General features: G+C 36.3%; 96 protein-coding genes, 2 pseudogenes, 2 riboswitches and 1 other annotated feature (1 of these 101 running past the window's edge). Of the genes and pseudogenes, 23 read left to right on the top strand and 75 right to left on the bottom strand.

Features of this window, described 5'->3' with window-relative positions; translation table 11 throughout:
• Positions 1–147 precede the first annotated feature (147 nt).
• The 7 genes from I7822_RS06825 to I7822_RS06855 all read right to left on the bottom strand — a co-directional run bounded on the left by I7822_RS06825 (position 148) and on the right by I7822_RS06855 (position 9362).
• Entirely contained in the window at positions 148–516 is a 369-nt protein-coding gene (locus I7822_RS06825; protein WP_307847696.1) for a hypothetical protein, read from the bottom strand.
• 429 nt (positions 517–945) lie between these two features.
• A complete protein-coding gene (locus I7822_RS06830; protein ID WP_207976354.1) occupies positions 946–2415 on the bottom strand; it encodes a sulfatase family protein in 1470 nt (489 codons plus the stop codon).
• Positions 2416–2447: 32 nt separating this feature from the next.
• On the bottom strand, positions 2448–3272 hold the full coding sequence (locus tag I7822_RS06835) for a carbohydrate ABC transporter permease (protein WP_307847697.1): 825 nt from the start codon (positions 3270–3272) through the stop codon (positions 2448–2450).
• Positions 3273–4235 carry a carbohydrate ABC transporter permease gene (locus I7822_RS06840; RefSeq protein WP_207976356.1) on the bottom strand — a complete coding sequence of 321 codons (963 nt, stop codon included), beginning with the start codon at positions 4233–4235 and terminating at the stop codon, positions 3273–3275.
• A gap of 67 nt (positions 4236–4302) precedes the next feature.
• Positions 4303–5772, bottom strand: coding sequence for an ABC transporter substrate-binding protein (locus I7822_RS06845; protein ID WP_207976358.1), 1470 nt, complete (start codon positions 5770–5772; stop codon positions 4303–4305).
• Positions 5773–6354: 582 nt separating this feature from the next.
• The gene (locus tag I7822_RS06850; RefSeq protein ID WP_207976360.1) at positions 6355–7896 is read right to left on the bottom strand and encodes a sulfatase family protein; all 1542 of its coding nucleotides are present in this window, start codon (positions 7894–7896) and stop codon (positions 6355–6357) included.
• Positions 7897–7997: 101 nt separating this feature from the next.
• Positions 7998–9362, bottom strand: a complete 1365-nt coding sequence (locus I7822_RS06855) for a glycoside-pentoside-hexuronide (GPH):cation symporter (protein ID WP_207976362.1) — start codon at positions 9360–9362, stop codon at positions 7998–8000.
• A 426-nt stretch (positions 9363–9788) separates the two neighbouring features.
• Between I7822_RS06855 and I7822_RS30425 the strand changes: the two genes are divergently transcribed.
• Complete coding sequence (locus I7822_RS30425; RefSeq protein WP_307847702.1) at positions 9789–10556, top strand: helix-turn-helix domain-containing protein; 768 nt, start codon at positions 9789–9791, stop codon at positions 10554–10556.
• 456 nt (positions 10557–11012) lie between these two features.
• Here the strand turns inward: I7822_RS30425 and I7822_RS06865 are convergent, their stop codons facing one another.
• Entirely contained in the window at positions 11013–11885 is an 873-nt protein-coding gene (locus I7822_RS06865) for an AraC family transcriptional regulator (protein ID WP_207976364.1), read from the bottom strand.
• Positions 11886–12127: 242 nt separating this feature from the next.
• Here I7822_RS06865 and I7822_RS06870 point away from each other — a divergent pair, with 242 nt between their 5' ends.
• Together I7822_RS06870 and I7822_RS06875 are read left to right on the top strand one after the other, a co-directional pair.
• Positions 12128–13876 (top strand): solute:sodium symporter family transporter, encoded by a 1749-nt coding sequence (locus I7822_RS06870; RefSeq protein ID WP_207976366.1) that lies wholly within the window; start codon positions 12128–12130, stop codon positions 13874–13876.
• Between the two features lie 21 nt (positions 13877–13897).
• The gene (locus I7822_RS06875) at positions 13898–15445 is read left to right on the top strand and encodes a sulfatase family protein (protein ID WP_207976368.1); all 1548 of its coding nucleotides are present in this window, start codon (positions 13898–13900) and stop codon (positions 15443–15445) included.
• Between the two features lie 349 nt (positions 15446–15794).
• Here the strand turns inward: I7822_RS06875 and I7822_RS06880 are convergent, their stop codons facing one another.
• On the bottom strand, positions 15795–16007 hold the full coding sequence (locus I7822_RS06880) for a hypothetical protein (protein ID WP_207976371.1): 213 nt from the start codon (positions 16005–16007) through the stop codon (positions 15795–15797).
• 238 nt (positions 16008–16245) lie between these two features.
• Between I7822_RS06880 and I7822_RS06885 the strand changes: the two genes are divergently transcribed.
• From I7822_RS06885 to I7822_RS06905, 5 genes are read left to right on the top strand one after another with little or no spacing between them, the layout of a single operon-like run.
• Complete coding sequence (locus I7822_RS06885) at positions 16246–16539, top strand: hypothetical protein (protein ID WP_207976373.1); 294 nt, start codon at positions 16246–16248, stop codon at positions 16537–16539.
• Between the two features lie 30 nt (positions 16540–16569).
• A complete protein-coding gene (locus I7822_RS06890) occupies positions 16570–17355 on the top strand; it encodes an ABC transporter ATP-binding protein (protein WP_207976374.1) in 786 nt (261 codons plus the stop codon).
• Positions 17356–17366: 11 nt separating this feature from the next.
• Positions 17367–18359: a FecCD family ABC transporter permease gene (locus I7822_RS06895; RefSeq protein ID WP_207976376.1), complete on the top strand. Its 993-nt coding sequence runs from the start codon at positions 17367–17369 to the stop codon at positions 18357–18359.
• Positions 18360–19379, top strand: coding sequence for a FecCD family ABC transporter permease (locus I7822_RS06900; protein ID WP_207976378.1), 1020 nt, complete (start codon positions 18360–18362; stop codon positions 19377–19379). It begins immediately after the preceding gene.
• Position 19380: 1 nt separating this feature from the next.
• Positions 19381–20304 (top strand): ABC transporter substrate-binding protein, encoded by a 924-nt coding sequence (locus I7822_RS06905; protein WP_207976380.1) that lies wholly within the window; start codon positions 19381–19383, stop codon positions 20302–20304.
• Between the two features lie 575 nt (positions 20305–20879).
• On the opposite strand, the gene I7822_RS06910 is transcribed toward I7822_RS06905, so the two are convergent.
• From I7822_RS06910 to I7822_RS07010, 20 genes are all read right to left on the bottom strand, one after another.
• Complete coding sequence (locus I7822_RS06910; protein WP_207976382.1) at positions 20880–21719, bottom strand: energy-coupling factor ABC transporter ATP-binding protein; 840 nt, start codon at positions 21717–21719, stop codon at positions 20880–20882.
• A gap of 33 nt (positions 21720–21752) precedes the next feature.
• Complete coding sequence (gene cbiQ / locus I7822_RS06915) at positions 21753–22529, bottom strand: cobalt ECF transporter T component CbiQ (protein ID WP_207976384.1); 777 nt, start codon at positions 22527–22529, stop codon at positions 21753–21755.
• Between the two features lie 13 nt (positions 22530–22542).
• Positions 22543–22821, bottom strand: coding sequence for an energy-coupling factor ABC transporter substrate-binding protein (locus I7822_RS06920; protein WP_207976386.1), 279 nt, complete (start codon positions 22819–22821; stop codon positions 22543–22545).
• Positions 22818–23576 (bottom strand): energy-coupling factor ABC transporter permease, encoded by a 759-nt coding sequence (locus I7822_RS06925; RefSeq protein WP_207976388.1) that lies wholly within the window; start codon positions 23574–23576, stop codon positions 22818–22820. Before I7822_RS06925 ends, I7822_RS06920 begins: the two co-directional genes overlap by 4 nt.
• Before the next feature lie 123 nt (positions 23577–23699).
• Positions 23700–24344 (bottom strand): 5,6-dimethylbenzimidazole synthase, encoded by a 645-nt coding sequence (bluB, locus tag I7822_RS06930; protein ID WP_207976390.1) that lies wholly within the window; start codon positions 24342–24344, stop codon positions 23700–23702.
• Between the two features lie 10 nt (positions 24345–24354).
• A complete protein-coding gene (locus tag I7822_RS06935; protein WP_207976392.1) occupies positions 24355–25239 on the bottom strand; it encodes a GHMP family kinase ATP-binding protein in 885 nt (294 codons plus the stop codon).
• 210 nt (positions 25240–25449) lie between these two features.
• Positions 25450–26019, bottom strand: a complete 570-nt coding sequence (locus tag I7822_RS06940; RefSeq protein WP_207976394.1) for a nitroreductase family protein — start codon at positions 26017–26019, stop codon at positions 25450–25452.
• Positions 26007–26798, bottom strand: a complete 792-nt coding sequence (gene cobA, locus I7822_RS06945; protein ID WP_207976396.1) for a uroporphyrinogen-III C-methyltransferase — start codon at positions 26796–26798, stop codon at positions 26007–26009. The genes I7822_RS06940 and cobA overlap by 13 nt, the downstream gene beginning before the upstream one ends.
• Before the next feature lie 241 nt (positions 26799–27039).
• Entirely contained in the window at positions 27040–28557 is a 1518-nt protein-coding gene (locus I7822_RS06955) for a cobyric acid synthase (protein WP_207976398.1), read from the bottom strand.
• Entirely contained in the window at positions 28550–29926 is a 1377-nt protein-coding gene (locus I7822_RS06960) for a cobyrinic acid a,c-diamide synthase CobB (protein ID WP_207976400.1), read from the bottom strand. Before I7822_RS06960 ends, I7822_RS06955 begins: the two co-directional genes overlap by 8 nt.
• A gap of 19 nt (positions 29927–29945) precedes the next feature.
• Positions 29946–31070, bottom strand: a complete 1125-nt coding sequence (locus I7822_RS06965; protein ID WP_207976402.1) for a cobalt-precorrin 5A hydrolase — start codon at positions 31068–31070, stop codon at positions 29946–29948.
• The gene (gene cobM, locus I7822_RS06970) at positions 31067–31840 is read right to left on the bottom strand and encodes a precorrin-4 C(11)-methyltransferase (protein WP_207976404.1); all 774 of its coding nucleotides are present in this window, start codon (positions 31838–31840) and stop codon (positions 31067–31069) included. Before cobM ends, I7822_RS06965 begins: the two co-directional genes overlap by 4 nt.
• A complete protein-coding gene (cobI, locus tag I7822_RS06975) occupies positions 31840–32541 on the bottom strand; it encodes a precorrin-2 C(20)-methyltransferase (protein ID WP_207976923.1) in 702 nt (233 codons plus the stop codon). The genes cobM and cobI overlap by 1 nt, the downstream gene beginning before the upstream one ends.
• Positions 32541–33752, bottom strand: coding sequence for a precorrin-6y C5,15-methyltransferase (decarboxylating) subunit CbiE (gene cbiE, locus I7822_RS06980; RefSeq protein WP_207976406.1), 1212 nt, complete (start codon positions 33750–33752; stop codon positions 32541–32543). The genes cobI and cbiE overlap by 1 nt, the downstream gene beginning before the upstream one ends.
• The gene (locus I7822_RS06985; protein WP_207976408.1) at positions 33736–34854 is read right to left on the bottom strand and encodes a cobalt-precorrin-5B (C(1))-methyltransferase; all 1119 of its coding nucleotides are present in this window, start codon (positions 34852–34854) and stop codon (positions 33736–33738) included. Before I7822_RS06985 ends, cbiE begins: the two co-directional genes overlap by 17 nt.
• A 3-nt stretch (positions 34855–34857) precedes the next feature.
• Complete coding sequence (locus tag I7822_RS06990; protein WP_207976410.1) at positions 34858–35505, bottom strand: precorrin-8X methylmutase; 648 nt, start codon at positions 35503–35505, stop codon at positions 34858–34860.
• A gap of 20 nt (positions 35506–35525) precedes the next feature.
• Positions 35526–36302, bottom strand: coding sequence for a precorrin-6A reductase (gene cobK, locus I7822_RS06995; protein ID WP_207976412.1), 777 nt, complete (start codon positions 36300–36302; stop codon positions 35526–35528).
• The gene (locus tag I7822_RS07000) at positions 36299–37186 is read right to left on the bottom strand and encodes a sirohydrochlorin chelatase (protein WP_207976414.1); all 888 of its coding nucleotides are present in this window, start codon (positions 37184–37186) and stop codon (positions 36299–36301) included. Before I7822_RS07000 ends, cobK begins: the two co-directional genes overlap by 4 nt.
• Before the next feature lie 21 nt (positions 37187–37207).
• Positions 37208–38848: a precorrin-3B C(17)-methyltransferase gene (cobJ, locus tag I7822_RS07005; RefSeq protein ID WP_207976417.1), complete on the bottom strand. Its 1641-nt coding sequence runs from the start codon at positions 38846–38848 to the stop codon at positions 37208–37210.
• 47 nt (positions 38849–38895) lie between these two features.
• Positions 38896–39276: a (2Fe-2S) ferredoxin domain-containing protein gene (locus I7822_RS07010; RefSeq protein WP_207976419.1), complete on the bottom strand. Its 381-nt coding sequence runs from the start codon at positions 39274–39276 to the stop codon at positions 38896–38898.
• 296 nt (positions 39277–39572) lie between these two features.
• A riboswitch (cobalamin riboswitch) is annotated at positions 39573–39757 on the bottom strand.
• Between the two features lie 516 nt (positions 39758–40273).
• Positions 40274–40472, bottom strand: a riboswitch (cobalamin riboswitch).
• A 321-nt stretch (positions 40473–40793) separates the two neighbouring features.
• Between I7822_RS07010 and I7822_RS07015 the strand changes: the two are divergent.
• A pseudogene (locus I7822_RS07015) lies at positions 40794–40916 on the top strand (hypothetical protein); the annotation flags it as partial.
• Positions 40917–41389: 473 nt separating this feature from the next.
• On the opposite strand, the pseudogene I7822_RS07020 reads toward I7822_RS07015, so the two are convergent.
• The 22 genes and pseudogenes from I7822_RS07020 to I7822_RS07125 all read right to left on the bottom strand — a co-directional run.
• Positions 41390–41953, bottom strand: a pseudogene (locus tag I7822_RS07020) (iron-containing alcohol dehydrogenase); the annotation flags it as partial.
• 428 nt (positions 41954–42381) lie between these two features.
• Complete coding sequence (locus I7822_RS07025; RefSeq protein WP_207976421.1) at positions 42382–42837, bottom strand: hypothetical protein; 456 nt, start codon at positions 42835–42837, stop codon at positions 42382–42384.
• 96 nt (positions 42838–42933) lie between these two features.
• Entirely contained in the window at positions 42934–44181 is a 1248-nt protein-coding gene (tyrS, locus tag I7822_RS07030) for a tyrosine--tRNA ligase (protein WP_207976423.1), read from the bottom strand.
• Positions 44182–44223: 42 nt separating this feature from the next.
• Positions 44224–44445: a binding site (T-box leader), on the bottom strand.
• A 3-nt stretch (positions 44446–44448) separates the two neighbouring features.
• The gene (locus tag I7822_RS07035; RefSeq protein ID WP_207976929.1) at positions 44449–44961 is read right to left on the bottom strand and encodes a MarR family winged helix-turn-helix transcriptional regulator; all 513 of its coding nucleotides are present in this window, start codon (positions 44959–44961) and stop codon (positions 44449–44451) included.
• A gap of 96 nt (positions 44962–45057) precedes the next feature.
• Positions 45058–46239, bottom strand: coding sequence for an MFS transporter (locus I7822_RS07040; protein WP_207976425.1), 1182 nt, complete (start codon positions 46237–46239; stop codon positions 45058–45060).
• 416 nt (positions 46240–46655) lie between these two features.
• Entirely contained in the window at positions 46656–46844 is a 189-nt protein-coding gene (locus I7822_RS07045; RefSeq protein WP_207976427.1) for an aspartyl-phosphate phosphatase Spo0E family protein, read from the bottom strand.
• 946 nt (positions 46845–47790) lie between these two features.
• The gene (gene ppdK, locus I7822_RS07050) at positions 47791–50463 is read right to left on the bottom strand and encodes a pyruvate, phosphate dikinase (protein ID WP_207976429.1); all 2673 of its coding nucleotides are present in this window, start codon (positions 50461–50463) and stop codon (positions 47791–47793) included.
• Entirely contained in the window at positions 50456–51280 is an 825-nt protein-coding gene (locus I7822_RS07055) for a pyruvate, water dikinase regulatory protein (protein ID WP_207976431.1), read from the bottom strand. Before I7822_RS07055 ends, ppdK begins: the two co-directional genes overlap by 8 nt.
• A gap of 167 nt (positions 51281–51447) precedes the next feature.
• Positions 51448–52389 carry a sugar ABC transporter substrate-binding protein gene (locus tag I7822_RS07060; RefSeq protein WP_207976432.1) on the bottom strand — a complete coding sequence of 314 codons (942 nt, stop codon included), beginning with the start codon at positions 52387–52389 and terminating at the stop codon, positions 51448–51450.
• 546 nt (positions 52390–52935) lie between these two features.
• The gene (ald, locus tag I7822_RS07065) at positions 52936–54069 is read right to left on the bottom strand and encodes an alanine dehydrogenase (protein WP_207976434.1); all 1134 of its coding nucleotides are present in this window, start codon (positions 54067–54069) and stop codon (positions 52936–52938) included.
• 305 nt (positions 54070–54374) lie between these two features.
• Positions 54375–55862, bottom strand: a complete 1488-nt coding sequence (locus I7822_RS07070; protein WP_243459332.1) for an alanine/glycine:cation symporter family protein — start codon at positions 55860–55862, stop codon at positions 54375–54377.
• A 547-nt stretch (positions 55863–56409) separates the two neighbouring features.
• Positions 56410–56943, bottom strand: a complete 534-nt coding sequence (locus I7822_RS07075; RefSeq protein WP_207976436.1) for an NAD(P)H-dependent oxidoreductase — start codon at positions 56941–56943, stop codon at positions 56410–56412.
• A 123-nt stretch (positions 56944–57066) separates the two neighbouring features.
• Positions 57067–58293 carry an NAD(P)/FAD-dependent oxidoreductase gene (locus I7822_RS07080; RefSeq protein ID WP_207976933.1) on the bottom strand — a complete coding sequence of 409 codons (1227 nt, stop codon included), beginning with the start codon at positions 58291–58293 and terminating at the stop codon, positions 57067–57069.
• A gap of 3 nt (positions 58294–58296) precedes the next feature.
• The gene (locus I7822_RS07085) at positions 58297–58629 is read right to left on the bottom strand and encodes a (2Fe-2S)-binding protein (protein ID WP_207976438.1); all 333 of its coding nucleotides are present in this window, start codon (positions 58627–58629) and stop codon (positions 58297–58299) included.
• The gene (locus I7822_RS07090; RefSeq protein WP_207976440.1) at positions 58626–58895 is read right to left on the bottom strand and encodes a (2Fe-2S)-binding protein; all 270 of its coding nucleotides are present in this window, start codon (positions 58893–58895) and stop codon (positions 58626–58628) included. Before I7822_RS07090 ends, I7822_RS07085 begins: the two co-directional genes overlap by 4 nt.
• Positions 58896–59415: 520 nt before the next feature.
• Entirely contained in the window at positions 59416–60210 is a 795-nt protein-coding gene (locus tag I7822_RS07095) for an aspartate/glutamate racemase family protein (protein ID WP_207976442.1), read from the bottom strand.
• Positions 60211–60557: 347 nt separating this feature from the next.
• Positions 60558–61484 carry a 4-hydroxy-tetrahydrodipicolinate synthase gene (dapA, locus tag I7822_RS07100; protein ID WP_207976444.1) on the bottom strand — a complete coding sequence of 309 codons (927 nt, stop codon included), beginning with the start codon at positions 61482–61484 and terminating at the stop codon, positions 60558–60560.
• A 43-nt stretch (positions 61485–61527) separates the two neighbouring features.
• Positions 61528–62721, bottom strand: a complete 1194-nt coding sequence (locus I7822_RS07105) for an NAD(P)/FAD-dependent oxidoreductase (protein ID WP_207976446.1) — start codon at positions 62719–62721, stop codon at positions 61528–61530.
• A 33-nt stretch (positions 62722–62754) separates the two neighbouring features.
• Positions 62755–64215: an aldehyde dehydrogenase family protein gene (locus I7822_RS07110; RefSeq protein ID WP_207976935.1), complete on the bottom strand. Its 1461-nt coding sequence runs from the start codon at positions 64213–64215 to the stop codon at positions 62755–62757.
• Between the two features lie 630 nt (positions 64216–64845).
• On the bottom strand, positions 64846–66186 hold the full coding sequence (locus I7822_RS07115) for an aspartate aminotransferase family protein (RefSeq protein WP_207976448.1): 1341 nt from the start codon (positions 66184–66186) through the stop codon (positions 64846–64848).
• A gap of 38 nt (positions 66187–66224) precedes the next feature.
• Positions 66225–67682: a CoA-acylating methylmalonate-semialdehyde dehydrogenase gene (locus I7822_RS07120; RefSeq protein WP_207976449.1), complete on the bottom strand. Its 1458-nt coding sequence runs from the start codon at positions 67680–67682 to the stop codon at positions 66225–66227.
• A gap of 330 nt (positions 67683–68012) precedes the next feature.
• Positions 68013–69635: a PucR family transcriptional regulator gene (locus I7822_RS07125; RefSeq protein WP_207976451.1), complete on the bottom strand. Its 1623-nt coding sequence runs from the start codon at positions 69633–69635 to the stop codon at positions 68013–68015.
• 585 nt (positions 69636–70220) lie between these two features.
• Between I7822_RS07125 and I7822_RS07130 the strand changes: the two genes are divergently transcribed.
• Positions 70221–71105 carry a LysR family transcriptional regulator gene (locus I7822_RS07130; RefSeq protein ID WP_307847698.1) on the top strand — a complete coding sequence of 295 codons (885 nt, stop codon included), beginning with the start codon at positions 70221–70223 and terminating at the stop codon, positions 71103–71105.
• 136 nt (positions 71106–71241) lie between these two features.
• Here the strand turns inward: I7822_RS07130 and I7822_RS29835 are convergent, their stop codons facing one another.
• On the bottom strand, positions 71242–71436 hold the full coding sequence (locus tag I7822_RS29835) for a DnaD domain protein (RefSeq protein ID WP_307847699.1): 195 nt from the start codon (positions 71434–71436) through the stop codon (positions 71242–71244).
• 468 nt (positions 71437–71904) lie between these two features.
• Here I7822_RS29835 and I7822_RS07140 point away from each other — a divergent pair, with 468 nt between their 5' ends.
• Complete coding sequence (locus I7822_RS07140; RefSeq protein ID WP_207976453.1) at positions 71905–72729, top strand: STAS domain-containing protein; 825 nt, start codon at positions 71905–71907, stop codon at positions 72727–72729.
• A gap of 501 nt (positions 72730–73230) precedes the next feature.
• On the opposite strand, the gene I7822_RS07145 is transcribed toward I7822_RS07140, so the two are convergent.
• From I7822_RS07145 to I7822_RS07155, 3 genes are all read right to left on the bottom strand, one after another.
• Positions 73231–74001, bottom strand: a complete 771-nt coding sequence (locus I7822_RS07145) for an SDR family NAD(P)-dependent oxidoreductase (protein ID WP_207976455.1) — start codon at positions 73999–74001, stop codon at positions 73231–73233.
• A gap of 296 nt (positions 74002–74297) precedes the next feature.
• Entirely contained in the window at positions 74298–75083 is a 786-nt protein-coding gene (locus tag I7822_RS07150) for an SDR family oxidoreductase (RefSeq protein WP_207976457.1), read from the bottom strand.
• Between the two features lie 301 nt (positions 75084–75384).
• Entirely contained in the window at positions 75385–76122 is a 738-nt protein-coding gene (locus tag I7822_RS07155; protein ID WP_207976459.1) for an SDR family NAD(P)-dependent oxidoreductase, read from the bottom strand.
• Positions 76123–76315: 193 nt separating this feature from the next.
• Here I7822_RS07155 and I7822_RS07160 point away from each other — a divergent pair, with 193 nt between their 5' ends.
• Positions 76316–76924, top strand: a complete 609-nt coding sequence (locus I7822_RS07160; protein ID WP_207976461.1) for a TetR/AcrR family transcriptional regulator — start codon at positions 76316–76318, stop codon at positions 76922–76924.
• A 495-nt stretch (positions 76925–77419) separates the two neighbouring features.
• Here I7822_RS07160 and I7822_RS07165 read toward each other — a convergent pair whose 3' ends face one another.
• From I7822_RS07165 to I7822_RS07185, 5 genes are all read right to left on the bottom strand, one after another.
• Positions 77420–78298, bottom strand: a complete 879-nt coding sequence (locus I7822_RS07165) for a carbohydrate ABC transporter permease (protein WP_207976462.1) — start codon at positions 78296–78298, stop codon at positions 77420–77422.
• Between the two features lie 9 nt (positions 78299–78307).
• Entirely contained in the window at positions 78308–79291 is a 984-nt protein-coding gene (locus tag I7822_RS07170) for an ABC transporter permease (protein WP_207976464.1), read from the bottom strand.
• Between the two features lie 85 nt (positions 79292–79376).
• Positions 79377–81014 carry an extracellular solute-binding protein gene (locus I7822_RS07175; protein ID WP_243459334.1) on the bottom strand — a complete coding sequence of 546 codons (1638 nt, stop codon included), beginning with the start codon at positions 81012–81014 and terminating at the stop codon, positions 79377–79379.
• A 319-nt stretch (positions 81015–81333) separates the two neighbouring features.
• Positions 81334–83658 (bottom strand): AraC family transcriptional regulator, encoded by a 2325-nt coding sequence (locus I7822_RS07180; protein WP_207976465.1) that lies wholly within the window; start codon positions 83656–83658, stop codon positions 81334–81336.
• 209 nt (positions 83659–83867) lie between these two features.
• A complete protein-coding gene (locus I7822_RS07185; RefSeq protein ID WP_372442122.1) occupies positions 83868–85265 on the bottom strand; it encodes a family 4 glycosyl hydrolase in 1398 nt (465 codons plus the stop codon).
• A gap of 189 nt (positions 85266–85454) precedes the next feature.
• On the opposite strand from I7822_RS07185, the gene I7822_RS07190 reads away from it, so the two are divergent.
• Positions 85455–86291: an AraC family transcriptional regulator gene (locus tag I7822_RS07190; protein WP_243459335.1), complete on the top strand. Its 837-nt coding sequence runs from the start codon at positions 85455–85457 to the stop codon at positions 86289–86291.
• Between the two features lie 220 nt (positions 86292–86511).
• A complete protein-coding gene (locus I7822_RS07195; protein WP_207976469.1) occupies positions 86512–86772 on the top strand; it encodes a type 1 glutamine amidotransferase family protein in 261 nt (86 codons plus the stop codon).
• Positions 86773–87353: 581 nt separating this feature from the next.
• On the opposite strand, the gene ystJ is transcribed toward I7822_RS07195, so the two are convergent.
• From ystJ to I7822_RS07210, 3 genes are all read right to left on the bottom strand, one after another.
• Positions 87354–88601, bottom strand: coding sequence for an NADP-dependent malic enzyme (gene ystJ, locus I7822_RS07200; RefSeq protein ID WP_207976472.1), 1248 nt, complete (start codon positions 88599–88601; stop codon positions 87354–87356).
• A gap of 187 nt (positions 88602–88788) precedes the next feature.
• Positions 88789–90213, bottom strand: a complete 1425-nt coding sequence (aspA, locus tag I7822_RS07205; RefSeq protein ID WP_207976944.1) for an aspartate ammonia-lyase — start codon at positions 90211–90213, stop codon at positions 88789–88791.
• 44 nt (positions 90214–90257) lie between these two features.
• Positions 90258–91529 carry a cation:dicarboxylate symporter family transporter gene (locus tag I7822_RS07210; RefSeq protein ID WP_207976474.1) on the bottom strand — a complete coding sequence of 424 codons (1272 nt, stop codon included), beginning with the start codon at positions 91527–91529 and terminating at the stop codon, positions 90258–90260.
• A gap of 211 nt (positions 91530–91740) precedes the next feature.
• Between I7822_RS07210 and I7822_RS07215 the strand changes: the two genes are divergently transcribed.
• Positions 91741–93012: an ATP-binding protein gene (locus I7822_RS07215; protein ID WP_207976476.1), complete on the top strand. Its 1272-nt coding sequence runs from the start codon at positions 91741–91743 to the stop codon at positions 93010–93012.
• Positions 93009–93929: a response regulator gene (locus I7822_RS07220; protein ID WP_207976478.1), complete on the top strand. Its 921-nt coding sequence runs from the start codon at positions 93009–93011 to the stop codon at positions 93927–93929. The genes I7822_RS07215 and I7822_RS07220 overlap by 4 nt, the downstream gene beginning before the upstream one ends.
• Before the next feature lie 385 nt (positions 93930–94314).
• Here I7822_RS07220 and I7822_RS07225 read toward each other — a convergent pair whose 3' ends face one another.
• From I7822_RS07225 to I7822_RS07250, 6 genes are all read right to left on the bottom strand, one after another.
• A complete protein-coding gene (locus tag I7822_RS07225) occupies positions 94315–94995 on the bottom strand; it encodes an uS7 family ribosomal protein (RefSeq protein WP_207976480.1) in 681 nt (226 codons plus the stop codon).
• 1030 nt (positions 94996–96025) lie between these two features.
• Positions 96026–97483 carry an alpha-amylase gene (locus I7822_RS07230; RefSeq protein WP_207976482.1) on the bottom strand — a complete coding sequence of 486 codons (1458 nt, stop codon included), beginning with the start codon at positions 97481–97483 and terminating at the stop codon, positions 96026–96028.
• 306 nt (positions 97484–97789) lie between these two features.
• Positions 97790–98206 (bottom strand): VOC family protein, encoded by a 417-nt coding sequence (locus I7822_RS07235; protein ID WP_207976484.1) that lies wholly within the window; start codon positions 98204–98206, stop codon positions 97790–97792.
• Between the two features lie 806 nt (positions 98207–99012).
• Positions 99013–100191: a glycoside hydrolase family 88 protein gene (locus I7822_RS07240; protein ID WP_207976486.1), complete on the bottom strand. Its 1179-nt coding sequence runs from the start codon at positions 100189–100191 to the stop codon at positions 99013–99015.
• Positions 100192–100272: 81 nt separating this feature from the next.
• Positions 100273–101424, bottom strand: coding sequence for a DUF2264 domain-containing protein (locus I7822_RS07245; RefSeq protein ID WP_207976487.1), 1152 nt, complete (start codon positions 101422–101424; stop codon positions 100273–100275).
• A gap of 90 nt (positions 101425–101514) precedes the next feature.
• On the bottom strand, positions 101515–101673 hold the full coding sequence (locus I7822_RS07250; protein ID WP_243459336.1) for a hypothetical protein: 159 nt from the start codon (positions 101671–101673) through the stop codon (positions 101515–101517).
• A gap of 1119 nt (positions 101674–102792) precedes the next feature.
• On the opposite strand from I7822_RS07250, the gene I7822_RS07255 reads away from it, so the two are divergent.
• Complete coding sequence (locus tag I7822_RS07255) at positions 102793–103665, top strand: AraC family transcriptional regulator (RefSeq protein ID WP_207976489.1); 873 nt, start codon at positions 102793–102795, stop codon at positions 103663–103665.
• Between the two features lie 337 nt (positions 103666–104002).
• Here the strand turns inward: I7822_RS07255 and I7822_RS07260 are convergent, their stop codons facing one another.
• A complete protein-coding gene (locus I7822_RS07260; RefSeq protein WP_207976491.1) occupies positions 104003–104413 on the bottom strand; it encodes an Lrp/AsnC family transcriptional regulator in 411 nt (136 codons plus the stop codon).
• 129 nt (positions 104414–104542) lie between these two features.
• On the opposite strand from I7822_RS07260, the gene I7822_RS07265 reads away from it, so the two are divergent.
• Complete coding sequence (locus I7822_RS07265; protein ID WP_207976493.1) at positions 104543–105304, top strand: MBL fold metallo-hydrolase; 762 nt, start codon at positions 104543–104545, stop codon at positions 105302–105304.
• 231 nt (positions 105305–105535) lie between these two features.
• A complete protein-coding gene (locus I7822_RS07270; RefSeq protein WP_207976495.1) occupies positions 105536–106849 on the top strand; it encodes an MFS transporter in 1314 nt (437 codons plus the stop codon).
• 574 nt (positions 106850–107423) lie between these two features.
• Here I7822_RS07270 and I7822_RS07275 read toward each other — a convergent pair.
• Positions 107424–108293: a LysR family transcriptional regulator gene (locus tag I7822_RS07275; protein ID WP_207976497.1), complete on the bottom strand. Its 870-nt coding sequence runs from the start codon at positions 108291–108293 to the stop codon at positions 107424–107426.
• Between the two features lie 124 nt (positions 108294–108417).
• On the opposite strand from I7822_RS07275, the gene I7822_RS07280 reads away from it, so the two are divergent.
• The gene (locus I7822_RS07280; protein ID WP_207976499.1) at positions 108418–108957 is read left to right on the top strand and encodes a prolyl-tRNA synthetase associated domain-containing protein; all 540 of its coding nucleotides are present in this window, start codon (positions 108418–108420) and stop codon (positions 108955–108957) included.
• A gap of 129 nt (positions 108958–109086) precedes the next feature.
• On the top strand, positions 109087–110025 hold the full coding sequence (locus tag I7822_RS07285; protein WP_207976500.1) for a DMT family transporter: 939 nt from the start codon (positions 109087–109089) through the stop codon (positions 110023–110025).
• Positions 110026–110411: 386 nt separating this feature from the next.
• Here I7822_RS07285 and I7822_RS07290 read toward each other — a convergent pair whose 3' ends face one another.
• The 3 genes from I7822_RS07290 to I7822_RS07300 are packed head-to-tail and all read right to left on the bottom strand — an operon-like array spanning position 110412 to position 112950.
• Positions 110412–111365 carry a sugar ABC transporter substrate-binding protein gene (locus tag I7822_RS07290; protein ID WP_207976502.1) on the bottom strand — a complete coding sequence of 318 codons (954 nt, stop codon included), beginning with the start codon at positions 111363–111365 and terminating at the stop codon, positions 110412–110414.
• A gap of 47 nt (positions 111366–111412) precedes the next feature.
• Positions 111413–111946: a GH36 C-terminal domain-containing protein gene (locus tag I7822_RS07295; protein ID WP_207976504.1), complete on the bottom strand. Its 534-nt coding sequence runs from the start codon at positions 111944–111946 to the stop codon at positions 111413–111415.
• A 29-nt stretch (positions 111947–111975) separates the two neighbouring features.
• On the bottom strand, positions 111976–112950 hold the full coding sequence (locus I7822_RS07300; protein ID WP_243459337.1) for a DnaD domain protein: 975 nt from the start codon (positions 112948–112950) through the stop codon (positions 111976–111978).
• Positions 112951–113494: 544 nt separating this feature from the next.
• On the opposite strand from I7822_RS07300, the gene I7822_RS07305 reads away from it, so the two are divergent.
• Both I7822_RS07305 and yidC read left to right on the top strand, forming a co-directional pair.
• Positions 113495–113782 (top strand): hypothetical protein, encoded by a 288-nt coding sequence (locus I7822_RS07305; RefSeq protein ID WP_207976506.1) that lies wholly within the window; start codon positions 113495–113497, stop codon positions 113780–113782.
• A 34-nt stretch (positions 113783–113816) separates the two neighbouring features.
• On the top strand, positions 113817–114599 hold the full coding sequence (gene yidC, locus I7822_RS07310) for a membrane protein insertase YidC (RefSeq protein WP_207976508.1): 783 nt from the start codon (positions 113817–113819) through the stop codon (positions 114597–114599).
• 386 nt (positions 114600–114985) lie between these two features.
• On the opposite strand, the gene helD is transcribed toward yidC, so the two are convergent.
• Positions 114986–115343, bottom strand: the final stretch of a protein-coding gene (gene helD, locus I7822_RS07315; protein ID WP_243459338.1) for an RNA polymerase recycling motor HelD. Its footprint extends 1943 nt past the window's final position; the window shows 358 of its 2301 coding nt (coding positions 1944–2301); its start codon lies off the right edge, out of view — the gene reads right to left on this strand; the stop codon is at positions 114986–114988.

A 115343-nucleotide genomic window follows, 5' to 3' on the forward strand; every position in this document is an offset into this window, starting at 1 on the left:
AATATTTGTCGAGGGAGTTTACCAGCCTGATACTCATCCATAAATCTATTTTTAAAGGAATCTGTATAAGTAATGGATCGCTCGCTAACACGTTCTATATTCGGATTCTTTTGAAGTACTTTTATCTTTTTAGTTGAAAATGTTATTTTACTCATGTTGTCCCCTAATCCCCATTATCTTGAAATTAAAGTATATAAAAAAATACCTATAGATGAAACACTCTTTTATAAGTGTCCTATCTATAGGTACCATATTAAATCGATCATCTTTTTTACTTACATGAATTTTAAATGTGTCCTTTGAAACAGAATTCTCAGGTACTGGTACTCCTAAATCAACTATTACCTTTGTTACCGTTGCGCCCCAATCTTCAATCTCAATAACAGTTTGATATGAGGTTTGGTGCATTTTGTTGTCTTCTTTTGCATAGGCTCCCGAACTGAACAAAAAGGCAAAACTTGCTACTAACGTAAATGATAAGATGAATTTAGTGTGGTTACTTAGTAATTTTAACACCTTCTACTTCCTCCTTTTAATAGTTAATACGTTTACTTCCTTTCATTTTTAATGAAGTCGACAATGTTGTAAGCGCTTTTCTAGAGGTTATCTTATCCTATCTCTAATTCACTTTAAAGTTCTAAAAATATAACTGAAGTTCAAGAAATGTGATTTTGAAGGTTTTATATGTGAGGTTTTGATTTTAATACACTTTCCTTAAACCCTTACTATTGGAACTTTATTTACATAAAAAAAGAATCTTCTACCCAAAGAATAGGTTTAGAGATTCTTTTTAAACAATAGTTGTTTATGATAAACTTTTGTATTTGAAAATAAGTTTTGACAGAGTCTCAAAGGTAGATGCCTAATCTTTCTATTAAAACTCTTCAAGGTTTGAACTAATATATTTAGGTATTTAGTAATAAAATCTACTTAGAGCAAGAAAAGTTATGAACCCAATACAAACTCCCTCGGATGACGTCTCTTTAATTCAGGTACAGCATGACTTCTTCCCGTCTCAATAAGCCATTCTGTATAATCTTTAAGCGCACCTTTTGCATGATATGGCCCACCCTCTTTCATGACGGTTCTCATTGGGTCAATATCAGAAGGACTTGTTGCCATCATCTCATCATGCCATTCATTTAAATAATAAACCGCATCTCGGCATATGTCAGGTCTATCACTAGCAATATTATGTTGCTCATGAGGGTCTTCTATTAGATTAAATAACATCTCTTTGTCAAACAGATGATATCCGTCATGGTACGTTCGGACATATAGCCAATCGTCAAATCTTACACTACGTTGACACACATGTGCACATTGAGAGACGACCAAAAATTCTCTACCTGCCTTCTCCCCTCGTTGAATTGTTTTGGCAAAGCTCTGTCCATCCCAGTTTGGAGCAGGATCTTTTCCAACCATTTCCGCAATAGTAGGTAAAATATCAAGATGATAATGAAGCTCATTATCTACATGTCCTTTTTGACATCCAGGCCAGCGAATAATCATCGGAATATTACATGTTCCTTGATCTGCAGTTCCATGTTCTCCATATATACCAAGTTCGCCCATGTTCTCACCATGGTCAGCAGAAATAATGATTATGACCTCATCCATAACCCCTTGTTTCTCTAACAGATCAAAGATCATACCGATTTGATTATCCATATGTCGAACACCACAATCATAACCATCAATCATATTGCGCAACTCATCCATATCTTTAATTTCGCCTGGGTATCGTGGATAATCAGGACTTGTTTGGTTATTAAACATGTTTATTTCATTCACGCTATGTGGGCCCACTTTTTGCTTGTGTGTTTCAAGCACATCTTCGGTTAGCCACGATGGAAGAGGCTCGTTCTCGAATGGATTACCAAAGATCTCAGGTGCTCTATAAGGTGTATGTGGGTCCCAGTAGTTTACATAGAGCATCCAATTGTCAGCTTTACCGTTCTGATCAAGCCAATTTAATACGACTGGAGTAACTTCTTCACCGGATTCCATCCCACTTTTTCCAGTGTTATACATCTCATTGAACCCTGCATAAAATGTCCAAGCAGAATGACGCTCAGCAAACGGACTAACTAATGACGTTTTCATCCCTAAAGATCTAAAGAAGGCAGGAAAACTCTGTGTAGCAAGATTATCCTTAAATTGGCGATCTATTCCTTCATGACGCACATCAGCAGCAGTTCCCCCGTGACCTACAACCCCAGAATGAATTCCCAGCTTTCCTGTCATAAGGGCTGTACGTGACGGTAAACATGGAGCATCGGAAGTATAATAGTTTGTAAATCTTATTCCTTCATTCGCCATTCGATCAATGTTAGGTGAAGTGTTACGATGGTACCCATAGCAGCCCAAATGACTTGGAGTAGTTGAATCTAAATCTAAGAATAATACTCTCATTCTGTATATCTCTCCCTTTAACTTATATAGTTTTATCCTTTAACTGCTCCAGCAATTCCATCTACAAAATAACGTTGTAAGAATAGGAAAATAATAATAATTGGTACTAGAGCGATCGTTCCACCAGCAGCAATTCCTGTCCAATCAACAATATTCTCACCACGAAGAGTGTATAAACCAACTGCTAACGTTCTCAGTTCTGGTGTGCTAAGAGTTAATACCAATGGTAAGAGGAATGAATTCCATGTCCACACGAATTGCATAATGATAACACTTCCGATTATCGGTTTAGATAATGGCATAATGACGTGGATGAATGTTTGAAAGAAGTTACATCCATCGATTATTGATGCTTCCTCTAATTCCTTTGGTACAGCCCTAAAGAAACTAGCAAAAAGTAATACGAACAATACGTGTCCACCACCAGATTCTGCAAGGATGATTCCAAGTAGTGAATTCATTAGCCCCATTTCTTTTATTAATTGAAAGATGGGAATGATGGAAAACTCCAATGGAAAAAAGATACTAGCCCCAAGCACTGCCATAAACAATTTCTTTCCTGGGAAAGAATATCTACCAAGTGCATATCCACAAGTTGCAGTTATGAATAAAACAATAGCAATAACGGCTACTGTTATAATGACAGAATTGATGAAGTATCGATCGAAGTTTCCAGCATCCCATGCACGGGTAAAGTTCGACATATCGAAAGTAGATGGAATTAAGCTCAACCCTTTTGTGAAAAATTCAGAGTCACTTTTAAAGGCTGCTGAAACCATCCACAAAAAGGGATAAATCCAAACAAATAAAACAGCAACTAGTGTAGTGTGTGTAACGATTTTACCTACTTTGTTCACTTATTCCATCCCCTTTGCATTTTGTTTAAACGGACGTTTGATAATTGCTTGAGCAATACCGATGAATACAATCGTCAAAGTAAAGAAAATGGCAGCTGCTGATGCATAGCCTAATTGAGGGAGACCCATTTCACTTGAAAAGGCATAACGGTAAATATAAGTTGATACAACATCTGTCGAAAAAAATGGTCCTCCATCCGTCATCGTTTTGATTAAATCAAATACCTTTAATGAACCGGCTACATTTAATAAGAGAATAACAACTCCGATTGGAATAAGCTGTGGAAGCGTTATATAAAAGAACGTTTTTACATGCCCAGCACCATCTACCTTTGCGGCCTCATACAGTTCCTTAGGTATGCTTTGAAGTCCTGCTAACCAATAAATCATGTTCATCCCTAAATTCTTCCATACATAGATTAAGATGACGGTTGTCATGGCCATTTTTGCATCACTTAACCAGTTAATTGGCTGATCAATGAGGTTTAATTTTATTAATGCAAAATTCACAGCACCATCTGAACCCCAAATATACACCATGATGATCCCAACAATTGATGCAGTTGTGACAACAGGAATAAAGAAAAGAGTACGGTATACACTTGCATATCGAAGTTTAGGATTATTCAAGATAAGTGCAACGAACAATGCAAGAATAAGTAGTAAAGGAACAGCACCTACCATAAAAACAAAACTATTTTTGTAAGCATTCCAAAAGTGGGGATCTTTAATAACCTCTTTAAAGTTTTCAAGGCCCACAAACGCTACGTTAGAATTTAGTCCTGACCAGTCTAGCATTGAATAATACCAGTTAATTACAATCGGCCAACCTTGGAACAGTGCATAAAAAATTAGATTTGGCAAAATAAAGAGCCAGCACCACAAGTTCGTTTTTCTAGATAATGAACCCTTACGAACTTTTTTAACAGTTTTGGTCGAGAGTACTATATCTGTATTGTTCATATAATCCCTTCTTTCTTGTACAAAAGAAGGCGAGTATATCTTCCATTAAACCCGCCTTTATTTGCAATTATTTTAGTTCTGCATAATCCTCTTCTGTATAATTTTCCATCGGATCCCAATTCGCGAATTCAAAATCTGAACGTTCCGCTTCTACTCCTTTTTCACTTGCAGCAGAAAGTGCTTTGTCCCAGGCTGTTCCTAACTGTTCTGAGTACTTTCCTAATTCTCCTTCATAGTCAGATACAGCTCCGGCTACAACTCCACCAAGAATTTCACCCACATTAGGACTTACATCTTTAAATTCAGCAAACACTGCAGATGTATTTGGGTTTTTGACACTTGGATTAGGAATAACTCGACCAATCTCTTGAGAAATATCGTAGTATTTTTGTAGTTGCTCAACTGTGATATATTCTTCATTAATTCCCTTTACAATAGAGAATGCTCCTCCTTTTGTCGTTTGTTCCTGTTGAAAATAGTCTCCACCATAAAATTCCTTAAGATATAACGCGGCTTCTTCTGGATGTTCTGAAGTAGCTGATATTCCCATCCATGCTGCATTACTTATAATGGATAATGAACCTTTTCTTCCTGAGTCTGGAACTGGTGGGGCCATAACTCCATACTCTAAATCAGGATTATCCTTGTTCCAAACACCAATACACCATGCCCCTTGAACAATAAATCCTGCTTGCCCCTGTCCAAATAGCGCTCTTGCTTCAGGTGCCGAAATATTCATTGTCTTCGGATGGAAGCTACCATCTTCCTTAATGCCTTTAAATAGTTTAAATAAATTAAGTACAGGTTCACTATCATACGTCGTTTCATTTGTTGCGAGGCTAATAGGTGAGTTAGCGTTTATCCCACTTCCTCCTAGTGATGACCAGTCTCTTACCGTCTCCAACCAGCGGTTACTTTGTTTCCCACCTTCAATTATTCCGTAATATTTACCTTCTCCAGTTTCTGTTATTTTCTCTGCAGCTTCTCTAAATTCTGAATAGGTTGTAGGTGGTTGCTCAGGATCTAAGCCTGCTTCTTTAAATAATTTTTTGTTATAAAATAGTAGACTACTAGGTACATAAGCAGTTTCTGGGATTGAATAGATTTCTCCATCAACCATTGTAACTCCATTTTGAAATGTACCTTCCACAAAGATATTTTTAAATTCATCATCTATATACGGATCAAGTGGCTGATACCATCCGTCCTTTACAAGAGTTGCTAATTTCATTCCACTAGGAACAGGGAATAAATCTGGAGCTTCTCCAGAGTTTACTGCTGTTAAAATAGTATTTTTATATTGATCAATTGTAAGTTGCGTATACTCCACTTGGATATTGGGGTATTTTCCCATAAACTTTTTATGGAATTCCTCACGTATATCTTTCGTACTGTCGCTCCAATCCATTACACGTAAGACTACTTTTCCATCATTTTCTCCCTCTTCTCCCCCTGCTTCTTCACTTGATGACACACAAGCTGTGAGTGAAAATACTAATAATGTACTTAATAGCAATATCAACCACTTTTTTCTCATCAATGTAATTCTCCCCTTTGATATTTTCTCCACAAGATAATGTAAGCGCTTAATATCTTGTTAATGCTAATTATAGATGGCTAGAAGGATCATGGTCCATGTATGATATTATGATTTCATGTATGATCTTTCAGAATATTCAATATAATGTTCCTAAACTCAAAACGTCTTTTTCTCTTACTGGTCACCTGTAATTTATTTAAGGGCAATTTTTTAATAAACGAGAGAAAAAGAGCTAAGCTACTCTTCTCCCCAAAAATGTAGAAAGTAATGACCATGTTTTTCACGTTTATCTTAAAGAGATGTTATTTAAATATACAAAGTGAGATGTATCTATTCCTTCTTGTTTTATTTGTAGAGTTTCACTTTTCACCTGTTCCTCTATTTTGCTTCGACTTGCACTGCAGCAAGTTTTTGGCATCTTTTCCATTGTCATTTTACCTCTGCATGCAAGAAAATAATAAGTGGTCAGTTAGTTAGCTACTATCTTATTTAATATTTACTTTTCTATTTCTTTGCTTAAGCAAAAAATACCTTAGTCTAGTAAAATACTAAACTAAGGTATAATAGCTTTATCATGAATTAAAATAAATTTTTCATCATCGCACGAGTAAACGCAATTCTTGCTTCATCTATTTCTTCTGGAAACTCACTAGGATGTTTTTGTTTCAATTCATTAAATTGTCGTTCTCTTCCAGTTTGAATGAGTCTTTCTCCATAGTTTTTAAGGAATCCCTTCGTATGATATGGTCCGCCTTCTTTCATAACCGTCCATAGTGGATCAACATCATCCCCACTTCTTACCATCATTTCATCATGCCATTCATTTAAGTAGTATGTCGCTTCCATACAGATCTCTTTGTGTTGATCAGCAAGGTTGTTTTCCTCTCTAGGATCTTCTGCCAGATTAAATAACATTTCTTTTTCAAATAAATGATAACCATCATGATACGTACGCATATATAACCAATCGCCAAAACGTACGCTGCGTTGAGCAACGTGAGCACATTGAGAAACTACGAGATAGTCACGTCCACAATCTTTTCCTTCTTTTAATACAGAGGCATAACTTCTTCCATCCCAATCTGGTGATGCTGGTAGCTCAAGCATTTCTGCTAATGTAACAGGCAGGTCTAAGTGATAATGTAATCCTTCGTCTACAATTCCTTGTTGCATACCTGGCCAAGAAATAATCATTGGAATACGACATGTTCCATCATCAGCTGTTCCATGTTCTCCATAAATTCCTAATTGCCCCATATTTTCTCCATGATCTGCTGAGATAATGATAATCGTGTCCTCAAAAATCCCTTTTTCTTCTAACAAGGCAAACAATTTTCCAACATGATCATCAAGGTAACGAATACCACAATCGTATCCATCTATCATAGCTCTTAAATCGTCCATATTTTTAATCTCACCAGGACTTCTTGGGAATTTTTCACTTTCGACATTCGTATACGTGTTTCCATTATGATCAATAACTAATTCATGCACAGTATGAGGACCTACAGCTTCTTTATGCTTTTCTAACGTTTCTTCGTTAGCCCATTCTGGCAGCGGCTCTTCAGCAAAAGGATTACCGAAACTCTCTGGAGCACGATAAGGCGTGTGTGCATCCCAGTAATTCACATAAAGGAGCCAATCATCTTTTTCAGCATTTCTCTCAATCCAATCTGTCACCACAGGAGAAACTTGTTCAGCTGATTCCATTCCAAACTTACCAGTGTTAATAATCTCGTTAAAACCAGCGTAAAAATTATATGTTGCATGGCGTTGTGGAAATGGACTTATTAATGTTGTGTTTAAACCTGCTCCTAATTGTAAGAAAGAAGGAAGCGATCCACCCACCGATAGTCTACCAAAAAGGTTACGATTAACTCCTTCAAGTTTCATATCCCCAGCTGTACCTCCATGGCCTACTAACCCATTTCGAATTCCAAATTGACCGGACATTAATGCAGTTCTAGAAGGTGCACATGGTGCATCTGAAGTATAGTAATTATTGAATCGTACTCCCTTTTCTGCAATTTTATCGATATTAGGTGACGTATTACGATGGTATCCATAACATCCTAAATGACGTGGGCTAACTGAATCTAAATCTAAAAATAATATTTTCATAAATAACTTCTCCTTTTCCCTTATTCTAGTTGTACGAGATTTTTTAAGTTTGATATGAAATAAGTTGACAACTTAGTTTTTTATAAAAAGCTATTTAATCATTACGCCTCTTTTGCAAGGGCTATATTTGAGTTATTTCTTTTATTTAAGTCTTCCACTACTTGACCATGAATCTTATCAAGTTTGTAGAATTGCAACAGAATGAGAACTAAGACAAAGCTGATGACAGGAAACCATATAAAACAAAATTCAATCGCTTTCAAAGTTTCCGTAGATTGTTGAGTTAAAGCTGGGTCATAGTTATATAGTGCTAATAACCAAGCTCCGGCAGCTCCTCCTACACCCATTCCAAATTTTGCTGCGAATGTTGAACCTGAATATAAAAGCCCCGTTGCCCGAACACCTGATTTCCACTCACCATAATCAATAGTGTCAGCAATAAGTGAGAATAATAAACTCGGAACGAAACCAAGTCCTAGTCCACCTATACCTACCCCGATCAACAATAATGGAATAGATATTGTGATTGAACTGAAATAAATGATAAGCGATCCTATAATTGACACGATAATTCCAAACTGCATTGTTTTCTTACCACCAAGTCTCTTTGTAACAAATGGAATTAACATTAAAGAAACAATCGTTAAATAGTTTAAGGCCATAACAACTGGAACGATCTCTTCCCTGCCAAAATTATATTTAAGGAAATAAACTGTCGTTTGATTACGAATAATAAATACAAAGAAGAAGGCGAGTTTTGCAATAAAAATAATTAACCATGGTATATTAAACGCTTTAATTCCTTCACGAAACGGAATATTCTTTTTGCTATTGTAGTACTCTCTTTCTCTTGTATTCTTAAATGTAGTTAAAAACATTGGGATAGAAAGAACACCAAATAAAGTCATAGTTAGTGCGAAACCCTTTTCATCATTACCATTTCCTAAAAAAGCTACTAAAGGTAAAGCAGCAACTGAAACAATCAAACCACCAATCTGTCCGAAAATCATTCGTATTGATGTAACTTCATGTCGTTCTAGTGGATTATTTGACATGCTAGGCAGCATCGCTGATAAAGGAATGTTTATAAATGTATAGATAAATCCAAATAAGATATAGCTGGAATAAGCAAATATTAATTTACCTTGTGTATTTAAATCTGGGGTTAAGAAGACCAAGACACCAATAACTGCAAATGGAATGGCTAACCAAAGAAAATATGGTCTACACTTCCCCCATTTCGTATTTGTGCGATCGATTATATATCCAGTAAGTAAATCAGAACCTGCATTAAGAAATTTACCTATTAAAAATAACGTACCAACAACTCCTGCACCAATACCATAAACATCCGTATAAAAATAAAGCAAATATGTTGAAACCATGACAAAAAGTAAATTAGATGCTGTATCGGCTAACCCATAACTAATTCTTTCTTTCCATGAAACTTGATCTACTTTAAACATAAGTAATCCTCCCATATTTGGCTAAGCTAAAAATCAAAGTGAAGTGATTGGTTACTTTGTAGGACAAAATATTAATTTATATCTTGCGCCACCACCTTTACATTTAGTTAAGTCCGTAAATTACACTCCATATAGTAGTCCAATTTACGACTCATTTAAGCGCTTTCGAATATCACAAAACAATTGTAAACATTAAGTTTTATACAATGTCTGTAAACGCTTAATCACCTTGTTGCTAACAAGTATACGGGTTATGTCGAATCATAGTCCATGTACTATTTATCGATTTCATGTATGATTTTTTACTACATTTTATTTTTCTATATTTCTACTTGGAGATATCGTGTATAGTAAATTTATAGAAAAATTAGCGTGTAAGGAGGTCTCCGTATCATTAACATAACTGGCGTTTTTTTTGATAATTTAATTCCGAATTGGCATACGCAAACAGAAAAAATTGATTACAATGTTTTTATTCTAATGGTAAAAGGGAAAGTCGCCTATTCAATAAATGGAGAACAGATTATTGCTGAAAAAGGAGATCTCGTATATATTCCATATGGGACTTTACGTGGTGGAGAGAATCATGAATCTGGTGAGCACCAAAAATACACAGTTGCGTTTACAATTCCAGAAAATGTCGCTTATACGTGTCCTTTTCCTATCAGTAAAAAATTCCATAAAATCAAAACAAGGAATCCCGAATATGTAAAGCATCGTTTTGAGAGGTTATTCGTCGATAGTAGAGGTGATAAGAAATTCCGATCCTATATATGTGTTGGAATACTACAGGAATTACTTGGAATGTTTGCACGGGAACTTGATAGCCCTTCAATCACTCCAAGCAAGATGAAATATACTTCTATCATTGAGAACTACTTGTTAGAAAATTACCGTAAAAACATTGAAATTGAGCAACTCGCAAAGTTAATTAACCGGTCACCAAGTTACACAATTTCGGTCTTTAAGGAACTAATGGGTCAATCTCCAATCAGATATATCCATCAACTAAGGATCATTGAAGCATGTAATCTCTTACTAAATACCGATATGACAATTGTCGCTATTTCTGATTATCTCGGATACTATGACCCTTCCTATTTTTCTCGTATGTTTAAAAAATTAACGGCAATGTCTCCAAAAGAATTTGCAATGTATGGACATCAGGTTGAGGTTTCTACTCTATTTTCGTAATAAAGGGCTGCAAAGATGTTTGGGGATATAGGCTTTATTCTTCATAGGGTGATTTGATGTTTTTCTTTATATGATTCAGTCCAAATAGTTGTTAACTTTACCAAAAATGAAAGCGTATAAATTCTTACGGATCATCTAAAAATCTTTGTTACTTTAAAAAAGGCTGCTAGGTTTGTGGCAGTTTACCATCAAAAGTAAAAAGCTTCAATCCCTTATATACCAAAAGATTGAAGCTTCACATTCTTATAATCGTATCATCATAAATCCCTGTTTCTTTAAGCGCTTCTATCAACAGACCAAACTGAAAATCCACACGTGAGCACATGCCATAATAGGTTGCTCAAATTTCTGTCCACCTGCTCCGAATCCACTTACTACAAGGTCTATTAATGGCATAAATCTAGTTAACGACTTAGAGAATAAGTATAGAAATCTTTTCTATACTTACTCCCTGCATTAGCTATTCATCATCTTCTCCTCACGATAAGCAGACGGAGAGATTCCATAGTAATTTTTGAACGACCGTGAAAACGAATAGACATCTGAATAATAAAGAGATAAGGCAATTTCTGTGATACTATTTGTATGATCAGCTAATAGTTGTGCAGCTCTTTCCATTACTTTTCGTTGGATATAGCTGTTTGGATTTATCCCTACTCTTTTCGTAAAAACGTTTGAGAAATGTGTTCGGTTAATACCCACGTAGTTTGCTACATCATTGACAGAGATTCCTTCGCTATAATACATATCAATAAAATCTTTGCCATTTTTAATCCAATCTTTCTCAATCACTGGCTTCGTTATATTTTTCCTTCTTATTTCTTCATACAGATTATCAAATAGCTCATAGATGAGGCTGATTTTTTTAAATTGTAGGTTTTCATCATAATGTTGAAATAACTTTATCAAATATGTTAAAGTGTTTCTACTTTTATCGGTTAGGATGTTGTGAATATAAGTGTGGTCCTCCGTTATGCCAAGCATATCTAGCATTGACAATGCTTGTCTACCATCAAAGGCAATCCAAACCATTTCTAGTGGATTCTTTGGATCTGTATAATACGAATGCGTATGATTAGCATACAAGCAAAAAAGATCTCCCGCTTGAATAGTATAGTGCTTACCTTCATCGATATAAGTTCCACTACCATTTATAATACAATGCATACTAAAATAAGGAATGAAGCGAGGACCAATATGATAGTTTTTTTTTGCTAGATTTTGTCCGGCTCGAATAATGTTTAAACCACCTGCATTCTCAATAAGAGTAGGTGTATAAAACCAATGTTCGGCATATTCATGTCCATATTCCTTCATACAAAGGATCATTCCTTTCAACACCTCAAAAAGCCTTAAATGTTACAATATTTCTGTACTATATTCTTATATTAACAGATCATACACTTTTAAAACAAACCAACAAAATGATAAATGACAATCAAACAAAATGACATTTAAATTTCTTTATTATGCTGTAAATTAGTATGTAATACAATGTTTGGCCAAACAAAGTATTATTTATTGAAAACGCTTTGAAAAAATAAAAGTGTTTTCAGTCAGGAGGTCACATAATGGATTATTCGAATTTAATTTTCACCTTAACTTCATGTGTTATTATCATGGTTCTAATTTCCATTTTCACTTACTTTAAATCACGTGGCGAGACGAAAGATTCTGAAGGTTATTTTCTAGCTGGTCGTGGCTTATCAGGTACATTTATTGCCGGATCTGTTTTATTAACAAACTTATCTGCTGAACAGTTAATTGGCCTTAACGGGCAAGCATATCGCTCTAACTTATCAAACATGGCGTGGGAAGTAACGGCTCCTGTAGCAATCGTCATTATGGCTTTATTTTTATTACCAAAATATTTAGGTGGTGCATTTACCACTTTGCCTGAATTTTTAAGTAAGCGCTTTGATACTGGTGTTCAACAAATGACAGCAGCATTATTTTTGCTAAGCTACATTTTTGTCTTGATTCCTTCTACCTTATATTCTGGTTCACTTGCTGTCTTAAAAATATTTAATGTTCCTGAGCTATTTGATATTTCTTATACAACTTCTGTTTGGGTGGTTGTCTGGATTATCGGCATCATTGGATCTTTGTTAGCAGTATTAGGTGGTGCAAAGGCCGTTGCGATTTCGGATACGATTTATGGAATAGGTCTTTTAATCGTTGGAATTCTTGTACCTGTGTTAGGGTTCTTGGCACTTGGTCAAGGAGATTTGCTTGCAGGGATGAAGCATATTACTATTAACAATCCTGAAAAGTTAAATGCAATTGGTTCAGCAACTGACTCTGTTCCATTTGGAGCGATCTTTACCGGGTTAATATTTGCTAACTTATTTTATTTTGGAACAAATCAATATATTATTCAACGCTCGTTAGGAGCTAAAAATTTAAAAGAAGGTCAAAAGGGCGTGCTTTTTGCAGGGTTCTTTAAACTAATGATACCGCTTTTTATGATGATTCCAGGTACAATTGCTTTTCATTTATATGGAGGTAATCTTGAAAACGTTGATTTAGCTTATCCATCAATTGTTTCAAATTTACTTCCTACTTATTTATCAGGCTTTTTCTTAGCAGTGCTGCTTGGAGCTGTTTTTAGTACGTATAACTCTTTATTAAATAGCGCCTCGACGATATTTGCTCTTGATATTTATAAAGAGAAGTTTAATAAAAATGTCTCTGATGTAAAAATGGTTTTTATTAGTAAAATTTTCGGAATAGCTGTAAGCGTTATCGCTTTATTTATAACTCCTTTATTATTGAATGCACCTAATGGAATCTGGGATATAATTAAAAAGTTTAGTGGCTTCTTTAACATTCCTATCATAGCAATTGTTTTGGTCGGGTTAATTTTCAAAAAAGTGCCTGCTTTAGCAGCAAAAGTAGTCATCATTTTTCATGTAACGTTATATTATTTCCTTGTTTGGGGTACTGACCATTTATTTGGAATTAAGCTAAATGTGAACTTTATTTATGTGTACGGAATTCTCTTTTTTGTTGAAGTATTTATCATGCTTATTATTAGTAAATATAAACCGATGGAAAAAGCGTATCAATTTGAGAAAAATCATAAAGTTGAAATGGTTCCTTGGAAATATACAATTTTCACATCTGTTTGGTTACTATCACTCGTTGTGATCACATATATTGTTTTTTCACCAATAGGTTTTGCATATCAAGATGGAATTGTCTCACCCGCATTCTTCCCTATCTTAATCGCGTCACTTGTGATTACGTCAATCTTAAGCTGGTATTCTATTAATCGTTGGAATCAAAAGTATTCCAATTTTCTTGATAAAGTCGCCTAATTTATGTAAGGAGTGTATATCATGACATCATCTGAAAAACGTCCAAATATCTTACTAATTACAAGTGATCAACAGCATTGGAATACAATTGGTGCCTTTAATTCTGAAATCAGCACACCGAATTTAGATCGCTTAGTAAAGGAAGGAACAACATTTAACCGAGCATATTGTCCTAATCCAACCTGTACACCAAGTCGGGCCTCGATTGTGACAGGTATGTATCCGAGTCAGCACGGAGCATGGACTCTTGGTACAAAATTACTTGAAGATCGTCATGTCGTTGGTGATGATTTTCAGCAAGCTGGTTACAAAACATCATTAGTAGGAAAAGCGCATTTTCAACCATTGCAATCCACGGAGGAATACCCCTCACTTGAAGCTTATCCTACATTACAGGATTTAGATTTTTGGCGAGAGTTTAACGGCCCCTTTTATGGTTTTGATACAGTAGAATTAGCACGTAACCATACGAACGAAGCCCATGTAGGTCAGCATTATGCAATCTGGATGGAGGAAAACGGACTCAAAAACTGGCGTGATTATTTTCTTGCTCCTACAGGGAATATGGATCCTAATGAAACCTATAAATGGAAGATCCCTGAAAAATATCATTATAATAATTGGATTGCTGAACGTTCAAATGCAATGCTTGAGGATTACAAAAATAATGATGAAAATTTCTTCTTATGGGCGAGCTTCTTTGACCCACATCCTGAATATTTAGCTCCTGAGCCATGGGATTCAATGTATGATGACAAAGAGTTAACAATTCCTACTATGACGCCAGGTGAGCATGAAAAAAATCCACCACACTTCGGTAAAACACAGGACGATAATCCTGATTTTTCCGATTTAAATGAAAGCGGCTTTGGTATACATGGTTATCGTTCACATCATTATTATGAGTATGGAGCAAAGTTTAAATTAACAGACTATGACAAGAAGAAATTAGTTTCTACTTATTATGGCATGGTTAGTATGCTAGATAAATATGTTGGTAAAATCTTAGATAAATTGGATGAATTAGGATTAACGGAAAACACAATTGTTGTTTTTACAACCGATCATGGCCATTTATTTGGTCAGCATGGGTTACAGGCGAAGGGCGGCTTTCATTATGAAGATTTAATCAAGCTTCCATTTATCGTTCGCTATCCTAATCACGTTCCAGCTGGGCGCACAAGTTCAGCAATTCAATCATTAGTTGACCTAGCTCCTACATTTCTATCTTTTTGTGGTTTGCCAATCCCGCATTCCATGTCAGGAGTTGACCAAAAGCAAGTATGGCTAGGAGAAAAGGATCAAGCTCGAGATCATGCAATTTGTGAATTTCGACATGAAGCCACAACCATTCATCAAAAAACCTTTGTAGATGAGCGTTATAAAATTACTGTTTATTATAATCAAACATATGGAGAGCTTTTTGATTTAGAAAATGACCCAGGAGAAATTAATAATTTATGGAACGAACCTGAATTTGCGGAGCTAAAATCTACATTATTGCTAAAATATATTTGGGCTGAATTAGGCAAAGAACCATTATACATGCCGAGAATTTGGCACGCATAAGCCGTAACGGAACAAAAGCGCAAGCGCCTTGAACAGCCTCGGCAAATAAGACGCTCATGAATAGAAGGTGTTTTTTAACCTTCAATTCATGAGTGGCTGTAGACCAAAGAGGGGCTAGGCGTTGGAGCTGGAAGCCTAGCGCTTATCCACACTACTAGAATTTTATAATTTCCTGTATCATGGGTTATAACCAAAAACTAAGAAAGCAGCAATCAGAGCTCTACAAACGGGGGAGGAATCGTTTTAACTGGTTTTTTAGTGACAGCTATGCTTAATTGTGCCATAGCTTGTAGAAGGTGAATGAATATTTAAAATAATTAAGACCTTCCTAAAATGGAGGGGCTTATTTTTACCCATTAATATCATAATTCATATGTATATCATCATCTTTATCATTTAGTGAACCTAATTTATCAATGTAATCAAATAGACTAAGAAGTGATTTTTTATCTATAACCAACATATCAAATTCTTTCTCTTCAACCGAATCCCTAATGTATTGTAAATCTTCACTTGTTTTAATACTCCCTCCTGGGAAAATAACTTTGTTCACGTCAGTCATCAATAACAACTCCAATCCTATTAATGCATTTATATTGTGTCCTTAATTGCAAGAAATATCCAAATAAAATCAGCCCTTCCTGATTGGAGGGCTGATTTTATTTATATGTTCCTTTGTGATTTTTTTAGCATATTTATTGCCTCTCTAACCCTTTTCTCATATTTATAATTTCCATAGCGGTAAATTTCTTCAACCCACCACGCTCTTCGGGAATTAGACAGGTTGGGGGAAAATAAAAATGGTCGAGGTCAACCAATTTAATGGATATCAAGATAATACAGAAGTTGCAAAGACAACAGTAATAACTACGACGGAATGTATTAACGAATCTAATGTAAATTCAATGCTTGATAGTCTTAAAGACTCGGAAATAAAACTACGTGAAACACTGATAGATGCATTCCCTAATATTGATGATGATAGGTTTATTGATACATTGATAAAGATTGGTATTATTTTATATTTAAAAGGTTTTGACTTTTTAATGAAAATAGAATATTATTCTATAAATGAGAATGATTATTATTATTGAAAGATATTAAAAAAAGAAGGAGATTGTCAAATGTTTCGAGTATCTGCAGATAAAATAGAAGTAAAATATGACAAAAAAATCATTCTTAAAGATTTACTCCTGCATATTCCGAATAAGAGTATTTCAACGATTGTTGGACCAAATGGTTGTGGTAAATCAACTCTATTAAAAACTTTAACAAAATTATTGGCTTATTCTAAAGGGCAAATTTTATTAGATGGACAAGAATTAAATTCATATAAAACAAAGGAATTAGCGCAAAAAATGGCTTTACTGCCTCAATCTCAAATTGCTCCAGCTCATATTACAGTACGCGAACTAGTTGCTTACGGTCGATATCCTCATCAAGGGAATTTTGGTATTTTAAGTGCACAAGATCAGGATGCTATTGATTGGGCCATTTCAAAGACCAAGTTAAACGACATAGAAAATTCTACTGTTGATTCATTGTCGGGTGGTCAACGTCAACGTGTTTGGGTTGCCTTAGCACTAGCTCAACAAACTGATATTATTTATTTAGATGAACCAACTACATATTTAGATCTTGCGCATCAACTTGATTTAATGAAACTTCTTAAACAATTAAATCAAGAGGAGAATCGTACAATAATTATGGTGTTACATGATCTGAATTTAGCAGCGCGTTTTTCAGATTATATGATATCTATGAATTCTGGACAAATTGTAAAAGCTGGAACGGTAGAAGAAGTTATGACCACCGCTAACTTAAAGCAAGTCTTTCAAATTGATGCCATCATCGGTAACGATCCCTATACTAAAAAGCCAATTTGTCTATCCTACAATACTGGTACATAAGAGCTGAAGCTATGATAAATTTAAAAAATTGGCTTACGATCATCATACTTTTTCTAGGAAGTTTAACTTCTATTATATTATCAATCAGTCTAGGAGCTAAAGATATTTCCTTTACAACGGTGTGGACATCAATTTTCCAGTTTAGCCCAAACAACACACTACACCAAATTATTTATGAAATTCGTTTACCAAGGGTGTTAGGTGCTGCTTTTGTCGGAATTGCATTTGCAGTTGCTGGATCTATTATTCAAGCAATTACACGCAATCCACTTGCTGATATTGGTATTCTCGGAATTAATGGCGGAGCAGTACTGTTGGTGACGATTTGTTTTGCATTTTATCCAGCAATCTCATATGGGTGGCTAACGATCATGTCATTCATCGGTGCTTCACTTTCAACGATCCTTGTTTTTTCAATCGGTTTGGTAGCCAGGGGAAGACTATCCCCTTTGACCTTTACTATTGCCGGAGCAGTAATTGCCGGATTCTTACATGCTATTAGCTCGGGAATCGCCATCTATTTTGATTTAAACCAAGAATTGGCTTTTTGGTATGCAGGTGGGGTTTCAGGTGTTACATGGGGGCAACTCCCATTATTAATAACTATTGTTACCATTGCATGTGCTTTTGCAACTTTGCTTGGCAAACAATTAACGATCCTAGGTACTGGACAAGAAATGGCAGCAAGTCTAGGGATTAATATTAAGTTTGTATTATTTACAGGTATGGGATTAATCGTTTTACTTGGTGGTGCTGGAGTTTCAATAGCCGGTTCAATTAGCTTTGTTGGGTTAGTTATCCCGCACCTTGCACGTAAATTTGTTGGTCATGATTATCGTTGGATTATTCCTACAAGTGCTTTATTAGGAAGTATACTTGTTGTACTCGCTGATTTATCAGCCCGTATCATTTTTGCTCCTAAAGAGCTTGCATTAGGAATACTAATTGCCTTTATCGGAGTACCATTCTTTCTAATTATTGCAAAGAGAATGGAGGAATTTTAATTGGTATCAAAACGAAGAAATATATTTCTCTTATACTTGTTGATTACTTTATTGGTTACCTCTTTCATCTTTCTCTTTTCAATTAACACGGGAACCTACCACCTTTCCTTTTCAGAAATGGTAAACACCCTAATAGGACAGGGGCAGGATAATAGTGTGCTTGTATTGTTCGAGTATCGATTGCCACGTATTTTAATTGCACTAGTTGGTGGAGCCGGTATTGCAGTAGCAGGTTCACTACTACAATCTTATACTGGTAATCATTTAGCAGATACTGGTTTACTTGGGCTTCATGCTGGGGCTTCATGTGGATTAATTGTGTTTATGAGTTTTTTTAGCGAAGCATTTTTTTATGCTGAAATGTTAATTCCTTTATTCGCTTTTATTGGTGGTGCTATAGCTGCTGCATTGATAGTTTACTTGGCTAAAGCAAAAAGTGGTGTGATTAATACGACTAAATTAATATTAGTTGGTATTGCCGTATCATCCCTTTTTAGTGCGATCACGCTATTTTTATCACTTCGTTTAAGCGATGAAACATATTCCTTTGCAGCGAGTTGGTTACTAGGAAACATTTGGGCTCGAGATTGGATTCATGTTTTTATCATACTTCCGTTGGTTTTTATTTTTAGTTTACTAGCCTATCGCTTAGCACACCGATTAAATCTTCTACAAGTTGGTGATCACTTTGCCCAAACAACAGGATTTAATGTAAAGATGACAAAAAGAACCGTATTAATTTTAGCTGTAGTACTATCAAGTGGTTCTGTATCCATGATTGGTAACATTAGCTTTCTGGGGCTTTTGGCTCCGCATCTGGCACGCCAATTAGTAGGTAGTGATTATCGGTTTACACTTCCTTTATCTGCCTTACTTGGTGCTGCCATTTTATTACTATCTGATACAATCGGGCGTTCTCTATTTGAAGCAAACCCAATTCCAGCCGGTATATTAGTAGCCTTCATTGGCGGCCCTTATTTTATTTATTTACTACTTAAAAATAATAGGAGTGTTTTATAATATGAAGAAATGGTGGTTACCTGCATCTTTCACTTTATTGATAACAGTTTTAGGAGCTTGTGGAAATGAACAAACAACAACTGATTCAACTTCTACATCAACATCGGATAAAAACTCTGATGTAGTATCAGAACAACGCATTGCCTCCTTATCCATTCACTTAACAAATAATTTAATTGTATTAGATGAAATTCCAGTTGGTTCTGTAGTTGGTGGGGGCTTAGGCGATTTCTTACCACAAGCAGCACCTTATTTAAAAAATGCTACTAAATATGGACCTGCAAAAGAAGTTGATATGGAATCATTACTCTCTTCAGATCCAGATGTTATTGTAGCAGATGAAGAATTTGCAACAGCGAATTTAGCTGATTATGAAGATATTGCGCCTGTTGAATTATATAATTTAGACGAAGGAACATGGCGTGACCATTTACTATCACTTGGAGAAAAGTTCGATAAAAAAGATGAAGCAAAGCAATTTATTAGCGATTATGAAAAGAAAACAGAAGAAGTAAAAGCTATGCTTGAATCGAGCTACGGTGAAGATGCGACTGCAATGGCTATCCGTGTTACAAATAAAGAATTAAGAGTATTCTCGACAGCTCGCCCAATGGGACCAATCTTGTTTGAAGACTTAGATCTTGAACCAGCAATAGGTATTGTAGAAATGGGGACAGAAGAACCTTATCAAGTAATTTCAAAAGAAGTAATTGGCGATTATAATGCTGACCTTATTTTTGTTGTGGTAAATAGCGATGAAGAAGCACAAAAAGTATATAAAGAATTAGCAGCATCATCTGTTTGGCAATCTCTAGAAGCTGTCCAAAATGACCAAATTTTTGTTGTTTCAGACCAACCTTGGTTAGACTATTCAGCTCTTGGAAATTCAATGGCTATGGATGATTTATTTGACCAATTAAAATAAAACATACTATCTCATTTAATATTCATTTCGACTTGGAGTAAAAGAGAGAAGATCCCATAATGTTAAAGTATGGGATCTTTCTCATTTCTCACTATAGTAGAATTTTATCATTTTCAATAGATATTTTATGACTAAATCGATAAAGTTTTTCCCACCAAGGCTGAGATTTATAATACCTATTGAAAGGATGGTAAATCTTAATAATCTAGTTAGCTTTCTTTTTTTTATTAGGCTCTTTTCTAAGAGTGTTGCTTTTAAAACAAAAACTAATTCAAGTTGATTGGAACGGATTGCGAGACTCCTGCGGGAGTAGCGGGACAGGTGAGACTCATGCAGGCGTTAACGCCGAGGAAGCTCACCGCCCACCCCGCGGAAAGCGAGCATCTGCAGCGGAAATCAACCTCACCGCATTACTTGATAAATTGCAACAAAGTTTGCGAAAACAGCCTTTTATTAAAATATAATAAGATGCAAAAATAACTACGGCAATCAAAATAAAAAAGATGATGATTCCATATAAAAGTTGAGTCATAGTATGAACGACCTTGGGTCAGGCTCTTCCATTTTTAAATCTATTATCTACAGTTTTTCAATAGTTCAAATAACTCTTTTTTTGATGTAGGATACGGTAGTGTATTTGATAGAATTGTTGCTTCGATGAGTTTATCGTAAACTTCCACTACCCATGGTTGCTCTAAGTGACTTTGCTGTATCACTTTTTTTTGCTGAAACACTTCCCATGGAGTACCTTTTGAAATCAATTCTCCATCATTCAAGACGATCACTTCGTCCGCCCATTCGTAAGCTAAGTCAACATTATGTGTAGAAAGAATAATGGTTCGGTCTTTATGGTGTATCTCAGATAGTAAATCCACTATTTTTTTTGAATAATAAGGATCAAGCCCTGCAGTAGGCTCATCTAACACCATTAACTCAGGCTCCATAACCAAAATACCTGCAATGGCCACCCTCTTTTTTTGACCAATGCTTAGGAAATGGGGTGGTTTATCCCTTAATGCTTCTATCTCAGTGCGCTTCATGACTTCGTCGACGGTTTTCTTTACACGTTCTGGAGAAAGTCCTAAATTTTTAGGACCAAAACGAATGTCTTCATATACACTAGAAGAAAATAGCTGAGAGTCAGGATTTTGAAACACAATCCCAACCTGTTGACGGAGCTTACGGATTTCTTTTCTTGAATAAGCGAGATTTTTTCCATGGAATAAAATTGTCCCTTTTGTAGGCTTAATGATCCCGTTTAAAAGGAGAAAGAATGTTGATTTTCCAGCTCCATTGTTCCCGATCAAAGCAATTTTTTTCCCAGTATCAATTGATAACGTAAGATCCTTTAAAGCCACTGTACCATCTGCGTATTGATAAGTAATATTTTCAAATGTAAAGATTGGTGTTTTCAAGCTAATACCCCCTTTCTTTTTTCAATATAGGAGTTAAGTTAATAGGGTGATAGTGAACAGTCCTACTAAAGCCAACAGGATTCCCGCACAACGATATCGGTTGTAAGATATCGTGATCTCGATATCGTATAGTCCCTCATCTCCCCCACGACTTTCCATAGCAATCTGTAATTCTCTTGCAGACTGGATTGACTTGATAAAGAGACTAACGATGAGTTGAGCTGATGATGTTAGCCATACTCGATAATTTTGATAACCTAGTCTGCTGGACTGTGCCAGGTAGATTTCTTCCATTTTATGCAAGAGAACAAAGATAAAACGGTATGTTACCCCTACTAAATCTAGGAATAGAACCGGGAGCTTTAATTTGCGTAATACCCACATCAGTTGGTTTAGGGGTGTTGTTAAAATAAGAAAATATAAGCAGCTCACGCTTGCAAGGACGGTTGCTCCAAGATGGTAAGCTTGTTTTACACTAGCTAGACTTATATAGAGTTGCCAAGAAAGAAGGTTGACCGACCATAATTGCTCCATCCTCACCTCATTTACTGGAGCTATTGTTATCATAATGGTGATGATACTAGTACAAAGAAAAACAGCTGGCAAAAGAAGTAGCTTTATATAATGAGATAAAGGGATTTTGGCAGCCAATACAATACTGATACTCATCACAAAAAATGTAAGGGACGAAATCACTACATTTTTTGTGATAATGGTAAAGAGTAAAAAAGAAAAAGCGAACCCAACCTTTTCAGCTGGGTGTATATGTTTTAAAGCATTTGTATAGGCGTAATCATCAATTCTTAGCATAACGATCTCTACCTCATTCTTTTGACTGATACTTTTTTCTCGCTCGACCAAAACCAATAACATAACCAATAAAAAGGGCACCTATTGCAGCTTGTAAAGAGAATAAGAGGCTTTCAATCTCACCACTCGGTGGTTCCCAAAAGGATGAAAACCAAGGTTCATAGCTAGGAGCTAGTTCTCCTATCATTTCCTTTGCCTGTCCATCTGCTCCACCAAACTCAGCATCCCCTTGAAGAAACAAAGGAATAATTGCCAATAAAATAACAAAAAAAAGCAAAACAAGGTTTTTCATTTAACAGCCTCCTTTACAGTTGGTAGGTGATGTAATTCAGACATATTGTACTTTAATAGTAAGTTCATAACGATGACCGTTAATAAACCTTCACTGACCGCAAGTGGTATTTGTGTTAGTCCAAAGATACTTGCAAACTTGACAAATGAAGCTAAAAAGCCTCCAACCTCTGCTGGGAATGCAAGGGCTAATTGAACAGAGGTAACGAGATATGTACCTAAATCCCCTAACATGGCAGCTAAAAAAACAGAAATGGCGAATGATAGGTTCAGTTTACGTCCTAACCTATACACCCCATATGCAATGAATGGCCCAACAATGGCCATTGAAAAAGCGTTTGCTCCTAATGTCGTTAAACCTCCATGAGCTAATAACAGTGATTGAAATAATAGGACGATTGTACCTAAAACACTCATGGCTGTTGGCCCAAACAAAATGGCACCTAAACCAACACCTGTTGGGTGGGAACAGCTACCTGTTACCGAGGGAATCTTCAAGGCTGATAAGACGAACGCAAATGCTCCAGAAAGACCAAGCATTGTTTTTAGTTCAGGGTGTTCCTTTAATCTCTTTTGAATATTCCTCATTCCAAAAATTAAGAAAGGAATGGTCAAAGCCCACCAAAAAATAACCCAGCCAAAGGGCAAAAATCCCTCCATAATATGCATAGCATAGGCTTCTTCATAGGAATTAGCCCAGAAATAAGCTGTTAAACCTGCTACTACTCCAAACGCCCAGTTTAACTTTATCTTCATGTTCAAAACCTCCAATAAATTGCTAGGGGCAACTATGGTTGTCCACTATATAAGAGCCCAATTTCCTGCAGGTTTATTAACAGGTATGCCTAATGAATGACTTTCCTGTTATTAAACCATGCTTTACTTGTTTCCCCACTTTTCATTAAAAATTAATTTTTGTAATGAATGTCTCTTCTCCCAGTTTGCTGTTTCTAAAATAGGTGCTTTAGGATAAACTTCCGTGTAACCAATTGAAAGCAATGCGACGGGGTCAATGTGTGGAGGAATAGCTAAAATGTCACGAACATCTGATTTTTTATAAAAGCTGACCCATCCCATTGCTAATCCTTCACCACAAGACGCTAACCACATATTTTGAATCGCACATGCTGTTGACATCATATCTGTCTCAGGAATAGAATTCCGACCTAAAACATGGGAGCCACCTCTAGTTGGGTCACATGTCACACAGATCGTTAAGGGAGCTTCTTTTAACCCTTCTATTTTTAGTGATAAAAATTTGGAAGCTCGTTCATCTTCTTCATAATGGATAGCTAGTGCTCTTCTCTCCTTGTCCGCAGCCCAGGCTAATTGATTTTTCACTTCATCAGATTCAATTAAAATGAAATTCCACGGCTGCATAAATCCAACTGAAGGAGCATGATGAGCGGCTTCTAGAATGCGAGCGACAGCCTCCATCGGAACTGGATCTGTGTTAAAGGTTCGAATATCTCTTCTCGTTTCAATGACTTTATAAATGGCTGCTTTTTCTTCTTTAGAGAACATGTTCAACACCTCATGAAAGAATTAGGTTTTTCGAACCTAGATATAGGTTCTTATGACAGTAATAAAAAGGGGTTGTTTTCGTTTGATGAATGAATTCTTCTATCAGTAATCGATTTTTTTCAATGATCGATTTGGTAGGATCAAATAATATTCCGAGTACGGTCCCACTATGAGCAACAACAATTCCACCTTCACATAGACCTGCTAATCGTTCAATCTCCTTAAAATAACGCTTTGGCAGTGCTTTTTCACTTACCTTTGCACTCATTGTAGAAGCTTGGCAGATTAAGGTTAGGTCTTTCTTCTTTATCCCTTCTTTTATTAAATGAAAGGCATGAATAAATGTCTGATGATCAAGTTCGGTATATGGCTTCCTTCGTTTATTAAATTGAATGGTATCAATACGACCGCCGATATCTATTCCAATGATTCCATATGGAGGTAAATCACCGAACGAATCAATGAGTTGGCCATTGATATAGTCATAAGCAACAGTACCTTCATACATCACTCCATCTGTGGGCTCAATCTCTGTAGCTATGTTAGAGATCACTTCATGGCTGAGTTGAATGGAATAGCTATGAGCTACGGCTCTTATAGATGCTACGATATCAGCTGAACTACTTGCCATTCCCTTCCCCCTAGGAATATTAGAAAAGAGATGTAGGGTTCCCCCACCGGATAGATTAAAAAGCTCAAACATTTTTTTGCATGCCATGACAGCTTTTGTTTGGGAAGGTTGTGCGATAATATTCATCTTTATTGGGTCAGGAATAAAAGTAGCTTTACTCTTCAGTAGTGGGACAGGAAGGGTAATTAAAAAAGGCTGTTGGTTTATTACTCCTTGTGCGAGCTCGCCAAATGTACCATTGCAGGTGCCATACCCTATTTGCATATTGAAAACCCCTATTTTTCTCTTAATCTAGTATACGTACGTTGATATAGAACACGACAAAGTGAAGAAAAGAATTAAGCCTATTATCGTTGAGATATTCATAATCTTAATCGTTCGCATAATATCAGCCGCCTTCGAGAGGGAAATTTAATAAATTGAATCATTAATACTCGATTGACTCATTTATCATCCCTCTTCCTTCTATTTGTTTTATAACCAAGTCGTTTTTTCCTCAAAGGACGTTCTCTTTGAAGGCTTCATTTTTTGAATCGACTCTTCGTCAGGATATCCTACAAAAATATTCCCAATCACTTTTTTGTTTTCTGGAGCTCCAATAAATTGATGTAATCGCTCATCATGAACGAGTCCTACTCCCCTTGTTCGCCAAACAAAACCAAGCTCCAATTCTTTTGCGGCTAGCCACATAGAATGAATAGCACAGCAAACCGCATATTCATTATCCTTTGTTGCTTCTTCATCTCCAGGAACAACGTCGGATGTCACAACAATATGTACTGGTGTGTTTGTTAACACCTTTAAAGAGCTATTGACTAAATGTGGCTTTGTAGGAAATCTCTCTTCTAAATATTCCTTAGCGAGAGCTTCGTAACGTTTTTTTGCTTCGCCCTTTATAACAAAAAAGCTCCAAGGTTCTCTCATTCGGTCATTTGGTGCCCAAGTTGCCACTTCTAGTAATCTTTTGATTTTTTCTTCCTCTACCTCTTGGTCACGGTAGTCACGAATCGCGCGTCGACTGCCTAGCTCACTTATGATTGACATGCTTCGGTCTCCTCCTTATGATCTAGACTCATTTCTTCAAACCATTTAATTTTTTGGCGAAGGTTTACGACTTCACCAACAATAATGATAGAAGGGTGCTTTATTCCAGCCTGCTGCACTAATTTTTCGATTGTTCTTAGTGTCCCTGTTAGGGTTTTCTGTTTGTCAGTTGTTCCCCATTGAATAACAGCAACAGGCGTGTCCGCTTTTTTTCCATTTTCGATAAGCTTTTTGCATATATAATGTAAGTTGCCCACACCCATGTAAAAGGCAATTGTATCGATTCCTTGAGCTAGTGCGGACCAATTAAGATGATCCTCTTGTTTTTCAGCTCGGCCGTGGCCTGTCACAATGGCGAATGACGAGGCATAATCTCGATGTGTAACAGTGATTCCGGCATAGGCAGGTGCGGCAATACCTGATGTAATCCCTGGAACAATTTCAAATTTAATATCCTGCTCAGCCAGTACTTCTGCTTCTTCGCCAACTCGACCAAATACACATGGGTCTCCCCCCTTTAAACGGGTAACTACTTTTCCCTCTAAAGCCTTTTCGACTAAAAGGTCATGAATTTGTTCTTGAATCAACTCATGCTTTCCAGGCAATTTTCCACAAAAAATTAATTCTGCCTCAGGTTTTGCGTGGTCTAACAATTGTTTATTCACTAATCGATCATATAAAATGACATCTGATTTTTGGATACACTCTAATCCGTAGACGGTAATTAATTTTGGATCCCCTGGTCCTGCCCCAACTAAATAAACGTTTCCTTTGGTCAAGATTATCCCTCTCTTCTATTCAATTATTGCTTTTTGGTGATACCTGCTGATTGAAATGTCGCCATCTCTTTAAGCATAGAGGTAGCTGACTGTAAAATAGGAAAGGCTACGTCAGCAAGCTCAATAGCTTATTCTTCTAATCGTCCAAGGCTTCCAAGCGGCTTTGTTAACGTATCAATGTAGGAACGAACGCTATCTCCTACTTGTTTATTTACCGATGGAAAGTCAGGATAATTGTGAATCATATTGATAAACTTCTTTGATGGAAATTCTCCATTTCCTGTTGAATCACATCCATATCAACATGCTTACGAACATGATCAGCTAACCGGTCGAAAGCTTCCTCACGCAATTGGTTGAAGGAAATACGATTTTCAATTGGGTCTAACCCTTTTCTTTTTCGAATTGTATTTAGGTACTCTGTGCGGAAGGAATCGTTGTGAAAAATTCCATGAAAATAGGTTCCTATTACTTGATCATTTGAAGTTTTACAACCATCCTCACGATCATTTAGCTGAATAAACGGCTCATGAATTGCTTTATTGTTGGTTTTACCCATGTGTATCTCATAGCCTTTTACATGAAAGGTTTTGTCATTAAATATTAGCTCTCCCTCTGATAGAAGAGTGGTTTTTTCTTTAGTCATCGTCGTTGTGAAAGGGAACAACCCGAGAGCATTCATAAATCGATGGGGAGACTCAACCGCATCTGGATCATGAATTTCAGATCCCAGCATTTGATAACCACCACAAATACCAAAGATATAGCATCGCTTTTTTTGATATAGCTCCAGTAATCTTTGAGCAATTCCACTCTCTCTTAAAAATTGCAGATCCTCTAACGTATTTTTACTTCCAGGCAAAATCACTAGATCTGGCTGCTTTAGCTGGTCTTCTCTTGTAATAAATCGAACATGACAGTCAGGTTCCTGGAAAAAAGGATCAACATCCGTGAAGTTCGAAATTTTCGGGTATTGAATGACCGCAATATCGATTTCTTTTTCGTCATTTAAAGTTGATGTATATTGATTTAAAATAACAGAGTCCTCCGCATCTATATTTAAATTGGGAAGATACGGAATGACGCCTAATACTCGTTTCCCTGTATATTCCTCAAACCATTTAAGACCTGGCTCAAGTAAACGAACGTCTCCTCTAAACTTATTAATGATTACCCCAATGATTCGATCATGGTCTTCTGGCTCAAGTAGCTGAAGGGTTCCAACTAGGCTTGCAAAAACCCCACCCTTTTCAATATCCCCAATTAAAACCACAGGTGCATTCGCTATTCTAGCTACTCGCATATTAACGAGCTCACGATCGTTTAAATTAACCTCTGCTGGGCTACCAGCACCTTCTATGACAATCCGATCAAATGTATCTGAGAGATGTGTAAAAGACTCTTCGATTAATTTCAAACCAGTTGAAAAAAAGTTTTTCCGATACTCGCCAGCTTCCATATTTTTATAGGGCTTTCCATGTACAACAATTTGAGATTCGTAGTCACGATTTGGTTTAATTAAGATCGGATTCATATCGGTGGTTGCTTGGATAAATGCAGCTTCCGCTTGAACACCTTGTGCCCGCCCAATTTCCTTGCCGTCGATCGTAATGTAGGAATTTAATGCCATGTTTTGTGATTTAAAAGGGGCTGTTTTGTAGCCATCTTGAGCAAAGATCCGGCAAAATGCTGTGACAATCACACTTTTCCCTGCATCAGAATGGGTGCCCTGAAACATGATAGGTAACGCTTTACCCATATGCTTTAATCTCCTTACAAAACTTGATCCAATTTCCGACTAATTCTGGACAGGAAGCAAAATGAAAATGAGTATATCCTGCAACAACATGATGTGTTAAGCAACCTTCAAGCTTTGCGCCTCTCATTCCTTTTGTTTCATAGGCATGCTGTATCTCTATATTTGGTTCAAAGGTTGAGTAATGGAACTCGTGACCTCTTGCTTTCTGATTTTCATTGATAAGGAAATTGCCCAGTCGCCCACTAATTTCTCGATAGCCTAGTGCAACTCTTTTCGTGTGCATCTTCACTTCGCCCGAAATGATTCCGACCATTTCATAACGAGTACCATCTGTTGTTTCAATTGAATCGGTTAGGAACATAAATCCCCCACATTCAGCAAGTGTTGGTATCCCCTGCTCAATAGCATACTTGATCGTTTGTTTTGCTATGTGACTTTCTGCAAGCTCCTTTGCGAACTCTTCTGGAAATCCTCCACCGATATAAAGACCATCTATATTCTCTGGTAATGGTTCATTAGCTAGTGGAGAAAAGTAAACAAGCTCAGCACCTTGAGCTTCTAAGATTTCAAGATTTTCAGGGTAGTAGAAATTAAAGGCAGCATCTTTTGCTACAGCAATTTTTACAGATTTCTCATGCTTTTTTTCAAAAAGAGAAAAGGGTATTTCTGTATCGATTGGACCTGCTTGAGATAATTCAAGCAATTGATCGATATCTACTGTTTCTAGGATAAGGTCACCTAATTTATCAAAAAAAGAATCCAGCTCTCCTCTTTCAATAGAAGGGATGAGCCCGAGATGTCTTTCTGGTATTTCAATGTCAAGCTCACGTTTTAAATAACCAATAACTGGTACATTACATTCCTGCTCAATCGCAGTTTTTACTAGCTTAAAATGACCTTCACTTCCAACTTTGTTCGCAATAACTCCAACAATATTTGGGCCTTTAGAAAGCAACTGAAATCCTTTTACAATGGCAGCTGCACTTCGAGCCATGCTGGCACAGTTCACAACAAGCAAAACAGGACTTTCAGTAATCATGCTGATTTCTGCCGTACTACCTTCATTTGTTCTTGGATCTTTGCCATCGTAAAAGCCCATTACACCTTCCATAATCGAGATATCTGCCCCTTTGCTTCCATGAGTAAAGATATCTAACACAATCTCTTTGGAAAGCATCCAGCTATCAAGGTTGCGAGATACTCGATTTGTAACAGCTGTATGATAAGAAGGATCAATATAATCTGGCCCACATTTAAATCCTTGTACAGTTAACCCTTTTTTTCTTAATGCTGACATTAAACCGATTGTTAAGGTTGTTTTTCCAACACCACTTCCGGTTCCAGCAATCACGATTCTTCGATCAGTCACCTAACAAACTCCTACCTCTCTAATAAGGAATAATGCCAACAGATATCGTTACATTCCCTGATTTTTTCTTTGTGAGTAAAAGAGAGTGAGTACCACTGTATAAGCGGGCAGCAGGTTCACTCACCCCATACGCACCCGTAAATTTATAAACCGTTTCAGAGGGAAGCTCCATTTGAACTGTATTTAGTTCTTCAGCTGTATAACACATAAATTCCCATTGATATTTTTGTACGACTTCAATGATTCCTTCTTCATCTTTTTTCAGATCAATGGAACAAATCGCTTTCACGCTTTTAATAGAAAACTGTAATTCCTGTAAAGTATCTAGGATGACTTGCTCTATTTCTTCCTTTGACGTACCACGGTTACAACCAATACCCAGGACAATTACCTTTGGTCGATAAAGAACTCCGTTTTGAAGAATAACTTGTTCATCCTCAGTCAAATTTCGGTGTGTCACAACAAGGGCTGCTTTCGGCTTCGCTTCTATGGCACTATTTATCGTTGGATAGATTTTTAATGTTTCTGGAAGTGGCTTATCATATGTCCACCATTCTTTTTCACCTGATTCCTGGATAATAGCGACGTGTTCCTCATTGACAACAGATGCACTAACAGGTGTTAATTTGTCTGCACTTTCCCAAACCCAGCCAAACCGACTTCCAAATAAATCAACAGGAATGGTTTTTTGGACGTCTGAAGCAGTTGTTATGACTGGTGTTGCCTGCAACAATTCAGCAACTTCCCTTGTTAGCTCGTTTGCTCCACCTAAATGACCGGATAATACGCTAATCACATGCTTTCCTTTATCATCAATGACAACAACAGCAGGATCAGATTTTTTATCCTTTAAAAGAGGAGCAATCATTCGAACGACAGCACCTAAAGAGATAATCATAATAATCCCTTTATAGGACTGAAAAAGTGTTGGTAGAAGCATTCGGACATTTCCTTCAAAAAGAGAAATATTTCGATCACTTTCATCACCCTTTTCAAACTTACTCATGTAAAATAAATCAGTTTGATGAAAGTTCGCATGTAAATTGCGTGCTAACTCTACGCCGTGCTTCGTGATGGCCACAATCGCATATGTTCCATTTTGGTTCAGTTTGACTGGTTTTCCTTCTTCTAAAACAAGTGTCATTCTTTCACTCCTTTACGAAAACCATGAGTGAAGGCTTTATCATAAAGCTTTGATTTAAAGTCCTTATGATGAATGTCTTTATCAAGAGCCCAACCAGCTAAAATCATCGCTTGTTTACGAATTCCATTTGTTCGCATATCATCATCAAGGTGCTCTAATGTTGATCGAACAATTTTTTGATCAGGCCATGTTGCTTTGTACACGACTCCTACTGGTGTGTCTTTACTCCAGCCCGCATCTAAAAATTCCTTTACAATCTTTTTGGTGAGGGTCGCACTTAAAAACAAGGCGATTGTACAATTGTGCTTTGCTAAATCTCTAAGTTTCTCAGCGTCAGGAACAGGTGTTCTTCCTTCTGCACGAGTCAGAATAACTGTTTGGGTAAGCTCAGGAATGGTTAGCTCTGCACCTAAGGCAGCAGCTGATGCAAAAACAGAGCTTACTCCAGGAATAATTTCAACATGAATATCTTTTTTGTTTAAGATTGCAATTTGCTCCATGATGGCACCATAAACGGCAGGATCTCCAGTATGGACACGGACTACCTTCTTTCCTTCTTGAACGCGGTCCACCATCACTTCAACCATTTCTTCAAGGTGCATGCCTGCAGTTTTAATGACTTCTGCTTCAGGTTTTGCTTTTTCAATCAGTTCCGTGTTCACTAATGAATCAGCATATAATACCACGTCAGCCTCTTGAAGAAGCTTTAACCCTTTTACCGTAATTAAATCAGGATCTCCAGGTCCAGCCCCTATGATTGTGATTTTCATTATTTTCTCACCACCATTAATGTTAAATATTCGAGTTCTGCTCGGTCTAACTCGCGAATGTCCCAAATGATTTCTTCATCAGATGTTACCTTTGTTACAACGGATGCTTTTTCAACTAAATCAAGCTCACGTAAAATTTTTAGCATTAGATCCATTACCTTCGCGACTTTAATGAAAATCACACAATCATTCTCGACAATGGCTTTTTTCATTGTTTCATAGTCGTCTCTTGCAGGAATGATGGCAACATGGTCATCTCCTTCTGCTAAGGCAATTCCTAGTCTTGAAGCAGCACCATTAATGGATGAAATGCCAGGAACTGTTTGGATGTTCACCTCTGGGTAGCGCTCTTTTACAAGGTTCATCATATGAATAAACGTACTGTATAGTAGAGGATCTCCTTCTGTTACAAACGCAACATCCTTGCCAGTTTTAAGCTTTTCCCATACAAGCTCTACCGTATTGGACCATTCTCGTTCAAGAATGTCTGGATCCTTTGTCATAGGAAAGACGAGTCCTAACATTTCCTTTTCTCCAGGTGTTATGTATACATCAATAATTCGTTGGGCGTAGCTTTTGCTGCCTTTTCTTTTTTTCGGATACGCAATAACAGGAGCTTCTTTTAGCTTACGAAAGGCTTTCACTGTTAAAAGCTCTGGATCTCCTGGTCCTACACCTAAACCGTATAACGTTCCTATCATCATTTTTCCCCTTCCTTATGCTTTGCAGTAATAATATAGATTGGATTTAAGGCATCGAATCGTGTGAGATTTAAAATTGGTTTGCTTCTAGAAATTTGTGATAGGGTAATATTGACCTCAAAGCCATTACGTTTAAAGCCTTCAACAGCCTGGTATAAATTTTCAATTGTAACGGCATTTAACACGATTCTTCCATCCTGCTTTAAGCGGGTGCAGCAAATAGATAGAATTTCCTCCATCCCACCAGCAGTTCCACCGATAAAAATAGCATCAGGGTCTGGAAACTCCTCTAATTTGTCCGGTGCTTTACCTTGAACAACTGTAAAATCCGTTCTAAATTTCTGCATATTTAAGCGACAGTTTTCTAAATCGTAGTCATTTTTTTCAATCGCATATACCTGTCCCTCTTTTGCGATCAAACAGGCCTCAATTGCCACCGAGCCCGTGCAAGTGCCGATATCCCAAACAATACTCTTTGAAGAAAGTTTCATTTCACTTAAACTAAGAGTTCTAATTTCTTTTTTTGTTAATAGTCCTTTTTCAGGTTTTCTTTGATGAAATTCCTCATCATCAATCCCAAACGACCATGTTTTTCCTTTAGAAGTCTTTTTTAAAATGACAACATTTAGCGAAGAGAACTCCATGTTTTCCATTTGCTCTAGCTCGTAAAAAGTATAGCGCTCATTTTCTCCACCAAGATTTTCCGCAACAAACGCCTTATATTCATTCATACCAAAAGAGCGTAAATAGCGTGCAATCTGAGAAGGACTGTTTGTAGCATCAGTAAGAATGGCAATTTTTTCACGCCCATTGATTCGCTGGGCAAGACCTTTCATGCTTCTTCCATGAACACTTACGATGTAGGCGTCCTGCCAGCTTTCATTCATCTTTGAAAAGGCTTGTTGGAGGGAACTTAAATAAGGATAAACTTCCACATTTAGCTTTTTCGCAAGGAAGCTACCAATTCCATAAAATAAAGGATCACCTGAAGCGAGTACAACGACATTTCGCTTTTCCTTTTCTAGTTTCGTGACTAGTGACGACAATCCACCTTTAATCATCACTTTTTCTCCGTGAAAATCTTGAAAAAATGAAAGTTGTCGCTCTCCACCTACAAGTACATCACTCTCGTAAATCCACTTTTCATAGATTGGAAGAAGACTTTGTTTTCCATTGTCTCCTATTCCAATCACCTTAATTTTCTCCGTCATCTTTACCTGCCTTTCCAAGTAATGTACCCTTCATTGTGTACAAACTTGTTTCAATCGAGATTCCACCACCAATTTCCTTTAATCCGGATGAACAGCAATAGGTGCAAAGCAGAGTGAAAAAGTCATGATAGCCATTTTCAAAAAGTAAATCACCTACTTGTGATGCGGTGTTTGCTTGTTTAATCATGTCAAGTAGCTCTTCATCGTTGACCCCTGCTTTCATTGCTACATTTGCAAGGAAGTTGAAGTCAATCGGTGCACTTTTTGAATGAACCATCATCACTCCTTGTGCAACCTTTGAAAATTTCCCCATCATCCCGACAAGAGAGACCTTCTTAATTCCTTGGCGTTTGCATTGTTTAAGGGTAAAACCTACAAAGTCCCCCATTTCAATAAATGCTTCCTCTGGAAGATCTGGATATTGCTGCATCCCATATTTTTCACTTCGTCCACCTGTTGTGATGACAACATGCGTACATTGACTAGCCCGGGCTACACTAATCGCTTGAACGATACTTGCCATGTAGGCGGAGCTTGAAAATGGAATAACGGTGCCTCTCGTCCCTAAAATTGAAATCCCGCCAATAATACCAAGGCGTTTATTTAAGGTTTTTTCCGCCATTTTTTCTCCATCAGGAACGGATATGATAATGGAAATGCCTCTAGTAATCCTATGGGCTGTAAGAACTTCCTCAGCTGTCTCAAGAATCATTTTCCTAGGGACAGGGTTAATTGCTGCCTCGCCCACAGGGACAGGAAGCCCATCCTTTGTCACACGACCAACACCAATTCCGCCATCAAGTAAGATTCCTGGTTTGTCACTCCAAGATACGGTCGATTTAATAAGGGCACCGTGTGTGGCATCTGGGTCATCACCTGCATCCTTAATCGTCCCTGCCTCAGCAAAATCAGATTCCACCACACAGCTTTCCATGTCAAACGTAACAAATTTCCCTACCGGCAAATAAATCGTGCTTTCTGTTTGTTGTTCACCAGTGATTAAGGCAAGCAAGGCCGCTTTTGTAGTAGCCGTTGCACATGCACCTGTTGTATAGCCTGAACGCATTTCCTTCTTATCTTTCTTTTTGGCTTTTCCGTCCATGGCTTATTCCTTATCAGCAAGAAGGGAGATTGCATTTAATGCTGCAACCGTGACCGTACTACCACCTTTTCTGCCTACATTCGTAATAAATGGAACGTCTAATTTTGCTAATTCTTCTTTTGATTCTGGTGCTGAAACAAATCCAACTGGTAGCCCAATCACTAAACTTGGCTTTGCTTCCCCTTCTTTAATTAATCGAATTAATTCAAGTAATGCCGTTGGCGCATTCCCAATTGCAAAGATCCCACCATCAAATTGCTTAATGGCTTTTCTTACTGAAATAATAGCGCGAGTTGTGTTTAAGCGTTTCGCTTCCTTCATGACATCTGGATCTGAAATGAAGACATGGACACCACCACCATGTTTTTCAATTCTTCCTTTACTCACTCCAGCTAAAATCATTTGAACATCCACATATACTTGTTCTCCATTACGAATAGCATCAATTCCTGCTTGAATGGCTCTCTCATGAAATTGCATACTATTGCCTAAATCAAAATCAGCAGATGCATGAACAACACGTTGAACGACCTTGTATTGTTCATCTGTAAAGGAATGTTCACCGAATTCTGAATCAATCATATTAAAGCTAATGCCTTCAATTTCCTGTGGTTGAACGGTAAGTGGTTTAAATTCTGTTTTAAAATCCATCTTTTACTCCTCCTATTGCTTCAACATTTTTCTTTCGTAAGAATCTTTTTTAAATAGCTGAGAACACTTGGGAAATCGGAAAAAGCATTTCCATATTGAATCTTTGGTCTTTGGATCATGATCGTTTCAATCCCTAACTCTAATGCCGCTTCTAATTTTTCATCAACAGATCCTGCTTTCCCACTTTCCTTTGTGATCATGGTTGTTACGCTATATTGCTTGTATAAAGCAGAATTAAATTCCTTTGTAAAAGGTCCTTGAATGGCGACAATGTCTTTTTGTGGAAACCCAAGCTTTTCGCATTTTTCCATATTGTCTTTCCTCGGCAGCATACGAGCAATCACACGTATATCAGGTTGATCCAACAATCTACGAGTAAATGTTTCTAATGTTTTACTTCCGGTTGTTAGCATGATGACACCCTTTTTTTCAGCCGCTAGCTCTGCAGCCTGATCATAGTTTTCAACCAATGTAATTTTAGGGTGGTGATAAGATTGTGACTCACGCTCATAGCGGATATAAGGAATTCCCGCTTCTTTTGCACCTAAAAGGGCATTTTTACTTGCCTCTTCAGCAAAAGGGTGACTAGCATCAACAACCGCTTTAAAGCCTTGTTCTTGAATGATGTTGACAAAGTCCTGATGCGTTAATCTTCCAACATAAACATCTAATCCAACCTTTTGCATTTCTTTTCCTGCATTTTCTGTTACAACAGTAGTCAGAATACGGTATCCAGCTTCTTTTATAGTCAAGGCTAATGCTCTAGCATCACTTGTACCCGCTAAAAAGAGAATCATAGTTTTTGAGCCTCATGTTCATGGTGATGATGATGGTGGTGATGACCATGGTCGTGATCATGATGATGGTGATGATCAATATGCTCCATCGCCTCAATTCGATAGACACATGTATCACAGTTCATTTTCACTTCACCAAGCAACGCCTCTTGAATTCGGTCGTTAATAATGGTTTTTAATCTTGAATGGAACCCGAAATAACCGGCAAGCTTGAACTCAATCCCTGGATGTTCTTGCTCAAACTCTTCGATCATGTTTTCAAGGCGTTTGATTAAAATGCCGGTAAAAAGAAAATAGGGAAGGATGACGATCCTTTTCGCTCCTAACTTGATACAGCGTTCAACGCCTTCTTTAATTAAAGGATCAGTTACACCCATAAAAGCAGGCTCCACAAATTTGTAGTTTAGCTTTTCCCATAATAGGCGAGTAATTTTATATAAATCACTATTTGCATCAGGGTCACTACCCCCTCGGCCTAATAAAATGACAGCTGTGTCAGGATCTTCTTCATTTATTTTCTCGCCGACTTCTTCTAAACGACTTTTACAAATTTCCATTACTTCCTCATGAATGCCGAACGGTCTCCCATAAGTAAACGAAACATGAGGGTATTTCTCCTTTGCCTCATCAATCGCCGCTGGAATATGAATTTTTGAATGCCCAGCTGCAAGTAGCATAAGTGGAATGACAAAAACACTTGTCGCACCCTTTTCCACGCATGTTTGAATGCCTTGATCAATAGTTGGCCTTTCAAACTCTAAAAAACACGTTTCGACTAAAAGCTCTGAATCTAGCTGTGGCTTTAATGCTTCAATGGTTTGCCTTACCTGTTCATTTCCTTCTGGGTCTCTACTTCCGTGTCCTACTAGTAAAACTGCTTTCATATGCCTCTCCCCTATCCCTATTTAATCTCCACATGGAGCTGGTTCAATTTCAATCTTTGGTGTCATGTCTTTATATGTATAGCCTTGAATATTACCAACACGTTTAAAATATTTAAATAATCTCTCATTTGGATGGCCTTTTTCTTTGTATTCATAAACAATATTTTCAATAACCTCGACGATTTTGTCTGGCTCTATCCCTTCCGCTACAGGCTGACCAGCGTGAGCTGTTCTTCCTACTGTTTTAGCACCTAAGAATAAATCGTATTTCCCTTTTCTAAAGATGATACCAATGTCTTCATTTACGGCGCCAAAACATGCCATACCGCAGCCGTTGAAGCCAAGTTTTAACTCCTTAGGTAAATCAAGTCCGCCTAGTTTTTGATGGAGCTCTTCCGCATGAGGGATCGAATCCTTCTTTTCCCCTTCACAGAAATCACATGCTTTTAATTGAAAAACATCACCGATTGGTTCTAATAGAAAACCAACATCACCTAACTTTTCCGTGATAACATCTGGTTCACTAGTTGGGATTCTTAAAATAATTTGGTGGTGTGGTGTATATTCCATTGAGCCCTCGCTACCAACCACCTCGGCAAGTGTCATCATTTGCTGTGGTGTAAACTTCTTATTGGCAATACCAGGGCTAACAGCCAATTCAAAAATTGAGGTTACCGTGTTAGTCACTGGAATTTGTTCATATAGCTGGTTTTCGTTTGCTGACTTATTCGTAACACGGTCCACTTTTTGAAGAGCCTCTAGAGCAATTTGTAATGAGCTTTCGTCATTTTTTTTCGACTTAGCTTTTTTGGTTGGGGCCATATCGTTAACCCCTTTATGAAGCGCCCAAGGTTCGTTTTCGTGTCTAAGACGTTCATGTGGCTTTAATCGCTGCTCAGATGTACTTAACGTGTACTTTCGTTGATAGCCTCTAGGGGTGATCATTTTATTGTCATATAATAATGTTGTTGAATTCCCAATTACAACGGTTGTAAGCATTCCGATATCATGATCAAGCATATGTTCAAGGTCGGTGATGACGATTTGTTGTCGATCCCGATAGGCGCTTTTGACAAGTCCCACTGGTGTAGATGGTGATCTATAGTTTAATAGGATTCTTTGTGCTTCTTGAATTTGTCTAGTCCGGCGACCGCTCTTTGGGTTATAAAGTGTAACAACAAAATCTGCTTGTCCCGCTGCATCGATCCGCTTTTCGATTAAATCCCACGGGGTTAAATGATCACTTAGACTAATCGTGCAAGCATCATGCATGATAGGTGCTCCTAATAGGGAGGCACAGGAATTAATCGCCGAAATTCCTGGAATTACCTCTACGCTAACACCTTCGGCTTCCTTCCAGCCTTTTTCAATCAATACTTCATAGACAAGTCCTGCCATTCCATACACTCCAGCATCACCGCTTGAAATAACCGCTACCGTTTTCCCTTCTTCAGCAAGGCGGACCGCTGCTTGGGCGCGGCTTACTTCCTCTGACATTCCAGTACTAATAATCTCTTGATTTGTTAATAAATCTTGAATGAGTTCAACATATGTTTTGTATCCGATTATACAATCGCTCTCTTGTATGGCATCTTGAGCCCTTTTTGTCATATGCTCAAAGCTTCCGGGTCCAAAACCAATAACAAGTAACTTTCCTAGCAATGAATATTCCTCCTTTTAAAAAACGTATCAAGTTCTCGTATCTGAAACTAAATTTTGCTTTTTTGTTTATCTATTCCAACAATAGATTTTGAATGTTCAGGAGCGGCAAAACGCTGTTGATCATATGTGTAAATCACACTTTCTTCTACGACTTTTCCACCTACAAGGTGATCATGGACAATTTCTTTTGCTAAATCAGGGGAAGCTGCCTTGTACCAAACGCCCTCAGGATATACCACGAGAACACAAGCATCCTTACATCTTCCATTACAGCGCGTTCTTGTTGTGTGGATTTTATGGTCCATTTCTAAGTTTGTAATTTCCTCCCTGATCGCCAGTGTTACTTCCTCGCCACCCTTTCTCATACAGCTACTTCCATTGCATATTAGGACATGGTGTTGTGTTTCGGTTAAGTTCCAAGTCGTCATCTCAACACTTCCAATCTATTAAATTTAGGAAAAAAACAAAAGCGCAAGCGCCTTGATCAGCCTCGGGCAAATCAGATGATTTAGAATAGAAGGCGTTCTTTGCCTTCAATTCTAAATTAGCTTATGACCTCGAGGGGCTAGGCGCTGGAGCTGGATGTCGTGCGCTTATCCACAGTCAAGAATTTTATAATTTCCTGAACGATAAAAAATGCACCACTATATAGGTAGAGGTGCATAAAAAATACAGCTACTAAAATAGCATTTTTCACTACACGTCTACCTATATGCCCGTAGGTATCAGTTATGAAAAAAAGGTAGGTCTCCTGACTAAGGGTCATAGCTTTTTTACGTCTTCCCAACTAGAATCAGTGACATTGTGTAAAAAAGCTCACCATAACAGTGGCGGGTACCGTGTCGGCTTTTCACCGACTTCCCTATTAAGCACAACAAGTTGTCATGCACCTTTTTCTCAATATATTAAATTACTCATCTTAACGTATTACTGAATTTAACAAAATATGTCCATTTTAAAAATATCAAAGGTACAAAAGCGAAAGCGCCTTGAACAGCCTCGGGCAAATCAGACGCTTAAGAATAGAAGGTGTTCTTTACCTTCAATTCTTAAGTGGCTGTAGACCCAAGAGGGGCTAGGCGCTGGAGCTGGATGCCTAGCGCTTGTCCACAGTACTAGAATTTTATAATTTCCTATACAGGAACAAAAGCTCAGGGCGCCTTGACAGCCTCGGGCAAATCAGTCGCTAATGAATAGAAGGTGTTTTTTTACCTTCAATTCATGAGTGGCTGTAGACCCAAGAGGGGCTAGGCGCTAGAGCTGATGCCTAGCGCTTATCCACAGTACTAGGAATTTTATAATTTCCTAGACAACAAAAAATCCGCTCAGGTTTAACTGAGCGGATGAAAAGGCAAATAACGAAAGCCTCCAAACTAGAATTGATTTGGTTGCGATCGTCTCACCTTCTCACCTCCCGAAGAAATTGAAACTTTATAAATTAAGACAGGTCTCCTGACTTGTGCTTCACCCTACTTTAAGTCCTTCCCATATACGCACCTTTTGTTAAAAGCACCATATACAGTGGTCAACTTATTTCGTCCACACTTACAGTTGCGGGGACAGTTCTGGAATTTCACCAGATTCCCTATTAAGCCTATTTGGCATCTTAATTTACTGCTTTTATAATGATAGAATATTTCTAACATGAATATTTAATGTCAATAGCTATAATCATATAGTAACTTTCGGTATTTTTCAACGAATAGTTGGCGATTAAAAACGGTTGTTCGGTAATAAGTCCTCTGAATCAATAAAACTGTAACCTTTGTGTCTGTTGTTAACTTATTTTAATATCCCGAGAACTTTACTCTATCTTAGAGTTATAATTAGTGTTTTTGTTGTGATAACTCAACCTTTAGTATCTCACGCATAAGAATTTCTTAATGACTAAAAGGTTCAAATCAAAGAAAAGATTTCAAGGTATTAAACAAGTAAATATGATGAATGTTTAGGACTGGTTGGAGAAAGTGGTAGAGGAAAAAGTACGCTTGCTAAATTAATTATTAAGATTGAAACAATAGCTGCAGTAAGCGCAAGCAGAATTTACTACCTGTTTTATAATTTTTAACGCTTAGCGCATCCCACTAACTACAATCTTCTGTCACAGCAAAAAGCAAAATGTTTAACAATAATGCTCTGTAAATCTATGGATGTTGTTTATATTTTAATGAACCAAAGAATTAAGATTACATTTAAGAAGGCAAGCAAGTTTACACGAGCTTGCCTTTATCTATGTGATGAAGTGTTAAAAAAGTAGCAGGTTATTGCCTCATTTGGCTTCAGAACTTCTTTTCAGGGAAGTTAAATTCTTTCTCTTCACTAGTCTTTAAAAAACGAACCATTTTGTCCTCTAAGTTTTCCTTTGGTTTAAAATTGCCTTTTGGAAGGAAGTCTGTGGAATACCTATCATCTCTTCCCTTACGTGGTGGGCGTTGAAGAATAAGAAGAGGTTGGTCCCTTAGATATATATATAGCCTTTTTACAATCGATTGCCGGAAACAGAATCTGTCCACTTTCCATCTATAAAGTTTATAAAGTTTGTCATTTAATTTTAACACCCTCTCCAATAAATGCTTTTTCTAATATTTTAAGTACATCATCTTTCGTTGCATCTACTGGAGTTGTCATCATAGATACTTCTTCTTCTAAGGTTTCTTCTGCCAACAGGTTAAGTTGTTCTCTTTTTATACCTAATTTATCGAGACTAGGAATCTCTAAAGCTACTGCTAATTTTTTCACTGCTTCTATAGCCTTTTTGCTTCCTTCTGCTTCGGAAAGATTTTCAGTATTTAACCCCATTGCTTGAGCAATCTCATTATATTTTTTCTGAACGACTGGATCTTGTGCATTATATTCCATTACATAAGGTAAGCCACAAGCATTAGCAACACCATGTGGTAAACCACAATGTGCACTTAGAGGGTGTGCTATTGCATGAACTAAACCAAGTAATGCCGAATTAAAAGCATACCCCGCTAACATACTGCCTAAAAGCATATTTGAACGTGCTTCAATATTTCCCCCTTCAATATAAGCCTTCTCAAGATTATTAAAGATGAGCTCCACAGCTTTTAAAGCGTTTATATCCGCTGGTAAAGAAGCTAATTTTGACGTATAACTATGTTTTTAGTTAATCAGACTTCCTATCATTTCTAATATTAGATATTCATATTTTTCGAAAACGCTTTCTAAATTTATTATATCATTTTAAAATCATGAATTTAAATACGAAAAATGTTTGTGTTTAATATTAAAAAAATTAAAGTTTCTGTATGTATTCAATGTGGCAATAAAAGTGTGTAATGTAACAATTAAGATTGCTAATTCCCCCAAAAGTATTTATGTTCGCTATTTATATACAGAAGAAGGATCAAAAGCATTGTGCTTTTTGATCCTTCTATATTTAAGAGAACTTGGAGTAGGCTCAAGATAAAAGAGGGATGAGAAAATGAATTCTAGCCCTCTTTTATGCTTTAAATATTCTTTTATAAACAATTTCTATGGTTTAAAACATTGTAATTTCAAAGTTCAATCTAGCGTTCATTCTCAAAGACTTTCTCCTGCCACATTTGAAACAGATAAATAGCTAAAGCTACTGCAATCATTATTAAGAATGAATTAAAGTCCGACATTTCACCTGATGCCATCCCAAGTTTATGTTGTACAGGATACCATAAAAAGCTATACAATCCATCTAGTATTAAATTAACCACTAAATATATCCAGAACTTCCCGTATGTGAATCTAAATATCCATATAGTCGCAACTAAATATGCACTGTAAACCCAATGAACAGAAGCAACCTTATCCCATTCAAAAAGCCCTGATTCCTTCCACCAATTGAAATGATATGCAGCTTGATATATTAGAGTATTTATTACAGTAACAAATAAAGCAACTGGCATAAATCTACGAAGATTTGAACCACCTATGAAAAATAAGCTTAACCAAGGTAAGATGAAAAGTGTCCAAGATATAATTTCTTTCATCTTCAACATCCTTCTTTATAGAATAAATTTAGGATCCCCTAAAATATTATTGCTATACTTTTTGTAAGGACGTTAGTAGAACAAACAGAAACAAATCTACTTCATCTCAATTTTCACAAACTTCCTTTTTCCCACTTGTACAATTAACTCATCTGTTATAGAAACTTGTAATTGAGGATCTTCTACTTTATTCCCATTTATCTTTATTCCCCTGTTTTCAATCATTCTTCGCGCTTCACTTTTGGAACTTAGTAATTTTAAGTCAACAAGTAAATCTAGAATCGATATTTCCTTATCACCTTCCCAAATAACAACCGGAATCTCGTCTGGCATTGTCCCTTTTTGGAAAACGGTAACGAAATGATTTTCTGCCTTTTCTGCTTCATTTATTCCGTGGTACATTCTCACAATCGTTTTAGCAAGTAGCATTTTTGCATCTCTAGGATGTAAGACACTTTTCTCTAAGTCAGCTTTTATTGATTTGATTTTATCTGGTGTAAAATCCGTTATTAATTCAAAGTATTTGCTCATGAGTTCGTCTGGAATTGACATGGATTTCCCATACATTTCTTGGGGGCTCTCATCAATACCAATGTAATTTTTCTTAGACTTAGACATTTTTTCAACACCATCAAGTCCCTCTAACAATGGCATTAACAATGCAACTTGTTTTTCTTTTCCGAACTTTTCTTGGAAATGTCTACCCATTAAAATATTAAAATGCTGATCGCTTCCACCTAACTCAATATCACTTTCTAACACCACTGAATCATATCCTTGCATTAAAGGATAGAAGAATTCGTGGAGTGAAATAGGTTTTCTAAAAGCCATTCTTTCCTCAAAATCATCTCTTTCTAAAAGTCTAGCTACTGTTATTTTCCCTGCTAATTGAATAACATCCTCAAAATTGAGTTGTGACAACCATTTTGAGTTATAGTGTAGTTCAACTTTTTCCATATCGATAACTTTTGCGAATTGCTCAAAGTATGTTTCAGCATTATGCTTCACTTCATCATCTGTTAACTGTTTTCTAGCTACTGATTTCCCTGTTGGGTCACCAATTTTCCCGGTAAAATCTCCAATAATTAGCTGAATGATATGTCCATTCTCTTGGAATTGTCTCATCTTATTGAGTACAACCGTGTGACCAAGATGTACATCAGGAGCTGATGGATCTAAACCTAGCTTTATTTTCAATGGACGATTTTCTACTACAGACTTTGTTATTTTCGCTTCTAACTCTTCATTTGGAATAATTTCTTTCACACCTTGACTGTAAATAGCAAGCTGTCTCTCTACTTCTAATATTTGTTCTTCGGTCAATTTTGCATTTATTTCGCTCATGATTAATCCTCCTTAAATAAATATAAAAAACCACATCCCTAAAAAAGGGACGTGGTTTGACTTTTTACACGCGGTACCACCCTTATTGAAGAATAAACATTCTTCCACTCAACGATTAACGGCTCGTCCGTTCTATGCTGCATTCTACAACAAAGAAAGCTCAAGGAATGTAATTCATGGTTATCTTTGTGTCGATTCACACCGCCATCGACTCTCTGAATACAGGGAGATAACCACTACTGTATTTCCCATCTTAGCTTTTATTTATTAAAATTTGTTTTCCCTAATCACTTTTCTAAGTAATTTAGCAAGAAGAGCTTGTTCATTAACATCCAAACTAGATACAATTTCAACTTCACCAGAATGGAAGCTTGGATATAACTCTTCAATTACTTTTTTTCCTTTTTCAGTTAACAAAACAAACGTATTTCTTCTGTCTCTGTTATCAACTTTTCTATAACATAAATCTTTTCTTTCTAGTGTATTTGTTATGTTACTTATTGTGGCCTTTGATACTCCAGCTGATTCTGCAAGTTTTTTTGTTTCAAGAGAATCCCAAATCCATAAATCATAAAGGATGGAAAATGAAGTCCAGGAAAGTCCGTATTCTGATAGAATTTCTTGTTCCATTTTATTTCTGAGTCCTTGCGCAACTCTATAAATATTTGTACAAACAGCAATCGACTCTAAATTAAGTGAATCTAATGGTAATTTTGTCAAAAGACTAATTGTATCTATTTCCTCCGGAAGTAATCCACCGTCTCCGTTATTTTTATGAATATTATTCACCTACTCTATTTTATCGTTAGCTATGAAACGATAATATCAAAAAAATAAAAAGAAGGCAATATTGTTATTAAATTCAATTAAACAATTTTACATTTGCATCGTACCTTTTTTTACAATCGTTTTTTTACTATAATATGAAGCTAAATAAACGCCAAGAAAAATGACAAAGATGAATGCTGATAACATATACATGGTTGAATAAGAAGTTATTCCAGCGATAATACCTAATATAAAGGCTCCAATTCCAATTCCAAGATCAAAAAAGTTATAAAAAGTAGCTGTAGCTATTGTTTGCTTATCATTTGTAACTCTATTTATAATCCAAGCTTGAATTGTTGGAAATATTGCACCATACCCAATTCCATAAAAAGCCCCTGAAATCAAAAGCATTGTTAAGCTAGTAGAATAAGCTAAAAACAGAATGCCGATTAAACAAAATATTGCACCAGGTACTAGTACGGGAAAGGGACCGTATTGGTCAAATACCCTACCGGCAACGAGCCTAACTAAGAACTCAAACAATGGTACGATTAAGAAAAAATATCCTATATTATCTATATTTGATTCTTTTCCAAACAATGTAATAAAACTCAGTATACCTCCATAAGAAACCCCAAGTAGCATCACAAAAAATGCTGGGAATACAGCTTCTTTTACAATAATTCTTTTATACCATTTTTCCTGTTTATGTGATTGATCAGGTTCCTTAATATGAGAGGCTTTTATAAAATTGGTAAAAAATAATGTAGCAACGAGTACCAAACAAACAATAATAAAGAAATGATTAAAATTCCCATCTTCAATTAATAGAATCCCAATAAACGGTCCAATTGAAGCTGCTAAAGTCGCTCCGATTGCAAAAAATCCAAGTCCTTCTCCTCTTCTACTTTCCGGTACAATTTCAGCAGCAATCGTACCATATAAAGTAGTAGCAAACCCAAAGCCAATTCCATGCAGTAGTCGGAACATTACAATGACAATTGCTATAGCGGAAAGATAATAACCAGCACTAGCTAGTAGACAGATAAATACTCCTATCAATAACAAGGATTTTTTTCCGAATTTTTTTACTCCCCAATCTGTGAGTGGTCTAGATAAGATTGCTGTTATAGTAAAAATCCCCATTATGATACCAATTGATGAATCTGTTCCTCCACCTGCAGAAATAAACGCGGGAAGTGTAGGAAGAAGCATTTCAAATGCTAAAAATAAAAATGTGTTAGATAAAGCTAAGAAAATAAAATCCTTTGTCCAAAGTTGTTCTTTCATTTCATGACACCTTTCAAGTAGATTTAAGCATTTTAAATGGTTTGAAAATAAATCCACTCCTTTAATCATAATTTCTAATCGTTAGCTATGAAACGATTTTAGCAAACAAAGAAATTTAATGCAATATTTATTTAAATATATCACTTACCTTTAATTAGACCAATCAATTATGGGGGTTCAATGAATTTGAAATTTACTTAAGCACATTTAGTTCCTAGTTTTTTTAAATGTCCTTTACAAAGGGTACACATTATATAGCTGATATGACTTAGGTGGTTTTTTTTAATCAATGTATATTCTTTTTTGTCATCTAAAAAATGAATAAATAAGCAATCCTTGCAAATGATTTTTGTTTCATCTTTTGTTCACTTAATAACATAATTTAAAGTACAAGTCTACCTTTACAACATTTATCACTATATTTGGTTTGAAACTTCATATCCTTTCTTTATTTTTTGATAGTTGAGAATAAGGTTATCTAGTTTGGTAGATAAAAAGATTGTCTCTGGATGTCTTAAACCTTTATCATTAGCTACTAGTAACATTTTACTTCTTAAATTGTCGATTTTTACTATTAAATCTAATTCATAATTAAGATTATCCAATTTATTTTCCCCTTTAAAATGTTATAAAAATACATTTTCACAGAGCTCATAGTTTCTAATTTTACATAGATTAGAAAACCTATAATAATCATTAGCTATGAAACGATAATAACAAAACATTTTTAAAATTACAATATTATCATGTAAGGTTGTCAATGAGATTAAATCAATTATTCTTGCCAGCTCGGTTTAATTCAACCTCCTTCGCATTAATTCTTTATGCCGTGTACTTCCACAGTTGTTCAGGTTGAATAACGGTATCCTTGAGGGTACTCCTCCTTAATCAAGCTTCCTATATACGCTTTTTAGCAATACTCATCATTCCTCACCTGCAGTTAGTTCAAGTTCAAATCCACTTGGAATAGCTCTTCCAGCAGGAAACGATTCGGATGATTACCTATGCGTTAATTCAGGATTTTGGTTCTCATGATGAATCAATTTCTTCAACAGTCAGTAAAGATTCATTTTCCCAGTTTTTCAGAATCCTAATCTCTTCTGAAACAATCGGATTCTTCTAAAATTCAGTACGCACCATTCGATATTTTGCCATCTTCAACCACTTCCCTTTCTACTTGAAAATTCTTTTCATAGACTATATATGGAAAAGTGGAGGAGAGAGTAGCGTATGTTTCACATAATATAAATATTTCTGTGGTACCTATTAAGATCATGAGTTTCCCATGCCTTTCAATCAGTTTCTATTATGAACTACCTCAGTTTAATACGAATACCTCTCGAATGCTCACTTATTCGCAGGATTTCATAACCCATGTAAATGGATTTACGGCTAGCCACACAGTCTTATTCATGGACAATAGCAAACTTCAAAACTATTACACGTAAAAAATACCCTCAGTATAGTCCTTAATGAAAACATTTTTACTATCAATAATATTTGTATGCAAAAAATGAAAAAGCTGCCCAAAAGAGGCAGCCTTCTTCATTTTTATATTTGAATTTGAAGTTTATACTGTTTTTGTTCATGTTTAATATTAGCCTGAGCCGCTGCAAGTCGCGCAAGAGGTACACGGTATGGTGAACAGCTTACGTAATCCAATCCTATATCATGGCAGAATTGTATTGATTTCTTTTCTCCTCCATGTTCTCCGCAAATACCTGTTTTTAACCCTGGCTTTATTCCCCTACCCAGGTTTAGGCCGGTTTCAACAAGTTTTCCTACTCCTTCTTGATCAAGAGAAGCGAATGGATTTTCTGGAAGAACTTTGTTTTCAATATAGGCTTGGAGGAACTTACCCTCTGCATCATCTCTGCTGAATCCAAATGTCGTTTGGGTTAAATCATTTGTTCCAAACGAGAAAAAGTCCGCCTCTCCGGCAATTTGGTCAGCTGTTAAAGCAGCTCGTGGTACTTCAATCATCGTACCAATGAGATAATCAAATTCCTGTCCTGTTTCTTCCTCAACTTGTAACTTAGCATTGATCACTAATTGCCGCATTTCTTTTAACTCATTTACATGCCCAACCAATGGGATCATAATTTCTGGTTTTACGACCATTCCTTTTTCCATTACATTTGCTATTGCATAAAAGATTGCTTTAGCTTGCATCATATAAATCTCTGGAAAAATCATTCCCAATCTGCAGCCGCGGTGGCCTAACATTGGATTAAATTCATCTAATTGGCGAACTTTTCTTAATAGCTGCTCTTTATCCTTTAATTCCTTAGAATTCGAATTTGTTATCTGAAGTTTTGTAACCTCAACTAGAAGTTCTTCTTTATCTGGTAAAAATTCGTGAAGGGGAGGATCTAATAGTCGAATCGTTACAGGATTTCCCTGCATCGCTTCAAAGATTCCTTCAAAATCTTCTTGCTGCATTGGTAATAACTTGGCTAAAGCATTTTCACGCTCCTGATGTGTTTCTGCAAGTATCATCTCTTGTACAATTGGAATTCGCTTGGAATCCATAAACATATGCTCTGTACGGCATAATCCGATTCCACCTGCTCCAAATTCAAGAGCTTTTTTGGCATCAACTGGATTGTCAGCATTTGCTCTAACACCAAGTTTTCTTTCTTCATCTGCCCAAGAAAGCAACAATTGAAACTCATCTGATAACTGCGGTTCAATCATCGGAATTTCCCCTATCATAATTTCACCAGTTGAACCATCAATCGTAATGATATCACCTTGTTTTACGATCGTTTCTCCTACTTTAAATTGCTTTGACTTTAAATCAATCTTTAATGATTCACAGCCGCATATGCACGGCTTTCCCATACCTCTTGCAACAACAGCTGCGTGGCTTGTCATTCCCCCGCGGCTAGTGACCGTTGCCTCGGCAGCAACAATTCCATGAATATCATCAGGTGTTGTTTCTGAACGAACAAGAATAATCTTCTTTTTCTCATCTTTTGCTAACCTTTCAGCTTCGTCTGCATCAAATACGACTTCTCCTGTTGCTGCCCCAGGAGATGCTGGCAAGCCTTTCGCTAACTGTTTTCGTTGATATGTATCATCGATTCGACGATGGAGGAGTTGATTAAGTTGATCAGGGTCTACACGTAGAATTGCTTCCTGCTCATTAATGATTTGTTCTTTTACTAATTCAACCGCTATTCTAATGGCAGCTTGGGCTGTTCTTTTTCCAGTTCGTGTTTGCAGAATAAATAGTTCACCACGCTCGACCGTAAACTCGATATCCTGCATGTCTTGATAATGCTTTTCCAGAAGGTGGCATGTGCGGGCAAACTGCTGATATACTTCTGGCATTTCTTCATGGAGAGAAGCAATTGGTTGCGGAGTGCGAATCCCGGCAACAACATCCTCTCCCTGTGCATTTATCAAATATTCACCGTAAAGCTCCGCTTCCCCTGTAGAGGGATTACGAGTAAAAGCTACTCCAGTACCAGAATTGTTGCCCATATTTCCAAATACCATGCTTTGAATGTTCACAGCTGTTCCAAGATGATCGGGAATATTCTGAAGACGACGGTATACAATAGCACGTTGATTATTCCACGAATCAAAAACAGCACGAATCGAGAGGAATAACTGTTCCTTTGGATCCTCAGGAAAAGTCTTTGTCGAATGCTTAGCTACAATCTCTTTATATCCTTTTATCACTTCTTTCCAATCTTCTTCAGACATTTCAGGATCTGAGCTATATCCCTTTTCTTCCCTGACTTCTTCCAAAAATTGTTCAAAATAAAAGCCATCTATTTTAAGGACTACATTACTAAACATTTGAATAAATCTACGGTATGAGTCATAGGCAAAACGTGGATTATTTGTCAGCTTTGCCATCCCTTCGACAGTACCATCATTCATGCCAAGATTTAAAATGGTATCCATCATTCCCGGCATCGAATGCACTGCACCAGAGCGTACTGAAACAAGCAGCGGATTTGATGGATCCCCAAGTCTTTTTCCTGTTTTTTCTTCAAGGGTGTTAAGGGCTTCTAAAACCTGAAATTCCATCTCTGTTGAAATCGATTTTCCCGCATCATAATATTTATTACATGTCTCTGTTGTAATGGTAAACCCATAAGGGACAGGTAAGCCAATTCGGGTCATTTCCGCTAAATTAGCTCCCTTACCTCCTAAAAGAACCTTTTTTTGGCTGTTTCCCTCATCAAACATATAAACAAATTTACCCATTAAAAACTGCCCCTCTCTTTTTTAACATTGCTAGTATTAAATCAGCTGTCTCTTCTATCGCTTTATTTGAGACATTAATAACCGGACAACCTATTCGTTTCATAATTTTTTCTGCATATTCCAATTCTTTAAGGATCCGATCAAAATTCGCATAATTCGCTTGGGTTGTTAACCCTAAATTTTTTAATCGCTCCGTACGAATTTCATTCAGTTTATCTGGTGTTATGATTAAACCAACACATTTATTTTTTTGAATATCAAAAAGTTCATCAGGAGGTGCAATTTCTGGTATTAAAGGTACATTTGCTACCTTAAATCGCTTATGGGCCAAATACATAGAAAGCGGTGTCTTCGATGTTCTAGAAACTCCAATTAATACAATATCTGCATGCTTAATCCCTCTTACATCTTGTCCATCATCATATTTTACTGCAAACTCTACCGCTTCCACTCTGCGGAAATAGTTATCATCTAATTGCCTCATAAGCCTTGGCTGCCGAACAGGGTCTTTATTAAATTTTTGAATAAATGCTTCCATAAGCGGATTCATTAAATCAATCGCCATGATTCCTGTTTCCTCTGCCCGCTGATCAAGAAATTGCTTTAAAGACGGTACTACGATCGTATAGGCAATGATGGAATTATTATATTTAGCGGCAGTAATGACATTATTAAGATCCTTAATATCCTCTACATAGGAAATATGCTTAATTTCAACATCTTCCCAATTAAATTGTGATGCAACTGCTTTTACCATCAACTCAGCTGTTTCTCCAACCGAATCAGATACTACATAAACCATTTTCTTCTTATTCACATCCGACCTCCTGTTCTTGCCTCTTTTTATTGTTTCATTGAGTTATTAGGTTATACTAATTACTTGATATTCACATTAATGTGTTATGCTAATTAATTAAATAGTATATTACCATTTTTGGTGATTAGATACAATCCCTTAGCATAAATAATGTTAATTTCATATATTCATTTAAATACATATTTTTTTAAAAAGTTAATTCTAGATTTTGCATTGTTTTTTGTAATAATATCTACTCCACTATCAATCCTTTTGTCTACAGTACCTCCCTTAATTACTTTTAATGCTTCCATTACGCTAAGGTACCCCATATCAAAAGGATTCTGGGCTAAGGTAATACTCAACTTGTCCTCATCAACCGCTTTCAGCATTCCCATAGTACCGTCTGTTCCAACGACGGGTATATTTAATGATTTTTCCTCTATCACTTTTTGTGCATCTAAAGCTAGATTGTCATTTGTAGCAAACACTCCTTTAATATCAGGATAAGTTTGCATAATGTTACTCATTAAGGAATTCATCTTTGGAGATTTATCATTTCCTAGCTGTTCTATGACGATCTCAATTCCCACACGTTCTAGAACCTCTTTTGCTCCCTTAATCCTGTCATTCACAACTGAATTAGTTTTTGTATCGAAAATAAAAACTACTCGATCCCCTGGGTACAAAAATGATGATAATACTGCTCCTGCTTTTTCCCCCAGCATATGGTGATTCGTCCCAATAAAGGTAGTTTGATCCTTCCATCGAGCATCTTTATTCAACATTAACACCGGGATACTTCTTTTTTTATACTCCTTGAATACAGGAATAGTTGCAGATGGTTCAATAGGTGTGACGATTAGTGCATCTGGGTTTTGTTTTAGAAAATCTTTCAATATAGTAATCTGTTTTGAGGTTGAATATTGTGAACCAGGCGCTATTACTTTCCCATCTATATCAAAATCAGCAAATCCCTTTTCTATTCCTGCTTTGACCGTTTTCGAATATTCAGTATTTAGTTCTTGTAAAACGACAACAACTTTAGGCTTTTTATCTTCCATAAGAGACTTACCCATAAATCCTATTAAAATAGAAAGTAAAACTAATGGTATCATCCACTTTTTCATGATTCACCGTCCTCTTATGATGCAAAAGCAGAACTAAAATTTTAATAAGAACAAAAGCGCAAGCGCCTTGAACAGACCCGACAAGCATAAGATGATTTAGAATAGAAGGCGTTCTTTGCCTTCAATTCTAAATTAGCTTATGACCTCGAGGGGCTAGGCGCTGGAGCTGGCTGTCGTGCGCTTAGCCATAGTTCAAGAATTTTATAATTTCCTAAACGATAAAAAATAAGATTTCTTGATTACATATTTTTAGTTTGATGCAGTAGGAACCAGTCAGTAAGTTTATCAACATTCGAAATCAGACTAAAATCAATAGAAGTTATTCATAAATACTAGAAGTAAGAGAAACAGCCGAGGCTATCTAATAAGCCTGGCTGTTATTTTCTCTCGCTATATAGCAAATTAAAGTTATCCCAATTTTTTCTCAGTCCACCACACGATGAAAGTTATATAGATATTGACTTATTATTTTTACGCGACTTTTAACACTACATGTTCATTTTTACTTCCTATTATTCAAATAGAGTTTTGGTTCATTAACGATTCTTAAACATTAGTAAGTTCCATTTCAAAAGCCTTTTCAGGTGAGACAAAATTATACCCAAGATCTTTTGCCACAGCTTCGTATGTGATTTCACCGTATGCTACATTTAAACCAAGCATTAATGATTGATTGTCTATAAGTGCTTGGACCACACCTTTGTTGGCAATCTGTAATGCATAAGGAACTGTGACATTTGTTAAAGCAATAGTAGATGTTCTTGGAACCGCACCAGGCATGTTTGCTACTGCGTAATGAACAACGTCATATTTTTCATATGTTGGGTTGTCGTGTGTTGTAATATGATCAACTGTCTCGACAATACCACCTTGATCAATGGCAACATCAACGATAACAGAACCAGGTTTCATCGCTTTTACCATTTCTTCCGTTACTAGCTTAGGAGCTTTTGCACCTGGGATTAATACAGCTCCTATTAATAGATCAGATTCTGACACTGCTTTTGCGATATTTAATGGATTTGACATTAATGTTTGAATTTGTTTTCCAAAAATATCATCTAATTGACGTAGTCGATCTGCACTTAAGTCCATAATGGTAACATCTGCCCCTAAACCAATTGCCATTTTCGCTGCATTTGTACCTACGATACCACCACCGATGATCGTTACTTTACCGCGACTGACGCCAGGAACACCAGCAAGTAGAATTCCTTTTCCACCATTAGATTTTTGTAAGAATTGAGAGCCAATTTGTGCAGCCATACGACCTGCTACCTCACTCATTGGAGTAAGTAGAGGAAGTGTGCGGTTTACTTCAACTGTTTCATAAGCAATCGCAATAACTCCTTTGTCCTTAAGAGCTTGGGCTAAGGCTGGCTCAGCAGCTAAGTGTAAGTAAGTGAATAAAATTAACCCTTCACGGAAATAGTGATATTCACTTGGAAGAGGTTCTTTCACTTTCATAATCATTTCCGCCTTCGACCATAAATCTCTAGCATTTTCGATAATTTCTCCACCAACGTTAGCGTAATCTTCATTTGTAAAGCCACTTCCAACTCCAGCATCTTTTTCAATTAATACCTTATGACCAGCATTTACAATGGAAACCAATCCAGCTGGTGTTAAAGCTACACGATTTTCATTATTTTTAATCTCTTTTGGAACTCCAATAATCATGAATCTTCCTCCTTTGAAGTCACCCGAGTTGTAAGCTTCTTTCAGGGTAGATTTTTAATAATCTAGTTATTTACGTCGCTTACTCGGTGGCTAAATATAAAAATTTGTAAATATTATCTGATTTAAAGATACTACTGGTTCCCATCTACTTCATTGGACAGTGTGTAATATAAAATTCTTGTTTTTCTTTACATGATCTAAACTAAAATTCTATTAACCATTTGTACTGAAGAATAAAAAAAAAGAACAGCGAAAAAGTTCTGTTCAAATAATTGTAAGTATTCCTTTTTTACTTAACTATTTCTCTATAGCGATATTCTTTTTTCTTCTTTTTGGATCGTATAATCAGGACCTACATACTCTTCTTCCCAAAAATCCGCACCTTGAATTCCAAGTTTTGAAGGATTGAACACAGGATCGATCCCAGCCTTTTTCTGCATTTCATAATCTTTTAATACTTTCAAGGCTGTCTTTGTAAGGAAAAAGATAGCAGTAAGGTTCACCCATGCCATAGCCCCCATGCCTAAATCTCCCATTGCCCATATAGTACCAGCTGTTTTAACACTTCCATAATATACAGCGACCATTAAGACAATTCTTAAAGCGTGGTATAACCAATTTATATTTTTGCTTTTATTTAGTTTCAGAAAAACAAGATTGGTCTCTGCTTTATAATAGTATGATACTAATGTAGTAAAACAGAAGAAACATAAGGCTAGAGCTAGAAATGCTGCACCAAAATTAGCGAAAACTGAATCAACTGCCAGTTGTGTATATAGAGATGGTTCTACGTTTCCAAGATTACTAGTAATAGGATCCATCCCTTCTGGCTTCACATCATACATGCCTGTAATAAGAATCATGAATGCTGTAGCAGAGCAAATAAGCAACGTATCAATATAAACGGAGAAAGCTTGAACTAAGCCTTGTTTAGCCGGATGAGATACTTCTGCAGCACCTGATTCAAACGTTTCACTACCAATACCAGCTCCGTTGGAATAAACCCCTCTTTGAACACCCCAAGCTATTGCAGATCCAATTAATCCTCCAAAAGTTGAATTTAAACTGAAAGCACTAGATAAAATGAGGGAAATTACATTCGGTATTTGAGAAAAATTCATAATAAGAAGGATAATACAAACCGCGATGTATCCTATAGCCATGAATGGAACAATGATTTCAGCAGTTTTTGCAATCCGTTTAACACCACCAAAAATGATAGCACCTAGTAATACAACAACAATACCACCAGTAATTGTAGGTGATACTCCAAAAGCATTATCTACTGCTAATGCAATGGTATTGGCCTGTACTCCTGGCCATAAACAGCCCATAACAATTAAGGTGATGATTGCAGATACAATAGCAAACCACCTTAGGTTTAATCCTTTTTCAATGAAATACGGTGTACCACCTCTGTACTCACCATCGATTTTTCTTTTATATACTTGTGTGAGAGTGATTTCAATGAATGAAGTCGCACTACCTAGAAATGCTGCAACCCACATCCAGAAAACAGCACCTGGTCCCCCTAATGCTATTGCAGTGGCTACACCTGCTATATTCCCGGTACCAACTCTACTGCCTAATGACATTGTTAATGCTTGAAAGGAAGATACTCCAGCTTTAGAACCTCCTCCTTCAAATGTCAGCTTTAGCATATCTTTAATAAATCTTACTTGTACGAAACGTGTAAGAATCGAATATAATAATCCTAAACCGAGAAACATATACACTAGTATTGGACTCCAGACATACCCATTTAACCAATTCACAATGTCGTTTATATTCATTGAAATCCCCCTGTTCAAAATGTTTTATATGGAAGATATTACAAAACAACAGAAATTCCCTACCCCCTCCATCCTATATTTCTTTAATGAGTTCAAATTTTACTTCCAACTAATTGGTAGCGCTTACAGAAGTATTTAGTTTATCAGCTTCAAAAATGATTCCTTTATCAAAATACTAGGCTCAACAAAATAATGATCTTTGTACCCTTAGCTTGCAATACATTTCCATTAGATCTTGCTGTTGCTTATAGTATTAAGATAAGTGTTTACCCTTAATACTAATATAATTAAAATTCAGAAATTTTTCGTTGGACACTGTGTTAAATATTATTCGTCTTTAATCTTACACTACTATAATGTGTGTTAATTATTAAAGTCTTTGAAAATCGTTTTTTACTGTTCAGTTTATAGTAGAGGATGAGACATGATCATTATATAGTTTTCTACTCTCAAAACCGTTTCTACAGACATGAAAAACGGATATTTCCTCAAGGGCAGGAAACATCCGCCTTTACCATGATAAAACCTTTCTATGACTAAACCATCTTCATTCAAATATATCGCTAGCAAGAATATAATTCACATATTCCTTTGCACTTTCTTTTATCTCTTCGTCAATTGCTGTATAGGATCCATTGAAAATGAATGCAGGTAAAAATTTGGTTCCAATTAAATTACTAGTTGCTTGGAACGGTTTTAAGAGTTCACTCATTGAAAAATTATTACGTCCACCAGCTTGATATCTTTCTTTAGCACTTCCCGTTGTTACTGCTAATATCAGTTCTTTATTATGTAATTTATTCCCGTTTGATCCATATGCCCATCCATGAGTAAGTACTTCATCCTGCCACTTTTTTAGTAATGGTGGCGAGCTATACCAATAAAACGGGAATTGCCAGACAATTCTATCATGCTCTTCACATAGTCTTTGCTCTCTTTCGATATCAATGTTTTCATCTGGATATTGCTTATAAAGTTCATGTATAGTAATGTTGGAAGCCTGCCTTAGTTCTTCTAGCCATGTTTTGTTCACAACTGATTTTTCAATGTTTGGATGAGCTAAAATAACTAATACCTTCATTAATAAATCCTCCATTCATTAAATTTGAATATTTAACAAGTTAACATATTAAGATAAAACCCGCATTAGCCATTCCTCTAATACGGGAGGGTTTGTTTTGTATGGTAGGAAACACTTTTTTAGTTAAGATAATTTGATTTTAGATCGAGATTCTTTTTCAATAGATTCATAAAATTTATCATGAAGTTCCTCACGCGCTTCTTCAATGCCTGGCTGAAATTGAATAAGTGCATTACGTCTCGTTTCAATAACCTCTTTAATAGCATTATCAATAACCTCATCAGTACTTGCCTTTATAGCATTTAACTCTCGTGCAATCGACAGCCCAGCCACTTTTCCTTGAGCCCTAGCTACTTTAGCACTTTCAACTCCTGTAATATTACCAGAAACATATAGACCTTTGAGGTTTGTCTGCATAAATTCATTGTGAATAGGTACATGACCACCCAATTCAGGAACATAACTGTATGAACAACCCGCAACAGCAGCAAGTTCGGACATTGGTGTAAGACCACCAGCAATGCAGACAAAATCAGCCGATACCACTTTTTCTGTCCCTTTTATAACATCTCCTGTTGCAGAAATTTCAGCAGTGCGTACACCTTCTACTTGATTTTTTCCAACTATTTCGAGAGCCGTTTTACGTAGTTGAATTGGAATTCCCCACATTTTAAATCCGTTTTTCGGATACAAACGTGCCCCAAGCTTCGGATTCACCCATTTTCCGCCAAACCTTATGATAGGAGAGGGAGCTAAATGTGTTAATCGTAAAAGTGATTCCATCATTTTTTCTGGATTTGAGTGATCTCCCGAAACAAGACTAGGCTCTGGAAGTAAGATACTCTCAATGTGAACACCACATAGTTGTAATTCTCTCGCTATCGCTACAGAGAGGACATTAACCCCAATGATGATTCCTTTCTCTCCCGGCTTCACACGATGAACATTGCCCATTACCTGTGCCGCTCCAATGGACATGACACCGGGTAGCGTCCATCCCGGAACAGGAATGGGTGTTTCCGATGCTCCTGTAGCAAGTAGTAGACATTTAGATTCTATTGTTCGATCAGTAGTATAGACACACCAACCGTTGTCAGTTTTGATTAAGTCATATACGGATACTCCACATTGAATATTTACTCCAAGTTGAATCGCACGTTCATAGAGCTTTTGTGCTTCGGTTATTCCATTTACCCACTTTCCATCTGGTTCCTCATGCAGCTGCCCCAATAAACGCCCTCCAGGCTTTACGAACTCATCTAGTATACACACTTCTAATCCATTTTCAGCAGCTGAAATAGCTGCGCCTAACCCCGCTGGACCTGCACCAACTATGACAAGATCAATCATCATTTACCTACCTCCTGCTAAAGATGTGGTAGTTTGATTGATGCCTGATTCAATACGCATATCGTTTTCTACTTGAGTTAAACATGCACGAACAGTATTATTTCCATTTACTCTTACCCGACACTCAAAACAGTGTCCTATATTACAGTAAATTCCTCTAGGAGTCCCCTTATCCTCATGATGACGAAGGGTCCGGACCCCAGATGCAAGCAGTGCAGATGCAATCGTATCTCCTTCACTTGCTATATATTGTTTGTCATCAAAATAAATCTTAACTTTCTTTCGATTTTCAAGATCACCTAAGATAGGATGTTGGTTAACTCTCATTGTATTCATTTTGGTTCCCCTCCTAATACACCAAATGAAACTGGACGTACAGGAGGTCGATAACTAAGTGATACTTCGTTAGAAACTTTTGGTCCACCCAATTGTTCTACTAAACGATCTATCATGCAGCGACAAGTTCTTCCACCACATGGTCCCATCCCTGCACGTGTTCGTAACTTTACTTCACGTGAGGAGCATTGAAAACGCTCGACCCTTTCTTTAATTTCTTGCAAGGTGATTTCTTCACATCTACATATAACCGTTTGTTCACTCATACAATTTCTCCCCCAAATCCTCTTGAAAAATGGTTATTAGAAAAAAATGGCTTTTCGCTATAGCATTACTTAGAAAGCGTATTTTGCTTGCTTAGAATGAATTATGTTCTATTAATACAAGTCCTAATGGAGATAGTCTTAATTTTTCTTATACTATCATCCATAAAATCTAATACTTTCTGATAGTATAAAAAAGACATCAACATTCATCCCTGCTTAAAATAGATGTGCAACCAACTATTTTTACGCAGATGAGAACGTTTGATGTCTCGTACGTACTAAAGTAGCACATCATAAGAAAAGCGAAGGCGCCTTGCTCATCGCCGTACAAACTGGAGGAGCATCGACTGAGATAAAGGAAACACGGAAAGCGTAGTGAACCGATGTTGACTTATCTTAGGGAGATGATCTGAAGTTTGATAGGCGATAGACGCTGGAGCTAGACAACACTAGGTATAAACTTTTATACTCCCTCGTAAATGCTACGTTTTACTAACTTTATGTCTATTTTCTACTATTTTTAGATAAAACCGTAATATGGTTTTTGACTTGTAGCAAAATGAGCCCATTTGATCATTGTAATGAAATCAAATACTGGTAGTTTAACAGCTCTTTGAATATCGGCTGCATATGGAGGGAGATCACTGCATTCTAATAAAATTGCCCCAATATCAGGATTCTCTCTTACCATATTGACAGCTGCATCTACTACTTCTTTTCTCACCTTTTCGTTATCAAAAGAACCTCGGCTCTCAATGATGGCTGAAAATTCAGGTAATCTACCTAAATCTCTTACTACACAAATATTCGGATCATCTATCCCACAGCTTTTAAATAAATTCGGAGTAATCCCATGTGCATCCGCTGTTAACATCCCAATTTTTTGAGTTGGCTTTAATCCAGTCTTAATCCAAGGTACTTGAACAACACTTGAAAGATAAACTGGAATATCAACAGCTGCAGCTACTTTATCTTGGAAGTTACCAAAAAATCCGCATGCCGCACATATTGCACGAGCTCCTTCTGCTTCAAATTCTTTTGCTGCTTTTATAATATCGTCAAGTAATGTAGGATCCCCTACATGAATTCTTTCTTGATTGCAATTTGGGACTACTTTTAGCCTTACAGGAAAGTCATAGGTAGAGAGATTTGCAACATTACCTGGTAAAACAGGATACCAGCACTCATCTAAATAAAGGATTCCAACTGAATACCCCGCTACATACTGGCCTTTTTTCATAGTAATAATCGTACTTTCTTTTTCTTTGCCTAAATATCCATATTCCCGTTCATCAATAATGGCTTTAGAGATCAATTTTGCTCCTCCTTATAGATTAGAGAGAATACATTTGTATTCTCTTTAATCTATTCATCTCTTTCTATTCAAGTTTCCAAATACCCTTATTCTTTTAATACACATGATAAAGATTATGATTAGGAAAGGCTCTTTTCTAAGAGATTGTTGCTTTTAGTACGAAAACTGTTTCAAGTTGATTGGAACGGATTGCGAGACTCCTGCTTAGAGTAGCGGGACAGGTGAGACCCCGCAGGCGTTTACGCCGAGGAGGCTCACCGCCCGCCCCGCGGAAAGCGAGCATCTCTCGCTGCAATCAACCACACCCCACTACTTGGTAAATAGCAACAAAGTTTGCGAAAACAGCCTTAGGAAACAATAGATTTATCCAGTGATTTAATTTCATATCCTAACTTAATCAGTTCCTCTTTTAGCTTTGCTTTGATCTCGTCAGTAGGTTGTGTTAAAGGCTTTCTTACTTTTCCACCTTTGATTCCGATCAAGTCCATACCTGCTTTTACCGGACCTGGATATGGATTACCTTCCGCTTCCATTAAGCCATAAATACCTGATAATTTACGATTCAAATCACGTGCAGCATCTAGATCGCTCTTTTCAACGACCAATTCGTAAAGCTCTACAAGTTCCTTAGGAAGCAAATTAACGAGGATTCCAAATGCACCCTGTCCTCCAATTGAGAAAGTTGGAAGGATAAAGTGTTCTTCACCTGTAAATACTGTAAAGTTTTCCACATCCTTCGTCAGAGTCACAACTTCACATAAGTGACCAAAATCTGCAGATTCTTTAACACTTACAATGTTTTCTTCCTGACTCAATTCATAAATCATTTCAGGGGAAAGGGTAACACCGGTTGCTCCTGGATAATTGTAAATGACGATTCCGACATTTGATTTTTCAGCTACTTCCTTGAAAAATTCAAGATTTCCTTCTTCACTAGTCTTATGATAATAAGGTGGTAGAACCAGACCCCATTTAGCACCACAGTCTGCAGCATAATTAGCAAGTTCAATTGTTTCCTTGGCAGTTGTGCATCCAACACCTGCCATAACAGGCACTCTTCCTGCTGCATATTCACAGCCAGCCTTGATTAAACTTTTACGTTCCTCTAATGACATCACATGGTATTCTCCTGTTGTGCCTCCAACAAGAAGACCGTGGACTCCACTTTCAACTTGAAAGTCGATTACTTTCTTATAAGACTGAAAATCAATGCTTTCATCTTCATTGAATGGTGTAATTAATGGTACAAAAATCCCTTTTGGTGCAATAGTCATCTTTTATTCCTCCTATTAATTTTAACTTTTACATTCATTCGTTTTAGATATTGGCAACTTGTTTTTTCTTGTATCTAGAATAATTTAGTTTATCAATGTTAAAATCTGTTTGCTCACCTGTAATGAGTTGAGCTACCATTCTTCCAGTGATAGGAGACATGCTAATACCATTACCTTCATGACCACTAGCAATATAAAAACCAGGGACATCTTCTACTTCTGAAACAATCGGAAGGTGATCTTCAACCCATGGTCTAACCCCTGCGTAGGCTCTTATACAGTTTATTTCTTTTAAAACTGGTAAGAAACGAATAGCTCTCTCTGCAATTGCCCGCATGACGTCAATTTCCGAACGAATATCATAACCTTTAAAAGCTCGATGCCCCCCTACTAAATAGTTATTTGCATCAGTAGGTTCGATTGTAAAAGCTACATTATGTTTTTCAACTAATTCACTTACATTTCTTTTAAACTTAATATCTTCGAATTTAGATAACATGTATCCAAATTCATGAACTTTTTGACCTACTACCTTTAATGGTGTTTTCTCAGATATTAAAACCATACCTTTTCTTGGCTTAATCGGAATATGAATTCCAACCATTTCAGCTATTTTAGGTGACCATACCCCGGCACAATTCACAATGCTCTTTGTCTTAAAGGTACCTTGGTCAGTCACTACACTCTCTACCTTGCTTTTTTCGTCTAATGTAATATCTTGTACAGAATGATACTCATAAACCTTTAAGCCGAGCTTTTTTCCTTCTTCCACAAACGCATAACATAATTTATATGGATTCATGGACGAATCTACTTCTGTCCAAATCCCTCCGACTAAATCATCAGCTAAATGTGGTTCTATTTCTCGCAATTGATGTTTATCCACCATTCGCATGTCATAACCATCACTAGCTTGCTGAGAAACATAATCCTTTGCAATTTCCAGCTCTTTCTCTGTTTCACAAACATACAAACTTCCCCGTGTGGAAAATTCAAAATCTACTGAAAATTCTTTGGCTAGTTGTTGAAAAAGCTGGATACTTGCATAGCCTATTTCTGTATCGATACCAGGCTTCTTATCACAGATTAATGCTACTGCATCACATCTGCTAGACGTACCTGATGCAACACCGCCTTTTTCAATTAGTGCAACCTCTAGTCCTTTTTTCACTAAATGATAGGCTACGCTCGATCCGATTACACCTGCTCCAATGACAATAACGTCAAAACTTCTCATTTGTAATCTCCTCTAAGAATGGTTTCTCTACTGCTATTTCCCTTCAAAAAACCCGGATGGTTCTACATTAAGGTTTATGTTAATTTGCTTGATTTCTAGATACTCTTCAAAGCCATATGTTCCCAAATCTCTTCCAATTCCACTTTGCTTGTATCCGCCCCATGGCGCCTCATTAAATGTTGGATGATACGTATTGATCCATGTAATTCCTGCACGTAATTGGCGAATCACTCGTTGTGCTTTAGCTCCATCATTCGTGAAAACAGCACCAGCTAAACCAAAAGCTGTACCATTCGCTAATTCAATAGCTTCCTCTTCTGTTTTGAAGGTTTGAATCACTAAAACTGGACCAAAAATCTCTTCTTGAACAATTCTCATATTAGGGGTTGTATCTCCAAAAATAGTAGGCTCAACATAATAACCCTTTGAGAAATCACCCTCAACAATTCGATTACCGCCACAAAGCAAAGTGGCTCCTTCTTTTTTGCCAATTTCAATATAGTCCAAAACGTTATTCATATGGTCTTCTGATACAAGTGGTCCCATTTCGACACCTTTTTCCCAGCCTGGACCAACTTTGATCATTTTGGCACGTTTAACTAATTCAGGTACAAACTTTTCATATAAACTTTCTTCTAGCACTAAACGTGACCCTGCCGAACACACTTGACCTTGATTTGCAAAAATAGCAAATAGTGCGTAATCAACTGCTGCTTCAAAATCTGCATCAGCAAACACGATATTAGGAGATTTACCACCTAATTCTAAGCTGATTTTTTTTACCGTATCTGCTGCGGATTTCATTAATTTAATACCTGTATCAGTACCGCCTGTAAAGGAAACTTTATCAACATCAGGATTTGACACAAGTTCTGCCCCAACCTTTCTTCCAGACCCTAGTACTAGATTTACAACTCCTGGTGGAAATCCTACTTCATCAATAATTTCAAACAGGCGAATAACAGAAAGTGGTGTTTGTTGTGCTGGTTTCACGATTACCGTACAACCTGCAGCAAGAGCAGCAGCAATTTTTTGGTTGGCCATGACTAGAGGATAGTTCCAAGGTACAATGATCCCCACAACCCCAATTGCTTCTCGAACAACCATTGCTTGAATGTCATCAGGTACATCGTAAGTTTGACCATGTGGTTTAGTTGCCAACCCTGCATAATAACGTAATTGGTTCACAGCATCTTCAACGTCTGCTATCGACTCTCTTACTGTTTTTCCATTATTTAACGTATCCAAATAGGCGAATTCTTCTTTTCTTTCTTCTAATTTATTTGAGATTTTCAGAAGAAGTTCTGCACGCTCTCTCGCTTTGCTATTCATCCAACCATTTTTATAAAATGCGTTTTTTGCCACTTCAATTGCCTTTTTAGAATCTTCTACTGATCCTTCAGTTACTATTCCAATTACCTCACCATTTGCAGGATTAATAATTTCTCTTGTTTGATTTGATTCACTTAATACCCACTCACCATTTATATACATTTTTTGAGTGGTATCATTGCTAACTAATACGGATTCAATGTCTGCTTTTTCTAAAATCACTATGATCACCTCTTCATCAAATTGTACAAGTTGTAAAATGAAACACTATATAACTATCACTATATTAAAGATACATCAGACTTTTAGCCTCTTCATTGGACAGTGTGTAAAACTTATCTGCTTTTCTATTTAACATTGCTCAAATGAAAATGAACTTATGAGATCTTAATATAAGGCTGACTCGCCAAACTTTGTTGCTATTTATCAAGTATTACGGTGTGGTTGATTTCCGTTACAGGCATTCGCTTTCCGCAGACGGTCCGGGAGACTCCTCGGCGCGTCCCCTGTGGTTTACCTTTTACACGCTTCTCCTGAAGGAATCTCATGTTTCCTCTCCAATCAACAAAGTGCAAAAAATCAACATAGCCAGAATAAAAAAACAGATCGCTTCAAAGAAACGTCTGCTTATATTAGCTTCCCATCATTTTTTGTGTCGAGAAAATTACTTATTTATCTTTATTCATCTGATCCTAAACGGTTAGATATCCCGCTTCAGAACCGCTCCCTTTAAACGTTAGGAAATTTTTTCTATATTTCTATTTACTCCCTTTATTAAAGATAGCTTGTAATCTATAATTGGAATATGCTTTCCTTTAATGTTTTGATAATAAAAGAAAAGTCTTCTTCTGTAATACTTAATGGTGGAGATAACTGCAAAATATTATTGAATCCTGCAACTGTGTCACCATTTTTACCGATAATCAGCCCTTTATCTTTACAAAGGCTTATTACCTTATTCACTTTATCAAGACTTGCAGGTTCTTTCGTTTGCTTGTTCTCTACTAATTCGATTCCTAAAAGAAGTCCTTTCCCACGTACATCTCCTACATTTGGATGATCTTTTATATCTTCAAGTTCATATAAAAGACGTTCTCCTAACTCTTTAGAGCGTTCGACTAGTTTCTCATTTTCCATAATTTCCAGATTTTTTAAAGCTAAAGCGCAAGCAGCAGGATTTCCTCCGAATGTATTAACATGTCGGAAACGATCATAGTCGTCACTACCTGTATAGGCCTCATAGATTTCTCTTTTCACTGCCGTTGCTGATAAAGGAAGATATGCACTTGTAATTCCTTTTGCCATTGTAATAATATCTGGTTTGACACCATAGTTCATAAATCCAAACGGTTTTCCCGTCCGGCCAAATCCACAAATTACTTCATCACAAATCAGCAACGCCCCGTGCTTTTCACATATTTCTTTTACTTTTGCCATATAATCATCTGGCGGCATTAAAATCCCACCACCAGTAATAATTGGCTCCATAATGACACCAGCAATTGTTTGGCTTAACTCCCATGTCATAACACGATCAATTTCATTAGCACTTTCCAATGTATGAACATCTTCCGGGTTGCGATACGTATCAGGTGGTGCTACATGTAAAAATCCTTGACCTAGTGGTTCATATTTATACTTTCGTTGCGCTTGACCAGTCGCTGCAAGAGCTCCCATTGAATTACCATGGTAAGCCCGGTAGCGTGAAATAAATTTATAGCGGTTATGATCCCCTTTTTGATGATGATATTGACGGGCAATCTTAAACGCTGTTTCGTTTGCTTCAGAACCACTATTAGAGAAGAAAATAACATAATCATCTCCAAGCCATTCATTCAGCTTTTCAGCTAGTTTTATAGCAGGAACATGACTATGTGCTAAAGGAAAATATGGCATTTCCACAAGTTGGTCATATGCAGCTTTTGCAAGTTCTTTTCGACCATAGCCTACATTGACACACCAAAGACCTGACATACCATCTAAATAACGATTACCGTCGATATCCGTCACCCATGCTCCATCTGCCTCGGTAATAATTAAATTAGAAGAGTTTGGAGCCGCTCCTCTCATTGCATGCCAAAGGTACTTCTCATCCGTTTTCTGCAAATTCTGTGTTTGATATATTGCTTGCACATTAATCAACCCCAATATCCTTATTTAAGTTTCTAAGATTAGTAACGAGCAGTAAGCATTTTTTTTCGAGTATAGAATTCAACTCCATCTTTACCATTCGCATGAAGATCACCATAAAATGATTTCTTATAACCTGAGAATGGGAAGAATGCCATTGGTGCAGGAACTCCAAGATTGACCCCAAGCATACCTGCATCGATTTCTTCACGGAACTCACGAATTGCTTTAGCACTATCAGTATAGAGACATGCACCATTTGCGAATTCAGACTTATTTGTTAGTTCAATTGCTTCCTCTAAATTTCCCACTCGAACGATTGATAAAACAGGAGCAAATATTTCATCTTTCCAAATGGACATGTCAGGTTTCACATTGTCAAACAACGTTGGTCCAACAAAGTATCCTTTTTCATTTTCGGCACCATTTCTTCCATCTCGAATAAGAGTAGCCCCTTCCGCTTCCCCAATTTCAATGTAATTAATCGTGCGGCTTTTATGTGACTCACGAATAACTGGTCCAAGGAATACACCTTCTTCTAAACCGTTTCCTATCTTAATTTCATCTGCTGCTTGTTTTAGTCGGGCAATTAATTCATCAGCAACACTTCCAACAGCAACTACTACTGAAGCTGCCATACAACGTTCACCAGCAGAACCAAATGCTGCACCGATAATATTATTCACAGCATTATCTAAATTAGCATCTGGCATGACAATGGAATGATTCTTTGCACCTGCAAGGGCTTGAACACGTTTACCATTAGCTGCTGCTGTTTTATATACATACTCAGCGACAGGTTGAGAACCAACAAACGAAACAGCCTTTACATCCTCATTTTCCAAAATGCCATTAACGACGTCATGCGCACCATGTATGATGTTTAATACACCATCTGGAAGACCTGCTTCTTTGAATAGCTCCGCTAAACGATTTGCCAATAAAGGTGTTCTTTCAGACGGCTTTAATACAAATGTATTCCCACATGCTATTGCGAGCGGAAACATCCAACAAGGAACCATCATAGGGAAGTTAAAAGGTGTTATCCCTCCAATTACACCAACTGGATAACGGTACATACCAGATTCAACACCAGTAGCAATATCAGGTAGTTGTTCTCCCATCATTAATGTTGGTGCACCTGCAGCAAATTCAACACATTCTATCCCTCGCTGTACTTCCCCGTACGCTTCGTTGTAACTTTTACCATTTTCTAAAGTGATTAGTTTCGCTAATTCATTCCAGTTCTCTACTAAAAGTTGCTGATAGCGGAATAAAATTCGAGCACGTTTAGGGACAGCAACTTTCTTCCATTTTATAAATGCTTCATTTGCAGCTCTAACTGCATGATCTAAATCTTCCCTAGTCGAAATAGGCACTCGTGCTATAACTTTTCCTGTTGCTGGATTTGGCACTTCTTCCATTTGTCTACTTGAAGATTCTACCCATTGTCCACTAATAAAGTTTTTTAATGTTTGTACAGTTTGTGTTACCTCCATTTATGAAACCTCCTATTTTTTTCGTATATTTAACTTCTTGAGCTAATTATATTTGTTATCAATATCACCCTTCATTGGACACTGTGTAAAATATTTATCAATTATTTTCTACATTAATAGTTGTACAAAACGAAAAGGTATACATATTGTCTTATTTAGGATAGAAACACAGACTTAATTTTTACGGATAATAAATAGGTATATTTTCTAAATAGGGTTAAAAGGATTATGGCAACTATGTAAAAAACCCTTACAAAATCTCGTTAAGAGTCTGCAAGGGTTAGTCCTGACTTTATAATAAATATAGGTTACATATAGGTGTAAAGTTGACTATGACGACTTCACAGAAGCAAATTCATAGGATGAAATTGCTGCAGTAGTATATGCATAAGCAGATATTGCCACTTCAATTGCTTGACGTTTATAAGACTCCATGAAATCTCTTCCAATTAATTCATAGATTTTATCAAGTCGATGATAAAGTGTTTGTCGAACGATATGAAGATGTTCCGCTGTCTCCTTTTTCGCGCCTTTACATTGCAAAAATATTTTTAACGTTCTTAGTAACTCACCGTTAGTCTTTTGATCATGTTGAATGATCGGTCCAATATAATCTGAAATGAATTCACTAAGTACACCTTGTTCATTAGCAGCTAAAACTAATCTAAATATATAGAGATCCTCGTAAAAATAAGCCTTTAATTCACTTGGCATTTTTTCTCGAATACTTAGTGTTTCTTTGGCTGAAAGGTAGCTACTTTTTATATGACTTAAATCTTTTACAAATTTCCCCACACTAAAATCTAGTTGGGAAAATTTCTTCTTCTTAATAAAGTCAGACTTTACTAAACAATCAATACTCTCTTGTATTCTTCTCTTAAAATCTTCTCTTTTCCAGATATTAAGAAGGATGAAAACAATTTGATTTTTTTGAATATGAAATAACAAATAAATGCCTCTCTGTTCAAAGATAGATCGAAAGTAAACTTTTAAGTAAGTGAATTCCGAAATTAATTTATCTAAATTATCAGCCTTACAAATCATCACAGAGCATACATTTGGGTTAAGGTTCGGTTCCAGCTCTAGGAGGTAGCGATTAATTTGTTCATTTCTATATTCTCCTTCAATCCAACACCCTACCCACTCGGATTCTTTAGCCATCCTTTGTTCTTCAACATATAGCTCCCGCAATAAGCATTGAGCTAATGCTGTAGCACTACGATCTAAAATAAGTGTTTCAAACTCTGTAATTGGTTCGGACTCTGAAATGATAAACAGATCTGCAAATGTCTGACTCAGTGCCTGTACCGATTGGTGGGCAACGCTCATTCCCTTTGGTATTCTATTCTCTTTTATGAGTTGATAAATTTCATTTTGTTTATCCTTATCTTTTTTAGAAATTACTTTAACTTTTCCTTGATTTGAAATATAGAAAACATTCATTTTTAAGTGCTCGTGTAAAAGTTGTAAGATTCTTTGTTGTGGATTAGAGGAAAGAAGCAACTGATTTAACCTATTCGAATATTCTTCAAGATCAGAAAGGATTTTGTAATGTTTTTTAATTAAGAGGCTATGAATTTCTTGTGTAATATCTATGAACCTTACTTCTTTGGAGAATACGATTATAGGAAAATCATGAGCGTCCGCTAAGTTTTTTATCTCTTTGGGTATAGCAGAAATGTAAGTACCAAGTTCAATACAAAGTCCAGATGCATTCGAATCTATAGATTGTTGAACTAATGACATAAAAACATCTTGATCACTTTTCCATCCGATTCCTGTTGAAAGAATAAGTTCATTCCCATTTAAGAGATTTTCAATCGTAGTAACTTCAAGAACATGTACCCATCGTACAGGTCTAAAAAGACCAGCACTCCCCGCTATTACTTTTGCATGTTTAAAATGTTTACTTTGTAAAATTTCGTGCACCGATAATTTAACTTCGAAGTTCATTAGTTACTCCCCCCGCTTATGAAAAAATATTAATATCCTGTTATTGCAATTTCAGGCTTAATCTATCACTTGCGTAAATTAAGTTTAATATAAATCATATCGCCTTTTCTCAAAACAAATATCCGAACAATTCTGATAATTAACTCTACTGGAGTACTACACTTCTCTTAATGTAAATATTATACACATAAACTTTTATTATCGTTCAATAAGACTGTTACATATTCTTACAAAATAATTTATAAAACGAGTTATCGAACAAAACACACAACTTTCAAATGTTATAATTAATAGGTTTTTATTTCGTTGTTTTTTGTAAGCGCTTAAAAAATACACCATAAAATTATATAAGAATAATTAACAATTCCTAGATTGAACAAATTATATTAACTTGAAATAATAATTAGTTTAAAAATAGACATTCTCCAATCCTATTGCAGGAAATATGAATAATTTTATCCAAATTTAATGAATGGCACTTTTGTTTGATTTGTTATGTTTATTATACTTTAGTGACTATCCATGAGTAAAATGAATGTTTATAATATAATACATGAGATGAATTAATGTGAAAAGGAGAAATTAATGATGACACTTAATCGTTTTGAAGTTTTTTACACAGTAGTAGAATCAGGCAGCCTTACCAAAGCAGGAGAAATATTGAAAATTACACAATCAGGAATCAGTCATGCAATTTCTAGTCTAGAAAGTGAGTTTGGTTTTTCTTTACTTACCAGAGGTCGAGCGGGCATAAATTTAACAGAGAACGGTGAACGCATGCTTATATATATTCGTGACATTTTAACTTTAAATAATAGAATGAAACAAGAAGCAGCAGCAATTAACGGGTTAGAGGTCGGTGAAGTAAGAATAGGTACATTCACAAGTATTACTACTCAATGGTTACCAAATATCATCAAAATTTTTGAAGAGCATCATCCAAGTATTGTTGTTAGATTGTTTGAAGGTGATTATTCTACCATAGAACAATGGATTTCCGATGGAGTAATAGATTGTGGATTTCTCAGTTTACCAACACAGAAGTCACTTGAATTTCTGCCATTAAAAAAAGATAGGATGCTTTGTATTCTTTCTGACAAACACCCCCTACATAATCAGGATAATATATCTTTCAATCAAATACAGAAAGAATCCTTAATTATGCCAAAAGAAGGATGGGACAACGAGATAAAAGAAATTTTCAAGGAAAATGAAATAAATCCTACAATTAAATTCGAGGTCTCAGATGATCAAGCCATTATTTCAATGGTAGAAAATAACTTAGGTATAAGCATACGACCTGAAATGACCTTATCAAATATCCCAAAAAGCATTCGAGTGCTGAATTTAGAGGTTGAGTCTTATCGTTTTATTGGAATAGCCAAAAAAACAAACTCATCTCCTGCCACTAATAAATTCATTGATTATGTTCATTCGTGGTTAAGCGAAAACAACCTAATGGATTATTAAGTTCATTCACTCTAAATCCACTTGGAATCGCTATTCTAGCAGGAAACGATTCGGTTGATTGCTTATGCTTTGGTATTAGATTTTGATTCTCATGAAAAGAATCAATTTCTCCCACGGTCAGTAAAGATTCATTTTCCTAGTTTTTCAGAATTCCAATCACATCGTTTAGCTTCCTCTTGTTATTAGCACAGGCAATTGTCACGGCTTTTAAGATCATGTCTTTAGGCTGTAAAAAGCTAGAATCATCTAACCAAGATAACAGCTGCTTTTTAGCATTCACGTTTGAAAAACCAAATCCATTGTTGTCCCAAAACTCTACGATATCTTTCACATTTCTCGTTTCTTTATTTTGTGATTGATCCTCTATGTCTTATCACTTTAAATATTTTAAATGGAATTATTAAATATAGGTAAAAAATTCATTAAAGTTGTTTACTTAAGGAGGTAAGGGGGTAATTACTATTGGGGATATTATACAACCATGAAAAGTCCACATAGTTTAAATTATTATTAACTTACGAACTTAGATAATTAGTATAAAAACAAAGATCATTTGACACTGAAATGAAAATAACTATGAACATGATTTCACTGAGTACTAATGGAATAAAGATAATTTTCTTATTTGAGGATCTTTTGTCTAGTGGAAGTAAAAACAGAGATTTTGAAAAAACAATTGTAAATGAAGGAAAATTTCCCAGTCATTATCCTGTGTGTTTTTTATTTTGTACTTCCATTCATTTTAAAATAGATGAAGGCAGTAGATTTCAATAAACTTACAAAAAAGGGGGAATAAGCAATGAAATTCAACTACCTAGCCACATATCAATTAAAAGATTTTTTTGAGAATAATATTAATAATTTTGAAGAGTTGCTTCTTTCTGAGGCTGTTAATGTAAAAGTTAAGATTAATGAAATCTTACAAATTGGAAATATTGATCTTGTAAATAATGCAAAAAATCTCGTTATCTATATTATTAATAAAAAAGAAAAAGAACTTCAGCTGTTTGCAAAGCAAGAAGGTATTGCTTGGGCGACTCATTCAATTGACTTATCATTTAAATTAGAGTGGATACAAGCCATTCGTAGAACGGTTTGGTTTCTTATAAAAGAGTATAACCGATTAACGAATGAACAGATCATTATCAACTTTTTTACTCTTGAAAAAGAAATAAATAACCGGATTGACGATTTTTTAAATTCCTTCTTTATTAGTTATTCTAAATACAAAGATTCTTTGATTAAAGCACATAGAGAGTTGGTTGAGAATTTATCAGTACCAATTATCCCAATAAATTCTACCGTCTGCATTTTACCATTAATTGGGACTGTTGATAAATTTCGAACAAATATCCTAGAGGAAAAAGTACTAACTGAAATTGGAGTCACCCGCATTCAAACTTTGATTATTGATCTATCAGGTATCGCTAATATGGAAGTTGAAGTAATTGATCATTTATTAAAAATAATAGAGGGAGCTTCTATGATGGGATGTAAATCCGTTATTACCGGATTAAGGGCTGAGGTAGTACGAAAAATGATCCACCTTGGCTGCTCATTTGACAAAAACACAAAAACTTTAGGCACACTCCAACAAGCTTTACAAGAATATTTACGTCAATAGACTCTATTCAAAGGCAAAGGTAAGAACCTCAGAGATAAACTCAAGCTTTTTTCAAAGTAAAAAAGCTTCAACTCCTTATCTACCAAGGGATTAAAGCTTCTCTTTTGATGATCGGAGAGGGATATATATATCTTTAAAGAGAATAATTCACCTAGACCTACAAATAAGAAATCAGTAAGGTTAGTTTTTATGCTCATTTTTTTATAGTTAGTTTTCTAGTTAACTACTTCATTTTACATGGGAATAATAGTTGGAATTTCTATTCAAGAAAAGAAGACACCACTTTTGGAATAAAGTAAGATATCCTCTTTTAAAATAGTTTTTATTGTCTAGGAAATTAATAAAATTCTTGTATGTGGATAAGCGCTTGGCATCCAGCTCCAGCGCCTAGCCCCTCTTGGGTCTAAGCCACTTAAGAATTGAAGGTAAAGAACACCTTCTATTCTTAAGTGGCTTATTTGCCCGAGGCTGTTCAAGGAGCATGCGCTTTTGTTCTTGTATTTAACGACTAGTGTAGCCAGCATCTGCGTGTATAGTAGTACCAGTTACATAAGAAGATTGATCTGAAGCTAACCATAGACTTGCTTGTGCTATTTCTTCAGGCTGACCAAACCTACCTAATAGACTTAGCTGAGGTGCAAATTCTTCTTCAGTTTGCCCAGTTTCTTCCAACGCTCCTCTTAACATTGGAGTATCAATCGCCCCTGGCGCTACAGTATTAACACGAATATTTTTATCACCGTTTTCTAGTGCCGCAACCTTAGTCATTCCTACTACCCCATGTTTAGCTGCAACATAGGCAATATTATTTGGTTGAGGACGGAAAGCACTTACTGATGATATATTAACAATACTTCCGCCTTGTCCTTGCTTAATCATTTGTTGTAATTCATATTTCATACATAATGCTGTTCCAGTAAGATCGATTGAGATTAGCTTGTTCCAATAATCTTCATCAAACTCGGCTGCAGGGGCATTATCCGGCGTTAATGCAGCATTATTAACGGCAACATCAAGACGCCCAAATTTTTCAACAGTTTTGGCAACCATATTTTGTACTTGATCAGATTTAGAAATATCAACTTTTACAAAATATGCTGTTCCTCCATTTGCTTCAATTTCAGAAACGGCTGCTATTCCCTTTTCTTCATTAAAGTCTGCTACCACTACTTTTGCTTTTGCTTCTGCAAAAAGCTTTGCTGTAGCAAGTCCCATCCCCATTGCTGCACCTGTTACAATAGCCACTTTACCCTCTAATACTGGAAATGTCATATAAATCCCTCCAAAATCTCTTTTTAATTTCAATATCTTTTATCCACTATAGTCTCCTAGAAAATAATTTACTGTTCTTTTAAGAATGTGAAGGATAGTCTCATTATCCAAGTATGATTGGAAGTTATCTCCAACCTTGTACTAATCAAAAATTTTCCTCAACCATTTTCTTTGGATAACAGGACTAAATCCATCTTTTCAGATCTACCAATGCTATTTTTGCACCTTCATTTGCAAATGCTTTTGCGGCAGAAATTTGTTAAATTAAATCTATAGGCGTACTATCAATACACCTCTTAATATTTATAAGATTGTCCACCATCGATTGGAATAACGGTTGCGTTGATAAAGTTGGCTTGATCAGATAGTAGGAATGCCACCAAATAACCTACTTCTTCTGGTTTACCGAAACGTTTCATTGGGTTTGGCTCAACAAATTGTTTCCCTACTTCTTCCCAGTTGTCTGGATCAATTTGTTTTAATGATCCTTCGACCATTGGTGTCATGATTGCTCCTGGTGCAATGGCTTTGATGCTAATTCCATATTGCCCATATTCAATTCCAGAGTTTCTTGTTAATCCTACAACTCCGTGTTTACTAGCAGCATAACCAGATTGGTTTCCTACCCCACGAATACCACCAACAGAAGCTGTATTAACAATAGAGCCAAAACCTTGTTCTCTCATGACTTTCAACACGTATTTCATACCATAAAACACACCATTTAAGTTAATACTGACTACTTTATCGAATTCATCATTGCCAAAATCCTCTGTTAGGTTTTGTTTTCCTTCGATCCCTGCGTTGTTGAAGAAACCATCGATTTTCTCAAATTTCTCAACTGTTTCTTTTACATAGTTTTCAACTGCTTTTTCATCTGCCACATTCGCTGTGATAAGCAAGACATCTGCGTTTGGTGAAACCTCTAACACTTTACTTTTTGTTTCTTCTAGTGAAGCTGAGTTTAAATCAACGAGTGAAAGCTTTGCTCCTTCTTTTGCCATTTGTAAGGCAGAGGCTTGGCCTAAACCAGATCCTGCTCCTGTAATTAATATCACTTTCCCATCAAATCGATTGCTCATTTGAAATTTCCTCCTTTTATTATTAAGGCTGACTCGCCGAACTTTGTTGCTATTTAGCGAGTAGTGCGGTGTGGTTGATTGCATCGAGAGATGCTCGCTTTCCGCGGGGCGGTGAGCCTCCTCGACGTAAACGCCTGCATGAGTCTCACCTGTCCCGCTGCTCCCGTAGGAGTCTCGCAATCCGTTCCAATCAACCTGAAACAGTTTTCGTTATAAAAGTAACAATCTCTTAGAAAAGAGCCATTATTAAAAACTATTTACTGTTTCAATCTTGATCCAATAGAAACGTCTTTTAGGATTATTATTGTGCTGTATACCCTCCGTCAACAGTTAAGAAACTACCAGTCATGAATGAAGAATCATCAGATGCCATGAATAAAACTGCTTTTGCCATTTCATCTGCTTTACCAAGTCGTTTAATCGGTGTAGCTGATGCTAAAGCTTGCTTGCTTTCTTCCGGTATAATTGGTGTATCAATAAAACCTGGACATAATGCGTTAAGACGAATATTTTTTTCCGCATATTCAAGTGCAAGTGAACGAGTTAAGTTAATTACGCCACCTTTTGCTGCGTTATAAGCTGCTGAACCAGGTGATCCAACCAAACCGTACATAGATGCCGTATTAACAATCGTACCGCCACCTGTTTTTAACATTTCGCGAATGGCTTCACGTGCTACTAAGAAAACACCATCTAAGTCAACATTTACGGTTTTACGCCATTCTAAGTAATCTAAATCATGTGAAGGGTGTACACGGCCAATACCTGCATTATTGAAGACAACATCCACTTTGCCGAAAGTGTCAACGGTTTGTCTAAAGATATTTGCAACGTCTTCTTCACTCGTAATATCTGCTTTTATAAAAAGAGCTTCAGCATTAAGCGCTTTCAACTCTGCTTCAAAGGCTTTACCTTTTTCCTCATTTAAATCTACTAGAACTACTTTGGCTCCTTCTGAAACGAATAATCTTGCTGTTGCTGCCCCAATACCAGATGCTCCCCCGGTAATCACAGCTACTTTGTCTTGTAATTTACCCATTCTACATCCTCCTAGTATGAAAATTACTATCCTTGTTCTAAAGAAAAGTACTATACAGATCTATTATCTGTTCTATTTTCCTTACAATTTAATGGTACTACTTTGTTCACATTTAACAATCATTAAGATATCATTAAGTGTCTACTAGTTAGACACTTATGTTGAAACTGTCTATTTAGAGAGAGGTTTTATCATGAATAACGAAAAAAATCCAACATCAGGGCGACAAAATCGGACAAAAGCACATTTAAAGCAAGCATTGATTGAACTCATAAAAGAAAAAGGTTACCATTCCGTTACTGTAAAAAACATTGTCGATTATGCCGCTTATAATCGCAGTACCTTTTATATCCATTATCCAGATAAAATTGAATTAGCTGAAGATTTACTTGTTTCCATGCTCCAAGGGTTAGAAGCATCAGTAGGCAAACCATATGTACCTGGTCACAAGGTTTATACAGACAAGCTAAAAGCACCATCTTTAAATATCGTTTCTTATATCTATAAAAACCGTACATTTTTTGAACTAATTAACTACGATGACACGTTACCAGGACTACACACACGGTTCCCTCAAACGATCTTGAAAATTTATAATGAACAATTTATTTTTGAAACAATCAACAATATCCCAGTCAATATGGATTATTTTAAACGTTATACAGCCTATGGCTTTTACGGACTCCTTCGTAATTGGATCCAAAATGGATTCAAAGAAACCCAAGAGGAGTTTATCCAAGAAGTCATTGATCTATCGAAAACACATATTTACTCACTTGAGTATATTGGAAAAAGGAACTAAGTAAGAGTTGGATAGGGGAACTAAATAAGAGTTGGATAGGGGAACTAAATTAAAAGCTAATGGTTATTGTATCCCAATTGTCATAATACAAATCCATTAGCTGCTTATGAGAGATGGGCAACCTTTTCTAAATGACGTATAGTTTTACAAAAATGGGTTTGCCTAATGTTTTTTCCAATTGTTATTTTTGTTGATAACTATAAAATTTATGTTTTCTTATTCTCCTCAGATTAAGAAAACATTTAATTTTCCCAATTCGCAAACACCTCTCTTCAAGGTCTATTACGTAATAATTTTACTGTAATACACAGTTGCAGTTTACTATTTTGGACATAGAAACTTCCCAAAAATTAATTATTTTTAATTCATTATACAAAAAGTACCCTATAGGTAGACCTTTTTTCAAAGTGTCTACTCTAGAGAGTACCTTTTTAAAACTACTTTCCCTTTATGCTATTTAATAACCACCACTAACCTGCAATAATTCGAATCTATTTAACCTTTTATTCCACCTATCATAACGCCCTTAACAAAATACTTTTGTAAGAAAGGGTATAAACAAAGGATCGGTAATGTTGCTATAACTATAGTAGCGTATTTTACAGTCTCACCAATAGGAATAGCATCCACTGAGCCAATTCCTGATGTCATGCTGCTTGTGTCGTTTGCAATTAAAATTTCACGCAAAATCAGCTGAACTGGAAATAGCTCCCTATCTTGCAAGTAAATCATCGCAGGGAACCACGAGTTCCAATGATATACTCCATAGAAAAGGATCATCACAGAGACGACAGGTAGCGATAATGGCAGAATAATTTTGAAAAGAATGGTAAAATCATTTGCACCATCAATTCGAGCTGACTCTTCTAAACTAGCAGGTATACCTTGAAAGGCAGTACGCATGATAATAAGATTAAACGCGCTTACTGCTGTTGGAAGAATCAACGCCCAACGTGTATCAATCATATTCAATTCACTAACAAGCAAGTAAGAGGGAATTAGCCCCCCTTCAAAAAACATCGTGAAGACAATCATAAACATAATCAAGTTACCCCACATCACATTTTTTCTAGAAAGTGCATAGGCACCTAAAGATGTTAAAAATATGTTTATAGCTGTACCAACGACTACATAGAACAATGTGTTAAGGTAAGAAGTAACAATCATTGGGTTTTTAAATACCATTATATACGCTTCAATAGTGAAATCCTTTGGAGCAAGCATGATCCCTCTATTTTGGGCAACATAAGTTGGATCACTTAAAGATGCAAATAAAATATAAAGTAGTGGGTATAACGTTATTATCGATAAAAGAAAAAGAAATATTATATTCCCATAATCAAATAATCGCTCTCCCAGTGTTTTTTTCATCATGTATCCCTCCTACCACAATTTAGTGTCTCCAACTTTCCTTGCTATACCATTAGCTATGACTAATAACGTAAAGGCTATGACCGCCTTAAACAGACCTACAGCGGCACTGTAGCTGAAGTCACTCTCTAGGATACCTTTTCTGTAAACATAAGTTCCGATTACATCAGCAGTTTCGTAGGTTGTTGGATTGTACATTAATAATATTTTTTCATCACCTACTGTCATAAACTTACCAATAAGCAAGATTAACAAGATTACAACTGTTGGCATGATCCCTGGTAACGTAATATGAATCATTTGTTTAAAGCGACCGGCACCATCCATCTTTGCAGCTTCATACAACGCTGGATCAATATTAGACATAGCCGCAAGAAAAATAATGGAACTCCAACCAACGTTTTGCCAAATATCTGATCCTATAAAAAGTGTTCTGAACCATTCTGCTTCTCGCATAAAAGCAACCGGTTCGATGCCAAATAAAAATACTAATATGTCATTAACCACACCGTCTCTTGCTGTAAAATCAAATAATATACCCACTATAACTACTAGCGAGACGAAGTGAGGCATGTACGTAATCGTTTGGACAGTTCGTTTGAATATTCTTCCTCTCACTTCATTAAGTAATAATGCCAGGATGATTCCTGCAGGAAAGGCAAAAAGCAAACTAAAAAGGCTAAGTAGAATGGTATTTCTCAAGAGTCGCCAAAAATAGAAACTATTAAAAAATTCTTTAAAATGTTCAAAACCTACCCAAGGACTTCCAAGAAAACCAAGTACAGGTGAGTAATCTTTGAAAGCAATTTGTAATCCATACATAGGTCCATATTGGAAGATAATATAATATAGTACAACCGGGGAAACCATTAAGTAGATAACTTTATTTCTTCGGAAATCTTTTGTTACATTCTCTATAAAGTTACCAGCTTTTGTACCTAAGCTACTTTTAGTCTTTGAGTTTAAAGTTGTAACTTCCTTCTCTAATTTCGCCATTACTCCACCCCTTTCTCTATAATATAAGAATGTTTTATACGCTGTTGTGTTGAGGCTCTCTCAACACAACAGCATATACACTGAATTATCTTGCCAAATAACGGTCTAAAGCAGCTTGTTGAAGTTCAATTGCCCTTTCAATACCCATTCCTTTTAATGTTTCAACGAAATCATCAAAATTATCTATTGGCTCTTCGCCCATGATGAATCTAATAACTGTTTCATCATAATAAGTGTTTAAGTCACTCATAATTGAGTTGAATTCTTCACTTTCTTCAGCACTTAAAGTAATTGGAGGCAGATTAATTTTATTCTCTGCTGTTTCCCCCCAAATCTTAGCCGCTTCTTTTTGTTCAGGTAATTCATAGTATTGTTCTAAATAACGTTTATCTTGAATAAGTGGTCCACCATAAGAAGCTCTAATATATTTACCTAGAGCTTGTGTCATCGGTAAACCATCTGGATTATCAGTAATTTCCTCCGTGTAAGTAGGGTATCCGTCTATCATTTCATAGCTTTCACCTTCAATACCAAAGTTAAAGAGCATATGTCCTTCCTCTGAGTATGCAAAATCAAGCCATTTAACAATTTCTTCTGGATTCTCAGCTGAACCTGAAATGGCAGCACTATGCATACCTGAATAAGCATGCTCTAAATGACCTGTCGCTGCCTTTTCCCCTTCTTTAAGGCTAGGATTAGGAGCTGGTGAAAGCTTAAAATCAGGATTTTTATCTTCCATTAACCCGGTATATTTACCAATTCCACCACCACTAAAGCCAAAGAAACTACCAAGTTGTTCATTTGTTACCTTGGCATCCATTAACTTAGAATCAATTGCAGCAAAATCTGGATCAAGTAATCCCTTCTCATACCAACTATTCATCGTTGTTAAGAATTCTTTAAATTCTGGTTGAATTGACCCGTATTTGACAGTCCCATTGTCGTTATAGAATTGAGCATGGATTCCATATGCTCCGACAAATGCTCCAATATTCTTAAAATCATTAAGTTGAACAACAAGCGGAATTTCATCCATTTCACCATTTCCGTTAGGGTCTTCATTTTTAAAGGCTGTTAATACTTCTTCCCACTCACTAATCGTCGATGGTACATCTAAATTAAGTTTGTCCAGCCAATCTTGACGGGTGATCATCCCCAAAAATACCATTAATGATTCATCGCCACGAAGGAAAGGTAACGTATATATATTCCCATCATCGGTAGTAACCATTTTCTTTACTTCTGGGTTTTCATTTAGATATTGATTTAGATTTGGTGCATAATGTTCTATCAATTCATTCAAGCGTATGATTGTCCCTGCTTCAATCGCATGATCGGGACCATTTGGAACAGTCCGCCAATTGTACTCAATAACATCAGGTAACTTTCCAGATGCAACCATAAGATTAAACTGTTCCGTAATATCCGTCCCTTCCCCTGATGGATGTTTAAACTCAACCTTTGTACCTGTAATCTTTTCTAACTCTTGATATGCTGCAACATCGTTTAGGCTTTTTGATGTTGCTGCCACATTAGGAACTAATTCAGTCCAATAAGTAATTTCATCTGGATATCCTACCTCCGCTGGATCCTTTAGTTCTATTTCTTCTCCTTCTTTCTCATTTCCCTCACTAGATGTCTCATTGCCTGAACATCCAACAACTAATAGTAAAAATATTAGAAGTAAGAATAATCTTGATAGCGTTTTCATTGTTTTCGGCATATTGATGCAGACCTCCCTGTTATATTTAATTTGAAAACTTGTTTCGAACTAAGCATAAGTCAATTAAAGGCTAAAGCGATATAGTACATCCTTTTGATTTGTTATCAATATGTTAGAAATGGTCATTATCTCTTCATTATCACGTTATCAATTCTTTATATATCGATATATTTAGTAGCTGGCACTTAATCTACACATAAAACCCTCTACCCAAGATGTAAGTCCTAAGACTTAAATGGGAGAGGGTTATTAATACAAGTCCTATAACATTTAAATAATGTGTCAGTATCCTTGAAATAATAATTGCTGAAAAAAAAAATTAAAAACTATATTGCCCCTTTACTAATTTCCTATACTGACCAGGTGTAACCCCCTCCACTTTTTTAAAGACCCTGATTAAACCAACACTGTTCGCATAACCTACTTTTGTTGCAATTTCCGATATAGTAAGTTTTCGATCTTGCAGCAACTTCTTTGATTCTTCAATTCTAACCTGAGTAATGAAATCGGATAGTGTAATACCACCTTGCTTTTTGAAAAAAGAAGACAAATAGGATGGATTCATCGTAAAATGTTCAGCTATCATTCCAAGACTAAGCATATTTTCATTAAAATTCTCTTGAATGAAAAGTACAATTTCTTTGTATAAGCGTTCGCCTTGAGTTGATTGATTTTCTTGAATTTTAAGACAGTAGTCGTAATACAGAGACTTTATTTTATTCTGCAACTCTTCGACTGTCCTGCATTCTGCAATAGCTTTAAATGGATTATGCATCTCTATAGCCCTCTTTTTATCTTCGCCACCTAAAGTACTTTGCAACTTAATCCAAGTACTTAATAAATCATAAGATAAACATTTGCTTATCTCTGGTGTCAATGCTTGTTGCACATTATGACTAAATATCTGGTCAAGGGCTTGTTCTACATTGACATAATCACCATTTTTGGCAAAGTTAAGGATCTGAACCTCCGTTTCCACAGGATAATGGTAATCATATCCACTATTATTCTTAATATCATGATAAAAAATAACGGAATTTGGTCCTTTTATCATTCTATAATCTAACGCCTTGACTGACTCCCAGTAACATTCAGAGATTTTATACAGCCCTTGATGAATTTGACTGATGGCTACGGAAATCTTTATACCGAATTGTTGATCTAAGATGTCCATTAATTCTCTAATACGATTAAGTTGTTTAATTCTCTCACCTTCTGAATCATCACGAAGGGTATTTAGAATGATTAGCTTATCCCGATCTATTTCAATTGTATATCCAATATCCTCAAATAACTCTTCACTAAGGTTAGTGATAATAAATCTGGTTAACACCCATTTCGTATCAACATTTTCTTTTGTAAACTGACAGTTATCATCAATTTGGAGAAGGATCACGCTGAAATATTCTGAATTAAAGCTAACACCCATACTATCTAACTCTTTTTTATAAATAGTAGATACGTCAACTTGTCCTCTTATTAAGCGTAAAATGAAATTAGATCTGATAACTGGTTCTTGTTGAGAAACGATACGTTTTAATTGTGATTGTTTATTCATAGAACTTACTATTGTTTCCTTAATCAATTCCATTTCATTTGTGTATTTGCCATTTGCTCTATTGGTACCGATAACAGTTTTAACTACCTCCCGAATTGGTCGATAATTTCTATTTGCTAAATAATAAGAGACAACAATTCCTATAATAATAGATATAAACATCATACCTAGTGCCCATGATTTCACATTATTTACTTCTGATAACACAAACTCCCGGGGTACTAAAGATACATACGTCCATCCATTTTTCTCTGACTTAGTATAGGAAGCAATCATATCACTCCCATTAATCTCTTTTGAAAAAAAACCTTGATTATCATTTAATAACGGTCTAATTTCTGAAAAAACCCCTTCATTATCACTGGTAGACATCATCATCTCTTTGTTCTCATTAGCTATGTACATAACACCTTTGTTTAAGCCCTCGATTTGTTGTAGCATCTCTCTGATCTGATGTTCATCAATATGGATCATCAGTGCTCCTTTTACATCTGAAATTTCACCATACGGCAATGATTGTATAAATGTAATGATGTGCTCCTGTCCAGAATTCATCATTACTTTCTCCGAAGGAAAATAACTGTTCAGATGAAAGCCGGACAATCTATTATTCATTATTTCTCGATATGTACTATTTTCGTAACGCTTAATATGGTTAAAAAACATAAATGAATCCGTTTTCATTTTTGGTGAGAGTAACACATCAGATTCGGAAAAATACACATAATAGTCATTAATATATGTACTTACCGTCTGATATCTATTTAACTCCTTTACGTAGTCAATATATTCGTAATTACTTATATTTTGTTGGTTCTTCATCAACCGATCTAACTTCTGATCTAAGGAGATTTGTAATGATAATTGCTCGACTTCTTTAAATCTATTATCCAGTACATCTCGTACTTGCTCCAACATAGCAGTATTTGAACTATTTGCGTTTTCCACCATAATGGATTCAATCCTATTAAATAGAAATATGCCAATAATAACTGGTAAAAGTAATACGATTAAATACGAAACTAGGAGCTTGATAAAGACAGATTTGCGTATTTTATCCACACTAAATCGATTCCATTTTAACATTACCTTCACCTCGTAACATAAGTAATTACACCTTCTTCAAACAAATTCCTTTATGTTTTTCGTTTCTTCTTTAGTAAATTACACTTTATTAATATTTATTTTTGTAATTATATTACTAATAAATATGTCTATTTCAAGATTTGTAATGGAAAAAGCACCCCGGTTGAGGTGCAAGTGTGTAACAACACGTATAATTCTGTTCTAGATGTTTATACAAGGTCCTTTGCATACCAATGCTCAGGAATAATATCCTTTTCCAATTCTAAAAGTTCTTCAATGATTTGATCGGCATCTGCAATGGAGTTAACGAGAGGATCTGTCAGCATAGCCCTTCTAAGCTTCTTACGGTCGCCTTCCACAACGGCTTCCGCTGTTAATTCATGTGTATCCAGTACTAGCTCCTGCATGCCACGAATCCCACGAGGCATCTCGCCAACAGGTAAAGGCTTTATCCCATCCATAGTGACTTCACATAACAGTTCGAGGAATGAATCATCGTTCATATTCGTTACCGCACCTTGATTAAGTGTGTTAATGTAGAACGGTTTCCCTAATCCGCCCACCATATTTTCAATAATATCTGTCGCATGGTCCGGAGCAAATGTATTCATATACTCACTGATTGGTGTTTCACCGCTTAGGAAACTATCAATCTGCCGCCACATCTCATCATGTCGCATATAACGGTCTTCCGTTTCCCAAATCGATAATGGCGGTATCGTATCTTCCAGCTTACCGAGCCCTTGCCAATAAGGAACGTATTCCTTTGTATGAGCAGTACAAGTTGGAACATAGCCAAAGATGTCATACAGTTGATAGCTGATGGCATCATTGTAAAGAGCCTTGGCACCTGTGTCACCACCTACTGTTTCCGTCTCCGCCGAACGTTTCAATGATTCAGCAATTGTAGGAAGGACATCTTTTCCTTCATACTCCGCTTTTAACAGCCAAGTGAAGTGATTTACTCCGGCAATGCGTAAATTGAATTTACGGTCGATTTCTTCGGAGTACTCACTTTTGTCATTGATAATTCCCGCTCGTTCAGCATAGATAATTTTCTTATGTGGCATATGATGCGAATCACACAAAGCAAAAGTTTTTAAGTTCGGTGCATATCTTTTTAACGCCATTCCATGGACCGTCGACGGGTTAATATAATTAATCACCCAAGCTTCGGGACAAATTTCTTCAATGTCCTTTGCACACTCCATAATCATAGGAAGCTCGCGCATCGCTCTGAAAACCCCACCTGGTCCGATAGTATCACCAGAGCACATTCTTATTCCATACTTTTCGGAAATCTCACAGTCTATTCCCCTGTACTTTACCGTATCCTTAGCAAAACTAAGTACAACAAAGTCCGCATCTTGAAGAACTTGCTTGCTGTCAACCGATCCCTCAATCTTCAAATCTACTTTATTAGCATCGACAACCATTTGGGCTAAATTGACCAATTTGTTTAACCGTTCTTCGTTTGTATCTACTAAAGCTAAAGTACCTTTGTTTAGATGTTTAGAATGAACCATTTGCCAAATACACTGGCGACCGAAAAACAAACTCCCTGCTCCTAACACGACTACCTTAGGCTTCTGAATAGTAATAGAAATCCCCTCCAATTTATTTGTTCTCTACAATTATAGAAAACGGATACAAAAATAGAAATGTAAGAGAGTAATCACTTCATGTCAAATAGTAATATAAGATAATCCTAAAAAATTCATATGTTATAATAAACAAATAAGAAAATGTCTAAAAGTATCAATAATATGTCTAAAAGTATGGGGGTGGTTTTACCGATGGATAGTTTAGATATTTTCAACGAACTTTCAGAGCTCATCAAGCTCCAAATAAATTCTTGTAGCGAAGTTGCGCATCCCAATAGTTGGATTGAGAGAAGGCAACATAAGGATTATGACTTATGGTGCATTCAAGAAGGAAGGATTGAAATTCGTATTCAAGAAGAGGTGTATCTCGCTTCTGAGGGAGATTTGATTCTTTTCACTCCAAAGGTTGCCTATACTGCTACAACTCTAAGTACCAGTTGCAAATTTATATTCACACACTTTGATCTTAGTCTCGGGAATCATCTTCGAATACTAGACAATTTTCAGCTGTCTGGCATTATTGATAGCACGCTTGTTGAAGAGGAGATTCTCCTTTTTTTGGATACGTATGACCAATATAAACGTAGTGCCCCAATGTCAGGGATTCGTTTGAAAGGATGTTTGACGATTTTAATCGCTAAGATTATGGAACAGTATGGTAGTAAACAATATCGTGGGGAATTCGTGCATTATCCAACTAATCAGAAGTTGACCATGGATTTGGTTAAGCTTCAGCCTGTATTTGATTTTATCCATGAACACCTTCATCAAACAATTCGAGTTGAAGAGATTGCTGCAATTGCCGGTATGTCAGAGAAGTATTTTATCTCTTATTTTAAGCAAGCTCTTGGTCTGACACCAGGACGCTACATTTATCAATTAAAAATGAACCGTGCTCGAGAATTATTGTACCTTAAACGCTATTCGATCCAGCAAATTGCGAGTATGCTCGGATACCCTGATCCTTACAGTTTCTCTAAAGCGTTTAAAAAATATTATAAAGTGCCGCCCTCTAAGTTTGTTTGGTAAGTTTAAATGTTCTATTGATGGTCGCAAATCCTTACTGTTTCCAAAATTAGTCAGTTTCTCAAAGAAATATTGATGAATTATACCAGAGGAATCCAGTCACCGATTGGAATTCAACTTTCTTTTATAGAAAATACAACAAATTTATGCAAATACTTCTCCAAGCCATTCTTTATACAGTTTAATAATATGATGTAGTTTTGGAAGTTGGAGGTCATGGGTAATGTACGACCTTGCAAAAGATGGTGATTTAGATCGAATTATCAATACAATTTATGATGAGGGTGGCATTGTTGCAGCAGAATGTCATGGTCCAGTACCTCTTATTTATACAAAGCGTCCAAATGTTGAGAGTTTTATTGGAGGGAAAAAAGTAACAGGTTATCCAGATGTGTGGGAATCAGAAGGTTTATTAGATATCTACCCCTTTAGCTTAGAGCAAGAGATGAAGAAAATTAGCAACTATGATTTAGGGGATTTTTAAAAAAGGTCATGCAGTATGGACGGAGGATAAAATTATTACAAGTAGAGACACATTTTAAATCAAAACTCTTGGGATAAGAATTAGTTAAGTCACTTGAAATGAGAAAAAACAAATAAACCGAGTATTTTCCTAAGCAATATTTTTTCCAAATCAAAAATTATTATCACTAAAATTGGGTTCTAACGTGCTTCAAATAGTAACTCTTTTATCTGAAATAGTGACAAAGAAAAAAGATCGACACTAATGACGATCTTCTGGAATACATTCTTATTCAATTAACCTCCCCGTTTAGCTCAATAAGCCTTATTCAAGAATCTGGCCCGTTTTTTGAAGAAGGATAGAGTATCCCCCTTCTTTTCTTTAGTTTACTCATTCTTAATTTTTGTTTAGTTATAGCAGCAGAAACTGCGAATATATAAAAATAAAAAAGGATACCATCGGCATTAAACCAATTGGTACCTTCTTCAATCCATATCATTTTATTCCTTTACACGACCCTATACCCATTCATAACTTGGTATGAAATAGGATTTATTGAGCATTTAAGCAGTAAATAAGGTGTTCCTTTATTTGAACCAGGTTTATACAACAACAACTTGTGTTTCTTCTGCTAGGGCTAATAGACACTTTTTGATTTCTTCTACATTTACATGCTTTTGCGAAACGCCTGTTTCCATTGCAGCGTAAGCAACAGCTGCCGATACATAAGCAGCCACTCTGCGGTCAAATGGAGCTGGAATAACATAATCGGTATGAAGATCTTCCTCCGCAATTAATCCAGCAATCGCATAAACAGCCGCAAGCTTCATTTCTTCATTAATTTCTTTTGCGTGAACATCTAAAGCTCCCCGAAAAATACCAGGGAATGCAAGTACGTTATTGACCTGGTTTGGAAAATCAGAACGTCCTGTTCCTACTACCAGTGCTCCCGCTTCTTTTGCCTCCTGTGGCATAATTTCCGGTACTGGGTTGGCCATAGCGAAAATGATTGGATCATGATTCATGGAACGAACCATTTCTTTCGTGACTGCACCTGCGGCTGATACCCCGACAAACACATCGGCTCCCACAAGTGCCTCTGCTAATGTTCCTTGTTTTTGTTCTTTATTGGTGATGCGAGCCATTTCTTCTTTAAATGGATTCATCCCGAATGAGCGTCCTTCATAAATAATTCCTTTTGTATCACATAAAATGACGTCTTTTACACCCATATGCAGAAGCAGCTTGACAATCGCCACGCCAGCAGCACCGGCACCGTTTGCGACAACGCGAATTTCTTCTATCTTTTTGTTTGCTAGTTTCAAAGCATTGAGTAACCCCGCCGCTGTTACAATAGCTGTACCGTGCTGATCATCATGGAAAACTGGAATATTACAAATTTTTCGTAGCCGATCTTCAATTTCAAAGCATTGCGGTGCTGCGATGTCTTCTAAGTTCACTCCGCCAAAAGTCGGTTCCAATAATTTAACGACCTCTACAATCTTGTCTGGATCTGTTGTATCCAAGCAAATCGGGAATGCATCCACATCTGCAAACGATTTGAATAATAATGCTTTCCCTTCCATGACCGGCATGGCTGCTTTCGGGCCGATATTCCCAAGGCCGAGTACAGCTGATCCATCTGAAACAACAGCAACAAGATTCCCCTTCATTGTGTAATCATACGCTTTGCTTTCATCTTCATAAATGTCCAAGCATGGTTCCGCTACACCTGGAGAATAAGCGAGACTTAAATCTTTTGCATTGCGAACTCGAACTTTTGAATGAACACCAAGCTTTCCTTGATTTTCCTTGTGCATCTTTAATGCTTCTTCACGTAAAGTTGACATTCAGTATCTCTCCCATTGTTTAATTTTGTATAACTATCGTAAAGGAAGAACTTATAGTAGAGTGATATCCTGCAAATTATATCGGTTTAACTCTAGTTTTCTCCCCTTTATGTCACCTATATCTACTCCCGCAAACCAATTACTGTTGCCAATTTTCTATGATTCATCGGACTTATAAAAAACTTATTTATTCTCGGTCAAATAGAGCTGCCCCAGAAATTCCTGGTTTTGTCATCTCATAAGGATTTAAAATAAGATCAAGCTCTTCCACTGTTAACACATCATTCTGCAAGCATAGTTCACGTACGGATTTACCTTTTAAAATCGCTTCTCTTGCGATACGAGCTGCCACTTCATACCCAATATGCGGATTAACAGCCGTAATAATCCCTACGCTTTTTTCCACATACTCTTTTAGACGGTTTTCGTTTGCCTCAATTCCTGCGAGACAGTAGTCTGTAAAGGCACGGAATGCATTGTTCATGATGCTGATGGATTGAAGCAAGTTGAACACAAGCACTGGTTCCATCACGTTCAGTTCAAGCTGACCCGCTTCAGATGCCAGGCAAATAGTATGGTCATTGCCAATGACCTGGAACGCTACTTGATTGATCATTTCAGGCATAACCGGATTGACTTTTCCCGGCATAATGGATGAGCCTGGCTGACGGGCCGGCAAGCTAATTTCCGCAAGGCCCGCGCGAGGACCTGAGGCCATTAAACGTAGGTCATTAGCGATTTTGGACATATTCATCATACATACCTTCAACGCTGCAGAGACTTCTGTATAAGCATCTGTATTTTGTGTCGCATCAACAAGATGCTCTGCCCCAACAAGCGGAAGGCCGCTAATATCAGCCAAATGCTTAACCACTCTTTCGATGTAGCGAGGGTCTGCATTTAATCCTGTTCCCACAGCTGTTGCTCCCATATTTATTTCATATAAATGTTGGCGTGATTGTTTAATGCGTTTAATATCACGCTCTACTACTCGGCTATATGCTTCAAACTCTTGACCAAGTCGGATTGGCACCGCATCTTGAAGATGTGTCCGTCCCATTTTAATCACATGGTCAAATTGTTGTGCCTTTTTCTTAAAGACATCATGCATATACTCCATCGTAGGTAACAATTTTTCGAGTAAACGAAGGGTGGCGATATGAATTGCGGTTGGGAACACATCGTTTGTTGATTGTGACATGTTCACATGAGTGTTTGGACTTAAATGAAGAACATAGTCCCCTTTCTCTTTTCCAAGTAATTCGAGTGCACGGTTAGCAATGACTTCATTTGCATTCATATTCATCGATGTACCTGCACCGCCCTGGATTGGATCCACGATAAAATGATCATGCCATTTGCATTCGATCACTTCGTCTGCTGCCTGAACGATCACGTTACCAAGTCCTTCGTACAAACGTTTCGTATCCATATTTGCTAAAGCTGCTGCCTTTTTCACGATAGCCAACGCTTTAATTAATTCTTCATGAATACGATAACCTGTAATCGGAAAATTTTCGACCGCACGCAATGTTTGGACCCCATAGTATGCATCTACAGGTACTTCCTTTGAACCTAAGAAATCTTTTTCAATGCGTACGTTATGATCCATATTGATTGTTGACATGGTGTATCCTCCTTTATATTTAGGTAAGCTTATGCTACATTTGACTGTTTAAATGACTCAACGTAATCGGTAGCTTTTTCTTGGTCAAATTCGCCTTCCCACTTTGACATGACAATTGCTGCTAATGAGTTCCCAACGACATTAACCGCTGTTCGTACCATATCTAAAATACGATCGATACCGGCAATAAACGCAACTCCTTCGAGCGGCAGACCCATAGAACCAAGTGTTGTTAAAATGACAACAAATGAGGCACCCGGAACGCCGGCCATTCCTTTTGACGTTAACATTAATACTAGTAATAACGTAATCTGTTGTGTAATTGATAGATTAATACCATACATTTGTGCCACGAAAAGTGAAGCTATTGCTTGATAAATCGATGAGCCGTCTAAATTAAATGTATAGCCTGTTGGAATAACAAAAGAAGTGATCGATTTTGGACAGCCGAATTTCTCCATTTTGTCCATTAGCCTTGGTAATACAGCCTCTGAGCTTGCCGTTGTAAATGCCAAAATCAGTTCATCTTTTAACACTTTCAGGAGAACAAAAATGCTTGTCCCGGACATTTTCGCAATAATTCCAAGAACGACGAACACAAAAAATACCATCGTCACATAAACAACAAGCACTAATTTCCCTAATGGAATTAATGTTGCAATGCCAAATTTAGCAACGGTTACACCGATAAGTGCAAACACACCAAACGGGGCAAACTTCATCACTTGGTTTGTCACCCAAAACATTGCTTCTAATACCCCTTCAAAAAAGCCAAGGACAGGTTTTCCCTTTTCTCCTATTGCCGCAATTCCTAAACCAAAAAGCACAGAGAAGAAAATAATCGGCAACAAGTCACCCTGGGCCATGGATTCAAATATGTTTTTCGGAACAATATGAACAATCGATTCCGCAAAACCCTGGCTTTCGGCTGTTTTCGTCGTTTCTTCATAATTTGAAATATCACTTTTTTCAAGATTGCTTGTATCTAAACCAGAACCCGGGTGGAACAAGTTTGCGGCCAATAATCCAATAGCAATGGCGATTGTGGTGACAATTTCAAAATAAAGAATAGTCTTCCCGCCTAATTTTCCTAGTTTTTTCATATCGCCGACTCCTGCGATTGAGACTACTAATGCAGCAATAACAATCGGAACGACAATCATCTTAATTAAATGAATAAAAATGTCTCCAATCGGCGCCATAATGGCCATGGCTGTTTCATTCCCATGAAATACTGCACCGACAGAGATACCTAGTATAAGTGCGACAAAAATTTGTGTAGCTAATCCAAACTTTTTCAAATAAATTCCCCCTAATGTTAGTTGTTTTTTTGTTAACGCTTTCATTATTATTATTCTTAGTTTATACTCACCCCCACTAAAACCAACTAAAACCTACTGAAACCCACAAGGGCGAATAGGAAAATTAAAAATCTTAGTCAAAACCCTTTCCTCTTTTTTACCATTAGTACAATGTGTTATGTTTTTATATAGTGACTGGGGAGGGACTGTATTGAAAGAGCGTATAAGGATTTTACTATTAATGATGATTGCGGTGCCTCTTGCGGGTGAATTCAAGTTTTATCCTTTCGACGATACATTCAGAGTCAGTTTGGGGACGCCTGTCTTTTTCTTGTTTTTGCTCTGGGGGAGGGGGATTCATCCGAATATTGCAGGCATTTTAACAGGGTTGAGTGTGTTTGTTTTTCGTATTTTGCTGGCTGTTGGGATACGAGAAATACCTGTTGAGGAATCGATGTATCTTCATTTTCCCGCCTTTTTCTATTACGTCATGTACGCGTTCGTATTTCATTGGACGAAATTGAACGAACGGCATGATCAGCCGTTTATGATCGGGATTTTAGGGGTATTGATCGAGCTTTTTGCAAGCGTATCGGAAATGGCGATCCGTTCTTTCCTGGCAAATCAGGACATATCCTTGCTGTCCATTGAACAACTCGTTTTCATCGCCTTTATTCGAAGCTTTTTCGTTCTCGGCTTTTTTAATATTTTCAAGCTGAGAGAAGCAAAATTCGCAGAAGAAGAGCAACGCAGGCAAAAGGAGCAAATGCTGCTTTTCATTTCAAATTTGTATGAAGAATCGGTTCAACTGAAGAAAACGATGCTAAATGCGGAAGAAATCACCAGCATGTGTTATGATTTTTATCGCCGGTTAAAATCACGGGAGATCATCGGCCAGGATGCGCAAACGGCACTGCAGATTGCCGGTCTCGTCCATGAGATCAAAAAAGATAACCAGCGGATTTATGCTGGGTTGTCGGAACTCATGTCTTCCAAAAACCTGCAAGATTATATGACAATCGAAGAGCTTGGTAACATTATGATCGTGTCCAATAGACGATATGCAGAGTCTATACACAAAGATGTTTCATTTTCCTTGCATGTAGATGGGGACCATCCGCCCTACCATGTATATATGGTATTATCATTAATCAATAATTTGTTGGCCAATGCCGTGGAAGCCATTAAAGAAGAGGGATACGTATCGCTGCATGTGAAAAGGAAAGATCAATTCGTGGAGTTTTGCGTCAGTGACAATGGCCCCGGCATTGCACCTAGGCTGAAGGAAGTCATTTTTACAGAAGGCTTTACAAAAAAATTTGATTCGGCTGGAAACCCTTCGACGGGTATCGGTTTATCGTATGTGAAACAAACGGTTGAAAAATGGGGAGGACATATCAAGCTTATGGATAACTATAAAGAAACCGTATTCATATTAGAACTTCCAATGAATGCGATGGTCGAGAAAGGGTTAGTGAGATGAATTATTTCATTATAGATGACGATATTGCCATTCGAGCAATGCTGATAGAATTGATTGAAGACGAGGATTTAGGAAACGTGGTGGGAGAAGCCGAGGACGGATCGTTAGTGGATAATGGCTTGTTGTCTTTAAAAAAAGCAGACGTTGTCTTAATTGATTTGCTCATGCCAATAAGGGACGGAATTGAAACGATCCGGGCTCTTGCTGATGGATTTCAAGGAAAGTTTGTGATGATTTCTCAAGTAGAAACGAAGGAACTGATTGGAGAAGCGTATCGTTTAGGGGCGGAATACTACATTACAAAACCGCTGAACCATCTTGAAATTGCATGCATATTAAAAAAAGTAAACAAGCAGGTGCTGTTGGAACAATCGATGCGAGGCATTCAAGAATCGTTGAACTTATTTACAGGCCAACCGCAGTCTCCATTCGTGTCCTCCTATCATACAAAAAATATTATGGAAGCCGGACGTCCCTTAATTTCCGATTTAGGCATGATTGGCGAAGGGGGAAGCGAGGATTTACTAAAAATTTTAGAATTCCTCCAAACTGAAAAGCAAAGACTCGGTTCTGCCTACACGTTTCCATCTTTAAAGGAAATTTTTGCAGGCATCGCTGCTGAAAAGCTCGGAGATCAAGCGAAAGAGGCCGACATCCAGAAAGAAATGAAAGCTTCAGAGCAGCGTGTCCGTCGCGCTCTTTACCAGTCACTCATCCATATCGCTTCATTAGGATTGACAGATTATGCTAATCCAAAATTCGAAGCCTATTCTTCCACATTTTTTGAATTCTCGGAAGTCCGCAAAAAAATGCTGGAGCTAGATGACAAAAGCGAAAAAGCCAGCAACCAGAGCCGCATTAACATGAAAAAATTTATCCAAGCGTTGTTTATGGAAGCAAGACAGCTGGTGGAATAATATATCATATAAAGTAAACCTTCAATTAGTGGGGGTTTTGTAATAAGCGGACTTTGGTCTGATTGAATAGAAGTTTTGGAAGTTTTCATTCATAAAGACTTAGTTTGGATAATAGATATTTTACTTAGGTACTTTTGTGGTGTTCTTGTGTTGCTTTTATCATTCGTTTGTATGGATTTGCCCCTCTAATCGAACATATAATAGAGTACACCTTAATCGCCATGCGTTGATTAAAGCATGTTTTTGACATGATTCGATAACCAAGGTAGTATGCCGATTTATAACTAAGTTATTCTTTGAATAAGGAATGTCTAAAACTAAAGGGCATTCCTTTTATGTTTTTCAACAAATGCGCCCTTTAGCTGAAGAAGGACACATCAGTTTATCATTGATTTTTCTTCTCTAATTCTAATTGATTAACAACCGAAGATACTAATGTATTCAATGGGTTAATAATAGTCTTAGATGTTTTATACTCAACTTGCTGTGATGCATCAACCATAGATAATTGAGCGACAGAGATAACTTTCTTTCCATCTTTAATGATTTGATTTAAGAACTTTGAAATTTCTTGGTTGTATTCTTCTTTTAGTCCTTGCATTATCAATTCAAAAGTATTATTTATAACAATAACCTCAAAATCTAAAGATTTTTGATGGTTATTAGCATGAAGCTTAAGACGTTCAACGGTACCTTCAACTGTTGCAGGATTTGTAAAAAGAATTGTCTGAGGTTGCTGTATATTGCAGATGTAATCAAAGAAAGGTTCATCAATTTTAATAATTGGCACTGATATTGAGAGTTGATCTTCCTGTAAAATTGCAATATAGTTTGTGCAAGTAATAAGGATAGCATCAACATTACATTTGGCAATCCATTCTATTTGCTCTTTAACTTTAGTTTGAGCATCTGATTCTTGGAAATTTTCATCTGAAGTAACTCGATACATTAAAGCTGGGTCAACAAAATGTATTAATTCAATGTTAAATGGGGAAAGTGCATTTTCTAGATATTCTATATTCGAGTAATGAGCATGTAAGCATCCTAATCTTTTTTTCAATTCCATTCCACCTTTAATATATTTCTGTTTATTCTATCAGTATGCGAATCCACATGTCTATTAAAATTGTGATAGTGACCCTTCCTCTTATTCCACTAAATGGCCCTTTTGTTAAAGAAGAATAGAGTATCCCCATCTTTTCTTTAGTCTAACTTATTCATAATATTTTGTTGGGTTAGTTATAGAAGCCTCAGAAACTGCATTTATATAAAAACAAAAAAAGATACCATCGACAATAAATCAATTGATATCTCAATATCCTATTTTTTATTCTATTACACGACCAATTGATAATCCCTGACCAACTGGCAAAATGATTGATTCCAAACTAGGATCATTCGCCATACGTTGATTAAAAGCAGCATGTTTTCAGTCCTTAAATCAACATTAGAACTGTCATAAACCCGCCCATCTTGTAAAACTTTATCCCTGACAATTAAAGCAACAGGATTGGCTAAACGTATTGAACGATCTAGATAGTTCGGATAATTTTCCTTAAGGTGAATTATGTTTTAATTAAAATAACGCCTTAATCCAATAATAACAAGGATTTAAGACGTACATTTATAACAGTTTAGTTTGGATAAAATGTATTTGACGCGAATTTAATTTTTATCTTTAAAGGACCCTTCCTTTCTTTACGTGTATGGACATAATTTCTATTCATCTCGTAAAAATTGTATTTTACACGAAGTTTATTTTTAGAATAATTGGGAGTTTCCTCCCCCTCTAATTATCAAATACTCTTCTTATTATATCCAACTGATTAATTGATTTTCTTATTTTAAATGGATTTACAATTCATTTAATAGTCCTGCTGGATCTTCAACAATCGCGCCCTTTAATTGAAAATCATTTAATTTATCTTAACGGATATTATCGGAAAATTATTCTTCTGAAATTACTTGTAATCCGTTTCTTTGAGTAAAGCAGTTGTGACTCCGTTTCTAACAATTTTCTCACCTTCAAATTCACCATTATAAACATGAGCTTCCATTTAAATAGATAACTTTATTTAAGGAAACTTACTATCATATTATTCCTCAGGTAAGGCCCATACCGAAACACTTCCACCATTAACAGGGAACATTGCGAATCCTTTATCGTCAATGCTAATTTGATCATTTCTATTTCGAGTTATATCCACCCATACTTCTCCAGCACGTTCCGTCCCCACAAACATTTTTTTGTTGCCTCCATCACTATTACAGATAATAACAGCACAGCCGGATCGCTCAATAGTGGTTGTTCCTAGTCGTACCCAACCAATCGTATTAGGATGGTCGAAATAATCATCCTGATCTCCGTATGCATAATGATAACGAGCGTTTAAAAGGGGATCAATTGCTACTTTTTTACCAGGGATAGGATTATCACCAGCAATACCAAAGTAGTCACCATAAAATACAACAGGGTATCCATCTCTTCGAAGTAAAATGAGGGCATATGCAATTTGTTTGAACCAATCTTCTATCCAAGACTCAAGTGCCTCATTAGGCTGTGAATCGTGATTATCTACAAATGTTACTGCATCATGAGGGTGAGATTGGACGAGGGTTTTATCAAAAATGGTAGCAAGGTTAAAATGGCGACCTGCTTTTGATGCAGAGTGTAATTTATAATGAAGTGCTACATCAAATAAATCAATTCTATAATCTATAGAATCTAAAAACTCCTGACTTTCTCTTACATCTGAATTCCAAAACTCTCCTACGAAATAAAATTCTTTTCCTCGATGTCGCAACATTTCTGTTACAAAGTCACGAAGAAAATCATTCTTAATATGTTTAATGGCATCTAACCGAAACCCGTCACATTGCAAAGTATCTATGATCCATTTTCCTGCTTTAATAACCTCTTCTATCACCGAAGGATGGTTATAGTCAATATTTGCAAACATCAAATAATCATAGTTTCCAAATTCGTCGCTTACATTCTCATTCCAATTTTTATTGTCTCCTAAAATTCGATAAATTCCCATTTTCCCAGTTTTATTATCATAATCAGTGCCGTTAAAATGTTCGAAGTTCCATTTAAACGAAGAGTACTGACTTCCTCGACCTGGGAAAGTAAATTTAGTCCAGCCTTCAATATCAAATGGTTCCGAAATAACTTCTTTACGATTTTGAGGATTTACTTCAACAACCTTAAAGACTTCTGTTTCATCAGCCGCAGCTTTATGATTTAACACTAAATCTACATAAACTTGTATGTCATATTTATGACACTCGTTAATAGCAACTATTAGCTCGTCTTTTGTTCCATACTTTGTTCGAACTGTTCCTTTTTGATCAAACTCGCCTAGATCGTATAGGTCATAGACACCATAACCTGTGTCTTGTGACGATTGACCTTTTGTTACGGGGGGAATCCATAATGTATTAATCCATACTTTACTTAGTACTTGTGCCATTTCTTTTAATCGACTCCAGTACGATCCGTCAGATGCAACATGCCACTCAAAAAATTGCATCATAGTACGATTTCTTTCCAAATCTCATTCCTCCCTAATGTCAAATTAATATCACTTTCATTTTAGCAATAATTTACTGTCCTTTTTTAAACTTTCGTAACAAATGCCGTAATTGGTCCATTTAGTGCCGAAGTGACACGTACGGAATGACAAAAAGGCGCTCTTTTTATCAAGACTTAAATTGTAAAAAGTCATAAAAATAGAGGGTGATACATATTAGTCATGTACAATATGTATCACCCTCTTACTTCTTGTTCCACAATCGCCCTATTCTGGTATAGTCCATTACTTCAAGCCTTGATTAACTGTGAATGACGACGGCTAGGGTCACGCTTTTCTGGTAGAACCCAGAACCTCCAAATAGTGCTGATTGTACATAATGCCTAGTATGTTCCCAAAGGGATCGACCACGGAAGCAGTGATGAACCCCTCTCCGCGCTTTGTGGGTGCCTCGTACTCTTTCGCTCCCATAGACATCAATTTCTTGAAAGTTGCTGTTACATCATCGACGTGCCAGTACACTACAGCACCGGCCGGGCCGGTCGCTGAACTATCGGGCGAGTAGCTGCTATCGATCAGGCCAAGTTCGTGCTGGTAATCGCCGAGTCGAAACTCGGCATATCCTGGACGTTCGAAGTATGGTTCGATGCCCAATAGCTCGGCGTACCACTTCTTTGCTGCTACTAGATCATCCGTCCAAAAACTAACTGTGGTGAGTCCTCGTAATGTCTGTGTGTCGCTCATAATCGATTTCCTCCTTAATGTTGAGTAGTATATCTTGATACTCAACTAAAATAACATCTTCTGATTAACTTCGATTTACTTACGATTAATCCCTTCTCTTATTCAAGAAAATGGCCCTTTTGTTGAAGAAGAATAGAGTATTCCCCTTCTTTTCTTTAGTCTAACTTATTCATAATATTTTGTTGGGTTAGTTATAGCAGCCTCAGAAACTGCATTTATATAAAAACAATAAAAGATACCATCGACAATAAATCAATTGGTATCTCAATATCCTATTTTTTATTCTATTACACGACCAATTTATAACCTCTGCCCAACTGGCAAAATGATCGATTTTAAACTAGGATCATTCGCCATACGTTGATTAAAAGCAGCATGTTTTCAGTCCATAAATCAACTTTAGAACTGTCATAAACCCGTCCACCTTGTAAAACTTTATCCCTGACAATAAAAGCACCAGGATCGGCTAAACGTATTGAACGATCTAGATAGTTCGGATAATTTTCCTTATCGTGAATTATGTTATAATTAAAATAACGCCTTAATCCAATAATAACAAGGATTTAAGACGTTACATATATAAGATTTAGTTTGGATAAATTGTATTTTATACGGAGTTTCGACGAAATTCGACAAAGAGTTTTCCTTGTATTCCTTTTTTAAAGTTTAAAGAATGAGGATTTCACTTAATCGCCTTTTTTCATTACCTTGTACATTATCATACAGTTAAAAAATTGTTAAAATTCACCTTTTAAAACATAGATAGCTTGCAGATGCGAAATGAAGTACATAATCCTCTGTTTAGCTTACCAGTACATTCTCCAGCTCATTACTGTACGGATTAAAGCTTCCAAATAATAATAATCTCCCCAGATACAGCACTCATCTATACCATTATCTCCCGGCTTAGAGTAGACAGCATGTAACAGAATACCGTTTGAAATAACATTTTTAGTCGTATAGTTTTCAGCGAGTGACTTAATCATTTTTACTGCTGCATTTTCATAGAGTTCTCTATATTCATTTGAAACAGGCAAGTGCTTGCTTAATTCTAGTAATCCACAAGCCATGATGGAAGCTGCTGAGCTGTCGCGTTCTTCATTTCCTTCTGTAAAATCTAAGTCCCAATAACAGATACCATCTTCAGGAATACGATTTAAGAAATAGTTTGCTAGTCTTTCAGAAATATCTAGGAATTTTCTATCCCCGGTATGTACATAGCTTAATACAAAACCATATACACCCCATGCCTGGCCTCGAGCCCAGCATGATTGATCTGAGTAGCCTTGTGCAGTTTTTCCATATAATGGTTCACCTGTCTCCGTATCCATATAAAAGGTGTGGTACGTGGATGAATCCTCTCTAACAATATATTTAGCCGCTTGTTCAGCATGATTTAGGGCAATATCATAATACTTTCTATCACCCGTTTCTTTTGAAGCAAAATACAATAACGGCAGGTTCATATTGCAATCAATAATCATTCTTCCACGCTGTTCTGGGTCCGATAAATCCCCCCATGCTTGAAGAATTTTTGCCTTTTCATGATAACGAGTGATTAACTTATCCGCTGCTTTAATCGCGGTTTCTCTTGCAGCCTTATTACCCAAGACTTGGTATCCCGCTACACAGGATAACGAGTATAAAAATCCAATATCATGAGTTTCTAATTGAATATTCTCTTTTAATCGATTTTTAAAGCTTTCAAACTGGACTTTTATGACATCAAGATACTTTTCATCACTTGTATATTCGTATGCCAGATAAAGCATTCCAATCCAAAAGCTAGCAGTCCAATCAGTATTTTCCTCTGGAATGTACATTAAATTTTCCGATGCAGCAGGCGGTACTTTTTCTTTAAATATTTCTAAATTTTTATCGATTTTCTTCAAGACAAACTGAATTTCGTTATCAAGCCATTTTTTATCTAAATCAGATTTCACTTTAAATTTATCGTGTTTAATTTCTTCGTTAATTGTTTTCAATTCTTCTTTCCCCTTTAAATATTAATATATTTTTTAACTTATAATAATTCAGTCAAAATTTGAGCCAATGAGGAAGTCTCCCTACAAGCATTGATCAATTTGGAATTCTTTACCTGACCAAGCTCTCTTTGATGTCCATTCCATCGGTGGATTACTCCAAAATGGATCTGATTCCGTCAATCCTAATGGGAGGAATGCTGCCGCACACAAGTAGACACTGCCTGTAGAGATATACCCTTCGCCAATTCCAGGTTGATGTCCACAAAAACCGATGGTAAGCCATCCTGAATCGGTAAATGTACCGGGAGCTTCAAGCGTCCGTTTTATCAATTGAGTTAGAGCACTTCTGACTTGCTCAGGGGCTAGTTCACTAGGTAAATCTTTGCGAAGTGCATGTTGTGCTAATGTTTGAAATACACCAAAACGGTAAGCAATTGATCTTCCTACTGGCGGAAATGTCCCTTCTGGTGAAATCATTCTCTCTTGTATGACCGCGTATCTTTTCGATCTTTTAATTATTGATTCTTTCTTTTCTAACCACTCATTGTACTGATCACCAACTGTTTCTACTAGATCAATAAGCATTGGATGGATCACAAAGCTATTATAATAATCATAATGAAACTCAGGACCATCACTGTAGACCCCATCTCCCAAATACCATTGGTCGAATTGTCTAATAGCATAGTCTATTCGCATCGGATCCCAGTCCTTTTCTCCTGCTTTGTATAAAAATGCCTCAATCATTGCTGAAAACAATAACCAGTTAGAAAAGACAGGCTTTCTTGTCCGTGTAGCTTTCATCGCAACAATCACATTATTTTTCACTCTTGCATCGAGTTTCTCCCATAGTTCGTTTGGCGCTCTAAGAAAAGCATGGGCAAGAAAGGCGGTATCAACAATTGGCTGAAATTCATTAGAAAAATTCATATAATCTGGAGATTCTGGATCTGTACCTGAATCAATGGCCACCCGGGCTAGCTCACAATATTGTGTGCGCAGTTTTTCTTCTTCACTATTTTCACATTTCTTTTCAAGCCAAGGAGCGATACCTACTAGCAAACGCGACAATGCTTCTAGATGAGAGAATTGCTCGCGATTTGTGCCTTCCTTCATCTCGACTGGCATTTCTTTTTTTAATATTCTATCCTTCAAATGAAACAGAACTGGGCTTGCTATTTTCAACATCGAATGAAGCCAATATTCCCGTTCTTCATTGTTTACCAAAGTCATTTATCCACCCTCCAACCTTATAAACTATGAACATATGAATGAGAAAAGGAGGATAGAAAATACTCCTTCTCCCGCCTACCTAATACAAAGTTATCTAGTTTTCAACCATTCTGTACTTTCTTTTTGAGCCTTATCCAAGGCTTCTTGTGCACTTCGTTTACCAGTTAATGCAGCTTCAATCTCGGAAGTTAAGATAAATCGTGGTTGCGCCGCTGCCCAATGATATCTAGGTGTATAAGGTGTACTCATCGCTTCAAAGACTTGTCCTAATAAGTCTTCATATTTTTTTACACTTTCCCACTGACTTTAAAAAATTCTGCCCTCTCGGTGTTGAGTTTATTAATGATGCAAAAATAAAGCCTAATGGGATGGTGATTAAGATTTGAAAAATCCCAATATAGAATGTGTTCCAAACAGAATTCCAAAACGGACCTGATGTCAAAACCGTCTTAAAGTTTTCGAGACCAATGAAATTTTCTATTGTCCCATTTGATTGATAAAAACTTAACCTTAAAGATTCGAAGATAGGATACACCATAAAAAGTAATATTCCTAGAAAACTTGGAATCAGAAAAATATACCAAGTTAATTGTGATCTTCTTTTCTTTGACTTAATCAACTTCAACCCAGCGCTAGTTTCTGTATTTGCATGAATCTCCAAGTGGTTTTTAGCCATATTTTTCTCCTTTCTTGAAAGAAAAACCTTATAATGGTATGACAACGCTTTCGTTTTTGACTTAATAATGATTTTAGCTGGTTCATCAGGGAATAGTTTAGTTACACCAAAGCTACAAAATTACAAGTGATAAGTAAATAAGTTTCTGAGTAGGACCGCATGTTTGAGATTGTGTTAAAGTGGGTGTGTTAATTTTTTTGACACTTAAAAGTATGCCCTTATGAAAATATCCTTGCGTTATTTAGTTGATTGTAATCTGTAGAAAGAACAATCATATCTATAATTTGATTAGCTTCATTCTTACGATAGTCGCCACTTAACAACTCCCTTCTTATTTGTTACTAAATTATAACTTGGGTATTTTCCTTAAAGTTGTTGTAAAATAACCAAAAATATCGTTCTATTGTTCTAGTGTCCCTTGGTAATATTCAATAGAAAATGTCTTTCGAATTGTCATTAATTATTAAAATATCCTTGTATTGCATGAAAATTGATATAGTGAAGCAAGAGGTCATATATTGAGGTAACAAACTTATCACTTTCTATCTGGACTTGATGGTTAGTATGGTAAACCTTATCAAGCCTTAGATTTAAAGTGAGCTATTTCTTATATTTAAAGACTATTACATTAAGTTTTTACAAGCTTTACTATATAAGTTTTGACAATTTGGAATCATATATGGAGGAAGAAAATGAATCATTTATTTGAACAAATTGATCTAAAGCCGTTTACTTGGATTTACCGGAGGGTTTCAGAAAAGAATTTTCAAGGTTTTTATCACTGGCATCAAGGCTGTGAATTATTATTTGTATATCGCGGACAAGGACGTGTCATTGTGAACCAGCAGACTTATGAAATTAAAAAAGGTATGCTTTTCTTTTTTCAACCTTTTCAATTGCATAAGGTGTATGTTGAAGTATCTCCCCATACTCCTTATGAGCGTAGCATCATGCACTTTGATCCTCTAACTTACGGGAAGAACAATTTGTACTTATTCCCTGGTCTTAGTGCCCTTTTAAAACAATTACAAAATGGTGTAAATGAACCTCAAGCATTTGATTTAGAAAATGACTATCATTACATATACGAGGTATGTGAGATATTTAATAAATCATTACAAACAAGTAACTGGGAGGAAGATAGCCAGCTTTTTCTCATGCAATTGCTCTCTTGTATCCGTTCAAACATTCACGATGTTCAGCTAGATTCATCCTCTAAAAAAAAATTCCGTTCACCTTACTATTCAGAAAGGATTATGCACTGGATAGAAGAGCAATATATGGAGCCCTTTGACTTGGGACTATTATCAGATGAACTTCATTTATCAAAATCATATGTCTCAAGAATATTCAAACGCGAAACCGGGAGTAGCTTAACAGAATATCTTACTGTTCGGAGAATCAAGCAAGCTTGTCAATTACTTCAGATGACTCATAAACCTATCGAATTAATTAGTGAGAGCGTAGGCTTCGGGAGTGTATCATATTTTATACAATTATTTAAAAAAATGGTAGGAACTACTCCACACCAATATAGACTCTCCCATCAGACGATTCATAAATAGAACTAGATTAGCTCGGAGTTTCGGATAGTATTCGATATTTTTTTAAATGTATTTTCATGCGAAATCTCTCCCTTAACTAAATTGCTAAATGAGCAGCAAATGAATGCCTTAATATATGAGGACTAAGATGAAAACCAAGTGCTTTTTTTAGCTTGTAAACTTTTCTTGAATAGTGCGAATACAAGCATTGTCTGTCCCAGATGAATTTATGTCATTTCGTTCGAGTAAGTACACTTTCAAATACTATCCACATGCTTGTTTAAATAAAACTATACGGGCATTATTACGTCTCCCCTTAGGGATGCATATCTCCCAATTATCAATCTCTATTGATATACTATTTGTTAATAACAATTGATAATTTATAATTTACATGCTCATTTAACTTTTCCAAAAATTGGTCCAATATTTCATTAGATGGAAATTTGCACTCGAGGAGATAACAACCGTCCCCACTGATTTTATAGTTATTTATGATGTATTGTTCTTGTGTTTTTATGAACGACAGATAAGGTTGATGATGGATGCTTTTTGTATATATATTAATAAAAGAGTGTATAAAATAACCCAATTTGACTTGGTTGACTTTAATTGTATAACCCTCAATAACTCCACTATCCTCTAATTTCCCCACTCTAGCTGAGGTAGCTGGTCCAGTCAAATGGACTTTCTCGCCCAATTCTTTCATTTTTATCCGACTGTTCCTGGATAGTTCATCTAATATATATTTATCCGTGTTATCTAACATTTAATAAACTCCTTTCATTAATAAAGTCAAACGGCCAAAAGACTTTATTTAATCTATGTATCTTTAATGAGTCACAGTTTAGAATATACATTGTTCAAAGGAAAATTAAAAGAAAAGGAGTTAATGAATATGAATATACTACAAATTCGAAATGCAACAATTGTAGTTGAATATACAGGTAAAAAGTTTTTGATTGATCCATTTTTAGCAGAGAAGGGGACTTATCCACCTTTCCCAAATTCTTTAAGACAAGATCAAAATAATCCTTTAGTTAACTTACCAACATCTATTGAAAATATTATTCATGATTTAGATGCAGTAATTTTAACTCATTTACATTTAGACCATTGGGATGATACGGCCAAAGAGGTGTTGCCAAAAGAGATCAAAATGTTTGTCCAAAATGAAGAAGATGCGAAAGAAGTAAGAAACGCTGGTTTTCAAAATGTAGAGGTGCTACAAGAAGATACAATCTTTGAAGGTATCCAATTAGTGAAAACGAAAGGTGAACACGGAAGAGGAGAAATCTTAAAACGTACTGGTGTAGTGAGTGGCGTTGTCTTCAAACACACAAGTGAAAAAACGTTATATGTGGCTGGAGATACGGTATGGTATGATGGGATCCAAGAAGAGATCAATAAACATAAGCCAGAAATCATTGTTGTAAATGGTGGAGATAATCAGTTCCTACAAGGCGGTTCTTTAGTAATGGGGAAAGATGACATCTATGAAGTGCATAAGGCTGCTCCTTACGCAAAAATCATTTCTGTCCATATGGAAGCTGTCAACCATTGGACATTATCACGAGAAGAATTAAAAAGCTTCATTGAGGAAAAAGGAATCTCTTCACATGTGTTAGTGCCAGAAGACGGACAATCGTACACATTTTAATTTTTAAGAAAGACAAAATGTTAATTGGCTATTAAGAATTTAAACCTTATCGTGTGTAGTTTTTAAGTATTCATTCACGTACTAGAAATGACAATAGGCTCATGATTATTGTGTTGATAATCATGAGCTTCTTAATTATTTGTCAATAGTTGTGAGAAACGATAATATTCTAAAAGGGATAGATAAAGATAGCATAAAAATCTAAAAATGTTTTTTTGAGGAGGTGGGTCTATGATCACTGAAACAGTAGATAAAAGCAAGCAAAAACAGCATCCCGCTTGGCTTCAAGAATATATTGATTCACCAGAAAAGCAAAAACAGCTTTATAAAAAAACATTAAGAATAGTGATCCTTTCACAAATCTTTGGAGGGGCAGGACTTGCAGCCGGTATAACGGTAGGCGCACTTCTAGCTCAAGATATGCTGGGGACGGAAAGTGCTGCAGGAATTCCAGTTGCCTTACTCACTTTAGGATCTGCAGGGGCTGCACTGCTTGTAGGCCGTCTTTCACAGCGTTTCGGACGCAGAGCAGGACTTGCAGCCGGTTTTCTTACTGGCGGATTGGGTGCGATCGGCGTAATAATCGCAGCCTTAATCAACAGTGTCTTACTTTTATTCGCTTCCCTGCTTATTTATGGAGCTGGTACCGCTGCAAATCTACAAGCACGTTACGCGGGTACAGATCTGGCGACTGCTAAACAGCGGGCAACTGCTGTCAGCATGGCCATGGTTTCGACCACCTTTGGTGCTGTAGCTGGTCCTAACTTGGTCAATGTGATGGGAGAATTTGCAGATTCTATTGGTGTTCCAACTCTTGCTGGTCCCTTTATCTTAGGAGCGGCTGCTTTTATTCTTGCCGGATTGGTTCTCCTACTTTTCCTTCGTCCAGACCCTTTGATCGTATCTACAGCCGTAGCAAGTACCCTGGTGGAAGACGGTAAAGTCTTGGAAGAATCAAGTTCGGAAAGCTCTACGTTAAACAAAAGAGGAATTGTCGTTGGTGCTACCGTTATGGTTTTGACTCAATTTGTCATGGCAGCCATTATGACCATGACACCGATCCATATGGGACACCATGGCCATGGATTGAGGGAAGTCGGGTTGGTCATAGGTTTTCACATAGGCGCCATGTATTTCCCTTCAATTGTTACAGGCCTGCTGGTAGATAAAGTCGGTCGAACTACGATGGCTGTTGCTTCTGGTGCCACACTTCTGGCCTCTGGTCTTCTAGCGGCTTTTGCTCCGGCGGACTCAATGATATTGCTTATCTGCGCGCTTGTATTGTTAGGTGTTGGCTGGAACTTTGGCTTAATTAGCGGAACGGCTCTCATTATAGATGCAACACACCCATCTATTCGTGCAAAAACTCAAGGATCGGTTGATGTCTTACTTGCATTATCAGGTGCCTCTGGCGGTGCATTATCAGGAATGGTCGTCGCTCATTCAAGTTATGCAGCATTATCACTTTCTGGAGCTATCCTTTCATTGTTGCTTATTCCTGTAGTTACTTGGTCACGTAAGGCTCAAAGTAAAGTGCTGGTTTAAATTTTTTTAAATTCAGATGTTAATAGATTTGATTGACTGGTATTTAAAATATAGAGTTTTATTAAGCAGAACATTTCTATTAAATAAAGGCAGCTTTCAATAAATTTCTTGAAGCTAAACCCGCAGCGACAATCTAAGTAGTTCGGATATTTTCCTTATCGTGAATTATATTATAATTAAAAAGACGCCTTAACCCAATAATTCCAAGTATTTAAGACGTCACATTATAACGGTTTAGTATGGATAAATTGTATTTTATACGAAACTTCGAAACTATCCTACAAAGTTATGTTGTATTCTTTTTTAGTTTAAAGGTAGTATGTCCGTTTTATTACTATGTTATTCTTTTAATAAGGAATGTCCAAAACTAAAGGGCATTCCTTTTACTTTTTTCAACAAAAGCTCTTGATTGCTGAATAGTTGAAAATGCGAAAAAAAACATGCATTGTTGCCTGTCTGAATATTTTCTTCAGTATCATAAAAGGTCCGGACCAGAGTATAGGCGCGAACCATGATTTGAAATATTTCAAACAGACTGTCATGTGTATTTTACATTCTGATCCATCATACTTATTCACTCTCTGTTCCTATATGATAAATATTTTAAGAATTTCTTGGACGCAAAGGAAAGTGATTTTTGCTCTCTCGTAGCTATACCAATATTTCTAAACGCAGGAATTTCAAGCTCTTTCGCTATAATTTTGTGAGGAATACGCTGTAATATCAATTCTGGTAATATACTGATTCCAAGCCCGTTTTCCACCATAGACATAATTGCATAGTCATCCCATGTTGTAAAATTAACTTGCGGTGAAATATGATGCCTCTCAAAAATTTCAGAGATTTCTGCTTTTGCTCCCTTTTCCAATAGCATAAACGGACTATTCAGTAAGTCGTTGATTGGAAACTTTTCGCAATTAGCAAGAGGATGATTTAGCGGAATCACTACCAGCAAGCGGTCTTGCTCCACAAAGATAGTTTCTAATTCTGGTTTTGACGGTAGCCGTACAAATCCGAAGTCAACACGTCCATTTAGAATCCAGCTTTCAATTTCTGTATAATCACCAAGTAGAAGTTCAAAATCTATCTTTGGGTAATCCTTCTTAAAAATCCTAATAATGTTAGGGAGCCAATGGGTTGCTACACTAGAAAATGTCCCAATACGGATCATCCCAGTCTGCATATCGTGTAAGTCTTCGATCAGCCTCATTAAGAATTCATGCTCATTACAGATTCTCTTTAATTGGGGCAGTAACTTTAAACCATCCGAGGTTAAACTGATACCGGCACGTCCTCTTTCAAAAAGAGAAACCCCCCATTCCGTTTCTATATCGTTAATCATACGACTGATCCCAGACTGTGTATAGTCCAAGCTTTGAGCAGCTTTTGTAAAGCTACCGAATTCTACTACTTTTATAAATGCTATATATTTTTGGATATTCATACTCTTTTCCTTTTCTATCTGTTTTTGTCATGCATTTCATGATAAATATTCGTTTTTGTAATACATGTGAACATGATATGTTATTACTATCATAAATTCAAGTTAGGAAAGGAAAAGGATAAAGATGTTTTTTGTGAGTGATATTTTGAAAAAATCACCAGATACCTATAATTCTCCGCTTCAAGAAATGGTCTACGAATCATTGACAAAGTTACAGATTTCATTTGAACGAGTAAATTCAGATGAAGCAATTTCGATGGAGGACTGTATCGAGATCAATCAAAAATTGGATATGAAAATGGTAAAAACGCTGTTCCTCTGCAATAGTAAAAAGACTAAGTTTTATTTATTTATAACTACCGCAGATAAGCCATTCAAATCAAAAGATTTTAGCAATGCACTCGACATTTCACGCGTATCCTTTGCTCCTGCGGATCTGATGGAAAGTATTCTGGGTGTAAAAGTCGGTGCTGCTACTGTATTTGGTGTTTTAATGGACAAGGAAAATCTTGTGCAGGTTGTTTTTGATAAGGATGTTCTTTTGGAAGAGTGGTATGGATGTAGCGATGGAACGACAACCGGATATATGAAGGTCAAAACAAAGCTGATCGTCAATAACTTCCTAACCTATGCAAAGTACATTCCGACAGTAATCGAAATGTAAAATTCAGAAAAAGAATGATGATTAATTACTTTATTTTAAAAACAGGTTAATAATCTGCGAACTATAAGCTGTTTCGCAGATTATTAGGAATAGACGATGAAATCTAAAAGGTTAAAAGGAGGGAAGTTTGTGGATCAAAAGCGATTATTACTAATTTATGGATTAGTATTTTTTGTCACAGCTATTTGGGGACTTAATATGGTTATAATTAAAGTATTGGTGGAAGAATTACCTCCACAAACCATGACGGCATTTCGAATTATGATGGCTGGGATTACAGCATTAATCATAACCGTTCTTGGAAAATCCTTTCGTCGTTTATCGAAAAGAGAATGGATTTATACACTACTTGGAATGTTATTTGGTGTCATTCTACATCACTTGCTTATAGCAGTAGGTTTAACAATGATTGATGCTTCGAATGCTTCTTTAATTCTTGCATTAGTTCCACTTTCAACAGCAATACTCGCTGTCCTTTTTTTAGGTGAACAATTAACTAAATTGCGAACGATAGGTTTTATTCTTGCATTAACTGGTGTCTTTTTTATTCAAGGTGGTTCATTCAGTAATATGCAATTGTCTCAAGGAGAATTGATTTTATTTATTGCTATGTTCGTCCAAGCCATTAGTTTTATTTTTATAAAAAAGGCAACAGCAACTCTCGATTCAAAACAGGTAACAACAATAATGTACTTATTAGGTTCAATAGGTTTGTTGATTATTAGTTTTATAACTGAACCTAAAGGATTCAATGAAATGACTTCAGCCACTTTATTTATTTACTTTTTATTTATTGTGTCAGCGGTAGTGGCAACAGGAGTGGGGTATATTGTTTTTAATGCAGCGATTCAGCAGATAGGAGCAGGGAAAACAGCCATTTTTAATAACTTTGTTCCTTTTTTTGGTCTTGTGTTCTCCGTACTTTTCTTAAATGAAACCATTACAGCTTCACAATTGATTGGATTTGTGTTTATTGTAGCTGGAGTTCTATTTGGGACAGGCTATATTGAAAAACTTTTGGCGAAAAAGCATAATCGGATTAATAATACAAAAAAGAGTGTAGGATAATATACACTTTTTCAGCAATTGGAGGTACTTATTTCTTAACCTTACGTAGATAGATTGTTATGATATTAATAAACTACTTACTATCAATTTTTATCTGTACTTGCATCAAAACCGGTCTTTCAAGATCGTAAGCCTGTCAAAAAAGAAATTATTTGATGGGGTAAAATACACTACAGAACAACTTTATCCAATATAAAAGAAGATTTCCAGATCAAACTAGTACTGAAAATCTTCTTTTTTTTAAGAAAATCTGTTATAGACTTCAGTTTTTCAGTGCCCTCATAAAAATAAGCGGAATAATAGAGGCTAACTGAACAAAGAATTGAGTTAATTAAGTATTGGTAAATCAACGTTTTCGACTAGTGATAAGAATTAGCCGATTACCATTATCTTAACACTCTCTCCTGAAATTCAAACCGTTCCTTCGCATTCCCTTTAATGATGATATCGATTCCACTATCGATATTTCTTTCAACATTCTCACTATTTAATACTTTATTAACGGTTACAACACTTAAATATCCCATATCATAAGGATTTTGTGCCACTGTCCCAGGCAGCTTTTCTTCTTCAATCAATTCAATCATTTTGTTAATACCATCCGCTCCAATGACCGGCATTTTATAACCCAGATCTTCAGTAGCATGAAAAGCAGTTAATGCTAGTCCGTCATTCGTGGCGATAATTCCTTTAAGGTTAGGGTGTTCCTTTAATATCGTTTTCAACTCTTTTTTTACTTGAAAAGGCTCTAGAGATACATCAATACCTTCTGCAACAATTTCTATTCCGACAGACTGTAAACTTATCTTTGCCCCTTTTATCCGGTCACCTGCCACCATGCTATTCGTATCTACTCCTAGTATGGCAACTTCATTTCCAGGCTGCAGTTGCGAACCTAGTAACGCCCCTGCTCTTCTTCCTAACGCAATATTATCAGTACCAACATATGCAGTTTTATCCTCCCAAGAAACATCTGTATCTAGTAAGATAACTGGAATATCCTGTTCTACAAAGCCTTCTAACGTAGAACTAATATTATCCGGATAAATAGGAGCTATAATTAAGCTATCAGGACTTTCCATAAGAACTTGTTCTAAAAAACGATCTTGCTCCTCAACAGTAGACCCCTCAGATGGTGCAATAACTTTACCATTTATACCAAAATCCTCAAATCCTTTTCTCGCTCCGGCTGCCATTAGCTCCCAATACTCTGAATTTAGACCTTTTAAAACAACAGTTACATTTGGTTTTTCAGCTGATAATGTTTTAGATATATATACTATTAAGAACATTGACACTGTGAATATAATTAGTAGAGAAAAAGATAGCTTTTTTAACATAAGATACCCCATTACTTCGTGATTCTATATTACTCACTTAGTATATCTCACTCAGCTTTCAATCTCCACATCACACTCGTAAAATCTCCTCTGACTTTTGGAATATTTATACCGACATTCATTAGTTCATCCCCGTAGTATGATTCGTCAAGTTCAGCAATTGTATATTTTTTATCTGGATCTAGCCCTTGTAGCTTAGCTGATAGGAAAGGAGAATTCCCCTCATCTAATATTTTAAAGTGAGCAAAAACAGCTTCAGATTTGTCCTCAGATACAAACATCCATGCTGTTTCATTTCCTTCAAACGGACTGAGCAGTCGGTAAAAGTCCCCAAATTGAATAAGAGGTCTGATTTCTTTGTAGTAATTGACTTGATTGATAACTTCTCGTTGGTCCTCTTTTGTCATTTTTGTTAAGTCAAGTTCATACCCAAGGTTGCCAGACATTGCAACATGCCCGCGTATTTCAACAGATGTGATCCGGTTTACTTGGTGATTCGGTACATCTGATACATGAGCACCTATTGAACTGATCGGATAAACAAGACCTTCAATCCCTCCCCATTGCTCCCTTAAATTCATTACCTACCTTTACCTTAAAGCAACACTCATCACTCTTCACCTGCAGTAAGATCAAGTTCAAATCCACTTGGAATCGCTCTTCCAGCAGGAAACGATTCGGTTGATTGCTTATGCCTTGGTATAGGATTTTGATTCTCATGAAAAGAATCAATTTCTCCCACGGTCAGTAAAGATTCATTTTCCCAGTTTTTCAGAATTCCAATTACATAGTTTAGCTTCCTCTTGTTATTAGCACAAGCAATTGTCATGGCTTTTAAGATCACATCTTTAGGCTGTAAAAAGCTAGAATCATTTAACCAAAATAACAGCTGCTTTTTGGCATTCACATTTGAAAAACCAAATCCATTGTTGTCCCAAAACTCACCAATTTCTTTAACGTCTTTCGTTTTTTCAATTTGTGATTGTTCCTCTATGTCTGGATTATTCTCAATATTTGGGTTAAAAGCTTTTTGTTGTTGTTTTTGTTTTTCTTTTTCTTTTTCTTTTTCTTTTTCTTTTTGTCCACGTATCGTATTAGGACGAATGAACGTATCGTCAACTTCATCACATTCTGTATCTAGATATGTATCATTTTCACTTTCGGGTTCACAAAAAGATTCATATAGGCTACGAATTTCCGATTTTTGAATGGTCTCCGAAACATATAAAATAAGAGAGAGATCCTCGACCTCTTTTAATTCAGAATTAATACAATCCATGACTGGTTTCCCACCTTTGTGCAGGTTATCTTTCCCCCAGTTTTTAATGGCAATTTCTCTTGTTTCAGGATTGTAACGAATCAACTTGTGATGCCGGGTGAATCGTTCCATTAATGAATGAACACTCTCAATCGAATAACCCAAATCAAAAGCCATTTGTTTTTTCGTAATTTTATAGATTCCAATTTGAGTCGTATGTGGATTCGTAAGAAGATAGAGATAAAAATACTTATCCTCCGGAGTCATTTCTTCTGAAACAATCGGATTCTTCCAAAATTCAGTACGCACCATTCGATATTTTGCCATCTTCAACCACTTCCCTTTCTTCTAATAAAATTCTTTTCATATACTATATATAGAAAAGTGAAGAAGGGAGTAGCGTATGTTATAAATAAAAATGTGAATATTATGTAAAAAATTGTGTGGAACCTATACTCCTTGTTTAACCTATAAAGGATTCTTATGATGTACTCATTATCCAAATAAAAAACACTTACAACATTTGTGTGTTTTATGTTAACCTCTTAGATTATTACAGGTAATTAGTTCCCGATATAAAAAAACGCCTTAACCCATTCATTAAAAATGACTAAAAAATAAAAGACAATAAATCTTGTCAAATACACAAAAAAAGAGCGCAATTCTTATTTAAAGAACCGCGCCGTATTGCAGAAAATCGATCATTAAAGAGTAAAAATAAAATCCATATATTCGACAAAAGAGATCCAAAACCCTCGTCATTACTGGATTCTTTGTTTATTCAGCAGCCTCTATTTAGATATCCATTTCATTGCCTTGCACTCAATTTTTTATTATACTTCTCTTAGCTGCTCTTTTTAGGGGTGAAAATTTGTACGAAATTATTTTGGATTTTACAAATATTTCTACTATCTATACATTCTATGCTAGCTTTCTTTTAAGCTTAACGATTAAATATATTTGGACTTGGCATATTGAATATGATTTTATCGAAGCAACATGTGTCTCGCCTTCAAAGGTAAATATAACTTTATCAAGACCCTCTATTCAGCAGATTAATGAATGGAGGACTAACTCATTATTAGGTTGGATTGCAAGATATATTCGCAGAAAAGAAAGCTCGGGTGACGATTCGGAAGGTTTTCATTCTTTCTCTTAATAAGCATTTTTAGAAAATGACTGGAGGAAGAAAGATGAAACGTAATAAAAACCTTTTTGCTATTATTGTAGTTATGATATCTACATTTGTACTTTCTGCGTGTTCTGCACAGAATTCAAATGGGGATGGTTTTTTTCAAAATGTGTTTGTTCATCCATTTGCATCAGCAATTCATAGTATCGCTATTTTATTTAATGGTAGCTTTGGATTGTCAATCATACTGATTACGCTAATAATTCGTCTCATTCTGTTGCCATTGATGTTAAAACAGTATAAAAATCAACAGTATATGAAGGAAAAGATGGACTTATTAAAGCCTGAAATGGAGGCTATCCAGAAAAAGACTAAGGCTGCCAAGGACCAGAAAGAACAACAAAAGCTACAGCAGGAAATGTTTGGATTATATAAAAAGCATGGAGTTAATCCACTTTCTATTGGCTGTCTTCCAATGCTTATTCAAATGCCGATTTTGATGGGGTTTTACTATGCAATCAGGGGCTCGGAAGAAATTGCGACACACTCGTTCCTCTGGTTCAGCCTAGGACAGCCGGATATTTGGATTACGGCAATTGCTGGGATCGTTTACTATGTACAATTTAAAGTATCGATGTCGAATATGCCTACTCAAAACCAGTCTCAAATGAAAATTATGGGGCTCATGTCACCGCTTATGATCGTGATATTCTCTCTAAACGCTCCGGCAGCACTCCCTCTATACTGGGCAGTCGGAGGAACTTTCTTAATTTTTCAGTCCATGTTAGGGAAGAAATTATACCAGCAAAAATCTAGCACAGCAGTTAAAACAGAAAACGTGTAGCAAAAATAATCCTGTTAGTACCAACAATTCTAACAGGATTATTTTTAATTTATATGTTGATAAAAATATAGCAGATTTTGTTCTATCATATAGGGGACACCTCTTCTATTTAGTAGTGTTTTCTAGACAATCACACTATACCTATGAACGAGGTGTTTTTCATTTTTTATAAAAGCTTGTCAAGTAACTCAGTAGATAGACTCAAAGTTCAATACAGTCAACCATTAGTACCTATTTTATTGATGAGAAAGTTGAGTTAATAAAAAATCATTATCTTTTTCATCTATAAAAGTATAAAAGGAGAAAGCAGCATCACTCCACCAAGTAAAAAAATAATACAGCCTGAGTTCTAAAGTTTAAGAACTCAGGCTGTAAATTTCTATTACCTACAAAATCGTTACTAAATCATCATGTATATGCTCTAACAAAAACACAGAAGGGCTTTTTCCGAAAAACATAAGTCGGTGCAATGGTCTGGTCATTGACACATACAGTAATTTCAATTCAATTTCACTAAGCTCAAACACTTCGTCTAGAGCAAAAAGTAGGACAACATCAAACTCCAATCCTTTGGCTAGCTGTGAATGAACAATGATTAAGTCTTCTTGGTTGATTTCTTCATTTTCACGAAGTAACTGGGTTCGTAACTCCCCGCTAGCGTGTTTCCTAAACAATTTTTCTATTTTCACACATTCTCTCTCTGTCTTCCCAATAACCGCGATGGTTTTCATTCCCTCATTATAA

This window comes from Metabacillus bambusae (assembly GCF_017497975.1).
Lineage (GTDB): Bacteria > Bacillota > Bacilli > Bacillales > Bacillaceae > Metabacillus > Metabacillus bambusae.

What these genes read in the sequence shown, in the direction of transcription:
- I7822_RS07270 (WP_207976495.1), top strand. Translation starts at nt 105,536, where the DNA reads ATGATCACTGAAACAGTAGATAAAAGCAAGCAAAAACAGCATCCCGCT.
- I7822_RS06925 (WP_207976388.1), bottom strand. Translation starts at nt 23,576, where the DNA reads ATGAAGATAAAGTTAAACTGGGCGTTTGGAGTAGTAGCAGGTTTAACA.
- yidC (WP_207976508.1), top strand. Translation starts at nt 113,817, where the DNA reads ATGAAACGTAATAAAAACCTTTTTGCTATTATTGTAGTTATGATATCT.
- I7822_RS07110 (WP_207976935.1), bottom strand. Translation starts at nt 64,215, where the DNA reads ATGTATATAAATGGTGAGTGGGTATTAAGTGAATCAAATCAAACAAGA.
- I7822_RS06890 (WP_207976374.1), top strand. Translation starts at nt 16,570, where the DNA reads ATGTTTCGAGTATCTGCAGATAAAATAGAAGTAAAATATGACAAAAAA.
- I7822_RS07220 (WP_207976478.1), top strand. Translation starts at nt 93,009, where the DNA reads ATGAATTATTTCATTATAGATGACGATATTGCCATTCGAGCAATGCTG.
- I7822_RS07165 (WP_207976462.1), bottom strand. Translation starts at nt 78,298, where the DNA reads ATGATGAAAAAAACACTGGGAGAGCGATTATTTGATTATGGGAATATA.
- I7822_RS06920 (WP_207976386.1), bottom strand. Translation starts at nt 22,821, where the DNA reads ATGAAAAACCTTGTTTTGCTTTTTTTTGTTATTTTATTGGCAATTATT.
- I7822_RS06940 (WP_207976394.1), bottom strand. Translation starts at nt 26,019, where the DNA reads ATGTCAATCATAAGTGAGCTAGGCAGTCGACGCGCGATTCGTGACTAC.
- cbiE (WP_207976406.1), bottom strand. Translation starts at nt 33,752, where the DNA reads ATGACGGAGAAAATTAAGGTGATTGGAATAGGAGACAATGGAAAACAA.
- I7822_RS07000 (WP_207976414.1), bottom strand. Translation starts at nt 37,186, where the DNA reads ATGAAAGCAGTTTTACTAGTAGGACACGGAAGTAGAGACCCAGAAGGA.
- I7822_RS07060 (WP_207976432.1), bottom strand. Translation starts at nt 52,389, where the DNA reads ATGAAAAAGTGGATGATACCATTAGTTTTACTTTCTATTTTAATAGGA.
- I7822_RS06870 (WP_207976366.1), top strand. Translation starts at nt 12,128, where the DNA reads ATGGATTATTCGAATTTAATTTTCACCTTAACTTCATGTGTTATTATC.
- I7822_RS06885 (WP_207976373.1), top strand. Translation starts at nt 16,246, where the DNA reads ATGGTCGAGGTCAACCAATTTAATGGATATCAAGATAATACAGAAGTT.
- I7822_RS07085 (WP_207976438.1), bottom strand. Translation starts at nt 58,629, where the DNA reads ATGAATACAATGAGAGTTAACCAACATCCTATCTTAGGTGATCTTGAA.
- I7822_RS06855 (WP_207976362.1), bottom strand. Translation starts at nt 9,362, where the DNA reads ATGTTTAAAGTAGATCAAGTTTCATGGAAAGAAAGAATTAGTTATGGG.
- I7822_RS06845 (WP_207976358.1), bottom strand. Translation starts at nt 5,772, where the DNA reads ATGAGAAAAAAGTGGTTGATATTGCTATTAAGTACATTATTAGTATTT.
- I7822_RS07255 (WP_207976489.1), top strand. Translation starts at nt 102,793, where the DNA reads ATGAATCATTTATTTGAACAAATTGATCTAAAGCCGTTTACTTGGATT.
- I7822_RS07070 (WP_243459332.1), bottom strand. Translation starts at nt 55,862, where the DNA reads ATGAATATAAACGACATTGTGAATTGGTTAAATGGGTATGTCTGGAGT.
- dapA (WP_207976444.1), bottom strand. Translation starts at nt 61,484, where the DNA reads ATGACTATTGCACCAAAAGGGATTTTTGTACCATTAATTACACCATTC.
- aspA (WP_207976944.1), bottom strand. Translation starts at nt 90,213, where the DNA reads ATGGATCATAACGTACGCATTGAAAAAGATTTCTTAGGTTCAAAGGAA.
- I7822_RS06895 (WP_207976376.1), top strand. Translation starts at nt 17,367, where the DNA reads ATGATAAATTTAAAAAATTGGCTTACGATCATCATACTTTTTCTAGGA.
- I7822_RS06880 (WP_207976371.1), bottom strand. Translation starts at nt 16,007, where the DNA reads ATGACTGACGTGAACAAAGTTATTTTCCCAGGAGGGAGTATTAAAACA.
- I7822_RS07275 (WP_207976497.1), bottom strand. Translation starts at nt 108,293, where the DNA reads ATGAATATCCAAAAATATATAGCATTTATAAAAGTAGTAGAATTCGGT.
- I7822_RS07025 (WP_207976421.1), bottom strand. Translation starts at nt 42,837, where the DNA reads ATGAAAGAAATTATATCTTGGACACTTTTCATCTTACCTTGGTTAAGC.
- ppdK (WP_207976429.1), bottom strand. Translation starts at nt 50,463, where the DNA reads ATGGGTAAATTTGTTTATATGTTTGATGAGGGAAACAGCCAAAAAAAG.
- I7822_RS07155 (WP_207976459.1), bottom strand. Translation starts at nt 76,122, where the DNA reads ATGGGTAAATTACAAGACAAAGTAGCTGTGATTACCGGGGGAGCATCT.
- I7822_RS07265 (WP_207976493.1), top strand. Translation starts at nt 104,543, where the DNA reads ATGAATATACTACAAATTCGAAATGCAACAATTGTAGTTGAATATACA.
- I7822_RS07295 (WP_207976504.1), bottom strand. Translation starts at nt 111,946, where the DNA reads ATGAATTTAAGGGAGCAATGGGGAGGGATTGAAGGTCTTGTTTATCCG.
- I7822_RS06990 (WP_207976410.1), bottom strand. Translation starts at nt 35,505, where the DNA reads ATGGATTTTAAAACAGAATTTAAACCACTTACCGTTCAACCACAGGAA.
- bluB (WP_207976390.1), bottom strand. Translation starts at nt 24,344, where the DNA reads ATGTTCTCTAAAGAAGAAAAAGCAGCCATTTATAAAGTCATTGAAACG.
- cobI (WP_207976923.1), bottom strand. Translation starts at nt 32,541, where the DNA reads ATGATAGGAACGTTATACGGTTTAGGTGTAGGACCAGGAGATCCAGAG.
- I7822_RS07105 (WP_207976446.1), bottom strand. Translation starts at nt 62,721, where the DNA reads ATGAGAAGTTTTGACGTTATTGTCATTGGAGCAGGTGTAATCGGATCG.
- cobK (WP_207976412.1), bottom strand. Translation starts at nt 36,302, where the DNA reads ATGATTCTCTTTTTAGCGGGTACAAGTGATGCTAGAGCATTAGCCTTG.
- I7822_RS07170 (WP_207976464.1), bottom strand. Translation starts at nt 79,291, where the DNA reads ATGGCGAAATTAGAGAAGGAAGTTACAACTTTAAACTCAAAGACTAAA.
- cbiQ (WP_207976384.1), bottom strand. Translation starts at nt 22,529, where the DNA reads ATGCTAAGAATTGATGATTACGCCTATACAAATGCTTTAAAACATATA.
- I7822_RS06935 (WP_207976392.1), bottom strand. Translation starts at nt 25,239, where the DNA reads ATGCAAATAGGGTATGGCACCTGCAATGGTACATTTGGCGAGCTCGCA.
- I7822_RS06985 (WP_207976408.1), bottom strand. Translation starts at nt 34,854, where the DNA reads ATGGACGGAAAAGCCAAAAAGAAAGATAAGAAGGAAATGCGTTCAGGC.
- I7822_RS07130 (WP_307847698.1), top strand. Translation starts at nt 70,221, where the DNA reads ATGATGACACTTAATCGTTTTGAAGTTTTTTACACAGTAGTAGAATCA.
- I7822_RS06955 (WP_207976398.1), bottom strand. Translation starts at nt 28,557, where the DNA reads ATGGGTAAAGCGTTACCTATCATGTTTCAGGGCACCCATTCTGATGCA.
- I7822_RS07250 (WP_243459336.1), bottom strand. Translation starts at nt 101,673, where the DNA reads ATGAGTACACCTTATACACCTAGATATCATTGGGCAGCGGCGCAACCA.
- I7822_RS07280 (WP_207976499.1), top strand. Translation starts at nt 108,418, where the DNA reads ATGTTTTTTGTGAGTGATATTTTGAAAAAATCACCAGATACCTATAAT.
- I7822_RS06850 (WP_207976360.1), bottom strand. Translation starts at nt 7,896, where the DNA reads ATGAAAATATTATTTTTAGATTTAGATTCAGTTAGCCCACGTCATTTA.
- I7822_RS07140 (WP_207976453.1), top strand. Translation starts at nt 71,905, where the DNA reads ATGAAATTCAACTACCTAGCCACATATCAATTAAAAGATTTTTTTGAG.
- I7822_RS07090 (WP_207976440.1), bottom strand. Translation starts at nt 58,895, where the DNA reads ATGAGTGAACAAACGGTTATATGTAGATGTGAAGAAATCACCTTGCAA.
- I7822_RS06875 (WP_207976368.1), top strand. Translation starts at nt 13,898, where the DNA reads ATGACATCATCTGAAAAACGTCCAAATATCTTACTAATTACAAGTGAT.
- I7822_RS07290 (WP_207976502.1), bottom strand. Translation starts at nt 111,365, where the DNA reads ATGTTAAAAAAGCTATCTTTTTCTCTACTAATTATATTCACAGTGTCA.
- I7822_RS06965 (WP_207976402.1), bottom strand. Translation starts at nt 31,070, where the DNA reads ATGACACTTGTTTTAGAAGAAGGAAAACCAGTCAAACTGAACCAAAAT.
- I7822_RS07125 (WP_207976451.1), bottom strand. Translation starts at nt 69,635, where the DNA reads ATGAACTTCGAAGTTAAATTATCGGTGCACGAAATTTTACAAAGTAAA.
- I7822_RS07180 (WP_207976465.1), bottom strand. Translation starts at nt 83,658, where the DNA reads ATGTTAAAATGGAATCGATTTAGTGTGGATAAAATACGCAAATCTGTC.
- I7822_RS07260 (WP_207976491.1), bottom strand. Translation starts at nt 104,413, where the DNA reads ATGTTAGATAACACGGATAAATATATATTAGATGAACTATCCAGGAAC.
- I7822_RS07150 (WP_207976457.1), bottom strand. Translation starts at nt 75,083, where the DNA reads ATGAGCAATCGATTTGATGGGAAAGTGATATTAATTACAGGAGCAGGA.
- I7822_RS07195 (WP_207976469.1), top strand. Translation starts at nt 86,512, where the DNA reads ATGTACGACCTTGCAAAAGATGGTGATTTAGATCGAATTATCAATACA.
- I7822_RS07120 (WP_207976449.1), bottom strand. Translation starts at nt 67,682, where the DNA reads ATGGAGGTAACACAAACTGTACAAACATTAAAAAACTTTATTAGTGGA.
- I7822_RS07300 (WP_243459337.1), bottom strand. Translation starts at nt 112,950, where the DNA reads ATGGCAAAATATCGAATGGTGCGTACTGAATTTTGGAAGAATCCGATT.
- I7822_RS07190 (WP_243459335.1), top strand. Translation starts at nt 85,455, where the DNA reads ATGGATAGTTTAGATATTTTCAACGAACTTTCAGAGCTCATCAAGCTC.
- I7822_RS07175 (WP_243459334.1), bottom strand. Translation starts at nt 81,014, where the DNA reads ATGCCGAAAACAATGAAAACGCTATCAAGATTATTCTTACTTCTAATA.
- I7822_RS06840 (WP_207976356.1), bottom strand. Translation starts at nt 4,235, where the DNA reads ATGAACAATACAGATATAGTACTCTCGACCAAAACTGTTAAAAAAGTT.
- I7822_RS07245 (WP_207976487.1), bottom strand. Translation starts at nt 101,424, where the DNA reads ATGACTTTGGTAAACAATGAAGAACGGGAATATTGGCTTCATTCGATG.
- I7822_RS07040 (WP_207976425.1), bottom strand. Translation starts at nt 46,239, where the DNA reads ATGAAAGAACAACTTTGGACAAAGGATTTTATTTTCTTAGCTTTATCT.
- I7822_RS07080 (WP_207976933.1), bottom strand. Translation starts at nt 58,293, where the DNA reads ATGATTGATCTTGTCATAGTTGGTGCAGGTCCAGCGGGGTTAGGCGCA.
- I7822_RS07145 (WP_207976455.1), bottom strand. Translation starts at nt 74,001, where the DNA reads ATGACATTTCCAGTATTAGAGGGTAAAGTGGCTATTGTAACAGGTGCA.
- ald (WP_207976434.1), bottom strand. Translation starts at nt 54,069, where the DNA reads ATGATTATTGGAGTTCCAAAAGAGATTAAAAATAATGAAAATCGTGTA.
- I7822_RS07235 (WP_207976484.1), bottom strand. Translation starts at nt 98,206, where the DNA reads ATGAGCGACACACAGACATTACGAGGACTCACCACAGTTAGTTTTTGG.
- I7822_RS07075 (WP_207976436.1), bottom strand. Translation starts at nt 56,943, where the DNA reads ATGAAGGTATTAGTTATTTTAGCTCATCCAAACATTGAAAAATCAGTT.
- I7822_RS06905 (WP_207976380.1), top strand. Translation starts at nt 19,381, where the DNA reads ATGAAGAAATGGTGGTTACCTGCATCTTTCACTTTATTGATAACAGTT.
- tyrS (WP_207976423.1), bottom strand. Translation starts at nt 44,181, where the DNA reads ATGAGCGAAATAAATGCAAAATTGACCGAAGAACAAATATTAGAAGTA.
- ystJ (WP_207976472.1), bottom strand. Translation starts at nt 88,601, where the DNA reads ATGTCAACTTTACGTGAAGAAGCATTAAAGATGCACAAGGAAAATCAA.
- I7822_RS07225 (WP_207976480.1), bottom strand. Translation starts at nt 94,995, where the DNA reads ATGGAATTGAAAAAAAGATTAGGATGCTTACATGCTCATTACTCGAAT.
- I7822_RS06830 (WP_207976354.1), bottom strand. Translation starts at nt 2,415, where the DNA reads ATGAGAGTATTATTCTTAGATTTAGATTCAACTACTCCAAGTCATTTG.
- I7822_RS07160 (WP_207976461.1), top strand. Translation starts at nt 76,316, where the DNA reads ATGAATAACGAAAAAAATCCAACATCAGGGCGACAAAATCGGACAAAA.
- I7822_RS06865 (WP_207976364.1), bottom strand. Translation starts at nt 11,885, where the DNA reads ATGATCCTTTGTATGAAGGAATATGGACATGAATATGCCGAACATTGG.
- cobM (WP_207976404.1), bottom strand. Translation starts at nt 31,840, where the DNA reads ATGAAAATCACAATCATAGGGGCTGGACCTGGAGATCCTGATTTAATT.
- I7822_RS07010 (WP_207976419.1), bottom strand. Translation starts at nt 39,276, where the DNA reads ATGACGACTTGGAACTTAACCGAAACACAACACCATGTCCTAATATGC.